This is a genomic window from Mycolicibacterium wolinskyi (assembly GCF_002101965.1).
GTDB classification, from domain to species: Bacteria; Actinomycetota; Actinomycetes; order Mycobacteriales; family Mycobacteriaceae; genus Mycobacterium; species Mycobacterium wolinskyi.
The window spans coordinates 1-112,758 of sequence record NZ_LQQA01000012.1 but is presented as its reverse complement, the minus strand read 5'-3'; the positions used below and the strand labels follow the sequence as shown (position 1 = coordinate 112,758).

The window sequence follows — 112,758 nt, the reverse complement described above, 5'->3', positions numbered from 1 at the left end:
CTCCCGGTCGCCGCAGGCCTCGGTGAGCACGCTGTAGCCGGCCAGATCGACGAACGCCACCGTCACCTCAACCCTGGTGAAATCAATGGTGTTGTCGGGCAACATCACCGGCCCCGCATCGTCTGATGGTCACGGGAGCAGCCCAGGTGGGGAAGGAAGCGGCCCACCGCGGCGGTGTAGTCGGTGTAGGCGCGGCCATGGACCCGGCGCAAATAGGGTTCCTCCACCCCACGTACCTGCAATTCGATCCCGACGACCGCGATCACCAGCCCGGCGATCGCTACCAGGTTGGGCACCATCAGGGCCAAGCCGATCAAGGTGACCAGCAGCGCGGTGAAAATCGGGTTGCGCACAACCGCGAACGGGCCGGTGGTGACCAGCTCGGTCCGCTCGGTGTCGTCGACCCCGATCCGCCACGACTCCCCCAACCCCAACTGCGCGACCAAGGTCAGCACGATCCCGCCGGCCACAACCACCACGCCGAGGCCCTGCACCCATCCGCGGTCGAAAATATCCAGGGCGGACAGCCCGGCCAGAGCGGCGCCCGGCGCCCCGACCCCGACCAGCAGATATCCCAGGTCGGCGATCGCCAACGCCCACCATTCCAGCGTCGGCTCGGGGCGCCATCCGCGCCGGTTACCACTGTCACCGGTGCGGGCCAGCTGGATGCGGCGCCGCCACGCCCCGATCACCAGCATCAACACCACAAACAATCCCGCCGCGGCATACGCCATCATCACCGGCCCCCTTGCCTGTCCGGGATCGGCGCACCGAACACTCGGCATCGATAGCCGCCGATGTTGCCCGGTTTGACCGATCAATGATGCATGACGCTATCATCGTCGTGTGGCGATGAAAAGTGGTGTGGTCGGGACCCCGATGTGCGGGAGCTTGGATGCGGCGACGGCGTTGTTTCACAGCCTCTCCGATGGCACCCGGTTGGCGATACTGCGGCGCCTGGCCGTGGGTGAGGCCCGGGTAGTGGATCTGACCGGCGAGCTGGGGTTGGCGCAGTCGACGGTGTCGGCGCATCTGGCCTGCCTGCGCGACTGCGGCCTGGTCGACTACCGGCCGCAGGGCCGGGCCTCGGTGTACCGGCTGGCCCGCCCGGAGCTGCTGGAGATGTTCCGCGCGGCCGAGGCCGTGTTGGAGGCCACCGGCAACGCGGTCGCATTGTGCCCCAACTACGGCCACCCCACCCAACCGAAGGCAACCCGATGAGTGACGCGTGCGGCTGCGGCGACGACCGCGACGAGGACGAACGCGAACCCGAACGGCTCTGGGAGGTCAGCGAATTGCGCGCCGCCGCTGCGGCGGGCGTGCTGCTGCTGGCCGGGTATGTGGTCGGCTGGGTCGGCGGGCCCCGCCCGGTCGAGCTCGGCCTGTATGGGCTGGCCTTGGCGATCGGGGCGTGGACGTTCGTGCCCTCCACCCTGCGCCGGCTGGCCAAAGGGCAGATCGGGGTCGGCACGCTGATGACGATCGCCGCGGTCGGTGCGGTCATCCTCGGCGAGGTCGGCGAGGCCGCCATGCTGGCGTTCCTGTTCTCCATCAGCGAGGGCCTCGAAGAATACTCGCTGGCCCGCACCCGCCACGGCCTGCGCGCGTTGTTGTCCCTGGTCCCCGATCAGGCCACCATCGTGCGGGACGGCACCGAAACCGTCGTTGCGCCAAGCGAATTGCGGGTCGGTGACCGGATGCTGGTCAAACCCGGTGAACGCCTGGCCACCGACGGGGTGATCGTCTCGGGCCGCACCGCGCTGGACACCTCGGCGATCACCGGCGAATCCGTGCCGGTGGAAGCCGGGCCCGGTGCTGAGGTGTTCGCCGGGTCGATCAACGGCACCGGCATAGTCGAGGTCGAGGTCACCTCCACCGCGGCGGATAACTCGTTGGCCCGGATCGTGGCCATCGTGGAGGCCGAGCAGTCCCGCAAGGGCGAAGCCCAACGCTTGGCCGACCGGATCGCCAAACCCCTGGTCCCCGGGATCATGATCGCCGCCGCCGCCATCGCGGTGATCGGCAGCGTGTTGGGTGATCCGGTGGTGTGGATCGAACGGGCCCTGGTGGTCCTGGTCGCCGCCTCGCCGTGTGCCCTGGCGATCTCGGTGCCGGTCACCGTGGTCGCCGCGATCGGCGCGGCCAGCAAGCTCGGCGTCCTAGTCAAAGGCGGCGCCGCGCTGGAAGCCCTCGGCGCGGTGCGCACCATCGCCCTGGACAAGACCGGCACCCTGACCGCCAACAAGCCCACCGTCATCGACGTCGCCCCCACCGGCGGCGCCACCCGCGACCACGTGCTCGACGTCGCGGCCGCATTGGAAGCCCGCAGCGAACACCCCCTGGCCGCAGCGATTCTCGCCGCCACGAACGGCCCGGTCCGGCCGGCGCAGGATGTCGAGGCGGTCACCGGCGCCGGGCTCACCGGCCACCGCGATGGCCACCGGTTGCGGTTGGGGCGGCCCGGCTGGCTCGATCCCGGCCCGCTGGCCGATCAGGTTTCCGCGATGCAGGCCGCCGGCGCGACCGCGGTCCTCGTCGAAGACAACGACCAGCTGATCGGGGCGGTCGCGGTGCGCGACGAACTGCGCCCCGAAGCCCCCCAGGTCGTCGCGGCGCTGCGCCGCGGCGGGTATCAGGTCGCCATGCTGACCGGCGACAACCACGCGACTGCGACCGCCCTCGCCGAACAGGTCGGGATCGACACGGTCCATGCCGACCTGCGGCCCGAAGACAAAGCCGCCCTGATCGCTCAACTGCGCCAACAGCAATCGACCGCCATGGTCGGTGACGGGGTCAACGACGCTCCTGCCCTGGCCACCGCCGACCTCGGCATCGCGATGGGCGCCATGGGCACCGACGTGGCCATCGAAACCGCCGACATCGCCCTCATGGGCGAAGACCTACGCCACCTCACCCAAGCCCTCGCCCACGCCCGACGCGCCCGGCGCATCATGCTCCAAAACGTCGGCCTGTCCCTCGGACTGATCACGATACTCATCCCGCTCGCGCTCACCGGAGTACTCGGGCTTGCCGCCGTTGTCGCCGTGCACGAACTCGCTGAAATCGTCGTCATCGCCAACGGCGTCCGCGCCGGGCGCTCCAAACCCCTCGGCGAGGCTACGGCTGCGCCGGGCGGTGTTCGGGTCGCTGCGGCCACTCGCTAGCGAGCCAGACGTCAGAAGGGTGGAGCGTCGCTCCGGGCCGTCAGGATGTGTCCGGGACAAGGAGTTCCGGCGCTGCTTCGGTCAGGGCTGCCAGTCTCGCCGCCTTGCGGTCGGCGTGCTCGATGGTGATGCGTAGTTGGTTAACGTCGCCCAGCCACTGGTTCTTTTGGGCTTCGTCTACCTGGGCGCGCAGGTTGTCGCGAATCGCGTCGAGCCTTGCAGCCTGGGTCGGTTCGACTTCGCAGAAATCACATCGGAGGCAGGCGTGTTCGTGGGTGCAGTCCGATCCGTAGGGTCGGTGGCAGTTGCCGAGCGCGATCTTGCGCTGCCCGAAATGTTGGATGAATTCGTCCCATTCGGCTTGCGTGGGCTCACGGTACTCGGCCGACGGCCGCGCCTGTCTGCGGTTGTCGATAAAGCGGTCGTACGCCTCGAAGACATCCTTCTGATACACAGCGGTGTAGCCGCGGGTGACCTCGATGTTGTTGTGGCCCACAATCTGTGCGGCCAAGTGGATGGGAAAACCGGCGTTGACGATGTCGGTAATGAAGATCCGGCGGAAGTCATGGGGCGTGAAGTGCAGCGCCGTACCGTCGGTGTCCGTCAAAGCCATGTTGTTGGCGAGTTCGGACAACCATTTTCGGACTGTGCATTGGTTGATGACCCGTGACCGTCCACCCTCGCGGATCTGAATCAGATGCGGCAGCGGCGCCGACACCTGGCGTTCCTGTGTGTCGATGCGGCAGCACAGGGGGACGCGGCCGTCAATGCTGATGAACTCGACCAGTCGCGCCAAGGTGGTGGTCAACTCTGGGCTGCAGGGGAATATCCGCTCTTGATCGGTCTTGCTGGGCGCGATCTGTAGGAGCGGGATTACCGTGCCATCGGGCTTGCGGTACTGCTTGACGCTCAGATGGGTCAGTTCGAGCATCTCTTCGATCCGGATACCGGTGTGGCGCAGAATTTCGATGATCGTCCAGGTCATGAAGGCGCGGGTGACGGTGTAGGGGATGTCGACTCGCTTCTCCGTTCCATCTTGCAGGGCATTGATGCGCACCCGGTCGGCCTGCTTGCCCGATGCGTGTTTGATGTAGGTGCTTCCCTGCACGTCGAAGGGTTCGCCGACCGGCGCGGTCTTGGAGATGTCTTGCAACTTGATGGCCTGCAGATAGGCGCGGTGGGCTGCGGCGACGAGTGCATCGATGTGCGGGGCGAGCGTGCGGGTGCGTGCTTGCATGCGGTGCGCCCGCTGGGCCCGGCGCTTCTGCTGCCCTCGTACGTCGCGGATGCTGACCGGACATGAGACAGCCCAATGTGCCCACGTCGAGGGATCCTCGTGGGCCCAGGCGGCCACGTCGAGGTAGAAGCTGCGGACTGCTCCGAGGATGCTCTCGGCGTGGCGGCGCGGTGTGCCGTCCGGTTTGGTGCGCAACCACTCTTTCCACTCAGCTGCTTGAGCTTTGGTCAAGCTGATCGTGTCGATGCCGGGATTGGCGTCTTCGATGGGCTTCCAGAACAGCTTCACGAGGTTTCGGCTGGTGCCGTCGAGGCTGGCGTAGTCCTGGCCGACGGCGATCTCAGCGAGGTAGGCGATTAAAAGCCTGCGAACGCTGGGGGCTCGCACGTCGAAGCGGTCGACCAGTTCGGTGGGAGTGAGGCGTTTGGCGATGAGGTAACGCCGTAGATCGTCGGATTCGCCGGCGAAGAGTCCGCCGCGGCGGCCGTAATGCCACATGGCGTGAAGGTCGCCCGGCATCCTGCCTGTCGAGGTCAGAAAGTCTCGATAGGCCAACACATGGCGGCTGTGCAGCTCGGTGATCGGCAGTCCGTTGACGATGCTCATGCGTACCAGGTGGGTGACGGTTCGCCATTTCTTCACTTCGGGGGCGCCTTCCTGCTGCGCGGCGGCGAAGTAGCGATCCCAGCCTCTGGTTCGTGGGTGGTTGTCCAGTCGCGGTAGAAACGGGCCTGCTTGTTCTCGATCAGCCAGTCGTAGCCCGGGCGAATGACGCCGAGCAGAATGAGTGCGTTGATGGACAGCCGTGCTCCGAGCCGTGTGTGCGATCCTGTCGACAGGGCGGGACACCACGCCTTCGGCTGGTTGTCGGAATCGCTGGCAATCCAACGGTCTTGATAGCTTTCGCCGGCGTAGCCCTCCAGCCAGTCCAGCAACCTGCTCAGCCAGAGTCGGGCGCCGCTACGGGCTTCCGCCTCACTGCGGTACTTCTCACTCATCCGTGCCATCACCAGAGGAAGCCCGGCGGTGATGGTGCGCTCGCGCTCCGTGGCGGTGACGGGGTTTCCGAACCACGGATGGTCCTCGGGGGTCGGCGACAGCGGGGGCAACACCTCGACGGGATGGTTGGGGAACGCGGACGAACTCTGCATTGACTGTGCACGAGTGAGAACCCGCGGCATCAGGAGTCCCGCCCGAACAGCACGTGGAGGTCTTCTGCGGCATAGCCTTTCGCTGGGGCGGGTGGAGGTGCAGGTGGCCGGTTCCAGTGTTGGTCGAGTTTGTCGATCAGGTCGGTGACGCTGGGCCGCAGGTAGCGGGTGGTGCTGGCGATCGATGCGTGCCGCATCAGCTCCTGCATCTCCGCGATGGTCATGTTCTCGTCCTGGGCGAGACGCATGCAGAAAGTGTGTCGGAAATCGTGCATCGTGACGTTGGACCCGAGCAGCGCGTTACTGCGCTCGAGGATCTGGCGCATGGCCCAATAGCTCAGGGGCCGTGGAGTGCCCCGCAATGTCATCCAGACCGACTCTTCCGGCGGCCCTGCGGGGCGCTCAGCAAGGTAGCGGGCGATCCAGAGATACGCGGCGGGACTGATACGGACCAAAACCCGACTTCCATTGCCGCCCTTCGGGATTATGTCGGCAGTATGGTCGGCGGCGTGGAGCATCCCGCGTCGCATGCTGAGCAATTCACTGGCGCGCAGTCCAGAAGAAATCGCCGTAGCGACGATGGCGCGGTCCCGGTTGGTCCTCAGCGAGGTGAATATCTCCTCGTACAGGGCGTCGCTGAGAGCGCGCGGCGCACGGTCCACCAGCTTCTGCCGATACGGCGCACGCTTCTGAGGACGCGGATTATCAAAGTGTTGACGGTGCGCATCGAGCCGGGTGAGGTCGGCGCGCGATTTCGGTACCGGATTGATGAGTGGCCCCAGATCCGATTCGAGGGCGAACTCGTAGAAGCCGCTCAGCGAGGAGAGCCGGCGATTCATCGACGACCGTGTGTAGGAGGATTCCAGGTACGGCTTCCCGGTGCGCTCGTTAACAGAACCGGGAGTTGGTCTGTGACTATCCGAACTCGACGAGCTGCGTCGTCGTTGAGGATTCTCCCGGCACCGGTACCACCGCACCCAGTCCCGGACTTCGGCGCGGGTCGCATGCGCCCATGAAACCTGAAGTACGCCAAGGAAACGAGTCCAACTCAGGAGGTCGTACGCATACGCCCGCAACGTTGCGGGCGAGCAGTCGCTTGCATCGAGGTCAGCCAACCAGACATTGACATGGTCGACACCGGAACCCGACCCGTCCACCACTCGCCACGGCAGCGAGCCGGCGTCGCCGCGCAATACCGCACCCACCGCGGGCACATCGAGAGCTTCGACGGGTCTCGGTTCGATTCCATCGTCCATCGCAGCCCCCTGTATGGAACGGTCAATCTGCGTGGAGGTTAAACGCACCGACCGACAAGTTGAGCCTGCACCCTCCTGCGGGGCGGATCCCCAAAGTGCAGTTAACCGCACGCTTGCCTATCTTGATCTTCCTGATGGACGCGATTTTTCCGTGGAGTCGGTCCGGGCTGGCATGTCCCAGGTCGTCACCTACGGCAAGCGCCCGGTCCAGCGGTTCGCGGATCTCACCGCGGCGGAGAACGAGGCTAAGACCCTGCGCGCCGGCCTGTGGGGGCCGCCGTGCTTTGGCGCGACAGAATCGGTTCCCGAGTAGGCAGGGCGCCGTCCACCGGTGATCAGCTGGTCGTAGTGCGGTGCCGGCTGGTCGCGTCGAGCAGGTGATGTGACTTTTCTTGTGCCTTTTGCACTTTCCGATTGTGGCGGGTGGCTCGCCTACGCGCCAAGACACCGGCCTCCGCTGCTGCGCGACGCTCCGGGCCCTGCGGGCTCGCAAACTCTTTCCCTACGCTCGCCGCGCTCGCTGCGCTCCCGCTGGCTTCGGGGGGAAAGACTTTGCGCCCGGGTCTTGCACTCCGGCTCCCCCACACCCGCCCAAATCTCCAGTGCCAAAAGGCAAAAAGAACGGGCGGCCTCCGGGTCGCTCCCCACCTGAAAGGTACTGAGATGACCGACACCACCCAGCAGGACGTTGTTGAGACCGCACAGTTCGGAACGCTCGAACACCTCGATCCCGCAACGCTGGAAATCGGTGAGAACGTGCGTGACGAAGCGATCCTCGACAAGTCGTTCCTGGCCAGCATCGCCGAGAATGGCGTCCTGACGCCGATCACCGCCGTCCGCAGCGCCGACAACGCCGACGTGATCCGCGTCCGCAACGGCCAGATGCGTACCCTTGCGGCCCGCGAACTCGGCCTGGCCACCGTGCCGGTGTACGTGCTGCCCTCCAGCGCAGCCGACGCGAGCGAAGAAACCATCGAGCGCATCGTGCACCAGATCGTCACCAACGATCACGTCAAGGCCATCACCGAGGCCCAGCGCGCACGCGGCATCCAGCAGATGCTCAGTGCCGGAGTCTCACAGACCAAGGTGGCCAAGAAGCTGTCGGTGAAGCGCGACACGGTCAAAGCCGCTGCGGCAGCGGCCAAGTCGAACGCTGCCATGACCGCACTCGACACCGGCCAACTGAGCCTGGAAGAAGCCGCCGCACTCAGCGAGTTCGACGGCGACGACGACGCAATCGAAAAGCTGATCGCCGTCGCCGGGACCACCCGGTTCGCCTTCCGCGTCGAAGAGCTGCGCCAGGCGCGCGAGCGGGACCGCGCCTATGCCGCCGCCGTGCAGGACTTCACCGAACGCGGTTACCGCGTGATCGAGCACGACGAGGCACCCGTATGGGACGACACCACCTGCTTGGCAATCGAATACCTGCGTACCGCAGACGGGGAACGCGCCACCGAGGACGCCGTCACCGATCCCGCGCACTGGGCGGTCATGCTCTACGAAGAGGACGGCTACGCCGACGCCGAAACCGGCGAGATCGTGGACGAGGACGCGATCGACTGGGCCACCCGGGACGACGACGAGGCCACCCCAGAAGAGGGCCTGCGACACTTCAACAGCGTGGTCCAGACAACGATTTACTCGCCCGAGTGGTACTGCCTGGACTACCAAGCCGCTGGCCTGCAGCTCGGTCACCAGGTCTCGGGGCGTGTGGCTCAGGACACCACTGGCCGGGACGAGGCTGACGTGACCGACGCCGACGCGCAGCAGGCCCGCGAGGAAGCGGCTGCCGCAGAGGCCCAGCGGGCGGCCGAATTGCGGCGTGAGCGCCGCAAGGTCATCGCCCTCAACCGGATGGCCGAGGCCGCCGCTCGCGTGCGCCAGGAGTTCGTGACCAAGCTGCTCGTCCGCAAGACCCCGCCCAAGGGTGCGGCGATCTTCGTCGCAGATTGCCTGGTCCGCGACCCTGGCCTCATCAAGGAGTTCCACGGGGCGACACAAACGGCCAAGCTGCTCGGCGCGGATTCGACCGGCGCGGTGAAGAAGATGGTCAGCGAGCTTGCACCGACCGCTGATGGCCGCGCACAGGTCGTCACCCTCGGGCTGGTACTGGGTGCGCTGGAAGCCCGCACACCCAAGGATTCCTGGCGCTACCGCGGCTACGACGTGGTCAAGCCCGTCGACTACCTGCGCTTCCTGGTCGCCAATTCCTACGAGCTGACCCCGGTCGAACAGGTCATCGTCGGTGAGCGGACCGCAGACGAGGTATACGACGAGAGCCTGCAGGCCGACGAAGCCGAGGACCAGGACGGCGAACCCAGCGAGGACGCCGAGTAGTTGACCGGGCGGGCTGTGGAGGACACGAACCTCTGCAGCCCGCTCGGCTCGGCGAAGCGGAAGTGCCTGCGGCGCTGCGGGATACGTCTACGCCTTCCGGCGTAGGCCCACGATGTGGTTTGCCTTCCGGCCTCCGATCGTAACCGGCGGTCCGGCCGCACAAGGGCACCGCTTCGGCCTACGGCTCGGCACCGGTTTCGCGGCTCGCTGCGCTCGCCGGTGAAACCGGCTCCGCCGGGCCCTTGCTGCTTACCCGGCCCTGACGCCGGTTCTCGATCTCCTTGCCGGACAGGCAAACAGAACGGGCGGCCCCGAGTCGCCCCCTCGCGAAAGGTTCTCACCATGGCTCACCAACTCGATTCCACCCGTGGCCGCGTCAGCTTCGCCGACTCGCAGACTGACGCCTGGCACCAACTCGGCCAGCAGGTCGGCCACCTCATGACCTCGCAGGAAGTTTTGGAGGCCGCCCACCTTGCCCGATGGAACGTGCGCAAGGTGCCGTTGCAGGTCGCTCAGGAACCCATCGTGACCGCAGACGGCACTGTGATCGCCCCGGACCCGCTCGTTGTGCCCGATCACTACGCCACCGTGCGCGATAACCCCATCGTCCCCGGGCAGATCGACGTGCTTGGTGTCGTCGGCAGCAAGTATCAGCCCCTGCAGAACGAGGGCTCGTGCGACTTTTTGACCGCGCTCATTGACGAGAGCGGCGCGGTGTTCGAAACCGCTGGTGCCCTCAATGGCGGCCGCCAAACGTTCGTCACCCTGAAGTTGCCCGAAACCATGGTGTTCGACGGCAAGGACGGCTCGAAAGACCGCACCGACCTGTATATCGCCGCACTGAATTCACATGACGGCACCGCAGCGTTCCGCGGCATCGTGACCCCGGTCCGCGTGGTATGCGCCAACACCCAGACCGCAGCGATTCGCGAAGCCAAGGCCAGTTTCGCGATCCGCCACACCGGCAGCGCCCGCATCGCCATCCAGCAAGCCCGCGAGGCCCTGCGGATGGCGTGGCGTTACCTGGACGTGTTCCAGTCCGAGGCCGCCCACCTCTACGCGACCCTGATGGACACCGACGAGGTCTGCGCCTTCGCCAACCGTCTCGTCGACGTCGACGGCGCAACCAGCCTGGCAGCCAAGAACGCTCGCCGCGAACAAGCCAGCGGCATCGTCAAACTGTGGGTGTCCTCCCCCACTGTCGCACCGGTCGCCGGAACCCGCTGGGGGGCCTACAACGCGGTCACCGAGTACGTCGACCACCACGCCAAGGTTCGGGGCCGCGGCAACCCCGAAGCCGTCCGCGCGCTACGCGCGGTCACCGCCGGAAGCAGCGCCCAGACGCTCAAGACCACGGCGTTCACGATGCTGCAAACCCTCTGACCCGAACAGAGCCGGGCCCGCCGAGCAGCCAGCCGGCGGGCCCGCGGCTCCCGGCCGAACGCCGTGCGGAAACGCCTTCGGCGCTACCGGCCCATCACGTCACAGATTAATCACGAATTCGCGAACCAACAGTAATTATCGGCGCGGCATCACAAACAACAGCTCCCCGTTTCTGCAGTTGGAATTATGCGCTTGTTTCGGCGATTCCATGCAAGGCCATCGGCTCCGCATCCGCTGCGGCCTCCGGCGCGAAAACTTTTCCGAGACGCTCGCTACGCTCACTGAAAACTTTCCGCCCGAAACCTTGCATTACACGCCGCAACCAGCGGTAACTACCCTGCCAGAAACGGAAAAAGAATGGCAGCAGACATCTGATGAAGCGGTGCTAGCCGTATCGGTGCGTACATCATTTTGGAGGTGGATAAACGATAGGAAAGTGCAATAAAGATCTTGTGGATAGGTGTGGCATAACCCAATAAGTGCCAGTAGAATCAGTAAATATAAACCCCGCCAACTCAATTCAACGGAGGCCAGAAATGTCTCAAATTACCGTCTACACCAAGCCCGCCTGCGTCCAATGCAACGCGACCTATAAGGCCCTCGACAAGCAGGGCATCGACTACGAAAAAGTTGACATCACCCTCGACAGCGAAGCCCGCGACTACGTCATGGCCCTGGGTTACCTCCAGGCCCCCGTGGTCGTCGCCGGCGACCAGCACTGGTCGGGATTCCGGCCCGACCGCATCAAGACCCTGGCCGCTCAGATGGCAGTGGCCTGACGGCCCGCCGCCACATGGCCAATCCCGCGAAAGGACCGTAACGACATGACAATTCACCATCTACCCACCGCCACCGACTACGACGAGCACAACGAACTGGTCGGCCGCACCCGCGAGAAGCTCCTCACCGAGATCGCCGCCGGCATCTCCTCGTTTCAGCGCGCCTGCGAAGAACTTTCCCAGCTGCGCGGCCCAATCGAAGACCCCGACTTCGTCGAAGGCCGCGACGGCCGCGACGTCGCCCAGTTCCTCGACGACGGCATCCGGATCGGCCGCGCCGCCTACGCCGTGGTGCACACCATCATCGACAAGGAGATCCCGCGATGAGTCCGAGCGCCGTGCAAACCCTTGAATCGGGGACCACGGTGTCCGGCGATGACTCCTGGCTGCGACTCAGCGACAACGACCTCGAGGAGCGCCCCGCCGACGACTGGCGCGCCGAGGCCTTCGTCGAGCAGACCGAACCCCAACACCAGCTGATCGGCGCATTGCTGTGGCTGCCCGCAACCCGTGTCCGAGCCATCCTCGAGTTGGTTCCCGACACCGCGATCTGGCGGCCCCGCGCCCGCTGGGCATACCAGCTCATCCGCACCCTCGTCGCCGCCGGCCACGATCCCGATCCGGTCGCCGTGCTCGACTTGGCCCGAACCCAGCCCAGCACATTCGCACTGTCCCCCGATCGGCTGCCGACCGCGCATCAACTCAAGGGCCTGGCCATCTACCTGTTCGACGCCTACCAGGACGCCATCGCGCCACGGGAGAACGCCGGCCAATACGCTCGCGACGTTCTGGACACCGCCTATCGAAACGCCTTCCGCGACCATGCGATCCGGATGCAAGAGCTCGCCGAATGCGACGTCGAACGCGAGCTGCTCACCCAGCTGTTCATCGACACCCGCGACGACCTTGCCGACCTGCGGCGCCGCGCCGAAGCAGCCGCCAAACCCGGATGGAACACCCCATGACCACACCGCTCACCGACGCCGCCATCGTGCGCCGCACCGCGGCCGCCGTGGCAGTTCCCCACCGCCACCGCCGCGCGGCCACCACGGCCGGTACGTGGATCGAAACCTTCGGCGTCCGCGCCCAACGGCACGCCGAACGTCACCTTCGCCGACGTCGGAGGACCGCGTGAAACCGTCCCGCACCCTCGCCGCGATCGCCATCGCGGCTGCGGCCCTGGCCACCGTTCCCGCAGCTCCCGCCGCAGCCGCGCTGCAGCTGGTCGAGCCCGGCGACCGCCTCGAAACCGCCAGCAACGCATGCACCCTCGGCTGGGTCTACATCGGTGCCGACAAGCACACCTACGCCATCACCGCCGGGCACTGCGCCACCCGGCCAGGTGAAATCGTCCGCGACCAATACAGCGGAGCCACAGGCACATTCATCCGTACCCTGGTCGACCCGCCAGGTATCGGCGGAGCCGACTACGGACTCATCGACTTCGGGCTACGCACCCTCCCCGTGCCGTTCGTCGACGACCAACCCGTCACCGCCAACAGCTACCCCGAGCCTCGGCCCGGGCAGAAGGTGTGCCGCGCCGGCATCACCACCGGCACCGTATGCGGAGAAGTCACCCGTAGCTTCGGCGAGCACCAGTACCTCACCGTCGGCATGACCCCACCATCGGAGGCGACTCCGGTGGCCCCGTATGGACCACCGACACCGGTGACGGCACCGTCCACATCATCGGCATCTGGCTCGGCGGGCGCACCACCATCGCCGGCGGAAACTTCGGCCGATTCGCCGCGCTCGACGACGCCCTCACCGCGCTCGGAACACCACCGATCAACGCCGCCTAGCCGATCCGCCGCACACCTACACCCCACACGGAGAGACGCCATGACCACATCAGAAGCGACCTACGAACACCACTTCGTCACGCTCGACCAGGACGCCGATGGCAACGACCTTCGATTCGGCATGATCGAGGACGAAAGCGGCGGAACATTCTGGGGCTATGGGCATGTCACCGCCCGTGAGTTCGTCGCAGAGGTCAACCGTTGGATGCGCCACGTTGGCATCGATGAGGAGGAACTGCCAGACGCGGAAACGACGCCGGTAGACCACCTCTGGGCATGCGTCGAGGACGACAACTTTCGGCTGATCGACCACGCCGAAGACGCCTCCGATCCGATTCCCTTGACCCGCCTGTGGCTCTGACAACGACCGACGTATGAATGGCCGCCAGCGCAATGCTCAGTGACGACCAACGCTGGCTGCTGTGGACCGTGGGCCTCGGCATCAGCCGCGCACTGCTCTCCGATGAGGGGCTGGACAGCTACATGGCCAGCATGAACAGCTACTACGGCACAGCGCGCCCGGGCGCACCGCAGTGGATGGACAGTTACCAGACCCGGGCCGGAAGAATCACGAGCCCGGCGCGTGGCGATGAGATTCGGGTGACCGTCACGGCTAAGCAGATCCGCGCATTTCGGAAAACAATCCCCGCCGAGCTGCTTACTGAACTCGCGGCCATCGACAAGGCCGAAACCGACGAGCACCGGCGTACCGAACTGTGGTGCCGCTGCCACTTCGCAAAAGGTGGCGAAGTGAAACCCCACAAGGACTTTCGGCAGCGCGAGCAATACCACCCGAGCGACGCCGAAGACAGCGAACACATGGAAATCGTTGTCGGCCTCCGACGACGTGAAAGCGATTGCCTGAAAGCGATTCTCGCGATCGGACAGGAGCCAGTCGGCCAGCTCGCACTGTTCGGATCAGAGGCCCTGGCCTAGCTGCCATTGGCCGGCGCCTGACCGTGGTGGTGGCGGCGCACTAGGTGCGTCCGCCAGATAGCCCGCCTCCGGCGGGCTTTTGGGTTGGGTGCCTGCTCACCTTCTTTTGCCTGTCAGCGTGGCTCAGTCTGACCGGCCGGGGCCCGTCACGGTCAACCCACGCGCGCGCTGGTGTCCGCCGGCCGAGTGACCGTTTCGGCCCTATCAAGCTCGCTGCCGCTCGCGGGCCGAAACCCCGGCTCCCACCACCGCGCGCTCTTCGGGGATTGACCGCGCCACCCTGCCGGTCCCCCTGATCCACACGCCAACCGGCGCAACCACTCCCGACCAGAACGGAGAAAAACCATGTCGAAAACCGAGATCACCGCGGCCGAGATGGGTCAGCCCACCGCCATCATCGCCAACGCGTTCATCCGCCTGCGCAGCACGCAGCGCGCCGACCTCACCGTCCACCACGCCCGCACTCGCAACGTCCGCGTCACGCTCGCCTGGGGCGGTGTGCTGATGACCTTCCTGAATGCTCAAGCAGCACAAGGTGTGCGCGAAGCGCTGTCGGCCGCCCGCCCGACCATGGTGAACCTGCCCGTCGACCTCGGTGCGCCCCAGTCGACGGACGAAGACCCCTACGACCGGCCCACCATCGCGATCGACTGGACTCAGCGCCCCACCTACGCCGTGATGCCTCGCGAGAGCCAGCCGCGACCCCACCACCGCATCGCCCGATGGACCGACGTCTACCTCGGGTCGCTCACCTTCCAGATCCTCGATCGCGCCGCGTTCGACTCCACCATGGACATCCTCGAACTCGCGCACCACACCGCGATCGCCGTCTGCCTCGACGGCGAACAGCACCGGGCCGACCCCACCACCGCCGGGTACCGAGCACTCAAGGCCGACAACCCGCAGTAGTTATCCACAGGGAAGCCGCGAGGGTCGCAGTTGTCCACAACCGGACCTGCGGCCCTCGACGGGCCCACCCAGGACGCGCGACGATAGCCCCATGACGACCTGGACCCTGACCACCAGCGACAGCACCAGCGAACGGGTAACCATCGGAGCTGACGCCGACCCGCTTCGCGCGCGCCGCCAGCTCGTGGCCGCGGCCCGAAGTCAAATCCACCAGGCCGCAGCGGGTACGCCCCGCTACGTCCTGCAACAGGATGACGAGCTCGTCGCCATCATCCAAACCGGCTACACCGAGACCGGGTCACCCGATCACGCCGGCGCCGCCGAAATGCTGAACCATCTTGATCACCCGCGAAACCCGTTCGAGTACTGAGTAATCCAGTCTTCACAGCCCAGCCGCAGCCCGTTTCCGTAGCGGGTCGCTGGGCTTTTCTTTTGATCCGGCGGTTGGGCTGGTGCCGGCGCACTAGGTGCGGCCGGCAGATGGCCACCTGCGGTGGACCATCGTCCGTAGCCACTCACCTCTATGCCTGTCAGCAGGTGCGCCCAGCGTAATCGTCGGGGCCCACCGCGGCTCAACCCACGCCCGCGCCGGACTACGCAGGCCGAGTGACCCTTTCGGCCCAACGGTCGTGAATCCCCAAGGCGCTGCGCGCCGGCGATTCACCCGGGCCGAAAGCCCTGCTTCGCCGCGGCCCGGCCTCTTCGGAGTTGACCCACGGCACCCACCAATTCCGCCTGCACCTGTGCCAACCGGCACACCCCGATCACTGGAGCAGAACGGAACACATCATGACCACCAGCATCACGACCGCGGCGATCAGCGTGCAGCGTCCCACCATCCGGATGCGTCACATGAGCATGGCTGGCGGCGGCGGCTTCGCCGACCGCGCCACCGAGACCACGTTCGGCGACGTCGACGAGGCGAACAAAGCCATCATCGCCCTCGCCAAAGACAACGACCACGCCGTTGGCGGAGTGATTCTCGAGCCCGACCCGCTCAGCCCTGTCGCCGGCGCCTTCCACGTCGTCATCCACTGGGGCGCCACCTCCGACCGCTACCACCTCGACACCATCGACTGACACCGCCCGACCCGTGCCCGGCCAGCCATCAGCAGCTGGCCGGGCACCACCGTCTCTCGACCACTCTCCCGAAGGGAACAACGTCCGATGACCATCTACGTGCATCCTCACCCAGACGACTTCTGGGAACCACGTACCAAACACCCTCAGCCAGTCGACTGCATCAAACGCAAAGCCAAGGTCGACACCCGCGACGGCGTCAAATGGATCACCTACCACGACGACCTGGGTCGCGGCCGTCGCAAGAAACCAGTGATCGTCGAGATGCCCCAAAACGCGCCCACCAAGTCATGCCACGAAGGCCGCCACCACCAATGCAACCACCGCCGCGGAGCTCGCCACGAAGGCGGCGTATTCCTGTCCAACCGGCCGATGTTCCTGTGGCGATGCGGCTGCCTGTGTCACAACCACCCCGAGCGAATCGGCCTGCTGTTCTGACCATTGTCGACCCCGAGCCCGGCCAGGCCCTCCCCGCGAGGTGCCTGGTCGGGCTTTCTTTTGATCCGGCGGTTGGGGTGGTGCCGGCGCACGAGGTGCGGCCGGCAGATGGCCACCTGCGGTGGCCCGAAAGTCCGTAGCTACTCACCTTTTTAGCCGTCAGCAGGGGCGCTCAGCGTAATCGGGCCGGGGCCCGTCGAGGTCAACCCACGCCCGGGCTGGTGTCCGCCGGCCGAGTGACCGTTTCGGCCCTATCAAGCTCGCTGCCGCTCGCGGGCCGAAACCCCGGCTACCACCATCCCGCGCTCTTCGGGGTTGACATCGCCACCCAGCCGATTGACCGCACCCCCAGCGCTGACCGGCGCAATCAGTCACCACACCGAACGGAGCACAACCATGACCACCACCCAGATCACCGACCCCTGGGCCACCACCGACCACGACCCCATCAGCATCGCCACCGCCGCCACCCTCGAAGAGGCCCGCTCCGACATCCACGCCGCCAACGCGGCGATCGACGATCCCCACCGGCGCAACCAGTACGCACTCTCCGCCCGAGACAACGCCGTCACCGTGCTCCTGGCCGGCGACGCCAGACCCGACGAGCTCCGCCACGCCGAGCACTACCTCGCCGATGCCGAAGCGATCATCGCCAACCCCTGAAACCAACGGTGTCCCGGGGCCGTGCCGAGCAATCCGCGGCCCCGGGCGCACCGCCAAACCCACACCAGCACAGTCAAACAACCATCAAGGAGACCATCGTGTGCTACTACACCACTACCATTTGCAAAGACGGCGATCGTCACCAGGTCGTCACCCACTGGGACGACCACGACCCCAACCGATTCATCTACGCACCGGTCACCGTCACTGGCGAGATGACCGAACAGAAACTCGCAGATGCCGTCGCGTCCCAGGGTTTTCGGATCGTCTCCACCGGATCCGACAACATCGGCCGCGGATGGGCCATCGTCAAGCGGCCTGATCACCGCTTCTACGACCCGATCAGCGGCGACTGGTACTCCTTCCTGAGCAACGAACAGAAGGACGCCATCACCGCCAAGTACCCCGGCGCCGACGTGCCCGGTACCCACAACCGCCACCCTGAGCCGTAACCACCAACAATCCGCGAGCCCGGCCGGGCCCTCACACCGAGGTGCCTGGTCGGGCTTTTCTTTTGATCCGGCCGTTGTGGTGGCGGCCGGCGCACTAGGTGCGACCGCCGAATAGCCCGCCTGCGGCGGGCTTTCGAGTTGGCAGCCCACTCACCTTTTTGCCGTCAGCAGGGGCGCGCAGCCTAATCGGCCGGGGGCCCGACCTGTCAACCCACGCCCGAGACCACTGCCGGCGGCGGAGGACATTTGCGGCCCTATCAAGCTCGCTGCCGCTCGCGGGCCGCAAATCCGCCGGCAGCGCCCCCGGGCTCTTCGGGGTTGACAGCCCACCCTCAGCCGATTGACCGCACCCCAGCGCTGACCGGCGCAGCCAATCACCACACAGAACGGACCACAACCATGGACCACGAATTCGACCTCGCATTCGCACTTCTCGACGAAGCCGCCGAACGAATCGGCCACCAGCAGTACGGAATCACCCGCATCCTCTTCCACGACTACGTGCCGATCCTGCTCACCACCGTCCACAACTACACCCGCGAAACCGGACACCACCTCGTCCTACTCGCCGCCGACGACTACGGACAGATGGTCGCCATCGAGGCCACCGCCCCCGACCTCGACACCGACCCGGTCACCCGGATCGTCCACGTCCGGGCCGGCGAACACACCTTCCACGCCGTGGACACCTGGAGCTTCCGCACCACCGTCGAAGGCCACACCTACACCCTCACCGCCCAGCCCGGAACCGACACCTGGACCCTCACCGTCGACATCGCCCAGCCCACCAGCCACACCGACATCGACGACGCCCTCACCGAGCTCCTCCACGCCGCATAACACCCAGCACACCCACTCAGGGCCCGCGCCGACACAGCCCGCGGCGCGGGCCCACCACCACGAGAAACGGAGTACCCCATGAAGCGCCGCGACATCGTCCAGTACCACATCCCCAACGCCAGCGGCCGTTTCGGCCCCAGTAACCCGCCGACCGCCACCATCGCCGAAATCGGCCACGACGACGTACTCCTCGACTTCGGCCACAAACCAGACATCTGGGTACCGCGATCGCAAGTCACCGTGCTCATTCCCTACAGCCCCGAACCTGCGTGCGGATGCCGAGACTGCAACCGCCCCTGACCATCCCCACCAGATCAGTCCCGGTCAGTCCCGCCTGCGGTGCGGGGTTGGCCGGGCCCTTCTGTCTTCCGGTGTGCTCGTGGCGGCGCACTAGGTGCGTCCGCCAGATAGCCCGCCTCCGGCGGGCTTTTGGGTTGGGTGCCTGCTCACCTTCTTTTGCCTGTCAGCGTGGCTCAGTCTGACCGGCCGGGGCCCGTCACGGTCAACCCACGCGCGCGCTGGTGTCCGCCGGCCGAGTGACCGTTTCGGCCCTATCAAGCTCGCTGCCGCTCGCGGGCCGAAACCCCGGCTCCCACCACCGCGCGCTCTTCGGGGATTGACCGCGCCACCCTGCCGGTCCCCCTGATCCACACGCCAACCGGCGCAACCACTCCCGACCAGAACGGAGAAAAAACCATGTCGAAAACCATCGTCGAAACCGACACCCAGACCTGGCACGTCACCGGCGCCCACACCTGCGGCGTCCTGCACTGCCACCACGACGCCGACATCATCGCCGACACCGTCGAGCACGAACGCTTCTGCGTCGACCACACCGACCTCGCCGCACTCATTCCCCAGCACCACCCGCACTTCGGCGGCTGGTACCGCATCACCGCCAGCACCGCCCCCATCCCCGGGCACGGCGTCATCTTCACCGTCCACCCGCTCTGACCCACCCCGTCACCGATCACACCAAACCCCAAGAAAGGCACCACCAATGGACATCGACTTCGCCCTCGCATGGAACTTCGTCGACCCCACGGACTACGACCGGCCCCGCCAGCTGCGATTCCGCCACGAGAACCAGGCGGCCTCCGGTGCCATCACCGGTCAACTCATCGCCGTCATCGCCGCCGCCTCCCGCGCTGACCACGGCGACACCCTGCCCATCAGCCGCCCCGACGTCTCCTACGACGACATCGCCGCCGCCCTCGATGGCTGGCAGCACTGGGCACGCCGCAGCGACAACACCATCGACCTCGACCTCATCCGCCAGCACATCCACAACGCCGGCCTCGACTAACCAACCATCCCGGGCCCGCGCCGACCCCAACCCGGCGCGGGCCCACCACACCGAAACGGAGAAACACCATGTCCCCCACCGAACGCCAGCTCGCCATCACGACCCACCAGATGGCCCTCGACGAAGCCCTCGACACAGCGCTCACCGCGCTCTACCGAGCCGCTCGATCCATCACAGTGCTCACCCACAAGACCATCAACGACAGCGCCTACGTCGAAGGGCCCCAAGGCGCCGACGTCACCAGCTTCATCAACGACAGCCTGCGCAACGTCCGCGCCGCCTACGCGATCGCACACCCCATCCGCGAAAACAACATCTAGCCATCGAGCCCGGCCGGGCCCTCCCCGCGAGGTGCCTGGTCGGGCTCTTCTTTTGATCCCGCGGTCGTGGTGGCGGCCGGCGCACTAGGTGCGACCGCCGAATAGCCCGCCTGCGGCGGACTTTCGAGTTGACAGCCCACTCACCTTATTGCCGTCAGCAGGGGCGCGCAGCCTAATCGGCCGGGGGCCCGACCTGTCAACCCACGCCCGGGCTGGTGTCCGCCGGCCGAGTGACCGTTTCGGCCCTACCAAGCTCGCTGCCGCTCGCAGGCCGAAACCCCGGCTCCCACCATCCCGCGCTCTACGGGGTTGACAGCCCACCCTCAACCGATTCGACCGCACCCCAGCGCTGACCGGCAGCGCACAACCGAAAGGGGAGACCATGTCCATCAACACCGCCACCGGCCGTGCCCGCCACCTGGGCGATGCCCGCAACCTCGTGCACCGCAAGTCAGACGGCACGGTCGTCGACTTTTTCGGCCAGGCCGACCTCTACCTGCTCACCCCGCCGCTGCGCGGATACACCACCGTGGTCGTATCCAGCACCGACCGCAGCGGACAACAAACCGACTTCGGTCCCGAAACCCTCATCTTCGGACTGGAAGGCGAAGGCCTGCTCTACGACGCCGACGACGTCGGAGGAGGACGCGGCATCCTCACCGCCACCGAGGCACTTGAGGACGCCGGCTACACACTCGACTAGCCGCCCATGAGCACGCCCCGCCAGCTCCCACAGCCGGCGGGGCAGCTCGACCCCCAGCACCGGTTGCGCCGGGCCATTGTCGTCTTCCGGTTGGGGTCGTGCCGGCGCACGAGGTGCGCCCGGCAGATGGCCACCTGCGGTGGCCCGAAAGTCCGTAGCTACTCACCTTTTTAGCCGTCAGCAGGGGCGCTCAGCGTAATCGGGCCGGGGCCCGTCGAGGTCAACCCACGCCCGGGCTGGTGTCCGCCGGCCGAGTGACCGTTTCGGCCCTATCAAGCTCGCTGCCGCTCGCGGGCCGAAACCCCGGCTACCACCATCCCGCGCTCTTCGGGGTTGACATCGCCACCCAGCCGATTGATCGCACCCCCAGCGCTGACCGGCGCAACCAGTCACCACACCGAACGGAGCACAACCATGACCACACAGATCCCCACCACCGTGTACCTCAACACCGCGCTCCTGAGCACCCTCGGCTTCAACCGCCACGCCCCCGCCCAGCTGCACCCCGTCATCCACTTCCACATGCCGGTACCCGAGAACACCCGACCGGGCCGCACCGCCGTCATGGCCGCCCTCGAAACCATCTTCGAAGAACTCAACATCGATGAGCCCACCACGATGTGGGCCCAGCAATATCACCTCACCGGACACCGCAGTCTCTCCGTCGGCGACGTCGTCCAGATCGGTCAGACCGCCTGGGCGTGCGCCAGCAGCGGATGGAACCCCATCCCCGCCGACCAACTCGCCGCCGCGATCGCGAACTAACGCCCACCGAGCCCGGCCGGCCCCGCGCGGGGTTGGCCGGGCTCTTTTGTCTTCCGGTGTGCTCGTGGCGGCGCACTAGGTGCGTCCGCCAGATAGCCCGCCTCCGGCGGGCTTTTGGGTTGGGTGCCTGCTCACCTTCTTTTGCCTGTCAGCGTGGCTCAGTCTGACCGGCCGGGGCCCGTCACGGTCAACCCACGCGCGCGCTGGTGTCCGCCGGCCGAGTGACCGTTTCGGCCCTATCGAGCTCGCTGCCGCTCGCGGGCCGAAACCCCGGCTACCACCACCGCGCGCTCTTCGGGGTTTGACCGCGCCACCCTGCCGGTCCCCCTGATCCACACGCCAACCGGCGCAACCACTCCCGACCAGAACGGAGAAAAACCATGTCGCACACCTACCGGCTCGCCGCCCAACTCCAAGCGCTCGCCATCGACAACGTCGAACTCCGGGCCTTCGGCACCCGCCGCATCGCCAGCCCCCAGGCCGGCCTCATCACCACCGCCCGCCATCGCCTGCGCGACGGCCAGCACGACGTGCTCATCGTCGCCCGCGACGACGCCACCCACGTGCTCGCATCCGCGGTCGCCTCCACCCCAATCGACGGCGGCGTCATCGACTCCCACATCGCGCAGTTCCGCAGCGGCGGCCTGCTCTGGAAGCGGGCCATCACGCCGCCCGCGCACTGGTGGCAGCGCAGCACCACCAACGCCGGCCAGCCCGCGGCGGCGCCGCGCAACCGCATCGGGTTCACCGCCGCCGGGTCCGCCGAGTACTTCCTCAACCACGACTGGGTCGCCGGTCGCGACCCGCACAACACGCACTGGTCGCTGAGCTCCTGGTCGCCCGCACGCGGGCTGCACGTGCTGCTCGCCAACGTCGACATCGACGCCGCCACACGGCACGCCGTCACCGTCGAGTCCCAGGCGGCAAGTGTTGCTTGATGATCGGCTCAGTGTTCCGGGCCCGGCTCGCCACTCGGGTCGGGCCCGGAACCATCACGCGCCGCGGCCCCGCGGCCGTCGCGCGCAGATGTCGACCGTTGTCGATGTTCGACTTCCGGGCCGGTGGCGGGCTGCGCGCCGCGGCTCCGCCAGGCCTTCGGCCGGCGTCTCGCCTGCGCCGCGCGCCCGCGGTCTCACCACAGCGTCGGTTCGGGTGATCCCAGCAGCGCGGCCGCGACCGCTTCCGCGTCCCAGCCGTGCCGCACCGCTTCGCGCAGCGCTACCGCGCGCGCTCGCCGGTCGGCCACGCCGTGCTCGCCGCGGCGAACTATCGTTCTGCCGCCGCCTCGCCGGGACCGGCCCATCATTTGCATGTTGTCTCGCTGTGAACCCGTCACCAGATGCAGCAGGCCGACCTCACCGGGCGTGCTCACCCGTACGCACACCGGGTTGTCGCAGCCGTGCAGTGCGCGTTCCCATGGTTCGAGTGGCACTCCTGGCCGCGCTGCGGCCAAGGCGTAGCGGTTGCCTCGCAGCATGATCCGGTCGCCGCCGTCGCGGCGCACCCAAAATCTCGGGTAGCCGTCGCCGCCGATCGCGCCGGTCCAGATGGCGCAATCTTCGGGGCCCGGGCCGCGCACGATCTCCGATTCGAACCGCCGCAATTCGGCGGCGTGAATCTTCGGATTCACCACCAGGCGTAGTGGTTGCGAAACCCCCACGGCGGTCACGGTCTCCTGTCACCCTAACGCGCCGACCGAAACCCGGTTCGTCCCGAAACGAGCCCGGCGGCGCGAAACCGACTTGTGCGCCCACCATTGTGAGGGTCACCACCGACATGTGCGGTCAACCGGCCGCGCGCACCTCGAAGCCGCTCGTCTCGTCCGCGTCGGCCTGCGGCCTCGCGTCCTCGACCGGCGCGGCTTCTGTCTGGCCGTCTTGCTGCGCCGGCGGGGCCGGCTCCGCGGCCGGATCGACCGCCAACTTGATCAGCTCGCGCACCATCTTTTCGCCGACGCCGGCCAAGCGCGCGATCTCGCGGACACTTTCGCCGCGGTCCTGCATCGCCTTCAGCGCGACACCGCACGCGGTGCGCTCTTCGTCGCGGCGCTGCGCTGCGCGCACCTTCAGCTCCTCGACCCTTTCGGCCAGCCAGTCGTCGACATCGTCGACGCGTTGCTTGGCCGTAAAGAACCTCGCCAGATCCTCGACGTTCGCCTTCTGTCGCCGAGCCTGCTCTTCTTGCGCCGCCGCTGCCGCCTCGCGAGCCGCCTTACGTGCCGCCTTCGAAACTCGACTGTTCGCCATGCCGCCCACCATGCCCCCCGCTTACCCCTTATGCCGCACCCAAACTGAACTTCCTTCCCTCGCCACCCATCGCTTCCATCCCCTCCGTCCCGCCCCTGGCCACACCGGCCCTGCCGCCCTTCCCAACAACCTCCACCCCACTACCGCACATCACACCTCTTGCATTCAGGTCACAAATTGGTAACGGCTGTCGTATAACTCCCCGGCCGGCCTTTGGCTCGGACCCGGGTGATGACGCGGTGATGGGCTTGCACAAACTGAGCGCGGGCGACGGGTATCTGTACCTGATTCGCCAGGTCGCGGCGTCCGACGACACCCACCGCGGCACATCGAGCCTGGCCGACTACTACAGCGAGAAGGGCGAAACCCCCGGTCGCTGGATGGGCAGCGGCCTGCCCGGCCTCGGTGAGCCCGCAGGCCGAGACGCCACCGATCCGATGGTCGCCGAGCTGTGGTCAGTGCCCGAAGGATCCGAGGTCACCGAAGACCAGATGAAGGCCCTCTTCGGGGAAGGACTGCACCCCAACGCCGACCGAATTACCGAGCGGCTCACCGGATTCGGACTCGGCCACAACGGCGCCATCGCCGCGGCGCGTTTGGGTCGGCCGTTCCGCGTCAACAAGACCGACAACGAATGGATGCGCCGCCTGCGCGAGGGCTACGCCGACTTCAACACCACCCTCGGCCGCGACCGTCAAGCCTCGCTCGAACCCGAGGAACGCGCCCGCATCAAAACAGCGGTCGCCCGTGAAATGTTCGCCGAGCAGTACGGTCGCCCACCGGCCGACGAGCGAGAACTGACCGGCTTCATCGCCCGCAAATCCCGCGCCCAAACCCAAGCCGTCGCCGGCTACGACCTGACATTCACCCCGGTCAAATCGGTGTCGGTGCTGTGGGCCGTTGCGCCCCGGGAAATCTCGGAAACCATCGTCGCCGCCCACCACCAAGCCGTCGCCGACGCCCTCGCATTCCTGGAGGAAAACGCAGCGTTTTCCCGTATGGGAGCCAACGGAATCGCCCAGGTCGACACCACCGGATTCATCGCCGCCGCGTTCGATCACCGAGACTCCCGCGCCGGAGATCCCAACCTGCACACCCACGTCGCGATCAGCAACAAGGTGCGGGTCATCGGGCCCGACGGAATCCCGCGCTGGCTGGCACTGGACGGTGACCCTCTGCACAAGGCCGCCGTCGCCGCCTCCGAGCTCTACAACACCCGACTCGAGGCTCATCTCATGGCCGCACTCGGTGTGCAGTTCGCCGAAACCCGCGCCAAGAACGACAAGCGGCCGGCGCGTGAAATCGACGGAATCCCGGTCGAACTCATCGAACGCTGGTCGGCCCGCCGGGCCGCGATCGAGAACCGTGTCGCGGACCTGGCGAAGGCCTTCCAGGCCGAGCATGGCCGTGAACCCAGCGTCGTCGAAATGCTCGCGCTGTCGCAGCAGGCCACCCTCGACACCCGGCAGGCCAAACACGAGCCGCGCAGCCTTGGCGAGCAGCGGCAGTCGTGGCGAACCGAGGCCATCGAAGTCATCGGCAGCCACCGCAAACTGGCCCGCCTGATCACCGACGTCACCCACCGTGCGCGGCCCCGCCGCCAGCCCGCCATCACTACGGAATGGGTTGCCGATCAAGCCGAAGCCGTCATCAACCGGGTCTCGCACGACCGGGCCGAATGGGGCATCAACCACGTCCGGGCCGAGGCTCAACGGGTACTGCGGGGCACCGACCGCCACGGCGATCCCGAGATCCTCAACCGGATCGTCAAACACGCTCTCGACGCCTGCAGCATCACCATCACCAGCCACGCCGACACCGAGATGAACGAACCCGCCGTCCTGCGCCGCCGCGATGGCGTCTCGGTCTATACCCGACACGATTCGACCCGCTACACCAGCGAAGCCATCCGGGCCGCCGAACGCCGCATCCTCGCCGCCGCCGAACAACGTGGCGGCCGTGTCGCAGACGACAACAGCATCGGTTTGGCGATGCTCGAACAGCACGCCCAAAGCGGCTTGCAACTCAACGAAGCCCAGCAGGAACTGGTGCGCGGCATGGCCACCTCCGGCGCCCGGCTTCAACTGGCGCTTGCCCCCGCGGGCACCGGAAAGACCACCGCCATGTCCGTTCTCGCGGCCGCGTGGACCAACAGCGGCGGCAACGTCATCGGCCTGGCGCCAACCGCGGCGGCCGCCGAAGTCCTGGCCGAAGACGCCCACATCACCACCGACACCATGGCCAAATTCGTTCAGCTCGCCGCCCCCACTGATCACCCCGTGGCGGCCAACGACCCAGCACTCAAGTGGTTCAACACCATCGGTCCCGACACCCTGTTGATCGTCGACGAAGCGGGCATGGCCTCCACCTTCGACCTCGACGAAATGATCACCCACGCCCTCGCCCGCGGAGCCAGCGTGCGCCTCGTCGGCGACGATCAACAGCTGGCGTCAATCTCGGCCGGCGGCGTCATCACCGACCTCGCGTCGCGGCCGGAAACACTCACTCTGTCTACGGTGGTGCGCTTCCGCGACCCCGCCCAAAGCGCAGCGAGCTTGGCCATCCGCGACGGCGATCCCGCCGGCATCGCCTACTACATCGACCACGGCCGCGTGCATGTCGGAGCCGACCAAACCGCCGCCGACATGGCCTACCAAGCCTGGGCTGACGACATAAAAGCAGGCCACCGCAGTGTCCTGTTGGCGCCCACCAACGATCTGGTCGCCGAACTCAACGAACGCGCCCGACTCGACCGGTTGCGCACTGCCAACGCCAAGCCCTCACGGACCGTCACCCTCGCCGACGGACTGACCGCATCGGCCGGCGACTGGATCATCACCCGCAAGAATGCCCGCTGGTTGCGACTGCCCAACGGTGCCTGGATCAAGAACGGCCACCGCTACGAAATCCGCTCCGTGCACCGCGACGGATCGATCACCGTCGCGCGTTTGGGCGCCGACCGGCGGGCCAAGACAATCCGGCTGCCCGCCGACTACGTCACGGCCAACACCACCCTCAGCTACGCGTCCACGATCAACGCCGCCCAGGGCCTCACCGCAGGCACCCAGAAGATCAAAGGCACCTGCCATATCGTCGCCACCGATCACCTCACCCGCCAACAGCTCTACGTCGCCGGTACCCGAGCCCGCGACGAAAACCACTTCTACTTCTCGACATCCGAAGCCGACCCACACCGCATCCTCGCGCCCAAAGCCACCCACCCACCGACCGCCGTCGACATCCTCTCGACGATCCTTCGCCGCGACGGCCGGCAAGTCTCGGCTACCACCGCCGCGCAAGCCGAACACGACCCGTTCACCCGACTGCACGGCGCGGCAAGCATGTACGCCGACGCCCTCACCGCGGCCGCCGAAGTGCTCGCCGGACCCGCAACCATGGCCCGCATCGACCAGGCCGCCACCGCCATCGTCGGGGACATCACCGACGCCGAAGCCTGGCCCGTCCTGCGGCGCAACCTGGCCCTGCTCGCCCTCGACGGACACGACCCCGTCGCCGCCCTGCAACACGCCGCCGCCAAGCCGCTGGGCGACACCGTCGACGTCGCCGCGGTGCTCGACTGGCGCCTGCCTACACCCGAAGGCTCCGCGGCCGCCAACGTCGGACCGCTGCGATGGCTTCCGGCCATCCCGACCGCCGTCCAACACAACCCGCAATGGGCCGAATACCTCGCGGGCCGAGCGCGACTCGTGACCGAACTGGCCGATCAGATCCGAGACACTGCACGCGAGTGGACTGCGGCCACCGCGCCGGCCTGGGCGCGGCCACTGCTCAACGGCCAACCCCAGTTGATGGCCGAAATCGCGGTGTTCCGCGCCGCGCACGACGTCGATGCCGCCGACACCCGGATCACCGGCCGCGAGCAACACGCCAACCGCTCCGCGGCCTTCCAGAAGCTTCTGCACAGCCGCGTCGACGACGCGGTCCTGCACAGCCAGGACAGCGTCTCGCGCTGGCGCACCATGGCCGCGATGGTCAACCCGCACATTCCCAACGACCCCTACTGGCCGCGGCTGGCCGCCCACATCGACGACGCGGCCCGCGCCGGCGCCGATGTCGCCGGAATGCTCGCCTCCGCGGCCGCTCAGGGTCCGCTGCCCGACGAGCTGCCCGCAGCTGCCCTGTGGTGGCGGCTGTCGGGCACTCTGGCCCCGCCGACGCTGGAACGCTCCAACCCTCGTCTGCGTCCGGACTGGACCCCTGTACTGCACCATCTGTTCGGCTCCGAGCTCGCCGAAACCGTCATCGCAGACCCGGCATGGCCCGGGCTCATCGCCGCCGTCACCGCATCCGACTGGCCACCGGCCGACCTGCTGGCGGCGGCCAGTGAACACCTGCGCGAGATCGCCGAAACCGAAGGCGGCCTTCGCCCCGATGAGTACGCCCGGCTGCTCACCACCCGCATCGAACTGCTCACGCACGCCGCGACGATCGACGCCGACATTCCGCACCCCGCCGAATGGGCGGCCTCGGCCGGTAGCCAACTCGATCTGCTCGCCGAGCCTTCACCCGAAGAGGCCGGCTACGCCGAGGACGCGCCCCCGGATCTCGCCGACTACGCCTACGGCTACGCCGAAGACGACCTTGGCGACTGGGCGTTCGAGGATCTGCTGCCCTACCGGCCAGCCCCCACCCGCCCGGCCGACATCCTCGCGCTGCGCATCGCGCGCGATCGCGCGCGCGACCGGGTCCGCGAGCTGCAACACGCCATCCTGCATCCCGGTGGCGGGCCCGCCGAACAAGCCCTCGCCGTCGAGCTCGCCGAACTGATCCGGCGCCGCGACGAGCAGCGACCCTATGCCCACGCCTACACCCACGCGCACGCCGACTGGGTCCGCGCCGAGCACACCAGCGAAACTCACCACCGCCTGCTCGCCACCATCGACGAGCAGATCACCGCCGCCCAACGCGGAGGCAAGGCCGATCTCGCCGCGGTCCTCACCGAACACCGCGCCGAACTCGACCGGCACACACCGGCGGTCGCAGCCGCAGTCGCCGATGCCGCCCACCAGCGCGACACCACTCAGGAGGCCTTGATGAACATCGCCGGCGGACCCTCAGGCCTGGTCACCGAGCACGACATTCAACAGCGCCGCACTGCTGCCATGAGCGCTGACGCCGAACAGCTGCGCCAAGCTCGCATCGAGGCCACCGACCTCGACAACCAACTCATGCGCGCCGAGCTCGCCGCCGCCCGCGTGTTCGGCACCCGGCCCGGCGTGGACTACGACCTCGGCGCCGATCTTCCTGCACTGCGCCGCGAAGTCGACATGCTCGACGAGGCCGGCGTCCGCAGCCCCGCCGCCATGTACGCAACCCGCGACGCCGACCTCGAACTGCTCGACAAGCCCGCGGCCGCGGCGGTCACCGAGATCGCCGGCAGCGCACAAACCGTCCAACCTCTCCACCTGGGCGCCAACGCCGACAAGTCCGCGGTCCTCGGTGCCCTCTCCACGACCGCACTACGCAATGAACACCGCATCCTGGCCATCCCCGCCAGCGGGAATGCCGAAACCTATGCGGCACAACATCGCTACGCCGACACCACCGCCAACCCCGAACAAGCGATCGAGCGTCTCGACAACGGACAATGGAAACTGCCCACCGGCACCCTGCTCGTCGTCGACGACGCCAACCAACTCGACCCCCGCCAGCTGCGCGCCCTCACCAAGGCTGCCGGCGACGCCAACGCCAAACTGCTCCTGGTCACCAACAGCACAGACAACCAGCGCCAAGCCAGCCTCACCGACATGCTCAACAACCAACTGCCGTGGTCACACCGGATCGCAGACCCGGCCGAGCTTCCCCCGCGTACCGCGCTCGACCGTGTCGAACACCACCTCGCCAGCACCACCGCTGCCGGCGAGGCGGCGCAAGAGGCCAACGACCTACTGACTCGCCGCGACGAACTGGGCCGCACCTACCACGACATCACCCACTACCGGGCCCGCGCCATCGACACCGCCCGCGATCGCAGCCGCGGCACCGACGTGGGTATCGACCTCTAATCGGTGCCCAGCAGCTGCAACTCCCAACGAACCATGTCGAGCGCCGTCGTCACCGCCGGGTCATCGGGATCCAAACCCTCACCGATCAACGCCAGCCGGTCCTCAAAGTCCATGCCCGTTTAGACGTCGTCGGGCGCGGCTCGGTTCCCCTTACAAACGCGGCCCGGCTTAGGCGTCGTTGGTGGGAGGACTGCCCGGAGGCGGTGGCACATACGGAGCGTCCAGGGTCAACAGCTGTCGACGGAATCGGCGATGACCGGAGCCCGACGGATTCTGGATATCGACGAGTTCGGTTTCGACCTGAACCATGCCCGCGTCGCGGAGATTCTGTATTCCCGCCAACCGGGTGTCCTCAGAGAAGCCATGCCGCTCACTGAACGCTTTGGGCGAGAACCACACTGGCGGTGCGGCCGGCAGACGTAGACCCACGCCTGGGACGAACTCAACGCCGTCCGGGCGGTGGTGGTAATAGAGCACCATCAAATACATGACTAGGCCTGGACCGCTCAATCGTCCGATCGCGCCAGTAGTCCAGAGTTGTTCTGGCACACGGAAGAACGATCCGCCGCTATGGCCGTCGGGCCGCACATAGGCGGGGCCAAACTCGTCGAGCTCATCGAGCAGGGTCACGATATTGGCCATCCCCGGTTCGCCCGCTGTGATGTCGATGAAACCGCGCCGAGCCAACTCCTGGAGATTGGCCGCGACGGCGCGGGGGCCCTTCACTGGATCGTCCAGGCCAATCAGCTCGGCCCACCAGCTCGCCGGCCGCTGCGACGAGTAGGGCGGTGCGGAGTTGACCCACCACAGGCTCAGTAGCAGTGCCAGTCGCGTGCGGCCGCCGCGTCCACCGCCGGCACCGCCGCGGGCAGCCCGCATGAGGCCTTCGAGCGGACTCGGGTTGACGCCCGACCGCCTGACAAACGCCCGGCGCACGGGAGCGCCGTGGTGCGCTGTATTGCCTGCGAATGTTTGCGCCACCCGCAGGTTGGCCCGTGGTTGGCTGACCTGTCCAGTCATTGCTCTCACCTGCGATTTTTCGAGATGCGCGTTCGCATCACTAATGAGGTAATTACATAGTACCGGGCGCAACCGTAGGGGTATACCGGGCGCAGACGACATCAATGGCAGAGTGTCGTAGGTTATGACGCTCATTGTGAGGTAGTGTCCAAGACACGCTGGTTCGCCAAATGGATTTGCTGATCACTAGCTTCCGCGAGGCGGGCACGCTCGCCGGCAGTCGCCGCCGCCCCAGGTTTGGGCGTCGGGATAGGGACGACAGTCGGCCATGCGACAAGAGGTGGCGACAACCCCCGGGCTCCCCCCGGGGGTTGTCGTATCTATGCCTTTAGTGCTGCAGAGCGGCGATGAGGATGACAGCGTTGATCACCGCGATAACGATTGCGGCCGCCGCGGCGGCATCGTATTGCGTCATCACGACCTGGCTGTGACTGTGGCAGCGCTCCAAGAAACCGGCGCGCGGCCGTCGGCAGCGGGCAGTGCCGTCGTTGATCCACGCCGAACATTGATAGGTCCACCGCGCCGCCAGTGCCACCGGCACACCGATGGCGATCACTCCGAGGATCAGAAGCCAGAGGTGGTCTCGGACCATCTCGGCCAAGACGATCCAGGCAATGAAGTCCGCGCCGGTCACCGATCCTGTCTGGCGGGCGCTTCGCTCGGCCGCCGTCACGAGGCCGTTGGCACTGCCCCTCGATCGACCCGTGCCGCGTGCGCGATCAGTGACTGCTGGCGGTGTCGGCGGGTTCACCCGCCACGCATGTGTGCCGTGCACAGGGCAAGCTGCTCTGGCGGCGGCACTCTTGTGACCCTTGACCGGTGCTGTGCACTTCCGCATAACTAATGCCTAGCAGCTCGCGGTGCGGTATCTGGCCCTCGAACTATGTGGATTTGCGCAGATTCGGTTGGGCATAGCTACCGTCCGGCGACAACAGCGGCCTGAACGACTCATCAAGGAACGACCGCTTCAATGCTGCCAAACTCCAGCCGAGGAAATGAGACAGCGGCACCAACGCCAGCAGGCCGACCTCCGAACGGGGAACCGCCGCAACCGGACCACGACCGATAGCTGTGAGGATCTGGTAGCCCGGGTTCGAATCGTCGATCTCATACCCAGTGGCTAGTGATTCTCTGTCCCAAGGGAGTTCGACAAACGGCAGGTCGACCTCAGCGCGGATATCGTCACCAAACACTCCGAACAAGTAGCGCTCGAGAACCTGCATCTCGGCCACGAACAGCACCAACCGCTCATCACCCAGTTCATCGACTTCGACGAGCTCCACACGACCCACCGCCGGCCGCCCGATCACGTATCGAATCGGCGCGCCGACCTCCGACCTGAGCTCGACAATGCCTGGCCTGGTCATCCGTGCGATGAACGAAGCCGGCCGTCCGTGCCCACCCCAGGCAGTCAGGGCTGAGAGCTGGCGCACCGGTCACGGTGGCCCACCGTAGCGGTCGGACCGCCGTTGATCGTCACCCGGACAACCGGACACCTGCCGTCGCGGGGGCCGCCGTTTTCTCAGGACATTGGCGACGGCAGATCCGGCATATCCTCGTCCGTACGCCAGTTCCATACGGGCAGTCCGGCGATCAGCGAAGTATCGTCCCCGTCCACATCACCAGCAGGGCGGTCGATGAACGCGGCGATCGCCGGAGCAGTGTCAGTGAAAATCAGGGACGCCATCGGGGCCGTGCTGCCGTTATACGACAACATTCTGCGGAACGAGCGCTCCTCGTTGAGAGCCGTGTTGAGCAGAGTGCGATCCGCGTCGCCTGTGAACGGTAGCCAATTGCGATCGGTTGTCATCAGCGACAGTTGGTCGACGTTCGCATATCCCGCCCGAGAAACCGAGAAGGTGCAGATGGCCAGCAGCCGAACCTCGCCTGCCTCGGCCATCTGCCAAAGCTCCAGTTCGGTGGCGAACCGTTTCGCGAGCTTGCGATACAGGTCTTCATTGAGAAACCAGGGGTGTCCGGGCTGGTGCCGCACTTGCAGCTTGAACCCATGGCCGGCCGGCTCGATTGCCTTGATCTCGCCCACCCCGATCAGCAGTTTCGTGGGCTTTCCAGGCTGACGGCGGGCTGGAGCCCATGCCTTGATACGGCGCTGCTCGATGTCGGTCTTGTGGTCGGCCGAGAACGGTTCGGGCACAAACAAAGACGCGGCCAGTGGATCCTTACGGACCACCTTGCCGTCCACGGCGGCCCGCAGACGACGGTAGACGACCGCCCAGGAGCGGTGCCCGGCGAAACGAGGATGCCAACTCGTCAGCTCAGCCTCGTCCCACAAGTAGTGCAGCACAGCACGCAGCGACAGCTTGTTCCCGTGGGTCTGCACCGTGTCTGACGGGGAACCAGAAGGTTCAGGCGCAGCGCGATTTCCGGACTTCGACAGTGAGAAACCCAACCGCAAAGCCGTTGTGCCATCGGCAGGGTTGTCGATGATTGACTGCTCGGCGACCGCTCCGTAGCCCGAAAGCTCGCCCGGGGGCAGCCAGGATCGACACCGGTGGTCATGTGCGACTGCCGTTCCGGGCATCCGCTTGACGATGAGGTCGGGTCCGGCGGCGGCGATGTACATCTCCACCCCCGGTGACTGGCACAAGCACAGCGGTCGCAACCGCGCAGCTTTCGCTCGACTAAGAGCCTCCTGGGCCACCGGTGTGTGCACATCGTCGATGCGGCTGCCGCCAACCTGAAACACGGAATGCATAGTCATGGCCAGCGCTCCTAATCGCGTTGAGAGTAGGTCGTCAGATGACCGGTGCCGACAAGAGGTTCGCAATCAGCCCGACGATTCCGGCGGCGACCTGACCGATCATCCACACCGCGCCGAGCAGCGCAATCAATAAACCACTGAGCCACGGCCCTTTTCGGGCCTTCTTTGTCGCCATCATGCCGTCTCCCTTGGCTTGCTGGTGGATTCTCGGAGCCCGAGGTCGGCGTGCCGACCGGCCCGCCCCCAATGCGCTTTGACTGATCCCTCAACCCGGACCCGCTCGACCAGGCCGCGCCGCTCCAGGGTCAGCAGTGCGCGGTAGACCTGCTCGGCCACCAGGACTACGCCGGCCATCGAGTTCACCTGCTCGCGGATTTCGGTTGTGCTCAGAAACCCTCTGGTGGATCGCAGGACGTCGAGAATCGCCGCCTGACGCGCATTCAGCGTGATTTCCTGGCCGCTCATCGTGTCCCGGTCCCGGTCCCGGCCGCCGCCAGTCCGCGTTGATGACGATCGGCCAGTCGAGTCCAGAAACTGTCACGCGACCGCGACGACGGCTCGTTCAGAACGTTCTCGATCGCCCGGTCATAGATCGCGAGAAACTTCGACCAATCCGGGATCTCCGTCAGCACGCCCGCAGTCCCCAGGCGCACCAGCCGAGCATGATCACGATTCGGCGGGAGCAGCCGACGGTATTCCAGCGTGCTGCCCAGGTGCGACGACAGCGTCTTGTGAGTGGTGACCTGATCGAATGTCTCCTGGCGCCGGGTGGTCTGCCCTTCCCATTCCTCGGCGCGCTGCAAGATCTCCATCTCCGGTGCGCCGAACATGATCAAGGCCGACGGGAAGGTGTCGCGCAGCTCCTTCATATAGGCAGTGCCGTACACGGTTTCCAACTGGGAGCTGGCCTGCACAGCCAGCACGAGATTCGCGCCGAGCCCTCGGCCCTCACTGATGTAGCGGCGAAGCGCTGGCATCGGAGCGGTATTGGCGGCCTCGTCGATCACGATCAGCAGGCGGTGCCGCATCTCCTTGCGCGCCGTCTTAGCTCGACACAGTCGCACGAGGTGGTCAATCAGTGTCACCGCGGCGCCGGCGATCGAGCCTTCAGCCGGCGTGAGGACATAGAGCGTGGACGTCGGATCCTCCAGGATCGATTCATCAAACGCCGGTGGGAGATTCCCGCGCAGTTGCAGACGCATCCACGGCGTCACCGACTTTCGCATCGTCAACGCGATGCTGTCGCGCTGCTTGGGATCCATCACCAGCGACGCCATCAGCGCATCTCTGAACAGCGGAATGTCGGCCACGATGTCAGCGGCGTGTTCCCAGCTCGGGTCGGTCGACTGCTGCTCGCCCGGCTTCGTTAAGCGAGTGTTGTTGACAGCCAGCAGAACCCACCCGATCCCTGCCTTGTTTCCACGCGGGGAGGCTGCGTACAGCATCGCCGCCAGCGGAGTCTCAGTGTTCGACTCCCAGATCCCGGCGTCGCTGACCTGGTCTGCGCCCGAACCCATGCCCACCGCTGACATCTGCATCATCGTGTTCGCGATCGTCACGGCCTGATCAGGTGTGCTGATGAGCTTGGTCGGATCGAACGACAGCAGGTTGATGTTCGGATAGTCGGCGTCGTAGTCAGGACGAAAGTCGATCAACGCGCTCGGACCGTAGCGCCGCTGCATCACCAGCTGCATCAGGTCGTCTTTCGGACTCACTACAACCGCAGGCCCAGTCCATAACACGGCGGCCGGAGCCAAGATCCGCCGCGTCTTTCCGGTCTCTGTCGGTGCTGAGACCAGCACGTGGGCAGCGGATTCCGCGACCGCGCGACGGTTGGTTTCTTCGTCGAGCACGAACCCGCAGTACGGCGTCGGGGGCGGTTTATAGGCCATCGCGATCTCGCTTGATCGGAGTGCGCTCCCCTACCGGTTGGCGCGAACGGGTGCGAAACACGCTCGGCAACATCTCGATCTCCGTGTGGAAGCCGAAGTCGACCGCGTCATGGTCCTGGGGCGGCCGCATCGGCCACCAGTCGCGCGAACCGTCAACAGCCAGCCAGCCCTCCAAGATTCCGTACGCCCCGGCGGCCAGCAGTGCGGCCGGGACTTGGGCGACAATCCATGGCACTACGACCGTCGAGGTGAACGTTCCGCTGCCGGAGTAGACCAGCCAGTAGATGACTGGCAGTGGCACGCCCACAGCCACCGCACTCCACATGAACGCTGCGATGGGATACGACCTCAGGTTGTCGGGGATTAGCTGGATCGTGAAGGCGTAGATGCCGCGGCCGACAGTCCAGCCGATCGGTGCGAACAGCGCGGCGGTCAGAACAATGACCCAGTCCACCGCCGCATAAATGGTTTCCGGGGACCGTGCCCACATTGGGTGAATGATGTCGTCGTCGGCAGGGTCAACCCGCGCACCGGTATTTTCTTGTGCGCGGTCGCGAATTTGACGAGCGAGAATTTCTGCTCGCCTTTTCTGAAATATGAACGTGTGTTGATGCCGTGCGATCCACTTTCGGCGGACCTCGTCGAACCGATCAGTGGGCGCTGGCATCAGCGGGCTCCTGGTGGGGTGCTTGATCATCAGGATAGAACTCGCGCAGCTGTTCAGCGACACCCATCAGAAAGTCGCGTAACTCTGCTGCGGTACGTCCGACGGCAACCCTCTCAGACTCCGCCACCGCGGCATCCACACGACTTTTCACCGTCTCTACCTGGTCTGACAGGCGGATCGTCGGCTCACCCCCGTCCAGGGTGATCCTGCAGGACTCCTCCTCCCACCCCACGGCCTGCTCCAGCTTGTGCATGGTGCGTTCGTCCATTTCCCGGTTGAGCCGGTACGCCTTGTACAGGGTCGACGGTGACGGGCCACCGTGGGCGAAGAGGTCATCACGAGACCAGCCCAATTGCACCAGTCTGCGCTGGACAAAAAACATCAGCCGGGCCGGTCCGTCCTGCGGTATTGGTCTCACAACGCAGAACGTAGCAATTGCTCATCACGTTTAGCGACAGCTATCGCAAAACCGTATTACCACCCCTTAGCCTCAGCGTGAACTCACTAGGAGAACCCATGCGAACGATTATCGGCGTCGCGATCGGCACCATCGCGTTCTGGTTGGCAATGCTCGCCACCGCCGTCGCCTACATCCTCGAACACATCTTTGCTATCGGCGTGGCAACCGCGCTCGTGATCGTAGCGATCCTCGCTAGCCGTCTGCTCGATCCCCGCCGCCGACGCCGCGGTGCACGGCCGCCGCTGCACGCATTGTCACCGGCACCGCGCCGATCCCGGAAGGACGCCGTCACGGTCGGCCGCCTCGCCGGCGCCCACTCCGCACCAACCGCCTACCTGCGAAAGGTCGTCTGATGACCCACCCCGACAACGCCACACACGACGGACCGGCATGGTCGGCAACCCAGGAATGGCTTGCCGATCTCGACCGAGATCCCGATGACACCGGGTACGGCAACGAATCAGACTACACCCCAGAGGATTACGACCCCAGCGACGAGCCGGACTATGACGATCCCGACGACGACGGCGACGGCTCCGCGCCGACACCTGACCCCGAGGACATCGAGAACTATGAGCTCGCCCCGTCGCCCGGCACCCAGAGCGACAGCGATGACGAGGTCGTGCCGATCGCCGACGACGCCGACATCTACGACACGGGGAGCGGCCAGGACGCGGCCGGTTCTGCCAAACCCGCAGACGCCCCAGCGCCTCGATTCAACAAACCGCTGGCGATCGGCTTCGTTGCGTTCGTAGCCGTCACGACAATCGCGGTGACCAGCGTTCTGCTCGGCATGAAGAACGGCCCCGAAGTTGAGAGTGAGCAGTCCGAGGCGGTCACGAAGATCACCGCCGCACCGGCAGAGCCCCCACCTCCCCCGCCGGGTGCCGGCGGAGGCCCCACAGGCATCCCGTTCACCGCGAGCGCGCCGGGATGCCTGCCCGGTTCCACTGCCGCTCAAGCCGTGGCCAGCGGCGACCCCACCCAGGCCTGGGTGTGCGTGCGCGGCGGCGTCGACGGCCAGGTTCTCACCATCGAGCTCGGCCGGACCATGGTGGTCACCGCCATCCGCATCACCCCGGGCTGGGTGGGTACGGACGCATCCGGAGCCGACCAGTGGCTCCAGCACCGCGTGGTGTCCCGCGTGTCATGGATCCTGACCGACCACGGCAACAAGCCGACCGTCGTACCTCAGCGCACCGGAAACGTCCACGGCGAAGCGCCCCAGCCGATGCCCGGGCAAGGTGTCCTGGCCTCCACGATCACCATGATCGTCCAAGAGACCTCACGTCCCCCCGCCGACGCCCCACCGGCCGACCAGGGCCCCGCAGCACCCGGCCCAGGCGGACTGCTCGACGACGTCCTTGGAGCTCCACTGGGCACACCCCCGGAGTCATCCACCGCCCCACTTCCTGGCTTCCCGGGAACGCCGGGAGGCCAAGCCGAAACCGACCCAGTCGACAACACATTCGCTGTCTCCTCGATCACCGTCGAAGGCCACCAACCCATCCCCTCCTGACCAAAGGAAGGCGCCACAACCAATGCCCACCAAGACCTGGCAACGTCGCATCGACACCACCGGCGGCTGGATCGGCCGCGCATTCTTCTTCGCCGCGGTCGCGTCCTGCTCCATCGTCGCGATCTCCACGATCTGGGGATGGATCTTCGACAAACCCATCGACGTGCACGGCCCGGCCCGCAAGGAAGTCAACCGCACCGAGCTGGTCGGCAATTTCGCACGCCAATGCGTCGAAAAGGCGCTGACCGTCACCGACACCCAGCGCGCATCCCTCCAGTCCTGCTGGGCCAACCAGGACCAGCAGCAACCCTTACCGACCAACCCCGGCGCAGTCATCAGCTCGCCCGGTGTCGCCGCAGTGACACTCGAGGACGACCTCGGCTACGCCCAGCAATGGAGCGTCATCGTCTCAGTGTCCGAGCGCCCCTACGTGGCCGCGCCGGCGGCCGAGAAGTGCTACCGCATCCCTGTCCTCTACAGCAGCTACGGCCTGCAGGCCACAAGTCGGCCAGGCAAAGCTGACTGTGCCGGTTCCGGTGCCACTCTGCCCCTGGGCTACTCCACCACGTTGTCGCCCCGGTCACCGGTATTCCACACCCTGACAGGGTTTTTCGAAAGTTACCTGACCAATGCAGGTGGCCTGGACCGCTACATCACCGAGAAATCCGGGCTCGTCGCGGTTCCCGACTATCGCTCCACTCGTGACGGCGGGCCTGCACCACGGATCGTGAAACTTCAGTCCACCCGCGCTGTTCCCGACGACGCCATGCCCGCCGACGGCACCACCGTCCACGTGTTCGCCACCGTCGACTCCGTCACCCGCCAGTTCTCACCGCGCCGCGAGGACTACGCCCTCAGCCTGACTGTCGTCAGCGGCCGCTGGATGGTCGCTGGCATCGACTACGCCCCACAACTGGCCACCGGCGCAGAACTCACACCTGTCGTTCCCGCGCCGGCAACTGGAAAGCCGTGATGCCCAGCGCATCCGAACGATCAACCCGCACCAACTAACCCTCGAAAGGAAAACCAATGCTCCCCATGACCGGCCACCTCACGGCCCTCACCGCAAACGCACTCTCTGAACCGGGCACCGCCACAACCATTCTCGCAGCGACCGATCTGACGTCGGGATCCCGATCGCTCTACACCATCCTCATCGGAGTCTTCGTCGTCCTCATTTTGATCGGCGGCGGCGCCCGTGCCACTGCGGCATTCTTCGGTGGCCGCAAAGGCGAAACCATCTTGTGGGCACTGCTGTCGGTCATCGTCGCAGTGATCGTGGGATCGGGCTACGCGATCTACGTGTCCACGAAGAAGACGGTCGACCAAAGCGGCATCACCACAGGGCAGTTCGGCTAAATGGCCGTCGAATCCGCACAGGTGTTCAAAGGGGTGCACGACACCCCCACCTACACCGATCTGCTGTTCAACAAGTCACTGCGCATCGGGGTGGCGGTACCGCTCGCACTCGGCGGTACCGCCACCATCGCACTGCCGTTGCTGTTCCTCGATTCCGGACACGCACAAACCCTGTTCTTCGTTCCCCTGTTTCTGACTCTCATCTCCGCCGGCATCGGCGCGATGATCCCGTACGGGAAACCCAGCCTCGGATTCCGTGTTCGCAGCATCTGGCGGACGGTCCGGCCGAAGAACGAATCCAGCCGTGACAGCACGATTCTGGCCCCGCCCGACGACGTCATCGGCCACCTGGAATTCACCAAACACGGCGTGTACGCCAACTACCTCGTGTCCGGGCTGCGCTACTACCTGCGGCCGACCAAACACCGTCTCGGTGTCGCCGAACGGCACCGCAACATGGCCCGTGAAGTTCCGGCCGGTGCGTGGATCTACAGCATGTCGGTACCGCAAAGCCAGCGCCAACTGCTGCGGGCCATGCTGCACGGTCATCGCGACAAGCCTGAGTGGATCGCCACCTGCCAGGGCCTGGCCGGCCAGCTCGCGCAGAAGAAACCTCGAACCCGCGTGTACTGGCTGCGGTTTCCCGTCGATGCCGGCCGAGAGGGCCACACCCCGTTGGGCCAGGCCACCAAATTCAAGGACTGGCTGGCCGGGCGCGACAAGGACTCCGACGAGTCCCTTGCCGCGTACCGAAGCCTCGCCCACGACATCGTCACCTCGCTGCCAGAGGAGTTCTCACCGGTGCCGGTCACCGAAGACATGGTGGACTGGTTTTGGCGGCGCACCGCCTGGCGTGGCACCTTCACCAACCCGCTGCCGCGACGCCGCCAAGGGACCGCCCGACAAGCACCGCGCAGCTTCCCCGGGGCCGAGTTCGACGACGGCGACCAGCTGCACAACTCCGGCCGCAAACTGCCCATGCTGCCGGCCGCCGGCGTGATGGCCGCCCTGACGGTACTCACCGGTGTGTTTGTCGTCGTCGCCCCCGCGATACTGTTCGGCCTCACTGCCGCCGGCCTCGTCGCCTTGTGGTGTGCCGGTGTGCGGCGGGTGCCGTCCTCGAAGAAGGTTCTGCGGGTCAGCAGCCCCGACGGCCTCTATCCCGACAGCTATCAAGCGATCCTGCCGGTCACCGATATGCCCAAGGCTGGCATCAGGTTTCCCGGGTCGGAGTTTCTCGATGCTCTCGACGATCTCAACACCGGCGCCGAGTTCGATTTCGCTATCAGCCTTGTCGGTCACCACCGCGAAGTGGAGTTCGTCCGCAACGATCGCGCTAAGGAGAACCTCGACGACCAATTCAAGCAGCGCCGCGATGCCCGCGATGGTGACCGCGAGCTGCGCGACACCGGCCTCCAGCTCGCCGAATACAACCGCCAACTCCACTCGAACAGTGACGAACGCCCGATGGAGACTGCCTTCGTCATCGCCGTCGGCGCCAAAGATCCCGCCACGCTCGACTACAGCGTGAAGCGACTGAAAGAACAACTCGCCGCCTCCGGGCAGGTCTCGGTACGCCACCACCGCGGCGCCCAGGCCAAACTCTGGGCCGCGTTCAACTCCGGAGTCCCCACCCACAAGAGCTCGGTCGACCAGTTCAGCTACCGAACCACGGCAACAAAGTGGTCCCGGTTCGTTCCGATCACCTCATCGCAGGTCGGCAACACGAACGGAACTCTCTTGGGTTTCAACACGTCGAACGCACTCAACAGCGCCGTCCTGATCGACCTTCCCGGCACCGCGCGGCGCAACCACAATCCCTGCCTGGTCTGCAGCGGCGCACCCGGATACGGCAAGTCCTATGCCTCCAAACGCATTGCCCGCGGCGAGTTTCAGCGCGGCGCCCAATTGTTCATCGTCGACCCCGGCATCGAATGGGCCAAGGCATTCGCCGATGTCCCCACCGACCGCAAAGCCGTGATCGATATGGCTGGCAACAACTTCGGCTGTGACCCGCTACGCATCTTCCCCGAGCGCGTGGCCGGCGGCTACTGGCTCGACTACATGATCCCGATGATGGGTTTGGACTCACGCAGCGTCGCCGTGCAACGACTGCGCACCATCCTCACCGCGCGCGCCCGCCGACAGCTCAATATCCCCAGCACCGCGGCGCTCATGGCCTACATCGCCAGCATCCAAGCACCGGTCGACCGACCCGACACACGCTCTGAACAGGTCGTCAAGCTCGCTGAGGATCTCTTCCCCATCCTGGTTGCCCTGCGGTCGTGGTCGACCTACGACTTCACCCGCGCGATCTTCGATGACACCCTGCCCATCCCCGACCTGGCCAACCTCGATCTGACGATCTGGCTCACCGAGAGCCTCGACCTGCCCGACGCCGAGGAGATGAGCACACCGCACCTGTACAACGACCTCAGCGACCGGAAGAAGGCCTCCGTCGCCATCTACGGCATGCTCGTGCGGCTCGCTCGAACAACGTTCTTCGCCAACAAGTCCCGGTTCGGGCTCATCATCCTCGAAGAAGCCGGCGGCCTGCTCAACTCCCGCGCCGGCGCCGCCGACGCGCATCTCATCAGCCGCCGCGCTCGCAAGCACTACACCGGGTTGTTGATCATCACCCAGGATCCGGTGGCCGACCTCACTCTGATGGGCGACAGGTTCATCACCCAACAACTCATCGTTCCGTTCGAAAACGAGGATCTGGCAAAAGAAGTCGCGCGGAAAGCTGGACTACGAGCGGCCGACTACGACGACCTTGAAGAGTACTTCTTAGCCGATCCGGATCCCGAAGACATGCGTGAACCGACCGACTTCGACGACGACGAAGACGAGGTCACCGAACGACCCAATCGGGGCACACGGATCGGCAAGGCCTTCTTCATCGACGAATTCCGCCGGCCCGCACCGATCGTCGTGGCTCACGAGCCCGACGCGCGTCTCCACGCCGCCTACGACACCACACCAGGCCAGGAGGCAGCGTAACCATGGCCACCGCAGCTGCACGGCCGCATCCCGCCGAACGATTCGGCTACTTCATGGCGACCCACCCCAAGATGCGTCGCGTCACCATCTTCTGGTCGGTCGGCCATCTCCTCACCCTCTGGTCGGTCGTCGCCGCACCACCGGCATTCGCCTCGACGATGGCCGGTGTTCTGAACTGGACGGGTATCAAGGACACCTACGGTGTTCCCCTCGGCAGCTACTACCTGTCGGTTGTCTCGGCCGGCGAAGCCATCACTCAAGCCGGCCCCGACTTGTCCATCAACCCAGTGAGTTGGGCGCGGTGGCTCGGCAACGCCGTTGTCACCGGCGTCAGCCACGACACCGTCGTCAGCTGGCTGCAGGCCCAGGTGTCGTTCTACGTCTTCATGATCACCGTCGCCTTGTGGTTGTTGCGGTTCGCCATGTCCTCGACGTGGCTGTACTGGCTGGCCACCTGGTTTCGGCCGCTTTTCGATGTGCTGCGCGCTCTGCTGATCGACCTGTGGGTGTTTCCGATCTGCCTCGTCCTGGCCCTCGGCTACGGCGCCTATCAGATGCTGTGGCATGGCCGGCGCGGCCTCGGCTGGAGCATCATGCTCAGTAGCGTGGCGATCGGCGTGATCGGCATGATCCTGGTGTTCCAAGGCGATCCGCTCGGCGAACTCTCCGGGGACCACGGGCTACTGTTTCAAGCCCGCACACTGGCCTTCACGGCCGCCCAAGGCGCTGTCAACAACGGGTCGCTCGTCCCCGGGGCCGACAATGCAGCCAATCTCGATCACCTGACCGCGGTCACCGCCGACGCAGTCCTACGGCACCCGTTGCAGCTCATGAATTTCGGCATGGTCGTAGACAACATCGGCAGCTGCGGCACCGCCTATTCGAAAGCGCTGATGGCTGGAGACGGACAGATGCTGCCCTCTCTGCCCCCGAGCGTGCCCGCCGGTGCGCCGGGGTCCATGTCTGCCACCGATTCACTGCCGTTCATCGGTGGAGGTGACCACTCCCGTCCCGCCCACGCGATGGCTCGATGCGGTGCTCCCCAGGCGTTGGCCCACGCTCAACAACTCGACTTTGGCAGCTTCGCCGTCGGTTTCGGGTTCTGCATCCTGGGGCTCTTTTTCACGTTTTTCATCTGCTATGTCGCCTACTCGTACGTAATGGTCTGCGGTGCAGCGTTCCTCAACGCATTTATGGCCCTGTTCGCTGCTGGGCCCGCGATGATCGACGGCAAGCCCCGCCAGCGGGCCAAGCGGCGGATCAAGGAGTTCTTCAAGCACGCGTTCCTCGTTTTCGTCTACGTGCTCTACGTCTCCTTCGCCGCAGTCATCATCCTGAAAACCGTGGCGCCCAACGGATATGCAGCACAGGTCGGCATGAGTCACCCCGTCGCGCAGCTCATGATGATCGCGATCATGTCGGCGGTGGCCATCGGCCTGTTCTGGTGGTTGAAAAAGGAGCTCAACGACCACACCCGCCAAGACCTCGTGCATGCGGTGCACCAAGTCATCAACAGCGCTCGTGCGGGCTACGACAAGGGCCAGGAGGCCATCGACAAAGGCATGGCCGCCAGCCAACGCGGTAGAGACTGGCTGATGGACAAGGGAGCCGCCGGCGGAGGTGGAGCTGGAGGTGACCAAGGAGACGATCAACCACTCACAGGCCAGCCCGTCCAAGGACGCTCCGGCGTCAACAAGCCCTCGTCGAGCACCGGTGGTGGTGGCGGACTGACTGAATCGCTGCCTGTACCGGGCGGCGGAGGTGGCACTCTCCCTGCCAGTGGGGGCGCCGGAGGCGGTGCAGCAGCCGGAGCTGGCGGTTCGGCGGCCGGCGGTGCGGCCGCAGTGGTCGCTCCAGAGGTTGTAGCGGGCTTGGCGGTTGCCGAGAAGGTGCAAGGTGGCCGTCAACAGCATGCCGCGCCACGCGGCAACGGCAACGGGAGGCCTTCGTCCGACGCTCCCCCCGTCATCGATGCCAACGGTCCCCAGCATTCTTGGGTACCAGGAGATTACGGTTCTCAACCGCCTGCCGATGGTCGCACAAACCAGCCGGCCAACGGACAACAGCGGACTCTGCCACCTCCCCCACCGCCACCGCAGCAACCGGTGTTCGAGACCGACATCGACGACTACTGGAATGAGCCACCGGCGGCCGGGAGAAACCAGCACCACTAAGGCCGCCAGGCAGGCGAAGGGACCTATCGAAATAGGTGTTGAAAAACCCGCAGGACGATTCATACTAGTCGGGGATCGGCCAAGGAGCGGCATCGGGGCCTTCGGGAGTGGTGCCTATGTTGTGGGCGAGTCTGGTGCGGTGTGTGAGCTGCGTGTGACTAGCGAGAGGGCAGGGCTTTCCGCTTAGGGTGCTCAGGCCGCCGCGGGTTGTTGGTGGCGTTGGTGGATGTAGGCGGCGATTGCGTTGCGGCCCAGCGCGAATCCGATCATCACCCCGTGCTGCCGGGTAGCGGTGTGGGCGGTCATGCGGCCGCCGTAGAGGGTGTTGTTGAGCGATTCGGCGTCTTCGCGCCAGCCGTAGCAGCGGTCGTAGACGCTGTCGCCGCCGTCGGTTTTGGTGTTTGTATTCGCGGATCAACCAGTCCACCGGGCACACCTGGGGAATGACTGAGCCGGGGTGGCAGGACCGGGCGCCGGAGCGGCCGCGGCTGCTGCGCAAGTGGGTGGAACGCTGCTACGGCGGAGCGTCGGTGCAGATGCTGGCCGCCCGCGAGTCGATGATCTACCCGGCCGACGTGCTGGACTGGCTGCTGGCCACCCAACGCCCGGCGCCGGCCGCCGAACGCAAACCGGTCGCCGCCAGTGCCGGGACGACGCGCACGGCATCGGTGCCGGCCGCGGCGGCGTCGCGGGTGGTGCGGCTCGACGATTTCCGCAAGGGCCGGGCGGGGCGCGATTGAACATGGCGCGGGTTCAGCTGGTCCGGTTCCCGGACCGTCGGCACACCTACACAGTGGTCGGTGCTGATCAGCTGTCCGTGGCCGCGGCGCGGGAGTACCTGACGTTTCTGCGGGACGAGGGTGCCTCACCGAACACGGTGCGGGCCTACGCCTATGGGTTGGCGGCGTGGTTCACGGTGTTGGAGCACACCGGCAGTTCCTGGGATGACTTCCCCGCCAGCACGTTCGGGGCGTTCCTGCGGTATCTGCGGACCGGGGATTTGCCGGGCACGGCGCGGATCGGTCCGCCGCAGACGACGATGGCGGAGTCGTCGCTGGGACCGCGGGGGCGGCGGTGTTGTCGATGTACCGGTATTTCGCCGATGCCCATGATCTGAGCCGCCCGTATCGGCGGCTCTACAGCAGCCACGCCCGCTCGGCACGCCGCGGCCGGTACGCCCCGCTTCTGACCGGGGTGGGCCCGGCCAGCGAGCAGGACACCCCGTTGTGTCGGCGCCGCGCCCCGCAGCGGGCCGAGACCCCGGTGCTGGAGCCGGCGCAGGTGAACACGATCCTGGACACCTGCAGCGTCCAAACCTCCGGCGGCGGGTGGACCGACGGCGCGGTGGGGCTGTGGGACCGGTTGTTTTTCGCGGTCCTGGCCGAGACCGGGGCCCGGCTGGGTGAAGTGTTGTCGTTGCGGCACCACGACTTTCACATCGCCGGCGGGGACACCCCGTCGATTATGATCGCCGGGCGCGACGATCATCCGCACGGGGCGCGGGCCAAGACCGGGCCGAGGCGCATCTACATCGGCGATGACCTGGTGGCGCTCTACACCGAGTACGTGTGGGCATTGGTGGCCGACGGCGCCGATGTGGCGGTGCCGGATCTGGCGTCTCATTTTGTGTTCGTCAACCTGGTCCGCGGGGTGCGCTACGCGCCGCTGCGCGCCGAAACCGTCTACGACAAGGTCGATCTGATCACCGAACGCCACCCGCAGGTACTGCCGGCCGAGTGGACGCCGCACTGGCTGCGCCACACCCACGCCACCGCGCTGCTGCTGGCCGGGGTGGACGTGCACGTGGTGATGCGCCGGCTCGGGCATGCCGATGTGCAGACCACCCTGTCGACGTATGGGTGGGTGACCGCCGATGCCGAGATGCGCGCCCTCGCCGAGTGGCGCAACTATGCCGCCGGATGGAAGGTGAGCCGTGACGGGCAATGACCCCCGTGCCGGGGCGCCGCCGGCACCGCTGGTCGGCGACGGCGCACAGGGTCGGTGGGCCCAGCAGTGGGCCCAGGTGCCGCTGCGGTGGCGGACCCTGGTCTATCACCTCGACCGGGCCCCGTGTGATGCGGTGTTCCAACCCAATTCGCGTTACCTACCGGCCGCGCAGGGGCACGACTTCACCCCGCAGGGAGTGCCGCAACGGATCTGCGACGAGATGGCGTGGTGGGTGTGGCTGTGCGGGCACGAGGACCGCCGCAAGATCGAACCGTCGCTGCTGAAGTGGACCAGCCGCGGTGAGCCTGGCCGCGGCCGACCACCACCGGTCGCATCGCCGCGACCCGGCCAGTATCGCCGAGTTGAGTGCGCAGGCCATCGTGCGCCACGGGGTGCTCGAGTTCGAGCGCCGCAACGGCAGGTTGCCCTCGGCCGGGTTCCGGCGCAATGTCACCAGTTTCATCGAACACCTGCATCTGCATGTGGCGGTGCGCTGCACCGAGGCGCCGTGGTGGGCCCATGACATCTGGGATCTCGACGCCGACCCGCGCATCCCGCAGCGCGAACACGAACCGTGCCACGACCAGGTCGTGCGGCTGGGCGGGATCACCCCGGGGTGGCTGCGCGAAGGGGTGCGGTTCTGGCTGCGGACCTGCCTGACCGCGGAGTTGCTGCGCTGGTCGTCGGTGATGTCCCGCACCCGTGACATCACCCGCCACCTGGGCCCGTTTCTGGCCGACCGCCACATCGACGATCCGGTGATCAGCACCGACCGCTCCCAGCTGCGGCTGCTGTTCACCGAGTATCTGAAATCCCCTGCCGCCCGCGCCAAACCGGATCGGCCGCTGTCGGCGACGGCGATCGCCGCGGCCCAGTCCAAGACGCAGATGTTCTACACGTTCATGGTCGATCACGCCGAGGAAGCCGCCGCGGCCACCGGTGAGCAGCGGTGGCTGGCGCTGACCGACACCCACACCCGGTTGTGGGGGGCGGCGTTCCGTGCCCGCCGCGTCCGCCGCGACCGGGAACTGACCTGGTTTTCCACCGCCGAGCTGCAGCAGATGCTGTGCTATCTCGACGTGCTCGCCGCCGACACCGGCCAGCCGGTGGTGATCACCCACCCCGATTCCGCCATCTCGGTCGTCGCCGGCTTGGGCGATCCGCAAGCCGCCCGGATCTGGCTGCTGCAAGCCCTGACCGGACGGCGGGCCTCCGAGATCCTGATGCTCGATTACGATCCCCTGACGCCGATTCCGGGCCAGCAACGCCCCGCTGGGGCCGGCGACGACCCCGACGCCTTCGTCGCCAAGCTGCGCTACCAGCAGACCAAAGTCGACGGGGTGATCCGACCATCCTCGTCGAGCAGGCCGTGGTCAACGTGATCGCCGAGCAACAGGCCTGGATCCGCCGACAATACCCGGACCTCCAACCGAAATACTTGTTCCTGGGCTTGCGGTTTCAGCACCACGGCCAGCGGCCCCGCAGCTATGACTCCTACAGCGTGGTGCTGGGCAGGCTCGACAAGATCCATGGCCTCACCGACGCCGCCGGCCAGCCTTTGCGGTTTTCCCAGACCCACCGGCTGCGCCACACCCGGGCCACCGAGCTGCTCAACGACGGCGTCCCGATCCACGTGGTGCAGCGCTACCTCGGACACGCCTCCCCGGAGATGACCCTGCGCTATGCCGCCACCCTGGCCGCGACCGCCGAGGCGGAATTCCTGCGGCACAAAAAGATCGGCGCCCACGGCACCGACATCACCATCAGCCCGTCCGACATCTACGACATGACCCAACTGGCGGCCCGCACCGACCGGGTGCTGCCCAACGGGGTCTGCCTGCTGCCCCCGCTGACCCGCTGCGACAAAGGCAACGCGTGCCTGTCCTGCGGGCATTTCGCCACCGACGCCACCCATCTGCCCGAACTGATCGACCAACGAGCGAAGACCCTGACGCTGATCGACCTGCGCCGCGAGCAATACCGCACCCGCACCGGGCGCGAACTCACCGACGACAACGTGTGGATCGGTGAACGCCGGCGCGACATCGCCTCGCTCGACGCCATCATCGACCGGCTCACCCGCGACGACGTGCCCACCGACGGCACCGCCGCCGTGGGTGGTGCCGGAACCACCCACCGGGCACCGCAGATGCCCATCGCCACCCGCGGCAGCCACGAGTCCGTGCTGCGCAAGGCAGACCCCGACACGCCCCGATGAACCGCCCGAAACCCCCGCCACCAACCGCCAAAGCGCTGCGCGGCCTGGAAACCTACCGCGACTCGGTCAGCAACGACAAACGCCGCGACATCGAAAAGCCATCGCCCACCTGCGCAAAACCCGCGCCACCATCAACGTCTCGACCGTGGCCGCCCGCGCCGGCGTGACCCGCAAAACCATCTACAAACACCCCGACCTGATCGCGGTCATCGACCAGTACCGCCACCACCGCGACACGGCCGAACCACCCACCACCGGCCGCGACACCAGCATCATCACCGCCCTACGCCGCAAAATCGCCGCCCAAGACAACGAGATCCGAGAACTCAAAGCCACTCTCGCCCAACAGGTCACCACCATCGAGCTGCTCTACGGCCAACTCGACCGCCGCTACGAACAAAGCACCTGACCGCAACCAGCGCTCACTGGCAGCAAGTGGGATCGAGCACCACACACAAAGCCTGCAGCGCTTCAGGTTTCACCCGGTGAAAAACGTTCATGCCGCGCCGCTCGGAGATCACCAACCCGGCCTTGCGCAGCTGACCCAGATGATGACTGACCGTCGACTCGGCCAGATCGAGCACCGCGGCCAGATCGCCGCTGGTCTCCTCCGCCTGGCCCGAGCTGAACAGCAGCGACATGATCTTCACCCGCACCGGATCGGCCAGCGCCTTGAGCCGCATCGCCACCTGCAGAGCATCTGCGTCACTGAGCGGCCCGGCGGCCACCGGGGCGCAGCACACCGGGGCGGACATGTCGATCACGGGCAGCGCTTTGGGCATGACACCCATCCTGCCACAACTCTTGACATATATCGAAAAGGTGGCATTCTGACGGTGACGCGTCAGTTCGATATATGTCTCACGCCTAGTGGAGGTGGATCATGTCCCGTGTTCAGCTCGCCCTCAACGTCGATGATCTCGACGAGGCGATCACGTTCTACAGCAAGCTGTTTGGCACTGAGCCGGCCAAGGTGAAGCCCGGCTACGCCAACTTCGCGATCGCCGAGCCAGCGTTGAAGCTGGTGCTGCTGGAAAACCCCGGTAAAGGCGGCACCATCAACCACCTCGGGGTGGAGGTGGAGTCCAGCGAGAAAGTGCACGCCGAGATCGCCCGCCTGACCGGCGAGGGCCTGTTCACCGATGAGGAGATCGGCACCACGTGTTGCTTCGCCACCCAGGACAAGGTGTGGGTGACCGGCCCGGCCGGGGAGAAGTGGGAGGTCTACACCGTGCTGGCCGACTCCGAGACGTTCGGCACCAGCCCCCAGCACCTCGACGAATCAGCCGGCGACGACAAGGGTGGGGTGTGTTGCGGCGGCACCGCCGCGGCCACCGACACGCCGGCCACGGCGAAGGCCGCGTCCTGCTGCTGACGCCGGCGTGGCGACCGGGAGCCGGGCGGGGCCACCACCATGTGACCGTGGGAACCCCACCGGCGCCAGGCATGGACGAGGGGGATGATGGCTGACCCAGTTGGGCCGGTGGCGTGACGAATCCACCAGCACGACAGGCGCTCACGCCCAGCGCGGCCGCCCGGCGCGCGATCTTGGCGGCATTGTGCCTGACCCAGATCACCAGCTGGGGTGTGCTGTATTACGCGTTCACGGTGCTCTCGGTGCGCATCACCGAAAAGACCGGCTGGTCACCACCAGCGGTCACCGCGGCGTTCTCGGCCGCCCTGGTCACCTCGGCACTGGTGGGGATCGGGGTGGGCCGCTGGATCGACCACCACGGCCCACACGCGGTGATGACCCTCGGCTCAGTCCTGGGCCCGCTGGCACTAGTCGGGGTGGCACTCGCCCCCAGCCTGGCGTGGTTCGTGGCCTCCTGGATCGCGGCCGGGACGGCGATGGGCGCGGTGCTCTATCAGCCGGCGTTCGCCGCATTGACCCGCTGGCACGGACCACACCACGTCCGAGCACTGACGGTGCTCACATTGGTGGCGGGGCTGGCCAGCACCGTGTTCGCCCCGCTGACCGCCACCCTCGCCGATCACCTGGATTGGCGTGGCACCTATCTCGTGCTGGCCGCCGCCCTCGCGGTGCTCACCATCCCGGCCCATTTCTTCGGGCTGCGCCACCCCTGGCCCCCGGCCCCGCACCCGCATCACGCCGAGTCGCCGACCCGCACCACCCGCAGCCTGCCATTCCTGGCGCTGACCGCGGCGATCGCGCTGGGCGCCTGCGCCTCCTACGCCATCATCGTCAACCTGGTGCCGCTGATGGCCGAACGCGGCATCAGCACCCAGGCCGCCGCCCTCGCATTGGGCCTCGGGGGCGCCGGCCAAGTTCTGGGCCGGCTGGGCTACGGGACGCTGGTGCGCCGGCTGAGCGTGCGGACCCGCACCGCGGTGATTCTGGCTGCGATCGCAGTCAGCACCGCCCTGCTCGGGGTGTTCACCTCACTGCTGGCGCTGGTGATCGTCACCGTGGTAGCCGGTTTCGCCCGCGGCATCCTGACTCTGGTGCAGGCCACCGCCGTCACCGACCGGTGGGGCACCACCCATTACGGTCACCTCAGCGCCGTGCTGGCCGCCCCGGTCACCCTCACCACCGCCCTGGGCCCCTGGATCGGCGCCGCGCTGGCCAGCCTGCTCGGCGGCTACGCCCCCATGTTCCTGGTCCTCGGCGCCGTGGCGATCCTGGCAACCCTGATCAGCCTGGCCGCCACCCCCACCCACCTCACCGACGCCCACACCCCGCCCGCCACGGCCGCCGCCCAGCCGGCTCACCGCGTCCGCGACTAAACGATTACCGGCGCCCAGGGTGTGTTCACCACACGTTCACTTGACCACTGATTCGATAACCGTCAATATCGATGTATGTCGAAATCGCGGGAGTTGTTGGCCGATCCGGACGCGTGTTGCCCGCCCGGGGCGCTGCTGCGCGAACCCCTGACGGCCACCGCCGCCGCTGATATGGCGGTCAAGCTCAAATCCCTGGCCGATCCGGTGCGGCTGCAACTGTTTTCGGCGATCGCCAGCCACGCCGGCGGCGAGGCCTGCGTCTGCGACATCTCCGCCGACATCGAGGTCTCCCAACCCACCATCAGCCATCACCTCAAGGTGCTGCGCGACGCCGGACTGCTGACCTCGGAGCGCCGAGCCTCATGGGTGTATTACGCAGTCGTGCCCGACGCCCTGGCCAGCCTGACCGTCCTGCTCGGCACCACGGCGGGAGTCTCGGCATGACCGACACCACCACCGCGGCGCCGGTGGTCGGCAAGCTCTCCACCCTCGACCGGTTCCTACCGGTCTGGATCGGCGCCGCGATGGTCGCCGGGCTGCTGCTTGGCCGCTGGATCCCCGGCCTGAACACCGCACTGGAAAGCGTTCAGATCGACGGCATTTCACTGCCCATCGCCCTCGGCCTGCTGATCATGATGTATCCGGTCTTGGCCAAAGTCCGCTACGACCGGCTCGACACCGTCACCGGCGACCGCAAACTTCTGCTCTCCTCGCTGATCCTGAATTGGGTGCTCGGCCCGGCGTTGATGTTCGCGTTGGCCTGGCTGCTGCTACCGGATCTTCCCGAATACCGCACCGGCCTGATCATCGTCGGGCTGGCCCGCTGCATCGCCATGGTCATCATCTGGAACGACCTGGCCTGCGGCGACCGCGAAGCCGCCGCCGTCCTCGTGGCCTTGAACTCGATCTTCCAGGTCATCATGTTCGCCATGCTGGGCTGGTTCTACCTCTCCGTGCTGCCCGGCTGGCTCGGCCTCGAGCAGACCACCATCGACACCTCACCCTGGCAGATCGCCAAATCCGTATTCATCTTCCTCGGCATCCCCCTGGCCGCCGGCTACCTCTCCCGACGCATCGGAGAACGCACTAAGGGCCGCACCTGGTACGAAACCAAGTTCCTGCCACGGATCGGACCGTGGGCGCTCTACGGCCTGCTGTTCACCATCGTGATTCTCTTTGCCCTGCAAGGCGATCAGATCACCCACCAACCATGGGACGTGGCCCGCATCGCCCTGCCGTTGTTGGCGTACTTCGCCATCATGTGGGGCGGCGGCTACCTCCTCGGCACCCTGCTCGATCTCGGCTACGAGCGCACCACCACCCTGGCGTTCACCGCCGCCGGCAACAACTTCGAACTCGCCATCGCCGTGGCGATCGCCACCTACGGCGCCACCTCCGGCCAAGCCCTCGCCGGGGTGGTCGGCCCATTGATCGAAGTGCCGGTGCTCGTCGCCCTGGTCTACGTCTCCCTGGCGCTGCGCAAGCGGTTCCGCCACCACACCTCCCAACACCTGCCCACCACCGGCTCGACGACGAGAACGGACACCACGCCATGACTGACAGCCCCGTCACCCACCAGCTGCGCCACGACCTCTCCATCGACCAGAAACTCGCGCTGCGCACCGCGGCGACCCGGCTGGAAACCGACTTCGCCGACACCTTCGGCACCGAAACCATCGAACGGTTCCTACACACCTCGTACGACCAATTCGCCGGCCGCGCCACTATTCCCAACTTCCTGCCCCTGCTCGCCGAACGCTTCGCCCGCCAACGCCTCCACGCCCTGGCACGGGTCGAAGGCCACATCAACGACGGCAAACCCACCGTGCTGTTCCTGTGCACCCACAACGCCGGCCGCTCCCAAATGGCGCTGGGCTACTTCACCCACTACGCCGGCGACCAGGCGATCGCCTGGTCGGGTGGATCCGAACCCGGCAACGAGATCAACCCCGCCGCCATCGAAGCCATGCACGAAGTCGGCATCGACATCACCGGCGAATACCCCAAACCCTGGACCGACGAAATCGTCCAGGCCGCCGACGTCGTCATCACCATGGGCTGCGGCGACGCATGCCCGATCTTCCCCGGAAAACGCTACGAAAACTGGGAACTCCCCGACCCGGCCGGCCAAGGCCTCGACGCCGTGCGCCCCATCCGCGACGACATCGACGAACGCGTCCGCCGGCTGCTGGCCGAGCTGAACGTGCCCCGCACCCGATAACCCCGAACACCAGGGACACACCAACTATGGCAGAGACATCTGTGTTGTTCGTCTGCGTCAGCAACGCCGGAAAATCCGTCATGGCCGCCGGGCTCATGCGCCAGGTGACCGGCCCCAACATCCACGTCGCCTCGGCCGGCACGCACGCCAAGACCGCAGTCAACGATCTCTCCGCCCAAGTGCTCGCCGAAGTAGGCGTCGACATCAGTAGCCATCAACCGACCCAACTCACCGACCAGATGATCGACAACGCCGACCTCGTCGTCATCGTCGGCAGCCAAGCCCACCTCAACGAGGCGCAGCACCCCAGCACCCGCATCCAACGCTGGGACACCGACGAACCCTCCCTGCGCGGCATCGACGGCATCGACCGCATGCGCATCATCCGCGACGACATAAACACCCGCGTCAAAGACCTCGCCAACGAACTCGCCGCTCAGCCGTCCTGACCAAACAGCAGCGACAACTCCCACCGCACCAAATCGATTGCCGCCACCACCGCCGAGTCGTCGGGATCAAGACCTTCGTCCACCAGCGCCTGGCGTTCCTCACCATCCACAACTGAGTTAGACGCGCCACCGAGACAACCGGTTCCATCCGACAACAGCCCCGCCGCGGCCAACTCGTTAGCGGGAACAATCACGATTCCCCCTGTTCCCGCTAACGGAAAGTCACGCCACATCACCTAAGCGGGAACATCAATACACACCCAAATCAGACCCCAGATAACTCGATCCGGCGGGGGACTGTCCGATTAACGGTGTAAGCGGCATCTTCGGTTAGGTGGTTTCGCTTCCCGGCATGCGGTCGGCGAAGGTGATCGCGAAGGCGTTCAGCGCTGGTTTCCAGCGCATCGTCCATCGCTTTTGACCGGTCCCGGTCGGGTCCAGCGACCGGGTGACCAAGTATAGGCATTTCATGGCTGCCTGCTCGTTCGGGAAGTGTCCGCGGGCCCGGATCGCACGACGGTAGCGGGCGTTTAGGGATTCGATGGCGTTGGTCGAACAGATCACCTTCCTTATCTCGGTGTCGTAGTCCAGGAACGGGATGAACTCACTCCAGGCGTTGCGCCACAACCGAATTGCCGCTGGATAGCGGTTGCCCCACTCCGCATCGAACGCATCCAACGCCGTCGCGGCGCCCTCGGCGTTGACCGCGGTGTAGATCGGCTTGATGGCCTTGGCGATCGCATCGCGGTGCTGGCGGCCGGCGTAGCGGAACGTGCCGCGGATTAGGTGAATGACACACGTCTGGACCACGGTGTCGGGAAACGCCGCGCCGACCGATTGCGGCAGTCCCTTGAGCCCGTCGCAGACCAGGAAGAAGATGTCGGCCACGCCGCGGTTCTTGAGCTCGGTGAGCACCGACAGCCAATACTTGGCCGATTCCCCGTCGCCCTCACCGGCCCACATCCCCAGCACGTCGCGGCGGCCGTTGAGATCAACGCCGATGGCAGCGTAGATCGGCCTGGGACCGACCTGGCCGTCACGGATCTTGACGTGCAGCGCATCGATGAACACCGCGGCATACACCCTCTCCAGCGGGCGGGTGTGCCAGGTAGTCATCTCCTCGACGACGCGGTCGGTGATCCGGCTGATGGTGTCCTTGGAGACCTCGGCGCCGTAGATGTCGGCGAAATGGGCGCTGATTTCCCCGGTGGTGAGCCCACGGGCATACAGCGACAGGATCACCTCGTCGACGTCGGTCAGGCGGCGTTGGCGCTTCTTGACGATGTGCGGTTCGAAGGTGCCCGCACGATCGCGGGGCACGTCGATGTCGATGCTGCCGCAGGAATCGGTCAGAACGGTTTTGCTACGAGTTCCGTTGCGGGAATTGCCACTTCCATACCCAGTCGGGTCGTGTCGGTCATAGCCGAGGTGCTCGGACAGTTCCTCGTCCAAGGCGGTTTCGATGACCGTCTTGGTCATCGCCTTGAGCAATCCACCCGGGCCGGTCAGCGCCACCCCGGCTTCGCGGGCCTGGCGCACCAACTCCCGGGCGACTTCAAGTTCATCGACTGCTCGAGCGTCGGATACCTCGATCGCCGCCGCAGCGGCCTCGTCTTGATCAGGGTTCTGCGATGGCTCCACAGCCACGACAGTCTCGGTCATTTCGTGACCTTTCCGCCCACCGACACACCGGGGGCCGTTAGGCCACTTACACCGTTACTGCGACAGTCCCTCCGGCGGTGGCGAAGTTGTTGCGGGCGTTCGCGTTACCGGGTGAGGTGCGCCGTGCTGTCGGTGTGAAGGTGGATACTGCGTTGGCGGCCTGGCATTGTCAGCCCGACATGCGAAACCGCGATAAGTACTTCGTCCAGTACACGACGCGCCGCGGCGAGGTCGATGACCTGCTGCAGCGTGTCGCGTCCGGCCCGCGGGGAGCCGCGCCGGTGCGTGAGGATGCGGTGCCGCGACGAGGGTATGTGGAGGTGGTCATCGGTGGCTATTGGTGACGACGACCTCGATAGGATGGAATCGGCGATCGTGGCCGCCATGAGCGCCCCCGGCATCGATGAGCGCGTGCCGGACTGGACCACCGCCGACGACTTGTCCCGGATTGGGATCGAGGCACTGACCGACGCCGACCCCTTGGGACGCGCCTTGTCCTCCCGGGGCAATATTCGTATCACCGGCGGCGGGGTCACCGGGTCGTCAGCCAAAGTCAATGAGGTAGCTCGGGTCATGACCGGCTTTCAACGCCTCGCTACCGCCGTCGGTGCGGCACAATCCGGTGATAAAGCGTTGGGCAAGAAACCCAATGCCGATGTCAAACGTCGCACCGACCTACTCCTGACCGCAACCCCGGCGCCCGGATCGATCATCCTGACGTTGACCCCGGCTCTTTCGCCGGCCGAAGAGGCGGGCGCGCCGGGGATGCTCGATGAATTCGAGACCCACGACCAGATGCTCGATACGGCTGTCGGCGCTGCCATCGATGTGTTCACAGCGGGCAACGACATTGGCCCGGTTCCCGAGCAGTCCGCCTTCGTCCACCAACTTGGCGACATGGGACCGCGTACGGCCTCGGCGGTGCGGGACTTGGCAAAAACGTTGGAGCGCGCCGGATTCGACATCGACGTCGACTGGCGCCAGCCGTCACGGTCGACACGACGGGTCAGCGTGACCGCTCGCGCTGCGCGTCATATGGCTTACGTCGTCGAACACGCCAAACTCGACGAACAACCGGTGACCATCGTCGGCGAATACCTCACGGTCTCCGCGGTGAGTTCCTGGGTGATCCAACAAGAGACGACGGGGATGCGGTCACCGTCAAGCTCGGCCGCGCCGACCCCAGCCAAACCCGAGCCCTGGCCGTCGGCGAGCGCATCCGTGTCCAGGCCATCATGAAAACCGAGACCACCCCGGGCGGCAACACCAGAATCACCTACACGGCACAGTCTTTCGAACGATTCTGATGTCGGTCATGGTGTCAACTGCTGGGGTGGTGGGGTTTGGCTGTGAGAGGCGGTCGTGTCGGGTGTCTCGAGTTGGTCTGCGAGGGCAACGACCAGGCCACCGAGCATGAACGCTGTGATTGCTGCAATCAATGTCGGAGTGCTCAGTGAGGGGATGAACCGGCGAATGCCGGCGATGTCGTGGCTGCCGCCCCCGTGGTACGGGTGTGTCAGTGCGTGTCCTTTGCCTTTTTGCAGTAGATATCGGTTCACCGGGTAGGCGGCGAAGAAGGCGGCAGACAGCGCGATGATCATCCCGATCCAGAAGATGGGGTTGACCAGGCCGGCGTTCATCGCGCCGGGGATGACGGCCATAACCAGGTTGTCGACGATCTCCATGGTCGCGATCGAGAGTGTATCGGCGGCCAGAACCACGCTGAGCGCCGTGCCGATCGCCAGGCCAGCTTTGAGTAGCGGCAGTGTCGACAGGGTGTAGCCAAAGAGGAATGCCAGGGCGACGGCGAGCGCGATGGTGGCCAGGTTCGTGAAACCGAGTGCGGTGCCGATGATCAAGCCGACAATCTCGCCGATGGCGCAGCCGGTGAGGCAGTGCAGTGTCGCGCTGACTGCCATCGCGTTGACGTTGCCGGTGTGGTGCTCATGATCCGTGTGCGAGCTGTGGTTATGCGCGCTGTGGTGGTCGGCTTGATGGTGATGGTGGGATTCGATAGCCATAACCTCTGTCCTCGTCGAGTTGGGGTGCCCGGCGGGGCATGCGGGCATCGTGGTCGAATCGTGCTCCGGTAAGCCTGGCCCGACCAGCGTTGTCTGTGGGTTGTCGATCAATACCGGGACGATGCCGTTGAAGCCTTTGTGCGTTGGGAGTTGTCCCGCAACCGTGCTCCGGTGGCTGCACGGCCGTACACAGGTTGGTCTGTCTGGTCGCAGTTCTCGTCGACGTGTGTGCCTCCAAATCGGTCGCGTATCGGCATCGACATACGTTCTACCGTACCCCCCAGGGGTATGGTAGAACCAAGGAAGTCGCGGCAGCCAGACAACCGGTCCGTGAGGCTGGGTATGTAATCAGTCGAGCTGAGCTAGCAGGTCCCGGCAAGCTTGCTCGCAACGTCGGCAGACGTCTGCGCAGACCTTGCAGTGTTGGTGGTGCGGAGCATGCTGGTCGCATTCTTGTGCGCAGGCGCGGCACGTTGTTTCACAAGCGGTGAGTACGGCTTTGGCGACTTCAGCGTTGAATGCGGTGCGTCGTCCGATGATCTGTGCGGTGTCAGCGCATATGTCGGCGCAATTGAGGTTGGTGGCTATGCAGGCGGCGAGTCGGTCGACTGATTGCTCGCTGAGGCAGGCGTCGGCGCACTGGGTGCAGGCCTGCGCGCATTCCTGGCAGGCGTCGAGGCATTGCGCCAAGACTTCCAACTGGCTTTGTGGGATCTGGCCAGGATGGGTTTGGAGCATGGTGGCGGTGGTGGTCATTGCGGGCCTCGCTTTCTACTGTGGTGGTCCGTAGATCTCATCGGCCTACCCCGGAGTCGGTGCGCGGAAACATCGCGTCGAGCTGCTGGGCGCACGAATTTGGGCGTCGTGAGCAGCCTGTGACGCGTGGTGAGGTTCGCCGGGTCCCTTGTTATGCGGTCAGATTTGCCAGTCTTGGGCTCCGTCAGGCTGGTCGTAGAGGCCCACGGAGTTCTTGACGACGACAGGGTCTCCGCTGCCGAAGTTGTCGAAGAACCATTGGGCGTTGGCGGGGCTGAGGTTTGGACACCCGTGGCTGACGTTGCGCTTGCCTTGGTCGGCTACCGACCACGGGGCGCTGTGAACGAAGATGCCGCTGTTGTCGATGCGGACGGCGTTTTGGACCTTGAGTTTGTAGCCTTCCGGTGAGTTCACCGGGACCCCGTAGGTGGAGGAATCCATGACGATGTCGGCGAACTTCTCCAGAACGTAGTAGGTGCCATTGGGGGTTTCGTAGCCGGGCTTGCCTAGTGATATGGGGAAGGTCTTTTCGAGCTTGCCGTTGCGGACGACCTCCATTTGGTGGGTTTTGTCGTCGATGGTGGCCACCAGCGCATCGCCGACGCGAAAACTCGATTTGGTGCCGGCGGCGTCGATGTTGACCACGGTGCCGGCCGGCCAGAAATCGATTGGACGCCAACGAACTTGCGTGTCGCTCATCCAGTAGAACTTGCCGGGCACGGCCGGGCTGGAGGAGATGTGAATGGCATTCTCGGCCATCTGCCGGTCGGCGATGGGGCGCTGGAAGTTGATGTAGATCGGCTTGGCGACACCGACCAGCGATCCGTTGACCGGATTGAACGATGGTGGCAGGAAGGGCGGTTGGCCGGTGAACGGCAGCGGATTCTGGCCGGCCGGGGTGCCGGTGCCGGCCGGTTGGCCCAGTGGGGCCGCTGGTACTGGAAGCGGGTCACCTGCTGGCGGCAGTGCCAACGGGTCGGAGGGCGGCAGCTGTATCGGCCCAACAGGCGCCGGGGGCAGTGGGCCTTCGGGCTCTGCGAGGGCGGGTGGGCCGCTCACCAGTGATGAGGCAAGCGTCAGAGTTGTCAGAATCGTGGCGACCCAGAGGAGTCTCTGGCGGTGCATGGGGCCTCCTTGGATGCGGATCTTAGTCACCGATCACGCCCGGCGGATGGGTGTCGCGGCTAGTCGCACAGTCTACTAGTTACGTACATGAATAGTAGTTTGAACGCTGGTGACTGTGAGAGCGGTTGGTCATGTCGGGTGGTGGACGGACTGGCCCGCGGCGTTGGCGAAGCGTTCGGGTTGTGCGGTGAAGGCGTTGTGACAGCGGTGGCTGCAGAAGTCGAATGTCATTCCGTGCCAATCGGTGGTGGCTGCGACATCTGCGGGGTCCAGCAGCATCCCGCAGACGGGATCGGTGCGCCGGTCGGCGCGCGCTGGCGCGCTGTGCCTTACGTCGACGAGATGCACCGGTTCGGGGATTCCCTTGAGCCGCTTCGGGGGCAGCGGGGTGAATCGCGCCTCAGGGCAGTCTGTGGCTGCGGAGTGGAGTTCTCGCGTGATGAGGAACTGGCCGGTGGTTCCCGCCGATGCGACGCGGGCGGCGAGGTTGATTGTGGCGCCCAGGTAGTCACCTTCTCGGAAGAGCACTGGTCCGGTGTGCGCACCGATGTGCAGGGCCGGGAATTGGGGTTGGGTGTTGACTAAGTCGTCTATGGCGAGGCCGAACGAGACGGCGTCACCGGGGCGGGTGAACATCAGCATGAATTCGTCGCCGATCTGTTTGATGATCCGGCCGCGATGATGCTTGGCGTGGCTCCGCACCGCTAACGCGAACGTGCGAAGTACATCGGCTGCGACATGATCGCCCATGGTTGCGGTGAGTGGGGTGAAACTGGCCAGGTCGATGAACAGGACGGTGAGGTGTTCTTGGCCGGGCACCGCCGCCGGTGGGGTGTCGGGCTCGGTGAGATGGCGAAGGAAGTCTTCGCGGTGAGCGCGTTCGAGTGCGCGTCGGTGGAAATAGACGACGGAGGGTTCCACCATGTCGAGCAGGGGTCCGGCGATCGGTTCGCTGGCGTCCAGCAGCTCGGAGCCTGAAAGGCCTTGGGCGCGACGGGGTCCGTGAACGTAGTCGTGAAACGTCCGCAGCACCGAGTCTGCCAGGCGGTCGGCAGTGTCGCTGAACACCCGCAGCAGCTGCATCAGCGCCTCGCGCGGCATCCCGAGGCGCAGCGCAGCAGCGATCCGGTGCGCGGCGGCAATGTCGGCGCCGGTAACGATGCTGTCCCAGCCCATGATCGGCAGCAGTTCGTCGATCACCTCGGTGTCGAGGGCGGCTTCGCGGGCCAGGTGTGTGATGTGATGGGTTGCGGTGTCGGCTGGTTCGGCGGTGTTGAAGCGGTTGAGCAGGTCACCCTGGTTCGCCAGTGCTGCCGCCAAGTCGTGTCCGCTGATGCCGCGGCTGCGTGCGAACTGGATCAATTGTGTGCGGCGCAGAGCGTTCGGTGTGAACACCCCATCGGGTGTGCGAGTCAGTAGGCCTGTTCGCGCGTAGTCGAGGAGGTCTTCGGGGTTTCCCCCGTCGCGGTTGCCAGCTTGGCCACAGTCCAGCCGACAGCCGTCGGCGAGAGGTCCGAGCGGTCCGGCTGGGCGCGGACGTACTGCTGGGGGTCAGGGTTGTTCGAGGGCATAGTAGATCTCGAATGTCGTGCCGTTGTCTGTCGATCGGTGTATCACCGTGTCGGTGGCGAGGTAGACGACTCCGTCGCCGGCGGCGAGTAGCGCCTGGGGCTGTTGATGCAGTTCGCGGCGCTGTTTCCAGGTGCGTGCGGCATCGGGACTCACATACACTGCGCCAGCGGGGTCGACGCCGATGAGCGGGCCGTCGTCGGGCCAGGCGACGAAGGCCAGTGCGGGTCCGGTGCCGGCGGGGGTGAATGTTGCGGCTTGGTCGGTGCTGCGCATGACACCTTGGGCCGTGGTGGCCAGGACTTCATTAGGGTTGTCTGGTGAGACGGCGATATCGATGGCGCGCAGCGTCGCTCGCGGCTGCCAGGTGTGTTGGTCGGTGCTGACCATGACGGTGCGGGTGGTGCTGTCGAGTCCGATGACGAGTCCGTCTCGGTACTCCAGCGCATGGAAATCGGCGTTCCCGCTCAGCGATACGGGTGTCCAGGAGCGTCCGCCGTCCGTGCTCTCGATCAGGCCGAGGTTGGGTGGCTGGTCGGCGGCATGTTCGGCGGGGTGGCCGCTGCCGAGGAAATGGTCGGGTCCGACGACGGTGAAACCCATGAAGTCTTGGACCACGTCGCTCACCCGCGCGGGCTTGCGGTCGGCAGCGATCCGGTACACCCCGTAGTGGGTGCCGGCGTATAGAGCACCGTCGGCCGGGTTGATCCCTAGGCCGTGGATATGTGCCATGCCGTCCGGCGTTTCTTGGCCGGGTTGAGGAGTAGTCGTGGTGGAGCACGCGCTGATCACCAGCGCCGCCGCGCCGACCAGCGCAACAATGTTCGATCGCATGGTCACCTCACTGCGGCACGCACATCATCTGTGTACGTAACTCGATAGTAGGAGCTCTTGCGTAGGGCCGGTCGGGTCACGCGACGACGCCGGGCAGCCACATCAAGACGCCGGCCGCGTGAGGTTAGAGTTCGGCGTTTCCGGCCTGCCATTGATCCCACGGGATGTTCCAGTCCCCGAGGCCGTCGGTGCCCGAGAGGGTGGAGCCACGAGTGTTCACCACTTCAACGACGTCGCCGCGTTTGGTGTTGTCGTAGAACCACAGGGCATTGCTCGGGCTGACGTTGAGGCAGCCGTGGCTGACGTTGGTGCGTCCTTGGCTGCTGACCGACCAGGGGGCCGAGTGTACGTAGATGCCGCTGTAGGACATCTGGGTGGCCCAGTCGACTTCGAGGCGGTATCCGTCGGGAGAGTTGACCGGGACCCCGTAGGTGGAGGAGTCCATGACGAGGTTGGAGTACCTGTCTCCGATGATGTAGGTGCCGCGGTCGGTGGGTGTGCTGTCCTTGCCCATCGATATCGGCATGGTTTTGACGATTTCGCCGTTGCGGCGCACGGTGAGGGTCTTGGTGGCGTCATCGGCGGTCGCGATCACTTCGTCGCCGATGGTGAACCGGGTGGAGGCGTCGTCCTGGCCGAACAAGCCGTTGCCCAGATCGACGCCGTAGGCTTTGACGGTTACTTCGACGGTGGTTCCGGGTTTCCAGTATTTGGCCGGGCGCCAACGGACTTCGCGGCTGTTGAGCCAGTAGAAGGCACCGTCGACTGACGGTGTCGCGCGCACGGTGATGGCGTTTTGCGCGGCCAGCCGATTCGTGATGTCCTCGTCGAACCGGATCGCGATGGGTTGTCCGACACCGACCACTTCACCGTCGTTGGGCAGGACGTAGGGCATGGTGAGGTTTTCCGGCGACTGGGTTTGAAAGCGCATCTGCGTGCGGGCCATGCCGCCGAGCCCGAGCGCCTCGGCGCTCAGTGTGTATTGCTTGTTGTAGCCCAGCGGTTCGGCGGTCGACCAGGTCACGCCATCCGGGCTGAGCTGGCCATCGACGGGAGTTCCCGCAGCGTTGACCATGGTCACGGTGCCCAGCACGCCTTCGCTGGCGCTGACCGTCACAGGGGCGTCCACCGCGACACCGACGGCGCCGTCAGTCACCGTGGACTGCAGCCGGGGCACCAGCAGGTCGCTGAACGGATCACCCTTGTCCGCGATCACCGGCGGCCCGGGAGAGCTGGCCGTCGGAGCGCCACTGCAAGCGCTGACCACAAGGGCGAGCGCCGATGTCGCCGCGATCACCAGCATCAGCCGGCGCCGACCCGCCACCGAACCGATCCCAAGCATCGTTATCCCTTTCTGGCAGCGCCGTTGGCGGGCTGGCGTGTCAATACACTTCGTGCGCCCGGGCCAAAACCTGTGACCACGAACTGCACACCTCGTCGCCCTCCAGCATTCCCGGCAGGAATGTAGCTGCACTCGTCTTTCGATGAAGATTCCGTAAAGCCGTGCGCCGGCCTGACTTTTTCTTTGCCTGCTATCGCAGTACGTACTAAGTGACACCGTACTGGACTTTTGCCCATGTCACGCGTCTCATGCGACACCTAGTCGGGCTCGGACCCGGCGGGCGTTACGAAATCGAGTCCCGTGACTGCAGATACAACTGTGACGGCTGTGTTGTATGTTGCAGATAGTTCGCGCTGCCGTGAGAGGTCCATCGGCCAGACGCGCCGGATGAGCCGTTTTGCAGGAAGTGATCCACATGGGCACGTGCACCGTCAACCAGAGCGTCGGTGAACGCCTCACGCGGCTAGGATGCGGCTCTGCAGCAATGCGTTTCGGTCACGGTTCTACTCTCCGAGTGGCGCAGCGTGCCGGCACGGTGATTGGCCGATGGACGTCGGTTGCGGTCGCGCTGGGGCTGATGATCGCCTCGGCCGTACCTGCCGCCGCGCAGCCTGATCAGTGGGACCCTACGTTGCCGAAGGTGGTGAGTTCCGGAGCGCCAGGTGACCCGGTCGCCATCGCCAACGCCTCACTGCAAGCCAGTCAGCTTGCCACGCAAGCGACGATGGACCTGGGGCGCCGGTTCCTCAGCAGCCTCGGCATCGGAGGCGATGCGGGACCGCCCACCGCGGCGGCCGGCCGCCTCGGCCGCGTCAACGGCCGCCAGGCGATCGAATACGTCATACGCCGCGGCGCCTCACAGGCCGGGGTTCCCTACTCCTGGGGCGGCGGTAAGCCGACCGGCCCGACGCGCGGGGTCGACTCCGGTGCCAACACCGTCGGATTCGACTGTTCGGGGTTCACCCAGTTCGCCTTCGCCGGTGTGGGTGTGTTAATTCCGAAATTCTCCGGCGACCAGTACAACACCGGCCGTAAGGTTCCACCCTCTCAAGCCAAGCGCGGCGATTTGATCTTCTACGGGCCGGGAGGCACCCAGCACGTGGCGATCTACCTCGGTAGCGGCCGGGTGCTCGAATCGGCCAGCAGCTACGGCAAGGTCAGTATCAACCCGCTGCGCACCGCGGGAATGTCGCCCTACCTGACACGCATTATCGAAACCTGAGCAGTCAGGCGCCACGCCCCAGCCGCCATCGCCGGCGGCCATGACCGCGTGCCGGGTCGGCGCACTTCACAGCGCGGTGCTGGTGATAACGCCATCGCCGTGTCGCGTGAACACCCACGCCGGCAACCAGTTTCGCGACGAGGAGAGCGATACCTACGCCCACCGAAAAGCCCCACTGGTTGATCAGCGTCGCACCGACACCCAGATGCGCGCCGAGCACCATCACGATCGCTGCCACCGCCAACCACCGTCCCCGTCGTGGCATCGCCATCCTCGTCACGACCGTCGATGGTCGAGCGTGTCAGGCCCACCGATGCTCGTCCAGACCGGACGTAGAATGCCGCCACTGAATCTGGCGATGTCGGGGGTCACGATGTGGGTGATCTGACGCAGTCCGGCCTCATCGTCGTTATCGACCCGAATCACCAGCTGCGTCCCCTCGGCGTGAAGTCGGCAGCGTCCCCGAGGGTTGAACGTGATCGTGGCGTTGCCGCCGGTGCATTCGACGCGGACGTCAAGCGCGGCGGACGCCTGCGCCCCAGCAGTGTGTAGCCGCGACGGTCGGCCGACGCGACTGGCGAACATTTGGGCGTGGCGGCGCATCTGGCGCAGATAGCGGTCGGGGGTGTCGGTGGCGAGATGAGCTACCCGGGTCGCCATCCTCACCGCCGGGTCAGTTCGACCAACCACGCCGCGATCCGGTGTGGCGCAACGGTAATGTCGAGAGTGGCGGGTTCGATCGCCTCGATCTGCCAGAGTTCGCTGAATGCTGCGATGATCTGGTTCCGCGTGAGGCGCTGGGGGCCCCAGTCGCCGGGTTCGCGATCGCTGAACCCGAGCGCAAACAGCTTGCCGCCCGGGTCCACCACACTGGCGACAGTGGCGACATAGGCCCTTCGGGCCGGTTCTGTGAAGATGTGAAATAGCCCGCTGTCGATCACGGTGTCAAAGCGCTCACCGAGTTCAGCCAGTTCGAGGGCATCGTGTCGAACAAAGCGGACGGCAAGACCTCGTCTGGCAGCCTTCGCCTTCGCGAGCTCTAACGCCCGCGCCGACTGGTCCACCCCGACGGCCTCGCAACCACGCGCGGCGGCCATCAGGGCATGCTCGCCGGTGCCACAGCCAATGTCGAGGACACGCCCCACGATGCGGCCCGCATCGGCGAGATCCTGAAAGACCCTCTGTGGCCGGTCGATATCCCAGGGCGGTTTGGTGTCGTAGAGATCGTCAGGTCCCGTGGCGCGATGCAGCGGGTGCAGGCCATGTGCAAAGTCGTCCATGACGGTTGCTCCTCGTCGGCTTCCCAGACGATTTAACGAGACATCGTGTCTATAGTCAAGACTTTCCGTCGTCTCTGTGGTTGAGTTGTATCGTTGGAGCGTGCCGAAGCTCTGGAACGACACAATCGAGTCCCACCGCCGCAACGTGCGGCAGTCGATCCTGGATGCCGCAGCAGCACTGGTCAGCGAGGTGGGGCTTCGCGCCGTCACCATGGCGCAGGTCGCCGAACAGGCCGGCATCGGCCGGGCCACGCTCTACAAATACTTTCCCGACGTCGAGACCATCCTGCACGCCTGGCATGACCGCCAGGTCGACGAACACCTCCACCAATTGCAGCAGATCCGCGACGGCTCAGGCCCGCAACGACTCGATGCGGTCCTGACGGCGTACGCCCGCATCGTGCACCAGCGCCGCGGCCACGACACCGCCCTCGTGCAACTGCTGCATCCCAGCCATCACGTCATTGTCGCCCACGACCGGCTCTGCAACTTGGTGCGCGGGCTCATCGAGGAATCGGCTGGCACCCCGGCCGTGCGCGACGATGTCGATGCCGGCGAGTTAGCCCGCTACTGTCTGCATGCCCTCAACGCCGCAGCCACAGTGACCACCGATGACGAACTGCAACGCCTGGTCTGCCTCGTTACCGACGGACTGCGGCCCCGAGCCTGATGTGATCTCGGCCGGCGACGGCGAGCGCCGGCATCATGGACAACACGTTACCATTTCGTAATCTATCTGGGCGCTACGTACGTACGTACTAAGGAATTAAGACTCGGCGCGAAGGGTCACGTCTTGCCAACCACTCGTTTGAGGCGAACGCGTACAGCGCGATTGCTCGCCAGTGTGCTTGTAGCAGTGACGATGTCGGTGATCGGGGTATCGGCCGGCGTCAACGCCGACCCCGCCTCTGATGCGTTGGCCACGCTCAACGAGCTGTCCCGCAGATCCGAGCAGACCACCGAGGCCATGCACGCGGCGCAGCTCGACCTCGACACCAAACTGGCCGCCCAACGCGACGCCGAAACGCTGAAGATCCGCGATGAGACGGCGCTGACGGCCGCCAGTGATCAGCTGCAGCGCCAGAAGTTGGCGGTCGACAAGATCGCCGCGGCCACCTACATGGGCGGCAATCCCGACGGGTGGACGGCCGTACTGACAGCCGAGTCACCGCAGCAACTCATCGACGAATTGGCGACCAAACGTGCGATGTCGACACAGATGACTGACCAGATCCGCGCGTTCAGGATCGCTCACGAGCAAGCGCAAACGGCGGCCCGCAGCTCTGAGGCATCGGCGGCCGCGGCGCGCTCGGCAGCCGAGCAAGCCGCAGCCGTACGCGCCGAACTACAGGCCAAACAAAGCCAGCTGCAACGCGAAATCAGCGCTGTGCAGGCACAATACGAGGAGTTGACCCCCGATCAACGCGCCACACTGGCCGATCTCGGGCCCCCGCCACCCCCTGGTGCGGTGCCGCCGGGCGTCGCGCCGGACCCTGCGGTGGTGGCGCTGCCCGCCCCGCCTGTGCCCGGCGACGGGCCCCCGCAGGGCAGCACACCCGAACCTTCAGGCCAGGGCGCGCTCGTTGTGCAAGCAGCCTTGACGCGTGTGGGGGCGCCGTATTCCTGGGGAGCTGCCGGACCGGATGCGTTCGATTGTTCGGGGTTGATCATGTGGGCCTTCCAGCAGACAGGCAAATCGCTTCCGCACTCCAGTCAAGCCTTGGCTGCCGGTGGCCAGCCGGTGGCCGTGTCGGATCTGCAACCTGGAGATATCGTCACGTTCTACGACGATGTTTCGCACGCGGGGATCTACATCGGCGACGGGATGATGGTGCACGCCTCAACATTTGGTACACCAGTGCGGGTGGCCCCGATCTCATCCGCGCCGATCCACAACGCACGACGCTGGTAGACGCGTGTGGTGACGGGCGCGCTGCGACGATGTTCGGGCTAGCCTTCAGTTGAGCGAGAAGGGCCATCAATGTTCGCCGAGGGCGATGGCCACCGCTGTGGCCATCGATTCACGCCGACACTGTCCACCCGGCCCGTTCACCGGGGCTGGGTGTGGACAGCGCTGTGTGGGTTAGCAATAGCAAGTGCTATTGCGGTGCTGGGTATCCCGCGCGCGAGTCTGCACGGTCCACTACATGCGATCGGTGTGATGGATCCACTGTGCGGGGCAACACGATCGGTCTACCTGACGTTGCACGGCGACATCGTCACCGCGGTGCACTACAACCCGGCAGGACCGGTCTTGGTCCTGGCTGCGGTACTTGTGCTGGTCCGCGCCGCCGTCGAAAGGTTCGGTGGACGCTGGATCGTCGTCGACCTACCGCGCCCGCTGCGCATCGCGATGGGGGCGACGTTGCTACTCGCACTCGAAATCAACCAGCAGCTGCACGCGGCGATGCTCACCCAGCCGTGGATGGGCGTCTGACATCGTGTGCGGCCTGGACCACCCCGGATTGGGGCCGGCGATGGTGCGAGCGTGCCCCCGGCGCGAGCAGTCTTTACGGGTTCTTCATTGAAAGTCGAACCACTTACCGGATGAAAGGGGCATTCTTGAGCAGACGCGGGCTCGGGGTGGGTGCTGCTCGGTCGGAGTGACAGCACGTAAGCACCATGACATGGAAAAGGGACTGGAATGCGAGTTGAACGGCTAGGCGTGGTGGCGGCGGGCGTGGTCGGCGTGGCACTGGTGGTGAGCGGTTGCAGCAGCGCTGACAACAGTCACGATATGTCGGCGATGACGACCTCGACGTCGACACCAGCCCCGGCTTCGGCCGGCGATGCGCCCGCCCAGGCGCACAACGACGCAGACGTTGCGTTCGCGCAAGGCATGATTCCTCACCACCGTCAGGCGATCGAGATGGCCGACGTGGTGTTGGCCAAGCAGGACATCGACCCCCGCGTGGTGACATTGGCCAACGCCATCAAGGCGGCTCAAGGCCCCGAGATCGACCAGATGCAAGGATGGCTGAACGATTGGGGTGTCTCGGCACCGCCATCAGATAGTGCGATGCCGGGCATGCCCGGCCACGATATGGGAACCACAGGCGAGGGCATGATGACCGAGCAGGACATGGCCGCGCTGCGCGACGCTCAAGGCGCCGAGGCCTCGAAGTTGTTTCTTACCCAGATGATTGAGCACCACAACGGCGCGATCACGATGGCCCAGACCGAGATTGACACCGGGCAGTTCCCCGCAGCCGTTGCCCTGGCTCAGTCCATCGTCACCGCACAGCAGCAAGAGATTGCCACCATGCGCGAGATTGCGGACTCATTATAGTACGGCGCTAATTGATAGGCGGCCGGCCGCGCTGCGCGGCAGAGACCGGCAGTGTGATGGTAAACGTGGTATGTCCTGTGCTGCTGGGGCTTTCCACGCTGATGATGCCGCCGTGCGCCTCGACGATCGCCTTGACGATGGACAGCCCCAGTCCTGATCCCCCGTGATCGCGGGTCCGGGCCGGATCAGCACGGTACAGACGGTCAAACACATGAGGAAGGTGCTGAGCGGAGATGCCCTCACCGGTGTCGGTGACCTGGAGCAGGATGCGGTCGCCGCGGGTTCGTGCATTGACACTGACGGTTCCATGCGGTGGGGTGTGGCGCAGGGCGTTGTCGAGCAGGTTGGTGAGCACCTGCGCCAGCCGCTGCCTGTCGCCGTACGCGGGCGGCAGCGGCGAGGGCAGGTCTGTCTCCAGCGACACCTGCTTGGCCTGGAAGCGGTCGGTGAACGCGGTGGCTGCGCCGAGCATTACCTCGGTGATATCGAGCTCGGCCATCGACATCGAGGCGGTGCCTTCCTCTGCCTGGGCGAGCGCGGCGACATCTTCGGCGAAGCGGACGAGTCTGCGGGTTTGGTCGCGCAGCATCGCTGTGGTGTCGGGGGTCAGTGATCGCACACCGTCCTCCACAGCCTCGATGTAGGCATCCAGGACCGATACCGGGGTGCGGATCTCGTGGGCCAAGTCGCTGAAAAGTTGGCGCCGGTTGGCGTCGACGGCCTGCAACTGTGCGGCCATGTGGTTGAACGCGTGTGCCAGCGAATCGAAGTCGGCGCCCAAACGCGGCGGTGGCACCCGGGTGCCGTAGCGGCCGTCGGCGACGCCGCTGGCCGCCGAGGCCACCTCGGCGACCGAGCGTTGCAGCCTGCGACTGACATACCAGGTAACCAAGATCGCTGTGGCGGCCGCGACAATGACGGCCCCACCCAGCGACAGCATGGTCGCGTATTGGTAGGCCTCCTCGGCATGCAGCTCTTCGGCAGAATCCGAGGGGACACCGGCACGGTGCAGGTGTTCACGAAACAGCGGTGGCCCGACAACCGCGGCGACCAACCACGTGGTGATTGCACCGGCCAGCAGCACCGCGGTTTGCGCGATCAGCAGCCGCATCCCGATTCCGGGAGTCCTCCAAAAGCGCTGCGCCGTCGGATGCGTCATTGTCCGTTCCCGATTCGATAGCCCACGCCGCGCACCGTGACGACATAGCCAGGGGCGGCCGGGTCGTCACCCAGTTTGCGCCGCACGTGTCCGATGTGGACGTCGACGAGGTGATCGTTGCCCACCCACGGGCCGCCGCGGACCACCTCCAGCAACTGGCGGCGGCTCATCACGACACCCGGACGGGCCGCCAAGGCGGCCAGCAGGTCGAATTCCATGCGGGTCAAGCGGATTGGCTGTCCATGCAGAGTCACTTCGCGAGCTGCCACGTCGATACGCAGCGGGCCGATCTCGACAGGTGCGGGCGCCGGAGACCTGTTAGGTGCTGGGCTCCCAGGGGTGCGGGGGCGGCGCAACATGGCACGGATGCGGGCGACCAATTCGCGCGGGCTGAACGGTTTGGTGACATAGTCGTCGGCGCCGACGGTCAACCCCAGAATGGTGTCCATCTCGGTGTCACAGGCGGTCAAGATGACGACGTAGGCGTCAGAAAAGGTACGTAACTGCCGGCAGACCTCCAGCCCGTCGATGCCGGGCAACCCAAGGTCGAGGACCACGACATCGGGGTCGACGGTTCGGGCCAGCGCCAGCGCGTCGGGGCCGGTGTGGGCGACGTGGGTGGCGAACTGTTCGCGCACCAGGTAGCTGGCCACCACCTCGGCAAGGGCGGTCTCATCGTCGACGACGAGCGCCCGAAACACGGGAGCGTCGACCGGTGGCCGTGACACAGCGTTCATGGTGTTCATGGTGCCGAGTGAACCCACGCCACAAACGTCCGACGAGCTTCTTCAACGAATCTTCACACGACCCTTATCGATTCACTGCCGTGCACCGGTCATGGTAGTGGGCGAAGGAGACCGACATGGCTGCGCGATCGACGCTGAACGTGATGGACATCAGCGGTGACTGGGACACGGTGGTGCTGCTGACCGGCGCGGTGATGCTGTGTTGGCTGACCGCGCTCATCACCGCCACCGTGTTGTTCGGACACGGCACCCGCGATGAGCGGCCGGCCCGCGCGACACTGATGAACCCGGCGGGGCACGGTCACAAAGCACGAACATCCCGCGACGGCAGACAGCAGGAGGCTACGGGCAATGGATGACTGCGACAGCAGGGCGCGGGTAAGCCGCCGCGGTTTCCTCCTGGCCACCGCCGCGTTGGGCGCCACGGTGGTCGCGGGGTGTCAGCGCGATGCCGCCACCTCGGCATCCACCGACGCTTCATCGGACGCCATCGCTGCCGCGGAGGCGCGTCGCCCCCACAGCGGCCGGACCGTATCCACCACCCTGACCGCCGAGCGGACCCGCGTCGACCTTGGCGGCAGAGTCGCCGAGACGATCGCCTACAACGGCAGTGTGCCCGGTCCGCTGGTGCGGGCGTCGGTCGGCGACGAACTGAAGGTCACGCTGCGCAATCGACTCGGCCATGCGACATCGGTGCACTGGCACGGCATTGCGCTGCGCAACGATATGGACGGCGCATCACCTGCCACCCCCGATGTCGACGACGGCAGCGAGTTCACCTACCGGTTCTCACTGCCCCATCCCGGCACCTACTGGGCCCACCCGCATGTCGGCCTGGACGCCGACACGGGCTTGTACTTCCCGGTGATCGCCGATGACCCGGCCGAACCGGGCCGCTACGACGCGGAGTGGGTGGTGATGCTCGACGACTGGACCGACGGCGTCGGTTCCAGCCCGGCACAGATCTATGACCGCCTCCGCAGCGGGTCCGGAGGGGGCCACGACATGCCCGGGATGGGCGACATGCCGGGCATGAGCGGGGGCGCTGGGATGAGCTCGATGGGCGCTGCCAGCGATCTGCTCGGCGGAGACGCCGGCGATGTCGAGTATCCGATGTATGTGATCAACGGCCGTAATGCGCAGGCGCCGCATAGTTTCCGGGCGCGTCCCGGTCAGCGGATACGGATCCGATTCATCAATGCCGGCTCCGACACCGCGTTTCGGGTCGCGTTGGCTGACCACCCGATGACCGTCACGCACACCGACGGATTTCCTGTCGTTCCGACCGAGGTCGATGCACTGCTGATCGGGATGGGCGAACGCTATGACGTGACGGTGACCGCCGCAGACGGGGTGTTCCCACTGGTGGCGGCTGCTGAGGGCAAGAAGGCATCGACACGGGCTCTGCTGGTGACGGGGGCGGGGTCAGCGCCGTCACCCGACTTCGCGCCACCCGAGCTTCAAGGCCGCGTCGGCACGGTCTCGTCGTTCACCGCGACGCCGCAGGCCACTTTCCCCGAGTCACCCACCGATGCCGAGCTGCCGGCCGAGCTGGGCGGGTCGATGATGAACTACGACTGGACGATCAATGGCCTGGCGTTCAGCAAAACCCGACCCCTGGCCGTGCGAGAAGGGCAGCGGGTGGCGCTGACGTTCACCAACTCGTCGATGATGTGGCATCCGATGCATCTGCACGGGCACACATTTCAGGTGGTGGGCGACGACGGGCGCCTGGGTGCACGCAAAGACACCGTGATCGTGTTGCCCATGCAGAAGCTGCGGGTGACGTTCGTCGCTGACAACCCCGGCGTGTGGATGCTGCACTGCCACAACACCTATCACCAGGAGGCGGGGATGATGACCCGCCTGGACTACACCGGGTAACCGTCGAACGGGTACACGGTGGGAGGGCGCGACAGGTCAGTACTCGATCAGGCGGGTGACATACGGCATCATGCCGCTGGTGCGCACCGGCGCGATACGGACTTGCGAACCGGTGAACGGAGCTTCGATCACTTGGCCGTTGCCCAGATACATCGCTTCGTGCTGGCTGGCGTTGGGGCCGTAGAAGATCAGGTCACCGCGGCGCATCTGGGAGGAGGGAATTTTGCGTCCCGCGTTGTACTGAGAGCCCGAATAGTGGTCGAGCTTGATGCCCACTCCGGCGAATGCGTAGAGGATCAGACCCGAGCAGTCGAAGCCGACGGTGTTGGCGCCCTGATCGATGCCGCGTGACGGGCCGTTGGCGTTGCCGCCACCCCACGAATAGGGAACACCCAGCTGTGACATCGCCCGGCGGATGACGTACTCGGAGGCCTGCCTGCCGTAGACACGGGGGATGCGGCCGTTGGTGAAACCGGGATCGGCCGGCGCCGCCGCCTGCGGCAAGATTCCCAGACCGGCCAAGAATTTACGGCCCATGTCGGCCGTCAGCTGCGCTGAGGTCGCCGAGATCTGCAGCACCGTGTTGATGATGGCGATCGGATCACCGGCCACGTTGGCGCTGGGCACCATGGGCAGGGTGGTGTCCCACTGGCCGGCCTCACTGCGCGGCCCGGCTGGCGGGCCGGCGGGCAACCGGTCCCAGCTGGTGTTGACCGTGGCCGCGGGACGTGCCGCATCCAGTCGGGCCTGCGCAGAGCCTCGGGCGGCCACGAGACGGTCGACTTCGGCTTGTTGGGTGCCGAATTGGCGTTGCGCCTCGGTCAATGCCGCCACCGCGGCGTCCTGGCGGCGCTGGGCATCGGCGAGGGCTTGGTCGGCACGCTGCTGGGCTGCGCGGGCCAACGAATCCTGATTGGTTTTTTCGGTGCGGGCACGGTGCAGCTCGGTCAGCGCGTTGCGATGCCCGATGGACAGCGTCTGGTCGGCGCTGGCCGCGGCGATGATGTCGTCGGGGCTTGGCGCCACGATGAGCGCCTTGGGTGGTCCGTTGATGTAGCTGGCGGCAGCGAATTGGTCGAAGCGTCGCTGCGCGGCGTCGATGGCCGCGGCCGCCTCGGCGAGGTGTTGCTGACTGAGTTCGGCGTCGCGGCGGGCCGTAGCCGCGGTGTCGCGGGCTTGTGAGACCTCCAGCAGTGCCTTGTTCACGCCTTCCTGCTGAGCTTGGATCAGCGCGCCGACATCGGCCAACTGCTGGTTGGCCTCGGCGAGTTCGGCCACCAAGGCGGCCACCTGTGAGGTGTCGGAGTGCTGTTGGCCGTTGTGGGACGCCTGGACGGTGGGGCTGGTGACGGTCACGCCGGTCACAGCGATCGCAGCTGCCGTGAGGCAACCGGCAAGGCGGCAGACAGGCCTCATCGAAGATCTCCCTCAGCGGGGTGCGCGCCGCACCGTCAGCAGGTCAGAGCCGGCTGGATCACGCCTCGGGCACTTGGCCACTAAGGAGATATCCAGTACGTAGTTGCACCGTATATCACTGCTGCCCCATGGGAAACACCCGTCACAGTCTCGGTGTGGTAACGGTCCCGTGTGCGGTGCGCGAACTCTGTCCGGGCATGGCGAATACGGCGTTGTTGGAGCGCCCGAATTGGCATCGACCATCGGCTCGCCATATCTACTATCTAAGTCAGTACTATCAGTCGCAGAAACTCATGGCGTGTGGACCGAGGTGATGTCGCGTGTGGTATCCGAGGAGCTGGCAGCAGTGCATTGTCGCTGGGGCGGTAGCCGTGGGTGTTGGCTTGGCGGTTGGCATTCCCAGCGCCCTGGTGCCCAACCCGTGGTTCGCGCGGATGACCGCTGTTCCGGGATGGGGCTATGCCGCATGGATTCTCATCGCGGTCATGAGCGCAGTCCTGGCGGCGAGCTACGTCGGCGATGCATCGGCGACCTCAACGACCTCGGGGCGCACCGGCATCGTTGCCAATATCGGATCGATTCTCGCCGTGGGGTGCCCTGTCTGCAACAAACTGGTCGTAGCCGTCCTGGGCGTCAGCGGCGCACTCAATATGTGGGCGCCCGTGCAACCAGTCATCGCTGCGGTTTCTGTATCACTACTGGGATGGGCGTTGTGGCAACGCATTTCGTCCCGTCCAGGCTGCCCGGCACCCAGCGACGTCGGGCGGGTCACCCAGTCAGTCACCGCCGCGCTGGACCGCCCATGACCACCGCACTGTGGTGGGCGCTGGCTGGTGTGGCAGCCGGCAGCATCGCACCGGTGGTGTTGCGCAGTCTGATTCGGCGGGGCACCAGCGCCGCGGCACTTTTGGGCACCTGGGGGGTGATGGTGTGCCTGGTCATCTCGGCGTTGGCGGTGCCCGCGCTCGTGGAGCTGGCGCACCGCTGCTCGTTGACCGTGCGCATCGGCGACGGCCGTGCCGGTACCGTCGTCGGTGTCCTCAGCGCCGCGGTCCTGCTGGTGGCGGGAACACGAGCAGCCTGGCGGCTGCGTGCCATCAACCGGTCGCGGCGCCGTCTGTATGTCAAGCATTTCGAGTTGACCTGGCTGTTGACGGGTAGCCGACCGCGCGGTGGTGGGGTGCTGTGGTTGCCGGTGGCCGATCCGCTGGCCTACAGCCTGGCCGGGCATCCAGCCGTGGTGGTGGCAACCCGCGGCCTGCGCGGCGTGCTCGACGATGCGGCGGTCAGTGCGGTACTTGCCCACGAACGCGCCCACGTGGCTCGCCGCCATCATCGCCTGGTCGCACTGGCCGATGCGGTCGCTGCTGGCCTGGGCTGGCTCCCGCTGATGCGCCAGTCTCCATCGCTGGTACGCATGCTCGTGGAGCTGGACGCCGACGCACATGCCGCACGAATCCACGGCCACCGCTGCCTGATTCGCGCACTGCGAACACTGCAGCGTGCAGCCGCGCCGCCGGCCGCGCTGGGCATCGCCGGCGAATGCACCCAACTACGGCTCGACCGGCTTGGCGCGCGGCAATCGGCGGGCGCTGGGCGACTCGGCGGCGCCGCCACCCGGTGGTCATCGGCGCTCATCGTCGCGGTGGCTTGCGTGTTGAGCCTTTCGGCGGTGATCGCTATTGCTTCCTGCAGCACGGTATGACATGAGAATCCCCGGTCACCGTGGTAGAAGCCTTCCCGTGAGCCGGTACTGCGTACTAGCTTACGTAGTAGGTATATAGCTGTGCGCCCCGTGATGATGAGGACGCGGTAGATGTCTGCTGGTCGGTTTCGACGGACGGTTGGTTCGCTGTTGGTGCTGGTAGGTGCCGCGATGGCGGTCGCCCATCTGATTGCGCACGTGGCCGACATGGGGGTGCGCGGCTTGCCTGACCTGTTGATCGGTTTTCCGATGGCCGCGATGCTGATGGTGTTGGGACTGTTGCTGATTGGACTGCAGGCGCACCCTCGCCGCGACCTGCCGGGTCGACGTGTGGCTGTCACCGGCCGCGTCGAGACGCGTCGCGGGCGGCACGCGAGGTAGGCTCACAGCAACGATCGTGGAGGGTAACTGTGCGTGTGCGAGGGTTTGGCGAACTCGAGGCCAAGATCATGGATCGGATTTGGAATCACGATCCCGAGTCGGTCACTGTGCGCGACGTTTTTGACGAACTCGCCGAAGAGCGGCAGATCGCCTACACCACCGTGATGTCCACCATGGACAACCTGCATACCAAGGGCTGGCTGGAGCGTGAACGCGACGGTAGAGCCTACCGGTACTGGCCGACGTTGACCCGTGAACAGCATTCGGCGCAATTGATGCGCGAGGCGCTCGACGGTGGCGGACGCTCAGAGCTGGTGCTGAGTTACTTCATCGAGCAGATCGACCCGCAGGACTCCGACCGATTGCGGGCGGCGCTGCGGGCCTTGGCGAGGCGGTCGACGAGGGCCAAGAAGCGGTGAGCGTCGCCGGCTGCCTGCTGCTCTACAGCGTGGCGATGGTGCTGTTCGGGCCGACGGTGCTGGCCAGACTTACCCGCGGCGGGTCGGCTCCACGGTTTGGTGTCGCGGCGTGGTTGATCGCCATCGCCAGTGTGCTGGCTACCTGGGTCGCCATTCCCATTCTGGTCGTCCTCGACGTCGTCTCCCACCGAGGCCAGCATGACTCCCTGCTGGCCTCGTGTGTCCAGTTGTTGTGTGATGTCGCAGCCGGACGGGCCGGTAGTGCTCCACAGACGGTGCTGCTGGTGGTTGCGGCGGCCCTGATCCTGGCCGTTGCGCGCGTGGCGATGAAATTGCTGCGCACCGTTCGCCGGTTACATGCTTACGCCCACAGCCACGCTCAAGCGGTGCGCCTGGTGGGGCGGCCAACAGACCAGCAGGACGTCTTTGTCGTCGACGCCGGTGAGCGCACTGCATATTGTGTGGCCGGTAAGCCTCCCGCGATCGTGGTCACCACCGGGGCGATCGCTGCGCTCGACCGCCGGGCACTGCAGGCGGTACTCGCCCATGAGCGCGCACATCTGGACGGCCACCACCCCAATGTGGTCACCGTGTTGCGCGGCCTGGCAATGGTCTTCTCTCGGCTGGCACTGATGACCCGCGGAGCCACCGAGGTCGCGCGGCTTCTGGAAATGTGTGCCGACGATGTCGCTGCACGACGCCACGGGCAGCACACCCTGCTCACCGGCTTGATGGCTCTGGCGGGCGCGACACCCGCCCAAGCCCTCGGCGCCGCGGATGTGGCGTTGTTGAGCCGCGCCGAACGATTGGCCCTTCCACCCGCGCCGCGGGCCCGCGCGAGCGCCCGGGCAGGCCTGTCCGGTGCCATCACCCTCATCGCCCTGGCACCGGTGGGGACATTCATCCTCGGGGCAACGGGCCTGCTCTGCGCCTGACAGGCCTGCGAGGCGAGCTAGGGTCGTGTGCCGGAGACGGACCCCACGATGACAAAGCCAGCCAACATCAACACCGCGGCCGTGGGATAGCCCAAAAGCAGGTCCTGGTATCCAACGATGTGCAAGCGTCCCAAGTGCGTTACGACGTGCGCCAGCGCCATCACCGCGCCGACGCTGACCAAACTCCACCCGGCGGCTCGGTAGCGGCGTTGCCGGCGGTAGGCCGGGGTGAATATTGATTGCCTGCCGCGCGGAATACGCCTTATGGGACTCATGTGTTCTTGCACTCCTGTTCACCGACGGAGGCCCTTAGCTACGCCATAGGCTAGTACGTAGTAGGTACATATGTAAGTGGGTGGCCGCGATTCGTCGCGCCCACGACCACTGCACTCCGAGAGGGACCGGTATGACTCGTCAGTGGAACCGCAACCGACTCAAGTTCCTGGTCGCCGGGCCTCTGTTCGAAGCCGGCAACCGGTTCATACCCGGAAAGCCGCACGAGCGGCTGGCACAGCTCGTCGTCGATCGTCATCCCCGACGGGTTCTGGAACTGTGCGGGGGTACTGGTTATGCGGCCCGCTTGGTGGCCTCTGCTCTGCCCACTGCCACCGTCGATTCGGTCGACATCTCCCCGGAAATGCTGGCCGTCGGGCGCCGCCAGCTCGACCGTCACCACATCCATACAGTGACGTTGCACGAAGGCGACGTTGCTGCATTGCCTTTCGACGCCCACACGTTCGACGTGGTGATGAGCGTGTTCGGCTGGCACGAACTGCCCGCCACCACCCGCCACCAAGCGATCGATGAGACCATTCGTGTCCTGCGGCCCGGCGGACACGTCATCTCCGTCGACCTCGACGCACCACCCACCGCCGCGCACTTCTTCGATATCTATCTGAGGCTGGCCGAGCCACAGCATGCTCGCGAAGTCCTCGGCACTGGACTGGTCGACGCATTCGCCGCCCACGGACTGACTGTGAGCGAGCACAAGCGCGCGAACGGCTGGGCAGCTCCATTCCAAACAGTCCACGCGCACACATGAATCCCCAGGTCCGCATGTTCAGGCCGCGTACCCGCCCGCGTTGGGCCGGCACCCCAACCAGACGATAGCCAGGACTTGCGCGACTACTGTGTGGTTGTCGGCCGGATTGTTCCCACATCGGACGCACCAGGCCGTCTGGCCGCCGACGCGAGGTGAACCATGGCCACAGATGATCGAACCGCCCGCTGGAACCGATACTGGGACAAGAAATCCCGCACATACGATCGGGAGATCGGATTCTTCGACCGCCACCTGTTCGGCGACTCCCGCCAATGGGTCTGCAGCCAAGCCACCGGCACCACCCTGGAAGTTGCCGTCGGCACCGGACTCAACCTGCCCTTCTACCCCAAAGACGTCACCCTGACCGGGATCGACTGGAGCCAGCAGATGCTCGACCTCGCACGCCGACGTGCCGCCGACCTCGGCCACCCCGCCAGCCTGCAACAAGCCGACGCCCACCACCTGCCATTCGACGACGCCAGCTTCGATACCGTCGTCTGCACCTTCGGGCTCTGCGCCATCCCCGACCACAGCCAAGCCCTCAACGAAATGACCCGGGTACTCCGCCCCGGCGGAAAACTCATCCTCGTCGACCACATCCGCAGCAGCGCCGCCCCCGTCCGAGCCGTGCAACGAGCCCTCGAACTGGTCACCGTTCCACTCGGCGGCGAACACTTCCTGCGCCGCCCCCTCATCCACCTGCGTGCCGCCACCAACGTCAACATCGAACACGTCGAACGCTTCACCCTCGGCCTCGTCGAACGGCTCACCGCCCGGAAAACCACGTGATGGGAGTCATCGACACCGAAGCGGGGAGATATTCTCAACGCTCCGGCGGCAGCAACGCCGTCGCCGACGCACATACCCCACAGCTGGTCGTGCACCAGCTGGCGGACCTGATTCAGAATTGGGTCGGCGTCGATGCTCCGGCTGCGACACGACGGCCCTGGCGCGCAACCAGTTCGTCCTCGTCGACGAGAACAAGCATCGGCTGACCTGGCGCGCGCAGCATCGTCACGAGGAATCGGAGCGGGATATCCGAGCGATTGTTGGCGTCCTGGTAGTGGATCACGTCACCGCCGGGTTCCCAGAACGCTTCGCCGGCTTTGAGAACGCGCGGCGGCCAAACGCTGGTCCGCCGGGGTGGCGGTGTGGCGGGGCGCCCGGATCGCCCGGCGGGTACTCAATCACCACGGTCATCACCTCCGCGCCTTCGGGAAGTGGCGGCGGTGTCGCGGTCTGTATGACGGTCAGTGCCGTCCGCCACGCGGTGCTGCGGTCGGGGTTGTTCGACATCGTTGTTCTCCTTACCTGATGAGAGTCCATATTGCTCTCCGGTGCTTGGCGAGAGTCCATAATGGACCGTCGAACTCAGATTGGTCGGTTACCGACGGCAAGCGAACCCTTGAAAATCCGTAGTCCGTGCGTAGCCAGTATGTCGTTCACGCGCTTACGTGGCTCGTCACCGTAATCGCTGCGCGAATGGCACGTTGGAACCCAACGCTATTCGCGTTGACGTCGCTGACGCGGGTGGCGGTCGCGGATCATGGGACACGTCGACACCGCATCAAGGGCGCTACCGCGCCAATGTAAAGATCTCCTGAAGATTCGACATTGCCCCGAACTTTGCCGCACGTTGAACTACGTAGTAATGCAGTATTAAGCGGTGTCTGACACCGCTACTGCCGCCACCTCGTTCGGTGTCCTGCTGATCGAGGGCGGTACCGGTTGCGCAGACCTGGCCACCGACAGCCTTCGGCGCGAGGGCATTCTGGTGACGATCGCCGCCGGCGGTACGGGGGCGCTGTTGGCCATTGTGGCGAAGGCGCAGCCACAGATGATCATCGTCGAAGTCGGCGCTTCGGTCGCCGACACGATGTCGCTGTGCCGCCATCTGCGATCGGTGTCAGACGCCCACATCGCCGTGCTCACGGCCGGCCACGATGCGCAGACCACCATCGCCGGTTTTGACGCCGGCGCAGATGAGGTGTTCGCCGAACCGCTCCAGACCGGTGAGATCGCCTGCCGCGTACGCACCTTCATCGGGCATCGACACCGTGGCTCGGTACAGCGCTCGCTCGGTCGGGCGCCCGGGGAATCGGACGGCCCGCGACGTTTCGGTCCGCTGACGATCGACGCGGATCGACGGCAGGTCTTCGTTTCCGGCCGCCAGATTGACCTGACACGTACGCAGTTCGACATCCTCGCCACGCTGGCACGCAACCCCGACAGGCTCACCACCCGCCAGGAGCTACAAAACGCGGTCTGGGGGCCGTCCTGGTCTGGTAGCTCCAACAACATCGACGTCCACATTGGCCATCTGCGCCGCAAGCTCGGCGACGATCCCGCCCATCCCACCCTGGTTTTGAACGTGCGGGGTGTGGGGTATCGGCTGCCGATGAGTCACTGAGAGCTCAGCGCCAGCAACCTCGTTGATGGTCCGGTGCGCGGCGCGGCGCCATTCCCGCGGATCAGTACGCCTTACGTGACCGCGACACGAGACATGGTGCAACTCACACACACTCGGTTGAGCACCGGCTGCTGCAACGTTGCCGCAGGCAGTCGACTGTAGGCACGCATCGCAGACCGATAACGACGTGGCATCGACTTAGCGACCTACGTAGCTAGACAGTACGAGCTGTTACAGTGGTTAACATTGTGAGGCACCCAACCGTCCCCCAAGCAGCGTGGTCGCGATCAGCGATCACGTTCAGCGTGGTGGCCCTGATCGTGGCGATCAGCGCTGCCTTGGCCGGGCCCGTGTACGGCGATGCACCAGATCGTCACCAGCCCCACGTCCTTGCCTCCACCGCCCAACACGCAGGCGCTTCTGCCACCCTGGATCACCCGCATATTCAACGAGACACCTCTGTGGCGGCACACGATGTGTTCGCCACGGCGGTGCTGCCCCGCGCGGCAACGATGCTCGTGGTGCTGGCCATTGCGGCCGCCGTGGCGGCCGTCTGGTTGTGGCAGATCCGCGCTGCGGCGGCGACACAACGCGCACCGCCGCCCCTGAGGGTATGTCCCCTATCGGGCCGCACGTTACTGGTCCGCTTCTGTATCGATCGGTGCTGAGCAGTCAGCGCACGCCGGCGGCCACCCTCGTGACCGCGCCGACGTGTGTGCTCGCTGCCCACTGACCATGGCGCCGCGCGCTGGCGCGCGCCTTCACTACAGGAGCTATTTCTTTCCATGAGCGAAGTTCTTGCTGTCTCTTCCGGTAAACACGCGTCGGTTGGTTCTGGCCGGCTGACCCGCAATCACCGACCCGAAACGATGGTCGGAAACACCCCGGTACTGCGAATATCCGAGCCATTCACCACCGATGGGCGGGGCTTTTGGGCCAAGCTGGAAGGCTTTAACCCCGGCGGTATGAAAGACCGCCCCGCCATGCACATGGTTGAGCGGGGCCGCGCCCGGGGCGACCTGATCCCAGGCGCGCGGATCGTTGAATCCACCAGCGGCACACTAGGTTTAGGTCTCGCCTTGGCGGGAACCGTATACGGCCACCCGGTGACATTGGTCGCCGACCCGGGCATGGAACCCATCATGCACCGCATGCTGGCGGCCTATGGTGCCGATGTCGATGTGGTGACCGAACCTCACCCGCAGGGCGGATGGCAGCAGGCCCGCCGCGAACGGGTCGCCGAGCTGCTGGCAACCCACCCGAATTCCTGGTATCCCGACCAGTACAACAACCCCGACAACGTCGCCGCCTATCGGGGACTTGCGCTCGAGTTGCATGCCCAACTCGGCGACATCGACGTGCTGGTGTGCTCGGTGGGCACCGGAGGCCACTCGGCCGGGGTGGCGCGGGTGCTGCGGGAGTTCAACCCTGATCTACGGTTGATCGGCGTGGACACCATCGGTTCGACCATCTTCGGTCAGCCCTCGGCAACACGGCTGATGCGCGGGCTGGGATCGAGCATCTATCCGCGCAATGTCGACTATCGCGCCTTCGACGAAGTCCACTGGGTGGCACCCGACGAGGCCGTGTGGGCATGCCGGACGCTGGCAGCCACCCACTACGCCAGCGGCGGTTGGAGCGTCGGCGCGGTGGCGCTGGTCGCCGGATGGATCGCGGGCAACGAACCGATCGAGACCACGGTCGCCGCAGTCTTCCCCGATGGCCCACAACGCTACTTCGACACCGTCTACAACGACGATTACTGCCGCCAGCACGGTCTTCTGCGTGACCACCGCCCGATCGAACCCGACCTCGTCGACGACCCCGATGAACATGTCATCGGCCGCTGGACGCGGACCCGCCGCATTGTTGACCCCATGGAGGGCCGGCGTTGATGGGCGTCTACCGGCAGTTCGCCAGCTTCGGCTGGCCCAGCAGGATGCTGATGATCAACCAGTTCGGCATCAATCTGGGCTTCTACATGCTGATGCCGTACCTGGCCGGCTACCTAGCCGGACCGCTGGGGCTGGCCGCGTGGGTGATCGGCCTGGTCCTGGGCATCCGCAACTTCTCCCAACAAGGCATGTTCATCGTCGGCGGCACCCTTGCCGACCGATTCGGCTACAAACCGCTCATCGTCGCCGGCTGCCTGTTGCGCACGGTGGGGTTCGGCCTGCTCGTCGTCGCCCACAGCTGGCCGGTTCTGGTGATCGCCTCGGCGGCAACGGGTTTCGCCGGTGCACTGTTCAACCCGGCCGTGCGCGCCTACCTGGCAGCTGATTCCGGGCCGCGCCGATTGGACGCGTTCGCGCTGTTCAACGTGTTCTATCAGGCCGGCATTCTCGCCGGGCCCCTGGCCGGCCTGGCCCTGATGGCCGTTGATTTCCGCGTCGCCGCCACGGTCGCGGCCGTGGTGTTCGCGGTGTTGACCATCGCGCAGCTGTTCGCGCTGCCTCAACACGCCGCGCAACCGGCAACGGGTGAGAAGACGGCCGTCATCGAGGATTGGCGCACCGTACTGGCAAACCGGTCCTTCGTGTGTTTCGCCGTCGCGATGATCGGCTCCTACGTGCTCAATTTCCAGGTCTATCTGGCCTTGCCCCTGCACGCCGCCAGCATCGCGCCAGAACACTCCGCAGCGCTGGTTGCGGCGGTGTTCGTCGTCTCTGGCGCAGTGGCCGTGGGTGGGCAGCTACGCCTGACCCGCTGGTTCGCCGACCGATGGGGCAACGGGCGGGCGCTGGTGATCGGCATGACGATCCTGGCGGCGTCGTTCCTACCGCTGCTCATCGTGCCCACCGCCGGTCGTTTCGGTACGGTCCCCGCTGTCGCCGCCCTGCTGATCGCGGCGGCTTTGTTGGCCGTCGGATCGGCGGCGGTGTTTCCCTTCGAGATGGACACGGTTGTGTCCCTCGCGCGCAATCGCCTCGTGGCGACCCACTACGGCTTCTACAACACCATTGTCGGCGTGGGCATTCTGGCGGGCAACCTCGCGACGGGGTCGCTGCTGCAAGCGGCGCGAAACGCTGGTGCCGACGAGCTCCTGTGGGGCGGCCTGGTCATGGTCGGCCTGATCGCGGCCACCGCGCTGCATCTGCTCGACCGCCGGGGACACCTCTCCGCCCCGCTGGAACCGGCTGTGGCACAACGCCGCTGATCCGACTCCGCCGAACTCGCCATCGTTCTGGCGGGCACCTCCAAATGGCCGGCTGCATGGTCACCGGTATGGTGCGTACACCCGTGACTGTGTTTGCTGGCAGCTCTTCTGTCCAGTGCTGACCAGCGGCCCAATGGTCATTGGCGGGCACCGGTTCAGTTCACCAAAACCGTTGGAAACAGCGCTTTTAATGTGACGAAAACGTTGTCGAGCCTACTTGGAAATCGGCGTTAGAGCTGTACCCTCGATTCATCTACTGAGTAACTACGTACTAGCAAGAGTGTCGCGCTCGGTACGTGAAAGGAGTCCATTCTCATGAACAAAGCCCTGATGGCAGCAATGACCGGGTCGTGTACCGTCCTGCTGCTGGCCAGTCCGGCAAACCAGGCCGCGGCCGCCCCGGCAGGCCCTGGATCGGTGCAAGACACCGTGTCGATGCTGGAGTCGCGCGGCTACAAAGTGATCATGAACAAGACAGGGTCAGCGCCGCTGGAGCGCTGCACGGTCGGGGCCGTGCGCCCGGGCCGAGACGTCACCGAGCTCCGCAAGAACGTGCGGGAGCGAACCGTGGAGCGTGTCGTCTACAAGACGGTGTACGTCGACGTGTCCTGCTGAATGTGTCAGCCGGGGGTGGGCAGCGCTGCGTTGGCCACCCCCGCTGCACGACAGTTGATCCCCGGATCGCCCCGGGATGAACACGTTTCCACCTTCGATCGTGGCCGCAGCTGATCGCGTTTAGGGGCAACACGACGTGCTCTGGCGGGTGGCGCCGGGGCGGGCAGGAGGGCCCACGGCACACCACACAACGCACTGGGCGACCGTCCGAACGAGCGGATGGCGGGCGACCCGCATCAGCCGCGCAGTCCGAGTCTGTGCATCGGTCTTCATTGATCGAGTCCTTTCCGATCCTCAAACCACCACCCTAGCCTGGCGGCGAGCCCCGCGGAACCCTCTGGGCCCGACGACCGAGACGACATCAAACCCTGCGCCACAATCGGATTCGCCCTCGCGGCATCCTGGCACGACGCAAGCCGGGCATGGCGGCGAGAGTCGACTTCCCGGGGGGGGCGATAATCGGAGTTATGAGACCACTGCATCTCCGCAACGCTTGCGGAATCGCCGCCGGTGCACTGCTGCTTGTCGGGCTGACGGGCTGCGCCTCCGCCGGGTCGCTGACGGCTACCCAATCAGAAGTCCCGCCAGCGTCAACGGCGCCGGCGCTGCACCAGGCGCGTTCGGTTGACCCTCAACAGTTTGACGCGTTGATCGCTGACCCGAAGCGGGTGACCATCAACGTCCACGTTCCCTACGAGGGTGACATCGCCGGCACCGACCTCTCGATCCCGTTTGATCAGATCCCGGCGCGCGACGACGCGTTGCCGCCCGAGCGGACCACGCCCCTTGCCGTGTACTGCCGATCAGGCCGGATGAGCCAGATCGCGGCGACAGCTTTGTCACGCATGGGATATCAGGATGTAGTGGAGCTCAACGGCGGTATGCTCGCATGGGAGAAAAGCGGCCGCTCACTCGTGTGGCGCTAGAAGGCGCCTCTGCCGGCGGTGCCATCAGACTGCTCGTGGGTTGGTGCGCAAGGGATCACGGTCGCCGACGGATCGTTACCGTCCGGTGCGGCGAGCAGCCGGTACAGCGCAACCCGCTAGCAGCACCTGCACGATGAGGCCGTCGAGTCCGACGGATCGCCATCCGCGCCCGAGGAGCGCACCGCCTCGTATCCGGCCTCTTTGACTGCTGCGATGATCGCCTCGTCGTTGGCCGGGCCGTCAGTGTCTACCACCAGACGCCCTGTGGCTGCGCTCACCTCGACCTGCTGCACCCCGTTGACGTGGACGACCTCCTCGCGAACCGAACGTTCACAATGACTGCAGGTCATGCCCGACACCTGGTACTCGGTCGTCGTCATTATCGCACTCCTTTCATACCCCATCGGGGTATAGATCGATCAGACTGTATACCCCCATGGTGTATACGGACAAGGCTGGACCGCTTGGGGCTAGGGAGATGAAAACCGGCATTCGTTAACCACTTTGGATCATGTTGGAGTTCCGCAGCAGGCTAGGCGAACCCCTGATTGGCTGCGGTGATTGCTACGGTGTTGCTCCGTAGCTAGGGTGGTGAAGAGTTCCCATTGAGCGAAAGGGCGCAGAGGGTGCGTATTCGAGGAAAGCTCGCTGCGATGGGCGCGATGCTGATGTTCGCCGTTCTCGCAGTGTTGAGTGCACCAAATGCCGCGGCCGCGTCAGATCCTTGCCCGCACCGCTTTGGCGCGCCGCAACGGTTGACGGAGGCCAACGGGGCCGCGGTCACCCAATGGTCGGTGTCGGGACTTGGCGTCAGCACCGACCAACTGGCGGGCTATGCGCCTGCGGGCAGGTTATGGGAAGCCGACGCCACCGTGGAAGCGGTCACCGGCACCGTGACGCCGATCATCCCGAATATGTATGCGGTGTCGCGCTCCGGCGAGCGTTATCAGGTTTTGTGGCAGGTCGCCGCCCCGCAAACCGTCGCTCCCACCACCCTCAGCCAAGGCCAGCACTCCTCGGGCAAGCTGTACTTCGACGTCACCGGCAACGACCCCATGGCCGTCATCTACGCGAGCGGCGGATCCGCGCCGGCCATGATGTGGTGCTGCAACGGACAGATGCCGATGCCGATGCCGATGCCCGGCGGGATGTCGATGGGTGACGGATCGTGTTGTGCCGGGTCGCAGCCGTGTCCGTGTTGTGCAGGCATGTGCCCCTGACGGGTGCCTGCCCGGGCAACTGTGACGGGCAGGCGGGCACAGTCAGATCGGCGTCTCGGTCGTAGGCACGAACTGCTGCACAACCCGCTGGTGAACTCAGCCATTGCCCGGTGACGAGGCGCAACCCCGCCTGCCTGACCGGGGCATGCGGCGTTGCACTCATTGTGGCCGACATGAATCCAGCGATCGCAGACGCCCGCAGGCCCAGTTTCAAGGGCCCGTTGGCGGCAGCATCGGCGTATGCGTCCACCGATACCTTGCGGATAGGTGCTCATCATTCGTGGGCGATCCGTTGCACAACGGGACGCAAATCCTCGGCCAGCAACGCACGCAGGAACACCGCCGCGACACGGTGCTGGCGATCGAGGACCAGCGTCGTCGGCACGACACTGGTCGGATAACCCTTGCCCAGTGCGATGAGGCTGCGCATCGACGGATCAAAAATCGAGGGATAGCGAACCTTGCGGTCGGTGACGAAATCGTTAGCGGCGGTGCGGCTATCGCGTACGTGGATGCCGAGGAACGCCACGCCGAGCGGTTCGGTCTCTTAAGACCTTCTCCAACTCAGGTGTCTCCGTGCGGCACGGGCCACACCATGACCCCCACACGTTGATCACCACAACCTTGCCCGCGAAATCCGACAGGGGTACGGGCCGATCGTCGCGCAGATCCGGGCCGGTAAGGCCCCCACGGTGCCGCGAACCTGCGGCGGATCGTAGAACAGGTCGGTTTTGCCTCCCGGCGACACGAACTCGAAGGTGCCGCCTTGTGCCACGGCATCGCTGCCGGTACTGCAGCCTACGACGGCAAGTGCGCCCAGCAGCGTTACGACAACGACGCGTCCGAGCTTGACGTGCCACACGGCTGACCTCCACAACGCTCTATCTACGTCCTCGGTACGTAGAGCGTGGTGCGCTGTGTCGGTGAGCAGTCGTCGGGAGTCTCCGGCGCGGGCCGGGGCGTGTGGCGCCCGAGTCGCGCCATCAGCAGGCTGGAACTACGCTTGTAGCTAGTACGTAGACTCTACGCAATTTGGTGCGAGGGGTGTATGCGCGAAGTAGGCTGACCATTGGCAGCCGGGAGATTAAGGTGCGAAAACGCGGATTTGGAGAACTTGAAGCGGTGATCATGGACCGCATCTGGAACCGTCGCTCCGACACGCCGGTGACGGTCCGCGACATCTGCAACGAGCTGAGCAGCGAGCGCAACATCGCCTACACGACCGTGATGTCGACGATGGACAACCTGCACACAAAAGGGTGGCTGGCGCGGATCCGCGACGGTAAGGCCTACCGGTATTGGCCAACGCTCACCCGTGAACAGCACAGCGCGAAAATGATGCGTGAAGCGCTCGACAGCGGAGGCCGGGTCGACCTGGTGCTCGGCTACTTCCTCGACCAGATCGGCCCCGAGGATTCCGCCCGGCTGCGTGTCGCCCTGGGACGTTCACGGCAGCGAGTACGCGAGCACTGATTCCCCTAACCGACCACGCGCCCCGAATGGGCCACCACGCCAACGCTATCGGCCGCGGGGGTCGGCGGCGGGTAACGAGCGCGTACCTCACCAAGTGCACCACAAATCGACCGCGGAGGGTCGATCCGTCGACGCAGCGTAACCACGGTCGGCAGCCGGGGGCAGGGCCCCACGCCAGAATCGCCGGGCCGGGAAGGGACAACCCCATATTTTCTCCGTACTGACTACGGTCGTAGGTCATGGCACACATGCACGTCCGGAGGGGCGTCGCTGGGGGTGGGGAGTCTGAGCTGGTCTCAGGACTGTGGATGGCGGCCGATCCTTGCTTGTCGGACGACGACCGGGAGGCGCTCCGCATGGCATTGGGGTCTGCTGAGCCCTATCTCGCGATTCTGGTTCTGGTGAGGAGGCTGGCTGCGACACGATATCCTCTGCCACGCAACGTCTTTACCAAATTTCAGATTTGGCTGAAGAACTTGCCCCCGTTGAGCGAGAGTGGTTGTTGGCCTCCAATGCAGCTCGATCTGCACGTACTTGCCGCGGACCTTGAGGTCGGCCAAGATCCTGATCGTGGCATTGGCTAACAACAAGGCTCAAGGCATTGCCATGGTAGGTGTGCTGGGCATGTTGATCGCCGGGCTGCCATGCCTGCCTGTGGTTGATCGATTCGGCCCGGAACCTCGCCATCGGGTCGTCGCCGCCAAGACACCTGGTGGCCTTACCCGCTCGGCGGCGTGGCCTACAAACCTGGCCATCGCATGGCCGCCATTTCACCGGTTCGTCGACAAGAACACCTGAAAGCCTGGCCGTCGAGAGAGACAAAATAAAACGCCGACCACTGAAACCTAGATTTTTCCAAGGGAGTTCGACCCCTCTACTGCAGCATTACGACGCGAAGGATGAAGCGGGTTTAGTTGGATCTAGCCTATCCGAGGTTCACCCACAGGACCACGATCGCCAGGAAGGTGTCCAGTACGGCGCAGAACAGGGCCATTGAGCGGGCGACGACGCGGTCATTACGGTGGTGGTAGATGTCCCATGCTGTATGTGCCAGCAGGCTCGCGCCAACTAGCAACCCTGCCCACATCGCCTCGATATGGACAGCACTGATCGCAGCAGCGGCGAATACGGCCATCCCCGCGGCCTGCAGAGGCACACCCCAAGGCGGACGCAATACGACACCCCGAATTACGCTGTACACCAACAGGATTACGGCCATACAAAGCATTGCCCATGACGACCACGCTGGGTTGATGTCAGGGACGCTGAAGCCGATCGTGATCGCAATGACGCTGACAAAGAACATCGGCCACGCCGCTGTGCGGCGCTGGAGCGCCGCTGACGTTAGATAAACGAAAGCGGATGCCGTGACGACAGGCGCGACGTCGGTGTGACTGGCAGTTCCGGAGCCAAACGCAACGAATGCGGCGAACAAAATGCCGACCGCAATCGGCCAAGCGTAACCGAACCATATGGGGGCCCGTTTTGCAGTGACGGAGCGCGTTCCATGCATACTCATACCCTCTAGGGGTAGCATGATTGGCGTCAATGACACATGACCCACAAATTAGGCCAAAGCTGTCCATGCGACTCTGGGCACGCCGAGATTTCGAACTAACCGCCTCATGTCCGAGGATCCAACAACTGCGGCCTGTCAGCTTCACCATGTGCTCTGCATGTGCCTCGACGTCGGCGGCTGCGCGGATCGCCTGGTGCTCCCCACCGACGCCAAAGACGCGGCCCGGGACTTAGCCGCCCTACGAGCGGAGCGGCTTACAGCGTGTGCTGCAGCAGGCGTTGGGCCGGCATCGGCTTTATCAGCCGGAGACGGTGACGAGCATGCGGGTCATCAAAGCTGCGCAACGTCTGGGATTCACCCTCGAAGAAGTCGGCGACCTGCTGGCAGCCACCCGGTTGAGTGGCCGCACCGATGCAGGGTTACAGGCCCCGGCAGTCGCGAGCCTGGCCGAAGTCGACCGCAACCTGGCGGGCCTGAAGGGGTGTGCCATGCTCGACGAGAGACTGGTATCGGTTCGCCAAAAATGGAAGCGTTCCGGAATCGGCCTATCCCGGTTCCGGGACGATTGCGCAGGCCCGAGCTAACCAGCGCCATCGTGGGTTTTCAACAGGTCCCGCAGGCGAACCGCGACCGACCCCGATGCGGCCTTACCCTTGCGCCGCGCTGGCGTCGTCGGGCTCGTCTTCAGCGGGCCCAGGTGGTGTCCATCCCAGGTCCGCCACCATCTGCGCCACGTTGCCTCGGTAGACATCGAACCGTTCATGCTCAAGCAGGCCGGCGCGCAGCACCACCGGATCAATGCCTGCGTGCAGCAGTAGGAACACCCGCAACAGCCACGGCGCCACCTCGGCCATGACCGCCCACCGCAGAACACGGTCCCCGAGCGGCTCCTTGCCCTCGTCCGGAATCAAGTGATGTGAGAGCTCGTTGCGGGCCCTGGTCAGCTGCACAACGAGGTCAGGCACCGACTCGGTCACTTCCGGTACGGCTGCGGTGACTTCTTCGACCAACGCGGTGGCTCTATCGGCGTAACCAACCGCCTCAAAGTGGGTGAGAGCGTTGTTGACAGCGGTATGTACCGCGTCCGGATCAAGGTTCCCGGTTTCGGTGGCCCATTCCTTCGCCGCACGGCGTGCGGCTTGCCGGATCTTCTCGAACCACGTGGGCTTCGCCGCAGGAAACTGCGACTGTTGGTAGGGCATTCGGCGATGTAAACCCTCGACCAGGGTGGTGTACACCTGCGCACGTGCTTGTACCGCACCCCTGATCGGTTCGCCGACCGGCCATGCCAGGCCGTCGAGTTCGTCGTTGAAGGCGATCCACTTCGCGAACTGGTCGAGCGTCAGCTCTGTCGGCTCGACGATCCGCCGCAGGTTCAGGTTCGTTGGGGCGGAATAGGTCTGACTGTGAATAGCGAGCCACGGGTCGCCCTCGTCGACGCGGACCTGGCACGCCCTGATCGCCACGGGTTGGTCGAGAGCCAGTCGGAGCAGCACCAGGCATCCCGACACGACCCGCATGTTCAGTTGCCGCAGAGTCATCGGTGTCGCGGCCTCGTACACCAGCCACATCTCACCGTCCTCGGCGGGCTCAGCACTCAACTTCGAACCGTCGTCGGGCACGACGCTCGTCACGCCCACCGGGAGGTGGCCGAGCAGCAGATGACCGAGCTGGTAGCGCACCGCGGTGTAGAGCTGGTCCGGTCCAGATACGTGCGCACCGATGACCGCCTGATGTGCCTCGTACCGCGGCTGGCCACCGTCCGGCCGGTAATTCTGGGCATTGACCAAGGTGACGTCTACACCGCTGTCCAGCTGGCCGTGAATCGTGATCGGTTGGAACGCGGCGACATCGCGAGCTGAGTCGGCCGTCGAGACAGCTGGCGGCGCTTCGTCAACGACCGGCCGGTCAAGAACGACCCCGGCTCGGCTACCCTCCGTCATCGTCAAGGTGCCGCCGACACGGCTTCCGTTTCCGCCCGGGGCCCAGAACTCGCCATCACTTGTGTCCGGAATCATGCACGGAATCATGCACGCCGGCACCTGCTCGGTTGAACACCACCCGGAACACCGGGGCTATTCGGCGCCGGGGTGTTCGCCTACCGGCGGCACGTCTATACCGGCCCATCGCAAATGCTCGACGATGGCAGCGTAGGCAAGGACGTCGTGCCCTTGCGCCGCTCGTTTCGCCATCAGTTCCCGCACCGGTTGCGCCGCAGCGATACCGCCCGGCATTGGGACTGGCGACCAGTACATGCTGTGGTCCCGGCACACGTTGCGAATGTATTGCTCGGCGTCGCGAGTCTTGTGTCGTTGCCGCGATCCCTCGTCGGTGATGTACCACCATGCCAGCGGGGCGGCGCGACTATCGATTTCCCATTGCCTGCGCTCGGGAGGGTGCGCGAACACGAGACGCCACTCACTAATCAGCCCGCGATCCGCGAGCGCCTCCAAGGGCGTCGCCGATATGTCGCTGCCTTTCCGACCTGTAGCGGTAACGCGGCTCGGGACGTGGCACAGGTCCGCACTGTAACAACCGAAAGGTGGCGGTGACGTCATGACCGGGCCGGTGGTGGCGGCTCGGCTCGGAATGGGTCAGGTGGTCGGAATGATCCAGTCGAGGTCGACGGCGCCCGGGACGGCGGTGGCCAGGACAGTTCGCAGTGCGGCGGCGATGTCGCGTTCGGTGATGGTGGTCATGGTCGTGTCGTCGACGTCGCCGGTGTCGAGTTCTTCGGCGATACGCAGCATCTGCTCATCGAAGCTCTCCTCGATCACATTGCGGATGAAGCGGCCGTTGCCGGCGACGTCGAGGACAGGCCGAGGTTTGCCGGGTTGGCCGTTGGAGTCGGTGGTCTCCACCTGGTGCTCGGCCAGCTTGGCGCACACCTGCTCCAGCAGCTCGCTGGCCGCCGGGTCGATGGTCGACTCTTTCTGGGCCGCTATGGAAGCCGCGATCGCGGACAGCTCAGTGGGGTTGTAGGACGCGAACCGGATCCGCCGCGGAACCCGGCTGCCCAGGCCTTCGTTGGACGCCAGGAATCGGTCGATCTCGTCGTCGTAGCCGGCGATGATCACCATGAGCCGGTGCCGATCGTTCTCCATACGGGCAAGCAGGGTGTCGACGGCTTCCTTACCGAAGGCGTCCCCGCCCGACAGGCCCTCCTGGATCAGGGTGTAGGCCTCGTCGATGAACAACACCCCGCCAAGAGCCTCGTCGATCTTCTTGTCTGTTTTCTCGGCGGTCTGCCCGAGATAGCCGGCGACGAAGTCAGCGCGTTTGGCCTCAACGACTTTCGGTGTGGGCAGAATTCCCAGGCCGCAATAGATGTTGGCCACCACGCGGGCGATGGTGGTCTTGCCGGTCCCCGGCGGGCCCGTGAAGGCCATGTGGTGACTGCGGACGATCAGCGGCAGGCCACGTTCCTCACGAACCTTGTTGACCTTCGCGGACGCCCGCAGCTTGTGCACCTGCCGTTTGACCTCGATAAGGCCGATCTGCCTGTCCAGTTCGGCCTCAGCCTCGGCGAGCAGCTCGGCTTGATGATCGGCCTGCTCAGTCTCCGGAGTGGGCTGGGTGTTCGGATCCCACGGATCGGTACGCGCTTCGATCGCTTCAGGGTTGGTCACCGTCAGCCGGCGGTCCTTGTCATCGAGCGCCTCACGTGCCGGGGCGAACTTCGCGTCGCGCGCGTACACCCGCCGCAACAGCTGCGCAGAATCGTCATGCTTGCCCAGGTGGCGCAGGCACATCGCTTGGGTATAGAGCGCGATCGTGGCCGCGTGCGGCACCAGTTCGCTGTCGATCGCGGTTTGTGCTCGGCGGAAGGCGTCCTCGAACACGCCCAATGAGGCCAGCGCCGTGCTGGCCATCGCGGCCGCCGCGGCACCGTAGACCGGTTTGCGCCAAACCTTGTCGACGGTGAAGAACCGCAGGACGTCGGGCCAGCGTTTGGCCCGGAAGTACAGCACTCCCTGGGCGTAGGTGTGCAGGTCGGCGTCGAACGGGTCGGTCGGTGCCTGCCCGGCCAGCACCTCGTCGGCGTCGGCGTATCGGCCTTCGCGGGCCAGCGCCGTCGCATAGGCGGTCAGCAGGGAATCGCGGGAGGTGATCTCCAGGCTCACGAACAGTCCGTCGAAAACCATTGGGCAGAACGAGGACTGCAAAACGCCGAGACGCTGAAATTCCCAGCCGAACGTTGCCCGCGCCTCGCACGCGCCGGCCAGTGTCTTGGCCGAGTCGTCGCCGGCCCGCACGCGGGCCAGCCAGGCGTCACACATCGACGGGTCGGTGTCGGTGGCGATCCGGAAGGACTTGGCCGCCACCTCGGGGTTGTTGCTGGGCATCATGTTGTTGACGCTCACCCCGGAGGCCAACAGTCCTCGGGTCAGCGCCTGGCGGGCCGCCTCCGCGTTCGCCATGTTCGTCACGGTCATCAGGCCACCCGCCCCCGCTTCTGTGTCCGGATCAGATTGCGCTCGGTGCTCAAGTCGGAGTTCAACCGGTGTGTGAACTCAGCGGTGCGGATGACGCACGTGTTCTCCGAGTCCTGCTCCAGGTGAACGTCAGCGACGCTGGCGGTGCGCGCCGGCACCAACCGTACCGTGATGGCCGCGCGGGGTCCGGCGGCCGCCCGGGCCGCACTGGATCCTGCCGAGGAGCGTGGATCGTCGTAGACCACCATCACGCCATCGCCGTTGTTCGGCAGTTTCGGTGGCAGGCCGGGAACGATGTGCAGACCCGCCCCGGTGGCATCGCGCCACACCTCCGGCCGCGACGACCGCACCAGTACCTGGTAGCCGATCGCGGCGTGGCTCATCGCCAGTTGCAGCAGCTGGGCGACTTCACCGGCCACAGTGACGCTGGCCGTCGACGCGGGTACCGCATTGGCCAGGCTGACCAGCAGCAGATGCCCGCTCATCGTGGAACCGATGATGACGCCAGTCGAGCCGATCGGCGCCCTCAGATCCTCACCGTCGCCCAGGCGCCGATGAGGAACCCTCAGACGCGGTGTGGGCGCGTCTGCCACGCTGGCCCGCACACCCAGGTCGTGTCGACCCGACAGAGGGTTGAGGCCCAGGATGGGGGCTTCGCGGAGCGGACCACCGGTGGCGTAGCGGACCAACAGCCCGACCTCGGTGGACCGGTCGGGCCCGGGCCGCAACTGCAGCGCGGTGGCGGTGTAGTCGCAGTCGGGAACCCAGACCCGGTCGAGCGTCTCGCTCGAAATATCCTGCGGCGACACCCAATACGCGGTGACCGAACCGCCATCATGATGCAGCCCCGTCCAGCCTGGACGAGCCGGCTCACCAACTCCGGCACCCGACATGGCATCGATGTCGGCGAGCTCGGCAGCGTCGACCACCCGGGCCGGGCAGTGCTGAGCGGTGAGCTCGGCGGCCAACCGCTGCGCACATGCGGTCAACGTGGCGGCCACCGATTCTCGGTACCGGACCGCGTCGACGTTGTCGTGGCTGTTCATCCGCAGCACGCAGACGGTGCGGCGACTGCCCATCGCCCCGTGATCGCCAACCTTGCGCGAGTACGTTGCCGCGTACGGGTGATGCTGGTTGGGCGCTCGGCGCCGACCGACGCTGAGCACATCAATCCCCGACAGCGTCACATCGAACTGCCGTAGCGCGTCGGCGACCACCGAGATCGGCAGACTCGCCGGTGATTGCACGCGGTTGTGGTCAAGCACCGAGGGAGTGTGCGAGCGGCCATCGACCGCAACCACCGCGATCAGCTCTTCGCCATGGGCACGCACCGCAGCGGCCGTCGGTGGCCACTGCGTCGTGTGATCGGCGGCCTCCTCAACCTCCAGCAGCCCCGTCGCCGGCCGCCGCCGCGCCACCCGCCCGACAAGGGTCAGCACATGCTCGCGGCGCCACGTCACCAGGAGAACAGCGACCACCGCCACGGCGACCCCGATCGACACCCACAGTGCGGCCTGGCCCGCCAGCGTCGACGAGACCACGATCAGAACCACTACAACGACAACGGCGAGGAACGCCACAGCCAGCCGTGCCCAGCTCGCTCGCACGCCAAGCGCGAACATCGGCTTCATCGGACCCTCCTCGATCGCATCGCGGTCAACCCCACAGTGATCACGCACAACGCGAGCACGCCACCGATCCCGCCGAGAGCGACCCACACCGGCGTCATGTTCCGTGGAGGCGGTGGAGGCGGGATGAACAGCGGCGATGAAAGGCGTTCCGGCCCAACACGAGCGCCCGGATCCTTCAAGTCCCAGGTCAGTGCGGCGACCGGATCGACGATGCCGTGCCCGACCTGGTTATCGACGCCGCGCGCCGGCGGACGAGCCGTGCTGGTGAGCCGATTGATCACCTGGTGAGCTGTGAGCTCCGGGTACTTGGCGCGCACCAGGGCCGCGACCCCGGACACGATCGCCGCGGAGAACGACGTCCCGGCCGGCGCGACCATGGCGTTGTCGCGGCCTTCGGTGGCGTTGATCAGCCCATCGTCACGGGGTGAGAGGCTGACCACGTCGGTGCCCGGCGCAGCGATTCCCACCCACGGGCCGGCGACGCTCAGATCGGTCAACGGATTGCCTGCGGAGTCCACCGCCCCGACCGTTAGGACGTACTGGTCGAACCACGCCGGCGTCACCACCGTCTTCACCTGCGCCCAGTTGCGCGGATCATTCGGTGTCATCGGGTTGTACGGCGGGTTCTGTTCGCAATCAGTGTTGCCGCCGGTCCCGGTATTGCCGGCGGCGGCCACGATCACCGCGTTCTTCTCCACCGCGGCGTAGCGCAGGGCGGCACCCAGCGCAGCCTGGTCGATCACGTTCAACGCGTTCATGCACGACACCGCACTGATGTTGATCACCTGGGCACCCATGTCCGCGGCGTGACGGACCGCCCGGGCCATCGTCTGGATGTCGCCGGCCTTCTTCCGGGTGGCCGGATCCTGATCACCGCTGAATGCATCCTTGGGGCTGAACGCTTTTGAGGACTGCCGGATCGAGATGAGCTCCACATCCGGTGCCACACCGGAGAATCCGTCGGCCGGCGGCGGAGGCGGCGGCGGTGGCGGTGGCGGGGCCGGTTCGGCCGGCACCTCGACGTCGTCGACGGGTTCTTGCGGGATGTTGAACCGGTTGCTCACCGCTTGCACCCGCACGGTTGTGCCGGTCGGCTGCCACGCCGACGGCGCGACACCCGGTTCCCCTGGCGGTGGCGGCGGGCCAGCCGGGGCCGGCGGCGCCGGGGTGGGCGGTGGCGGTGGTGAAGGGACTTGCACGATCACCGTTTGCGGCGGCGGAGGCGGCGGTGGTGCCTCGCTCGTCGGGACTGTGTCCGGCCGGCGGGTCTCGCGCGGAGGCGGCAACGGAGTCTTGCCGTCCATCGGCGCCGCGGCGATCAGTGATGCCACCCATGTGCCGTGCGCATCGCAGTCCGACAGACCGTCACCGCCCTCCATGACGTAGTCGCCGCCACCAATAAGGTTGGGCAGGCGCGGATGTGGGCTGACCCCGGTGTCGATCACGGCGACTTTCACTCCGGCGCCGCGTCCCCACCGCCAGGCCTCGGGCAGGTTGAGCATGTCCATGTAGCGCGGCTGCACCCGGTAGTCGGTGTCGGGAAGCGTGGCTACGCGCGTGCAGTAGGCGCCCTGGCGCATCGGTTCTGGTGGCCCGGGTGGACCGTCCGGCGGCAGTGCGCCCGGGTCGACGCTGGGCGGTTCGATCGCCCAGGCGGTCGGCGCACCCCACAGCGTGGAGGTGGCCACCAAACTCACCGCGGCGACGGCCGAAACCATCGGCGCCAGAAGGCGACTGGGCCGGTTCATGAGCGGTACCTGATCACGGCGAATACGTCCATCACCCAGAACGACAGCGGCCATACAGCCGCCAGCAGCAGGTACTCGATCCATTCCACGAACTGCTCGAACACCGGTGTGTAGGTGCTGCGCGGGACAATTACGGCGGCGATCAAGCCGATGGTCGGAAGCGCCACGATGAGCCCGCATCCGACGAGCAGTGCGGGAATCGACCAGAGCTGCAAGATGTATCGCAGCGCCACCACCACGGCGATCGTCACCGCGGTCACTGCGAGGATCGACGATTGCCATCGATCGGTGTAGGACCGGGCGTGCAGCAGTACCGCGGCGGCCACCACAGCGGCCAGCGCCACCATCAGCCACCGGCGCGGAGCATGAGGATCGCACAGCCCCAGGCACGCGATCACCAGCAAGATGCTGAATGCCAGCAGCATGCCCGTGATGTGGACCCGGGCCCGTTCGGTGTTGAGCGCCACCTGCTGTACCGACTCCGGGCCTTCCAGCACCGGCCGGCCGCCCACTACCACGACAACCTCACTGGGCAGATACGGCCGAGTCTCGAACACCCACGGCCGGCCTGGAGGCGGCATGACCGGCAGCCGGATCTTGCCGGCAATGCGGGCCAGGCCCGGGGTGACCTTCATCCCGACCATGGCCACCAAAAGCACACTGGCCAGTAGCACCGGAGCCGAGGTCACCAACAGCATCCGCAGCGCCCCGGTCACCAACGCGGTCAACCCAAGAACGATCACCGCCGTGCACAACGAGATGTGACGGCCCGTGTACCGCAACGTCAGTGCGGCGGCAGCCAGCGCCACTGTGGCCCCCAACGCTCCGTGCGGAGCCCCGAGCGGACCAGGCACGACCAGGGCAGCGGCGACAGCCGCAGCGGCACATCCAGTGAGCCGCAATGTGTCGGCAACGGTGACCTCGGTCTGCAATTCAGCCCACGCATGCCGGTCAGAGGAGTCCTCGTCGACGAGCGCACGCCGTGTCTGCCCGGACCGCATCGCGAGCACGGTCGCGGCCACGAGCAGCGCCAGCGCGATCATGGCCGCGGCCGCCGCCGGCAGGAACCCGTCGTGCCCGTAGCGCCACCGCGCCAGCACGGCCAGCACCACGAACACGCTCGTCGACAACATCCCGACACCGATGCGGGCAGCCAGGCCCGGGGTGATCTTCTGCCGGTTGCGGCGCAACTCCGTCGCGACGGCTGTGGTCACGTTCTCGATAACCGGGGTGCGGGATTCGGTGTCGTCGACGAACTGCAACCACAGTTTGGTGCCGTCGACCACGCCCTGCTCGGCCAGTGAACGCGACGGGCGCAGCATGGTGCCGTCAACCCAGCACAGCGCCCACCGGCCCCGCACGACCTTTCCTTTGCCATCGGTCGCGCCGGCCGGTTGCAGCTTCGGACGTCCGATCTGATCAAGCCGCTGGTTGGACAGATCGACCAGGGCCGACATGTGTCGCGACACCGGGGCCACCGCATCGAGCACGACCCCGAACTGCACGTCGGCCACCATCAACGCCACCTGGACCCGGTTGGCCGATGGCGACGGGGACGCCGACACCCCGCTCAAATGCGGCTGCACGGCCGTCATCGCGGGCTCACCCCGCCGGGTGTGGGAAATCCTTCCGCCACCCATGCCGCAATTTCGGTGTAGGCCAACCGAGTTGGCTTACGCAGGGCGTCGAAGTCCAGGACCGCGCCGTCACGAAGATGCTCGTCGAACGGAACGAACTTCACCGCACCGACCCGAGGTTCCAACGAGTGCGTGACCGCGGTGACGAATTTCTTTTCAGCGCAGTCGTATATGTCGTTGAGCACCACCACCGACCGGCGAAGAAGATCATGCTTTCCCCGGGCAGCGAGCCAGTCGATGGTCTGTTCGGCGGCCGCGGCCCCGTCGAAGTTCGCCGTGCCCACGATCACCAACGCGTTCGCCGCACGCAACACCGCCGGCATCACCTGGTGCTCGGCATCCCCGCAGTCGATCAACGCCAGCTGATAGAACCGGCGCGTGCGAGCAAGCGTCGTGTTGAACATGTCCGGTGTCAGACCCAGCGGGTTGGCCACATTCTGGTTTCCGGCAAGGACTTCCAGGCCCTGCGGGTTCTGGCCGGTACGTGCGCGCGACTGAGGATAGGTGTCGGTGTGCTTGCGCTTCTGGATCTCCTCGCCATCGGCGTGGTACTCGCGGATGGTGGACGTGGCGCGGGGATCGACAACGCGGCCGAGCGCACCGTAGGTCGGATTGGCGTCGATCGCGATAACCGGCTCATTGCGATACATCGCAAACACCGTGCCGATACCTGCCGTCGTGCGTGTCTTGCCGACACCACCCTTGATCGACAACACCGCAACCTGGTAGTTCCCCGGAATGTTCCCCGCGATCTGGGCTTGCCGCTCCAGCTGCAGCCGTTCGGCCGGTCCCGCACCGAGATTCACCAGGTGCCCGGTGCCCACGTACACCGCGTGGCGCCAGCCCTCCTCGGGTGGTATCCGCCGTGTCTTGACCAGATCGTCGTGACGAAGATGGCGGGTCGCCTCGCTGGCCCACGCCGGCGCGAGCGACCCGCTACTAGCTGCCGCCCAACTCGCAATCTGCAGCGGCGCTGAGGATTCACTGTCTGATCCGGGCCGTGAGACTGCAACACCGTGGGCGTCGGGGTACGGCTGCCGCGCGTGCCACTGCCCAGTCTGGCTGCCCTGATGCGCTTGATGCTGTCCGTTGACAGGCTGGTGCTGGCCCGGCTGCTGGTACTGCCCGGAGTACTGCTGCGGCCACTGGCCACCTTCGGCAGCGGCCGGTGGTGCCGGTAGGGGTCGGCTCGCAGGAGCCTCAGCCTGCCGCTGATCGGAGCGTCGGGCCACGTCTGATTGAGCCGCGTGCCTCGCGATCACCTCGGCGACCTCGGCCGGCATCGGGCCCACGATCGTCGGGTCATCAACGGGCCGGCTGGGCTCGCTGACCTCCGGCTCGGGAGGCAGGGCGGGTTCGGTCAACGGATCCTTCTTCCCCTCGGCCACCTCGTCCGCGCTGTCGCCGCGACCGGCTTGATCGCTGAAATAGCGCGTTGCGAAATCCTGGTTGTCCATTTCTTAATCCACCCCAATTGCTCACTCTGTCGGGCTTTGCACCAATCCTATGGCCCGCAAATACCGCTTAGCGACGGTCAACCGTGACTTTCCGTGATCCATTTGCCGGTTCGAGTCTTGCCGCTATGACCAGTCGTTATCGGTTCGCATGTCATGAACGGCGATGTGTCTCCCATGACCGCACTCCCACCCCTGCCAACACCGTTCTGACCCCCTGCTCGACCTGGGCAGCGCTGCCCGGGGCGATCGTCATCCACTCCTGCGCCGCCCCGCGCACCGAGGGCAGCTGATAGAGCACGACCCTGCCAGCATCGCTGTCTCGGACGTCCAGTGTGGAAGAACTGGCGTGTACCGCCGCTTCATCGTGAGCGCGCGCATACAGCACCGCCTCGGCCACCGGCGCATCCATGAGTTCACCGAGCTCGACGAGGTCGGCCGCCCGCACCCCCATGGTGCGCAACGCGGTGTCACGCTGCGGCGAATCCGCCTCAAGGCCGGCCCGTTCAGCGGCCGCAGTCAGGATCTCCTCCAAGGGCACATTGATCGCGGTCATCCGCGACGGCCCACATGGATGCAGAGTGTCGAGCAATCCCACGACAAGGTCGGCCAGCCAACGAGGGTCGCCGCCGCCGTCGACGTCGTCAATCGTCACGTCATCGCCCGCACGCACGGCCGACACCCAGCGTCCGTCCTGACGCGCCAGCACCACCCTCAACTCCCCCTCCGGAATCGACCGCCATGTGCTCGGATCGTTGAGATCCGGAACGGACTGCTGCCGCGCGCCCGGGCCAACCTGCACGGCCACCTCGACGTCGGGAACCGCAAGCACCCGAAGCCGCCGGGCCACTGCCTCGATAACGCGCCCGTCTGGGCCTACCAGGCCTTGCTCGCGTAAGGCTTCGACCGCAGGATTGCCCTGGAGCCAGTCATCGGTGCGGGCAGCGCCGTAGGGCCACGCCGCCAGTTCCGGTGCCAGGCGCGGGATTCCGAGCATGGCTTGCAGCACCCATAGGGCTGGCATGTTGACGGTCACGTCGGCCGCAGTCTCGCGTGTCGCGCTCATGGTTGCTCTCGTTTCTGGGTGTCGTTAATACCGCAAAGCGGCGGCACCCGTGTCGCAGGGTGCCGCCGCTTCTCGCCGCGATGAGTCGTTGGGCGTGGGCCTAGATCCACGAACCGCCGACGGCGCTGTCGGTGTGCGCCATGTTGTTGCCGGCTGTGCGCACCTTGTTGCCGTGCTCGCTCAGCGCCTGGTAGATGGTTTGGAAGTTACGGCCGAGCTCGGTGACGAACTGGGTGTAGGCGTTGCTGCCGGCGCCGCCCCAGAACTCTGCGGTCGCTTCGACGTCGCGCAGGATGGCCTGATGCACCGCCTCCAGCTGCCCGGCCTGGGCGGTCAGGGTCATGCCGTGATGGTCGACGTCTTCGAATCCGTACTTCATCGGTTGTGACATGGTTGTTTCTCCTCAGGATGTCGGGGGTTGTCGTTAGCTCGACAGGATCTGGCTGGACTCGTGCTCGCGCGTCTCGTACTCGTCCGCACTGCGGTTGAGCTTGTCGCTGACGTCCTGCGTCATCGAGACGATGTTGCGGAATGCGCGCATCATCTCTTCGAGCGTCCCCGACGACGTCGTGTTGGCGGCGCCCGCCCAGCCTGCGCCGGAGATCGAGTTCGCCGACGCCCAGGCCCGGTTGGCCTCAGAGTCGATCGTCTGGGAGTGTGCGTGGAACTTGCCGGCGTAGTCGCGCATCGCCGCCGGATCGCTGAGGAAGTTCGCCACAGGCATGTGCTTCTCCTTGTTGTGGAAAATGGCCGTTCAATTTTGTGTTTGCTGTCCGCAATTCGAAGTCTAGTGGCGGGGTATGCCACTGCAACGGTCAAAAGAAATTGGTTGGAAAAATCTTTGACCCCCTCTTTGTGTCAATCACACAGGATCCTGTTCGCCTGCTCATCGCGGATCCGGAAGTACCCGTACCACCGTTCCGTAGCGGGGCTGCCCGCCGTCCCCCTGGCCGTCACGGCCTCCCATCGCGCCCACCGGTGCGCCGGCCATGCCGGTACCGGATGCTGGCACCGCACCAGTCGGTGTGGTCGCCGAGGCGGGTACCACCGTGGTGCTGCTTGTCGCATTGGTCTGGGTGCCGGCCGCCCATGTCGCCGGCACCGACAGTCCACTGATGCTTCCGCCTCGACCCAGGGCCGCTGACACCGGACCGGCTCCCCCGCTGACCAGGCCGCCACCCCCGCCGCCGAGTGCCGAAAGAGCGCCCGTGGGAGTGGCGGTGACGCCCGACGCGTTGACGGCGCTGGTCAACCCGGGGTTGTTCAGCGCGCCCATCAGCGGGCTCAACAGCGATTGGAACTGGCCCATGCTCTGCAAAGGTGCCGTCGCTGGTTGAGAAAACCCTTGCAGCGCTTGCGGAATCATGCTCATGAACTGCGGCCCCATGGACAGCATGGACTGCGCGTCCATGTTGCCGGGCATCGAGGTGGTTTGCAGGCTCGCGTTGGCGACTTTCTGGCTGGCGTTGCCCGCGGCCTTGCCGCCCGCCTCAGTGACCGCCAAGCCCTGCGCGGCCAGTCCGGCCGGGTTGGTGTTCGGCGGCGGTGGGATGAACGGGGTGGCCGCAAGACCACTCGACAGCCCCGCCGCGTCGGCGGAGTAGCCGTAGAGCACCGTGGCGTCCTGTACCCACATCTCGTCATAGGCGGCGATGGTGGCCGCGATCGCCGGGGTGTTCACGCCGAGGAAGTTGGTGGCGATCAGGGTTTGCAGCGTGTTGCGGTTGGCTTCGATGACCGCCGGCGGAACCACTCCGGCCCGGGCGGTCTCGAACACCGCGGCCGCCTGAGTGGCGGCCAGACCTGCCGCCTCTGACTGTGCCGCGGTGGCCAGGATCCACACCACATACGGTGCGGCGGCGGTCGCCATCGACAGTGACGACGGTCCCTGCCAAGAGGTGGCTATCAGACTGTCGACGACAGCCTGATAGGCCGCGCCGACGCTGCCGAGCTCGGCGGCCAGTGCGTGCCACGCCGCCGCGGCAGCGACCATGGGGCCCGAACCCGGTCCGGCGTACATCCGGCCAGAGTTGATCTCCGGAGGAAGCGCACCGTAATCAGTCATCTTTGACCTCCTCCCGCGAGTGAAGATCGCGGGATTCCTTCTGCCACTTCGGTGGCATCAGGTCTTCTCGCTTGCGCGAGCACACCCGTTTGCGCGGGTGTTGCCCCCGGTCCGGGGGTGAGCGCGGGCGCGGTGGCCCGGGCGAGGATCGTTGCAGCCGCTTGAATGTCAGCATGATCTTCGCGGCCACACGCAACGCACCGAAATTCCGCTTGGCTCTTACGGTTTTCCTTGGCTGTGTGGCCACAGGCGCGGCATTCCAGACTGCTATACGCGGCAGGCACCTTCACCAGGACGGTTCCCGACGCCGTGGTCTTCTGTTCTAACCGCCGGGCGATCAACCCCCAACAGTTCGCATAAATGTTGCGGTTCAGACCGGTCTTGCTGGCGGCTCCATTCGGCAGGAAACGACCAGGAATCGCTGGGTCAGGTTTCGGTTTCGGTGCCCGAACCATGTTCCTGATGTGCAGATCTTCAACCGCGATCACTGCGTACTGCGAGGCAACTCTGGTTGTGGCTTTCTCAATCCAGTCCTTACGCCGATCCGCCACCCGAGCGTGCAATCGGGCGATGCGGGCTTTGACTTTTGAGCGGCGGTTCGAGTCTTTGCGGCAATTTGCGAGCTGCCGCTGCAGTTTCGCCAACCGTTGGCGCTCCGCCCGCCGCATCAAGGGAGCGCGCAGCATGGTCCCATCCGAGAGGGCGAGCGTCGTCGCTACGCCACGGTCGATCCCGACCATGTTGTCCCCCCGTCCCGGTGTTCCGGGCACGGCGGACTGGGGCTCAGGGAAGCTGACATGCCAACGCCTGTTCGAGTAGGTAATCCGGGCCATGCCCAACGTCCCTGCCGGTAGGGGTCGCGATATCCGGAACTTCACCAACCCGAGTTTTGGCACAAACACTTGCGACCATTTGCGATTGACGACCTCGACGCGGGTGTCGCGGATACAGAACCCTTCATTCAGGTGTTTACGCCGCCACGTCGGATGCCGATAGACGCCACCGAAAAACCCGGCTACCGCGCGATCGAAATCCCGCAATGCTTGTTGCTGCACAGACGACGACCCCGCCGCTAGCCAGTCGTAGGCCTGACGCGCTTCTGCCAGTTGTTTCTGCCGCGCCGCTGGGCCGGGGCCAGATCGTCCTGAGCGGCCCCAGTTGAACTGCTCCAACGCAAGATTCCACACGTAGCGCGCGTCTGCGCAGTGCCGTTCCAGCATGAACCTGGCCTGGTGTGCAGACGGATACATGCGGTAACGGTGCGCCATAGCTATGCAGCCTGTTTCCTTGCGGGAGCGGTTCTCTTGGCCTGTACGGAATCCGGCGTTCGGGCCCGTCCGCGGATTACCAGACCGCAGTCGTTTATCCAGCGACCAAAGATCGTGCGATTGCGGCGGGGAAGGGTCTCGGTCATCGCTGTCTGTGGCTTTCGTCGCCCTACATCGACGCCAGGATGTTGAGGGCTTCGGTGGCTTCGTAGCTGCCGGCGCCCACGCCCATCGTGGTCACGAACATCTCGTTCACCGCCGTCGCCACCCCGCCGGCCGCCTGGTACACCCCGCCATGGGTGGCGAAAGACAGAGCCAGCAGCGCCGAGGTTGGATCCGCTGCCGGCGGAAGCACGCCGGTGGTCGGAGCCGCGACGGCACCGTTGGCTGCCATCATGGTCGAGCCGAGCGCTTGCAGTTCACCGGCAGTTGCCACCATTGCTGCAGGGTCGTTATGGGTAAACATGAGTTCCTCCCGACGTCACGATTTCAGACTCAGCATAACGGCGGTCTAGGGGTTGCGCCGCAGCCAAAATCAAGCATTCTCAATACCCACCGGAACCCATCCCACCTGCACGTATGATCCCGATCCACCGGTACCCATCAAGAATCCGCGCCCTTGCGGCATGGGATGGCCTTTCCATCTTGCGCGGACAAAGCCTTCGTCTGGATCGGAATCCATCACCAGCAAATCTGCATTTGCTTGCATCATTGTTGCTAGCAGGGGATCGCGTCCCGCCACGCTCATCCAGCCACCGAATTGACGGCTGTAGATGATGTGGAGCCCGACATCTTCGGCCGCATTTGCTGCCTCTATCAACGGTGTGAACACGTGGTTGTAATTGCCGCTCGGCAGCCGCTCGGCATCATCGATCACCAGGAAGATCTCCGGACCCGTCCAGGACTTCTCGAACGTGGCATCGATCGTGAGGTCCGCCTGCGGGAGCCGGTCGGCGAGAACCTTGCTGAGACGTTCGGCCAGCTGCCCGGTGGTGTCGGTGCGGTAGGAGAAGGCCTCCACGTAGCTGTCGTCGAGCACCCGCAGCAGCCCGCGGCTCGGACTGATCAACCACACCTGCGCCGTGGGACGGGCGTCGTCAGCAGCGCGCACCGCTTTCGACGAGCCGGGCGCATAGACCCGGCCGATCTCGCTCATGATCGCCGCACATGTCGTGGTACGACCACATTGCCGGTTACCGGTGATCACCAGGAACGGCGAGCGGGCGTTGTCCAGGCCCACTGGCAACGAGAACTCGTTGACCGCCCACACCGCACCCGTGTGCTGATGAGCCGCAGCCGACTGGCGCAGCTGCGCGAGCTCGACGCGAGTGGGAAGTTGGCGCACACGCGGGGCCGGCCGGTAACCCTTGGCCAACTGCGCCACCCTGGCCACCACACTCTGTGCTTCGAACACCCGCTCTCCGGTTCCTCGCAGAGCGGGGCGCGCCATCATAGTGTGCAGGCCGACTACATCCCACCCTTCGCGCAGGTAGTTCTGCTTGACCATGCCGCGGCCCGGGCGGTTGCTGGGTACCTTCTTGGCTTCCGAGGACTTCACCAGGCGCACGTTCGTCTCGTCGGCCTTCAACTCGATGCGGCCTTCGTTGAAGAGGTCACGCATCTGGGGCGACAACTCCTGGGGCTTGCTCACCGCCACCACCACGTGGATGCCGAAGCTGCCGCCTTCGCGGATCAACTTGTTGATCTCGTCGACGAGAACCTCTTTGCCGCGGAATGTCGACGCCGGGTCTGAGAGGGCCGCGAAGTTGTCGACGACCAGGTAAACATCGCCGAACCGGTCCTGGGCCACCGGATCATCGGAGGCCTGCTCCCCCACGTGCCGGCGCAGAGCTGCTTTGCGCTTGCGGAACTCCTCCATAGAGGTCACGCCCCACTCGAGGAATCCGCGACGACGCAGGGTCAGCAGTTCCAATAGCTCTGACACCGTTCGCCGAATGGCATCTTCTTCCAGAATGGTCGCGACCCGGCCGACGTGCGGGAAATCGCTCACGCTGGCCAGCGAGGTGCCCGACAAAGCCAGCACGTAGAACTGCACCTGTTCTGGCGTATGGGTCATCGCCGCGGCACAGATCAGGTCCACCAGCGTGGTGGTCTTACCCGAGCCCTGACCGCCGAGGACCATCAAATTACCTGTGCCGTCGGCCAATAGCGGTTGCTGGTCCTGCTTGAACGGTCGGTCGATGACGCCGATCGGGAACATCAGGTTGGGCTGGGCAGCGTAGCGCTCATCCCACGGCCGGCCCAGATACATCTCCACGACGTCGTCGATAGTGCTCGGCGTGTCCAACGGCGGACCGAACAGCCGATGCGGTTCGAACGGGATCGCGCGGAGCTGGTCGATGATGACTTCACCGACCTTGGGCTTGCGAATAGCGCCGTCGTCGTCGGACGAGGACGGCTGACTGTCTGTCTCGACAGGCGGCGCCGGCTGCTCGTCCACTGTGTCACTGGGCTCGTCGACGATGATCGGTGCCACCGTGAACAGCTGTGGCTCAAAGTATCCCAGTGAACCCGTTGACAGGTCGGTATCGCTGTCGTCGTCTTTGACCGTGCCAGGTTTGCGATAGTCCCGCCACATGTACTCGAACTGAATCTTGGTCAGATCGTCTGTCAGGCCGACCCGCAGATACCCGAGTCCCTTCTTGTTCGGCAGGTTCGCCGACGCCGGAACCCCGGACGCGGCGGCACTGGCCGTTGAGTCGGTTCGTAGAGCCAGCCGATAACGAATGTTCGTCGTCAGCTTGTCCGCCCGCGAGTCCACCTCCTGGCTGGCCAGCAGAAGATGAACCCATAGGGAACGGCCCTGTCGGACGATCTGGTCGAAGATGACCGGTAGGTTCGGGTCCATCTTGAAGCCCTCGGTGAACTCGTCGACCACAACGAACAACCGAGGCATCGGAGCCAGCTGAGGACCGTTAGGGTCGCGGGCGGCGTCGGCTCGACGGCGGTTGTAGTCCTCCGCGTCGCCGGCATCGATCGCATCGCACATCGCCTTGCGTCGGGCGATCTCGCCGAACAGCGCGTCGACGAACCGGCCGAGCTGTGTCTGGTCATCTTCAAGGTCGGTCATGACGCACGACACGTGAGGTGCTCCGGTGAACGGCTTCACACCGGCTCCGCCCTTGAAGTCAGCGAGAACCAGTTGCAAAATCTCCGGCGAGTGACCCAAAAGCAGGCTGAGCACGAAGGTTTTCAGGCCCTCGGTCTTGCCGGATCCGGTGGTGCCGACCATGATTCCGTGCGGGCCGGCAGCCGTCTCCTTGATGTCGAGTGTCAGCAGCTCCCCGGTGTCTGCTCGCGTGCCGTACGGAGCTTTCATCCGGTCGTCGGACAAGATGTCCCTGCGCGGCCCCCACAACGCGTTGAAGTCGATGTTCGCCGGGTCGTCAATGGCGTAGTAGCTGAGTATGTCGCGGGCAGGCCCAGTGCCCAGATCCTCAGCGACATCGATCATTTCGTACGCTTCGGAGAGCCGCAGCCGCGCCATACCCAACGCGAAATTCTCCGCATCCTCCCGGTCCATCTGGTCGGCGCGGGCGAAGAACGTCGGCTCGTTGTCGAGTTCGGGGGCGAAGGTGTTGAGATCACGCGGAACCGCGTCGATGTCGCCGGTCGAACTCACCCGCAGCAGGCGCTGTGGATTTGCGCTCGTAGGCACCTGGCCGCGTAAGTCGAAGACCGTAACACCCGCGACGCCCTCAGAGTTGATCAACGAGCTCCACGCCGACCCCTCGGTCACATCGCTGATGATCACCGTGTGCGGAAGGGGCTGGATCTGATCCTTGGCCGCGCCGTGGCGCGGATTGAACCGGTCCCGGCCCTGCAGAACTGCGCTGTATTGCGCATCGTAGAAGTCGCGCACCGACGAGTAGACCATCCGCAAACCGCCGGCGGCGTCCTGGACGCGGTTGTCGGCGACATGGGGAAGCCACTTGAGCCAATCCCACTCCTCCATGTCATCGGTGATCGCGATCAGCTGCAGGTGATCGGGCCCATGAGAGAACACCATCTGGCACACAATCGCGCGCATCAACGCCAGGACGCGTTCGCGATCGCCATCCAGCCGCCAGCCCGGTTCGACGAGCAGGGAAATCAACGCCGGCGTTCCATAGGTGACCTGCTGGGCACGCACGAACTCCTGCAATGCGACGCCGGTCGCCGGCTCCATCTCGATATCGGTGGGCATGTCGGCCGGCTCGTTGAAGGACACCGCTTGTGCCTGCTTCAACGACGTCATTCCCACACCCACACGGATGACGCCGAACCAGGTATCGCGCCCGGCCGGGCTGCGCTCCCACATCCTGCGCCCACCGAGTGCGGCTTCCAACGTCGACGTCGGCGGGTGATACCAGCGGAAGTTCTCATCCAGATCATCTGCGGCCCGGTCCGAGTCCCGCCGCAGCTCATCAAGTTTCACCATGAACTGGGCGCGCAGCGCGTCCATCTTGCCTCGCGACATCTGGTTGCCGCCGCCGAACCGGCTACCGAACAGCATCGCAATGATGCCGCCGACCATCAGGATCGGAAAAAACGCACCGACCCCGTTGAAGGTCCGTGCACCGCTGGCGAACGAGACCACCACGATGCCGCCGACAAGCCCGATGACGCCGATGGCCACCACAACCAGCCACCACGGCTTGCCCTCGGGCACAGGAACTTTCAAAGGAGCCAGCAGATTGATCTGCCGGGGCGTGATTTTGCGCGGGGCCTCAAGAACCGTTTCGCGACCAAAACTCTTTTTCACTTCGGCTGCCTCAACTCCCCTGGCTGCTGATCTGTCGGCAAAATGTCATGAGTCACCGCCGCATCCGCTTTCGACAACACCGGGCCCAACGTCAGCAGCTTGAGCACCACCCACGGTGCCGGGATGGTCGCTGTGCCAAACCCCAACGCGCGCTCTGTGTCCTGGTCGCGAGGCACCCCGAAACGAGCACCCCACTCGGAGATGAACCACTGCGTTTCCACGGTCGCCGCGGCCGGATCGTTGCCCGTGGATGCCACGTAGTTCGCCGCGTCCGGCCCGAAATACACCTTGCCGGCCAACGCGCCGGACGGGTCGGGCTTGGCCCTGGAGACGACCCTGTCGACCTTGTCGGCCGCGATAGGCACCGTCGGGCCCGACACCAGCGACGTCTGCGCACGGCCCTCTCCGATCGTCTTCTGCCACCACCAACACGTGGCCGGATTGGCCTCGGTATCCACCAGCCGCAACCGTTGATCCGGATAGGCCGAGACGTCCAAACTGTCGATCACCGGCAGGTCTGCAAGCGCAGGGCCGGCCAGGACTGGCATCGCTGCACCGGATCCGTTGGCATTCTGCAAGATCTGCGCCACCACCGGTGACACCGTCTGCATCCCAGTGGCCAACACCACCGAGTACGTGGTGTCGCCCCCGACTTGAGGTGTCGACACCACCGTGCCCACCGGACCCGGGGCCTTCGGAAAGCTCGCTGGCTCACCGAGTTTGGGAATCACCGGCACCGACAACGCCGAGCCGACCGGTATCGCGTCGAACAAGGCCTTGCTCATCGGCCGAGCCGAGGAGATGTCGTCGGCGCTCACCCCCAACGCCAGCAGCACCGGACGCTGAGCCGGGTCAACCTTGGAGCGGCGGCCGTCGCGGATCAGCCATACCCCGTCGTTGTAGCGCAACAGCGCGGCATCCTGCGGGTCGAGAACCCGCCGGCGATCGGACAGGTCAGGCTGGCCGTCAATCACCGTCACCGTCACCGGTTCAGGGGCGCCGGCGCCGAAGGCCTTCGTGACCGCATCGCACACCAGCCACGACGATTTGGGCGGGGACGTCACCGCCAACTGGTCCGGGGCGCCGGGAATACCCACCAGCGTTCCTCGCGGTCGCGATTCGATCTCGCTGTTGCGGACCCGCACAGGGTTGTCCGGAGATCCCGCGATCAACCGCGCCGACGCCAGATTCAGAACGGGCCGCAGTGTTTCACCGACCCGCACATACAGGGCGTTCGTGTTCTGGTCGGCAACGATCTTCGACTGGCCCGCTGAACCTGCCGGTCGCAGAAACGACCAGAACAGGGCGCCGAGGCAGATCACCACCACGACGGTCGCACCGGCCAGATGAGCCATCGACTGCCTGCGGTGCTGATCGGACTCCATGCCGACATACCAGCGGGTCAATGCCGTGACGGCACGCCGCGCATTGAACTGGTGTGCGGTCACCTGCACTCGAGTTGCATAGCCCAGCCCGCGGCCCCGCCACCGCGACCCGCTTGAAGCCGCGTTCTGATCCGGTTCTTGCTGCTCAGCCACCCCGTCTACCTCCCCGTCCGCCCGGGCGAACGCATTCGCGTATCCCCAAACTAACGGTGGCCAGCACCCTCAACCACACCAAAATCCATCGATTCTCGCCCGATCACTGCCTCCCGGGACTGAGGCGGATGACCTGGTGGTCAGGCAACCCGCTTGACCACAATGGGCCCCGAGGGAATCGGCGAGTACTTCACAACCTCGCGCGAATTCGGCGCTTCAATCTGCATCGTCGGCGACACCGCCAGCGCCACATGCTCAGGAACCCCGGGAGCCGAGAAATTCTGCAGAATGATGTCGCCGGCCCGGATGTCGCTGCGCGACACCGGCATACCCACACGAATCTGCTCATACGTAGTACGCGGCAGCTCGATTCCCACACTCGCATAAGCCTTTTGGACCAGCGACGAGCAATCCCACACATCAGGGCCATTCGCACCGAGACGGTACGGCTCACCGAGCTGAGCCTTGGCGAACGCGATAGCTCCCTCGATAGTCCCGTTCGGCGCGCGGCCCTGTCCGAACAGCGCACTGACCTGCTGCTCCGCGCCCGATGCGCCGCGGTGACCATTCTGACCGCGGCCGAGTGAGGTGAGGCCGGCCAAGGCCTTGAGTCCGGGGATACCGCCACCACCACCACCACTGGTGGGCATGCCGCCACCACCGAAGCTGGGCATCCCCATCCCGCCCATCATCCCGCGACCACCACCCATAGCCGCGGACGCCCGGTAGGCCTGGGCCAACTGACGCACCCGCGCGGCCACCAACTTGTTCTGCGCCTTGGTGGTATCGATCTGCTGCTGCATCGCGGCCAGGCGCTCATCCATCGTCGACACCATCAACCGCGAACCCGC

The 112,758-nt window shown here is 65.7% G+C and carries 113 protein-coding genes and 6 pseudogenes (1 of these 119 only partly in view); 68 read left to right on the top strand and 51 right to left on the bottom strand.

Features of this window, described 5'->3' with window-relative positions; translation table 11 throughout:
* Together AWC31_RS11790 and AWC31_RS11785 are read right to left on the bottom strand one after the other, a co-directional pair.
* On the bottom strand, positions 1-105 hold the beginning of the coding sequence (locus tag AWC31_RS11790) for an adenylate/guanylate cyclase domain-containing protein (RefSeq protein ID WP_234816830.1). It extends 504 nt beyond the left edge of the window; the window shows 105 of its 609 coding nt (coding positions 1-105); the start codon lies at positions 103-105; its stop codon lies beyond the left edge, outside the window.
* Complete coding sequence (locus tag AWC31_RS11785) at positions 105-737, bottom strand: methyltransferase family protein (RefSeq protein ID WP_234816822.1); 633 nt, start codon at positions 735-737, stop codon at positions 105-107. The genes AWC31_RS11790 and AWC31_RS11785 overlap by 1 nt, the downstream gene beginning before the upstream one ends.
* Positions 738-852: 115 nt before the next feature.
* Between AWC31_RS11785 and AWC31_RS11780 the strand changes: the two genes are divergently transcribed.
* Positions 853-1,221, top strand: a complete 369-nt coding sequence (locus AWC31_RS11780) for an ArsR/SmtB family transcription factor (RefSeq protein ID WP_085144486.1) — start codon at positions 853-855, stop codon at positions 1,219-1,221.
* Complete coding sequence (locus tag AWC31_RS11775; protein ID WP_085144437.1) at positions 1,218-3,164, top strand: heavy metal translocating P-type ATPase; 1,947 nt, start codon at positions 1,218-1,220, stop codon at positions 3,162-3,164. The genes AWC31_RS11780 and AWC31_RS11775 overlap by 4 nt, the downstream gene beginning before the upstream one ends.
* A gap of 40 nt (positions 3,165-3,204) precedes the next feature.
* On the opposite strand, the gene AWC31_RS37830 is transcribed toward AWC31_RS11775, so the two are convergent.
* The 3 genes from AWC31_RS37830 to AWC31_RS11765 all read right to left on the bottom strand — a co-directional run bounded on the left by AWC31_RS37830 (position 3,205) and on the right by AWC31_RS11765 (position 6,808).
* A complete protein-coding gene (locus AWC31_RS37830; protein WP_234816821.1) occupies positions 3,205-4,689 on the bottom strand; it encodes a tyrosine-type recombinase/integrase in 1,485 nt (494 codons plus the stop codon).
* A gap of 350 nt (positions 4,690-5,039) precedes the next feature.
* On the bottom strand, positions 5,040-5,552 hold the full coding sequence (locus AWC31_RS37825) for a hypothetical protein (RefSeq protein WP_234816820.1): 513 nt from the start codon (positions 5,550-5,552) through the stop codon (positions 5,040-5,042).
* A gap of 29 nt (positions 5,553-5,581) precedes the next feature.
* Positions 5,582-6,808 carry a tyrosine-type recombinase/integrase gene (locus AWC31_RS11765; RefSeq protein WP_085144436.1) on the bottom strand — a complete coding sequence of 409 codons (1,227 nt, stop codon included), beginning with the start codon at positions 6,806-6,808 and terminating at the stop codon, positions 5,582-5,584.
* Between the two features lie 13 nt (positions 6,809-6,821).
* On the opposite strand from AWC31_RS11765, the gene AWC31_RS11760 reads away from it, so the two are divergent.
* The 23 genes from AWC31_RS11760 (at position 6,822) to AWC31_RS11655 (ending at position 22,459) form a co-directional block, all read left to right on the top strand.
* On the top strand, positions 6,822-7,121 hold the full coding sequence (locus AWC31_RS11760) for a thermonuclease family protein (protein WP_085144435.1): 300 nt from the start codon (positions 6,822-6,824) through the stop codon (positions 7,119-7,121).
* 350 nt (positions 7,122-7,471) lie between these two features.
* Positions 7,472-9,145 carry a ParB/RepB/Spo0J family partition protein gene (locus AWC31_RS11755; RefSeq protein ID WP_085144434.1) on the top strand — a complete coding sequence of 558 codons (1,674 nt, stop codon included), beginning with the start codon at positions 7,472-7,474 and terminating at the stop codon, positions 9,143-9,145.
* A 342-nt stretch (positions 9,146-9,487) separates the two neighbouring features.
* Positions 9,488-10,528, top strand: a complete 1,041-nt coding sequence (locus AWC31_RS11750; RefSeq protein ID WP_085144433.1) for a DUF932 domain-containing protein — start codon at positions 9,488-9,490, stop codon at positions 10,526-10,528.
* Between the two features lie 536 nt (positions 10,529-11,064).
* Positions 11,065-11,307 (top strand): redoxin NrdH, encoded by a 243-nt coding sequence (locus AWC31_RS11745; protein ID WP_064917908.1) that lies wholly within the window; start codon positions 11,065-11,067, stop codon positions 11,305-11,307.
* A gap of 45 nt (positions 11,308-11,352) precedes the next feature.
* On the top strand, positions 11,353-11,634 hold the full coding sequence (locus tag AWC31_RS11740; RefSeq protein WP_085144432.1) for a hypothetical protein: 282 nt from the start codon (positions 11,353-11,355) through the stop codon (positions 11,632-11,634).
* Positions 11,631-12,272, top strand: a complete 642-nt coding sequence (locus AWC31_RS11735) for a hypothetical protein (protein WP_234816819.1) — start codon at positions 11,631-11,633, stop codon at positions 12,270-12,272. The genes AWC31_RS11740 and AWC31_RS11735 overlap by 4 nt, the downstream gene beginning before the upstream one ends.
* Entirely contained in the window at positions 12,269-12,442 is a 174-nt protein-coding gene (locus AWC31_RS36805) for an amidohydrolase (protein ID WP_109749078.1), read from the top strand. Before AWC31_RS11735 ends, AWC31_RS36805 begins: the two co-directional genes overlap by 4 nt.
* Entirely contained in the window at positions 12,439-13,470 is a 1,032-nt protein-coding gene (locus tag AWC31_RS11730) for a chymotrypsin family serine protease (RefSeq protein ID WP_085144431.1), read from the top strand. Before AWC31_RS36805 ends, AWC31_RS11730 begins: the two co-directional genes overlap by 4 nt.
* A 17-nt stretch (positions 13,471-13,487) precedes the next feature.
* Positions 13,488-14,045 carry a hypothetical protein gene (locus tag AWC31_RS11725; protein WP_234816818.1) on the top strand — a complete coding sequence of 186 codons (558 nt, stop codon included), beginning with the start codon at positions 13,488-13,490 and terminating at the stop codon, positions 14,043-14,045.
* Between the two features lie 345 nt (positions 14,046-14,390).
* Positions 14,391-14,954, top strand: a complete 564-nt coding sequence (locus AWC31_RS11720) for a hypothetical protein (RefSeq protein ID WP_085142287.1) — start codon at positions 14,391-14,393, stop codon at positions 14,952-14,954.
* 91 nt (positions 14,955-15,045) lie between these two features.
* Positions 15,046-15,324, top strand: coding sequence for a hypothetical protein (locus AWC31_RS11715; protein WP_085144430.1), 279 nt, complete (start codon positions 15,046-15,048; stop codon positions 15,322-15,324).
* 419 nt (positions 15,325-15,743) lie between these two features.
* A complete protein-coding gene (locus tag AWC31_RS11710) occupies positions 15,744-16,034 on the top strand; it encodes a hypothetical protein (protein ID WP_133060148.1) in 291 nt (96 codons plus the stop codon).
* Between the two features lie 87 nt (positions 16,035-16,121).
* Positions 16,122-16,472 carry a hypothetical protein gene (locus AWC31_RS11705; protein WP_085144428.1) on the top strand — a complete coding sequence of 117 codons (351 nt, stop codon included), beginning with the start codon at positions 16,122-16,124 and terminating at the stop codon, positions 16,470-16,472.
* Positions 16,473-16,868: 396 nt separating this feature from the next.
* Positions 16,869-17,135, top strand: a complete 267-nt coding sequence (locus tag AWC31_RS11700) for a hypothetical protein (protein WP_085144427.1) — start codon at positions 16,869-16,871, stop codon at positions 17,133-17,135.
* A 98-nt stretch (positions 17,136-17,233) separates the two neighbouring features.
* The gene (locus AWC31_RS11695; protein ID WP_133060147.1) at positions 17,234-17,587 is read left to right on the top strand and encodes a hypothetical protein; all 354 of its coding nucleotides are present in this window, start codon (positions 17,234-17,236) and stop codon (positions 17,585-17,587) included.
* Positions 17,588-17,986: 399 nt separating this feature from the next.
* Positions 17,987-18,427 (top strand): hypothetical protein, encoded by a 441-nt coding sequence (locus AWC31_RS11690; protein WP_085144425.1) that lies wholly within the window; start codon positions 17,987-17,989, stop codon positions 18,425-18,427.
* A 78-nt stretch (positions 18,428-18,505) separates the two neighbouring features.
* Complete coding sequence (locus tag AWC31_RS11685; protein ID WP_085144424.1) at positions 18,506-18,727, top strand: hypothetical protein; 222 nt, start codon at positions 18,506-18,508, stop codon at positions 18,725-18,727.
* Positions 18,728-19,123: 396 nt separating this feature from the next.
* On the top strand, positions 19,124-19,381 hold the full coding sequence (locus tag AWC31_RS11680; protein ID WP_085142305.1) for a hypothetical protein: 258 nt from the start codon (positions 19,124-19,126) through the stop codon (positions 19,379-19,381).
* Between the two features lie 46 nt (positions 19,382-19,427).
* Entirely contained in the window at positions 19,428-19,733 is a 306-nt protein-coding gene (locus AWC31_RS11675; RefSeq protein ID WP_085144423.1) for a hypothetical protein, read from the top strand.
* 68 nt (positions 19,734-19,801) lie between these two features.
* A complete protein-coding gene (locus AWC31_RS11670) occupies positions 19,802-20,053 on the top strand; it encodes a hypothetical protein (RefSeq protein WP_085144422.1) in 252 nt (83 codons plus the stop codon).
* Positions 20,054-20,435: 382 nt separating this feature from the next.
* A complete protein-coding gene (locus AWC31_RS11665; protein ID WP_064917869.1) occupies positions 20,436-20,756 on the top strand; it encodes a hypothetical protein in 321 nt (106 codons plus the stop codon).
* A 414-nt stretch (positions 20,757-21,170) separates the two neighbouring features.
* A complete protein-coding gene (locus AWC31_RS11660) occupies positions 21,171-21,521 on the top strand; it encodes a hypothetical protein (protein ID WP_064917868.1) in 351 nt (116 codons plus the stop codon).
* A gap of 380 nt (positions 21,522-21,901) precedes the next feature.
* On the top strand, positions 21,902-22,459 hold the full coding sequence (locus tag AWC31_RS11655) for a hypothetical protein (RefSeq protein ID WP_085144421.1): 558 nt from the start codon (positions 21,902-21,904) through the stop codon (positions 22,457-22,459).
* A gap of 194 nt (positions 22,460-22,653) precedes the next feature.
* Here AWC31_RS11655 and AWC31_RS11650 read toward each other — a convergent pair whose 3' ends face one another.
* The gene (locus AWC31_RS11650; protein ID WP_374214051.1) at positions 22,654-23,190 is read right to left on the bottom strand and encodes a hypothetical protein; all 537 of its coding nucleotides are present in this window, start codon (positions 23,188-23,190) and stop codon (positions 22,654-22,656) included.
* Positions 23,191-23,305: 115 nt separating this feature from the next.
* Positions 23,306-23,767 (bottom strand): hypothetical protein, encoded by a 462-nt coding sequence (locus AWC31_RS11645; protein ID WP_133060146.1) that lies wholly within the window; start codon positions 23,765-23,767, stop codon positions 23,306-23,308.
* Between the two features lie 242 nt (positions 23,768-24,009).
* Here AWC31_RS11645 and mobF point away from each other — a divergent pair, with 242 nt between their 5' ends.
* Positions 24,010-29,793, top strand: a complete 5,784-nt coding sequence (gene mobF / locus AWC31_RS11640; RefSeq protein ID WP_085144419.1) for a MobF family relaxase — start codon at positions 24,010-24,012, stop codon at positions 29,791-29,793.
* A 168-nt stretch (positions 29,794-29,961) separates the two neighbouring features.
* On the opposite strand, the gene AWC31_RS11635 is transcribed toward mobF, so the two are convergent.
* The 9 genes from AWC31_RS11635 to AWC31_RS11600 form a co-directional block, all read right to left on the bottom strand.
* Positions 29,962-30,948, bottom strand: coding sequence for a hypothetical protein (locus AWC31_RS11635; protein WP_165765948.1), 987 nt, complete (start codon positions 30,946-30,948; stop codon positions 29,962-29,964).
* A gap of 193 nt (positions 30,949-31,141) precedes the next feature.
* The gene (locus tag AWC31_RS11630; protein WP_133060144.1) at positions 31,142-31,447 is read right to left on the bottom strand and encodes a hypothetical protein; all 306 of its coding nucleotides are present in this window, start codon (positions 31,445-31,447) and stop codon (positions 31,142-31,144) included.
* Positions 31,448-31,694: 247 nt separating this feature from the next.
* Entirely contained in the window at positions 31,695-32,096 is a 402-nt protein-coding gene (locus AWC31_RS11625; protein WP_234816817.1) for an Imm61 family immunity protein, read from the bottom strand.
* A gap of 239 nt (positions 32,097-32,335) precedes the next feature.
* On the bottom strand, positions 32,336-33,535 hold the full coding sequence (locus AWC31_RS11620) for a DUF1173 family protein (protein ID WP_085144415.1): 1,200 nt from the start codon (positions 33,533-33,535) through the stop codon (positions 32,336-32,338).
* A 34-nt stretch (positions 33,536-33,569) separates the two neighbouring features.
* Complete coding sequence (locus tag AWC31_RS37370) at positions 33,570-33,713, bottom strand: hypothetical protein (RefSeq protein ID WP_165765947.1); 144 nt, start codon at positions 33,711-33,713, stop codon at positions 33,570-33,572.
* Positions 33,710-34,000 carry a transcriptional repressor gene (locus AWC31_RS11615; RefSeq protein WP_085144414.1) on the bottom strand — a complete coding sequence of 97 codons (291 nt, stop codon included), beginning with the start codon at positions 33,998-34,000 and terminating at the stop codon, positions 33,710-33,712. Before AWC31_RS11615 ends, AWC31_RS37370 begins: the two co-directional genes overlap by 4 nt.
* Complete coding sequence (locus AWC31_RS11610; RefSeq protein ID WP_085144413.1) at positions 33,997-35,427, bottom strand: type IV secretory system conjugative DNA transfer family protein; 1,431 nt, start codon at positions 35,425-35,427, stop codon at positions 33,997-33,999. Before AWC31_RS11610 ends, AWC31_RS11615 begins: the two co-directional genes overlap by 4 nt.
* Positions 35,417-36,124: a hypothetical protein gene (locus tag AWC31_RS11605; protein WP_234816816.1), complete on the bottom strand. Its 708-nt coding sequence runs from the start codon at positions 36,122-36,124 to the stop codon at positions 35,417-35,419. The genes AWC31_RS11610 and AWC31_RS11605 overlap by 11 nt, the downstream gene beginning before the upstream one ends.
* Positions 36,078-36,512 (bottom strand): hypothetical protein, encoded by a 435-nt coding sequence (locus AWC31_RS11600; protein ID WP_133060143.1) that lies wholly within the window; start codon positions 36,510-36,512, stop codon positions 36,078-36,080. The genes AWC31_RS11605 and AWC31_RS11600 overlap by 47 nt, the downstream gene beginning before the upstream one ends.
* Before the next feature lie 98 nt (positions 36,513-36,610).
* On the opposite strand from AWC31_RS11600, the gene AWC31_RS11595 reads away from it, so the two are divergent.
* The 10 genes and pseudogenes from AWC31_RS11595 (at position 36,611) to AWC31_RS37820 (ending at position 49,183) form a co-directional block, all read left to right on the top strand.
* Positions 36,611-36,907, top strand: coding sequence for a hypothetical protein (locus AWC31_RS11595; protein ID WP_064917853.1), 297 nt, complete (start codon positions 36,611-36,613; stop codon positions 36,905-36,907).
* Positions 36,907-38,073, top strand: coding sequence for a hypothetical protein (locus AWC31_RS11590; RefSeq protein WP_085144410.1), 1,167 nt, complete (start codon positions 36,907-36,909; stop codon positions 38,071-38,073). The genes AWC31_RS11595 and AWC31_RS11590 overlap by 1 nt, the downstream gene beginning before the upstream one ends.
* A gap of 22 nt (positions 38,074-38,095) precedes the next feature.
* Entirely contained in the window at positions 38,096-39,046 is a 951-nt protein-coding gene (locus AWC31_RS11585; RefSeq protein WP_085144409.1) for a conjugal transfer protein, read from the top strand.
* 56 nt (positions 39,047-39,102) lie between these two features.
* Complete coding sequence (locus tag AWC31_RS11580; RefSeq protein ID WP_234816815.1) at positions 39,103-39,432, top strand: glycosyl transferase family 39; 330 nt, start codon at positions 39,103-39,105, stop codon at positions 39,430-39,432.
* Complete coding sequence (locus AWC31_RS11575; protein ID WP_085144408.1) at positions 39,433-42,435, top strand: ATP-binding protein; 3,003 nt, start codon at positions 39,433-39,435, stop codon at positions 42,433-42,435.
* Between the two features lie 2 nt (positions 42,436-42,437).
* A complete protein-coding gene (locus tag AWC31_RS11570) occupies positions 42,438-44,609 on the top strand; it encodes a hypothetical protein (protein WP_085144407.1) in 2,172 nt (723 codons plus the stop codon).
* A 443-nt stretch (positions 44,610-45,052) separates the two neighbouring features.
* On the top strand, positions 45,053-45,349 hold the full coding sequence (locus tag AWC31_RS11560; RefSeq protein ID WP_085144406.1) for a hypothetical protein: 297 nt from the start codon (positions 45,053-45,055) through the stop codon (positions 45,347-45,349).
* A gap of 2 nt (positions 45,350-45,351) precedes the next feature.
* Positions 45,352-46,556 (top strand): annotated as a pseudogene (locus AWC31_RS11555) (tyrosine-type recombinase/integrase).
* A pseudogene (locus tag AWC31_RS11550) lies at positions 46,543-48,774 on the top strand (tyrosine-type recombinase/integrase). Before AWC31_RS11555 ends, AWC31_RS11550 begins: the two co-directional pseudogenes overlap by 14 nt.
* A 145-nt stretch (positions 48,775-48,919) precedes the next feature.
* Positions 48,920-49,183 (top strand): hypothetical protein, encoded by a 264-nt coding sequence (locus AWC31_RS37820; RefSeq protein ID WP_234816814.1) that lies wholly within the window; start codon positions 48,920-48,922, stop codon positions 49,181-49,183.
* A gap of 13 nt (positions 49,184-49,196) precedes the next feature.
* On the opposite strand, the gene AWC31_RS11540 is transcribed toward AWC31_RS37820, so the two are convergent.
* Positions 49,197-49,556: an Rv2640c family ArsR-like transcriptional regulator gene (locus AWC31_RS11540; protein ID WP_085144481.1), complete on the bottom strand. Its 360-nt coding sequence runs from the start codon at positions 49,554-49,556 to the stop codon at positions 49,197-49,199.
* Between the two features lie 101 nt (positions 49,557-49,657).
* On the opposite strand from AWC31_RS11540, the gene AWC31_RS11535 reads away from it, so the two are divergent.
* The 6 genes from AWC31_RS11535 (at position 49,658) to AWC31_RS11510 (ending at position 54,192) form a co-directional block, all read left to right on the top strand.
* The gene (locus AWC31_RS11535) at positions 49,658-50,149 is read left to right on the top strand and encodes an ArsI/CadI family heavy metal resistance metalloenzyme (RefSeq protein WP_085144405.1); all 492 of its coding nucleotides are present in this window, start codon (positions 49,658-49,660) and stop codon (positions 50,147-50,149) included.
* A gap of 113 nt (positions 50,150-50,262) precedes the next feature.
* Positions 50,263-51,522 carry an MFS transporter gene (locus tag AWC31_RS11530; protein WP_085144404.1) on the top strand — a complete coding sequence of 420 codons (1,260 nt, stop codon included), beginning with the start codon at positions 50,263-50,265 and terminating at the stop codon, positions 51,520-51,522.
* Between the two features lie 75 nt (positions 51,523-51,597).
* The gene (locus AWC31_RS11525; RefSeq protein WP_085144403.1) at positions 51,598-51,966 is read left to right on the top strand and encodes an ArsR/SmtB family transcription factor; all 369 of its coding nucleotides are present in this window, start codon (positions 51,598-51,600) and stop codon (positions 51,964-51,966) included.
* Positions 51,963-53,078 carry an ACR3 family arsenite efflux transporter gene (arsB, locus tag AWC31_RS11520; protein WP_085144402.1) on the top strand — a complete coding sequence of 372 codons (1,116 nt, stop codon included), beginning with the start codon at positions 51,963-51,965 and terminating at the stop codon, positions 53,076-53,078. Before AWC31_RS11525 ends, arsB begins: the two co-directional genes overlap by 4 nt.
* Positions 53,075-53,743 carry an arsenate reductase ArsC gene (locus tag AWC31_RS11515; RefSeq protein WP_085144401.1) on the top strand — a complete coding sequence of 223 codons (669 nt, stop codon included), beginning with the start codon at positions 53,075-53,077 and terminating at the stop codon, positions 53,741-53,743. Before arsB ends, AWC31_RS11515 begins: the two co-directional genes overlap by 4 nt.
* A 26-nt stretch (positions 53,744-53,769) precedes the next feature.
* The gene (locus tag AWC31_RS11510; protein ID WP_085144400.1) at positions 53,770-54,192 is read left to right on the top strand and encodes an arsenate-mycothiol transferase ArsC; all 423 of its coding nucleotides are present in this window, start codon (positions 53,770-53,772) and stop codon (positions 54,190-54,192) included.
* Here AWC31_RS11510 and AWC31_RS37125 read toward each other — a convergent pair.
* Entirely contained in the window at positions 54,180-54,425 is a 246-nt protein-coding gene (locus tag AWC31_RS37125) for a hypothetical protein (RefSeq protein ID WP_133060142.1), read from the bottom strand. The two genes, AWC31_RS11510 and AWC31_RS37125, sit on opposite strands and share 13 nt — an antisense overlap.
* A 97-nt stretch (positions 54,426-54,522) precedes the next feature.
* On the bottom strand, positions 54,523-55,854 hold the full coding sequence (locus AWC31_RS11505) for an IS256 family transposase (RefSeq protein WP_085144399.1): 1,332 nt from the start codon (positions 55,852-55,854) through the stop codon (positions 54,523-54,525).
* Between the two features lie 179 nt (positions 55,855-56,033).
* Between AWC31_RS11505 and AWC31_RS37365 the strand changes: the two genes are divergently transcribed.
* Positions 56,034-56,198: a hypothetical protein gene (locus AWC31_RS37365; RefSeq protein WP_165765946.1), complete on the top strand. Its 165-nt coding sequence runs from the start codon at positions 56,034-56,036 to the stop codon at positions 56,196-56,198.
* Positions 56,185-57,093 carry a hypothetical protein gene (locus AWC31_RS11495; protein ID WP_234816813.1) on the top strand — a complete coding sequence of 303 codons (909 nt, stop codon included), beginning with the start codon at positions 56,185-56,187 and terminating at the stop codon, positions 57,091-57,093. Before AWC31_RS37365 ends, AWC31_RS11495 begins: the two co-directional genes overlap by 14 nt.
* A gap of 74 nt (positions 57,094-57,167) precedes the next feature.
* Here AWC31_RS11495 and AWC31_RS11490 read toward each other — a convergent pair whose 3' ends face one another.
* From AWC31_RS11490 to AWC31_RS11465, 6 genes are all read right to left on the bottom strand, one after another.
* Positions 57,168-57,875, bottom strand: coding sequence for a DUF4396 domain-containing protein (locus AWC31_RS11490; protein ID WP_234816812.1), 708 nt, complete (start codon positions 57,873-57,875; stop codon positions 57,168-57,170).
* A gap of 348 nt (positions 57,876-58,223) precedes the next feature.
* Complete coding sequence (locus AWC31_RS11485; protein ID WP_085144397.1) at positions 58,224-58,631, bottom strand: four-helix bundle copper-binding protein; 408 nt, start codon at positions 58,629-58,631, stop codon at positions 58,224-58,226.
* Positions 58,632-58,790: 159 nt separating this feature from the next.
* Positions 58,791-59,756: a L,D-transpeptidase family protein gene (locus AWC31_RS11480; protein WP_085144396.1), complete on the bottom strand. Its 966-nt coding sequence runs from the start codon at positions 59,754-59,756 to the stop codon at positions 58,791-58,793.
* A gap of 129 nt (positions 59,757-59,885) precedes the next feature.
* A complete protein-coding gene (locus AWC31_RS11475; protein ID WP_234816811.1) occupies positions 59,886-61,151 on the bottom strand; it encodes an adenylate/guanylate cyclase domain-containing protein in 1,266 nt (421 codons plus the stop codon).
* Positions 61,152-61,307: 156 nt separating this feature from the next.
* Positions 61,308-62,159, bottom strand: coding sequence for a F510_1955 family glycosylhydrolase (locus AWC31_RS11470; protein ID WP_085144479.1), 852 nt, complete (start codon positions 62,157-62,159; stop codon positions 61,308-61,310).
* 124 nt (positions 62,160-62,283) lie between these two features.
* Positions 62,284-63,501, bottom strand: coding sequence for a L,D-transpeptidase (locus tag AWC31_RS11465; RefSeq protein ID WP_085144394.1), 1,218 nt, complete (start codon positions 63,499-63,501; stop codon positions 62,284-62,286).
* 577 nt (positions 63,502-64,078) lie between these two features.
* Between AWC31_RS11465 and ripB the strand changes: the two genes are divergently transcribed.
* Positions 64,079-64,723: an NlpC/P60 family peptidoglycan endopeptidase RipB gene (ripB, locus tag AWC31_RS11460; RefSeq protein WP_234816828.1), complete on the top strand. Its 645-nt coding sequence runs from the start codon at positions 64,079-64,081 to the stop codon at positions 64,721-64,723.
* A gap of 4 nt (positions 64,724-64,727) precedes the next feature.
* Here the strand turns inward: ripB and AWC31_RS11455 are convergent, their stop codons facing one another.
* Genes AWC31_RS11455 through AWC31_RS11445 form a run of 3 tightly spaced genes read right to left on the bottom strand, consistent with a single transcriptional unit; the run spans position 64,728 to position 66,003 of the window.
* On the bottom strand, positions 64,728-64,988 hold the full coding sequence (locus AWC31_RS11455) for a hypothetical protein (RefSeq protein WP_133060141.1): 261 nt from the start codon (positions 64,986-64,988) through the stop codon (positions 64,728-64,730).
* Between the two features lie 11 nt (positions 64,989-64,999).
* Entirely contained in the window at positions 65,000-65,383 is a 384-nt protein-coding gene (locus AWC31_RS11450) for a DUF2218 domain-containing protein (RefSeq protein ID WP_085144391.1), read from the bottom strand.
* 2 nt (positions 65,384-65,385) lie between these two features.
* Positions 65,386-66,003, bottom strand: coding sequence for a class I SAM-dependent methyltransferase (locus AWC31_RS11445; protein WP_085144390.1), 618 nt, complete (start codon positions 66,001-66,003; stop codon positions 65,386-65,388).
* Between the two features lie 100 nt (positions 66,004-66,103).
* On the opposite strand from AWC31_RS11445, the gene AWC31_RS11440 reads away from it, so the two are divergent.
* From AWC31_RS11440 to AWC31_RS11425, 4 genes are all read left to right on the top strand, one after another.
* The gene (locus AWC31_RS11440) at positions 66,104-66,673 is read left to right on the top strand and encodes a TetR/AcrR family transcriptional regulator (protein WP_085144389.1); all 570 of its coding nucleotides are present in this window, start codon (positions 66,104-66,106) and stop codon (positions 66,671-66,673) included.
* A 138-nt stretch (positions 66,674-66,811) separates the two neighbouring features.
* The gene (gene ripC / locus AWC31_RS11435) at positions 66,812-67,915 is read left to right on the top strand and encodes a peptidoglycan hydrolase RipC (protein ID WP_374214050.1); all 1,104 of its coding nucleotides are present in this window, start codon (positions 66,812-66,814) and stop codon (positions 67,913-67,915) included.
* A 249-nt stretch (positions 67,916-68,164) separates the two neighbouring features.
* Complete coding sequence (locus AWC31_RS37360) at positions 68,165-68,440, top strand: DUF2752 domain-containing protein (RefSeq protein WP_165765945.1); 276 nt, start codon at positions 68,165-68,167, stop codon at positions 68,438-68,440.
* 207 nt (positions 68,441-68,647) lie between these two features.
* Positions 68,648-69,292, top strand: a complete 645-nt coding sequence (locus AWC31_RS11425; protein WP_085144387.1) for a DUF305 domain-containing protein — start codon at positions 68,648-68,650, stop codon at positions 69,290-69,292.
* Positions 69,293-69,299: 7 nt separating this feature from the next.
* On the opposite strand, the gene AWC31_RS11420 is transcribed toward AWC31_RS11425, so the two are convergent.
* Together AWC31_RS11420 and AWC31_RS11415 are read right to left on the bottom strand one after the other, a co-directional pair.
* Positions 69,300-70,451, bottom strand: coding sequence for a sensor histidine kinase (locus AWC31_RS11420; protein WP_085144386.1), 1,152 nt, complete (start codon positions 70,449-70,451; stop codon positions 69,300-69,302).
* The gene (locus AWC31_RS11415; RefSeq protein WP_085144477.1) at positions 70,448-71,197 is read right to left on the bottom strand and encodes a response regulator; all 750 of its coding nucleotides are present in this window, start codon (positions 71,195-71,197) and stop codon (positions 70,448-70,450) included. The genes AWC31_RS11420 and AWC31_RS11415 overlap by 4 nt, the downstream gene beginning before the upstream one ends.
* A gap of 116 nt (positions 71,198-71,313) precedes the next feature.
* Here AWC31_RS11415 and AWC31_RS11410 point away from each other — a divergent pair, with 116 nt between their 5' ends.
* Together AWC31_RS11410 and AWC31_RS11405 are read left to right on the top strand one after the other, a co-directional pair.
* On the top strand, positions 71,314-71,556 hold the full coding sequence (locus tag AWC31_RS11410; RefSeq protein ID WP_085144385.1) for a hypothetical protein: 243 nt from the start codon (positions 71,314-71,316) through the stop codon (positions 71,554-71,556).
* Entirely contained in the window at positions 71,549-73,081 is a 1,533-nt protein-coding gene (locus AWC31_RS11405; protein ID WP_085144384.1) for a multicopper oxidase family protein, read from the top strand. The genes AWC31_RS11410 and AWC31_RS11405 overlap by 8 nt, the downstream gene beginning before the upstream one ends.
* 36 nt (positions 73,082-73,117) lie before the next feature.
* Here the strand turns inward: AWC31_RS11405 and ripA are convergent, their stop codons facing one another.
* On the bottom strand, positions 73,118-74,497 hold the full coding sequence (ripA, locus tag AWC31_RS11400) for an NlpC/P60 family peptidoglycan endopeptidase RipA (protein WP_085144383.1): 1,380 nt from the start codon (positions 74,495-74,497) through the stop codon (positions 73,118-73,120).
* A gap of 383 nt (positions 74,498-74,880) precedes the next feature.
* Here ripA and AWC31_RS11395 point away from each other — a divergent pair, with 383 nt between their 5' ends.
* From AWC31_RS11395 to AWC31_RS11360, 7 genes are all read left to right on the top strand, one after another.
* Positions 74,881-75,303 carry a hypothetical protein gene (locus tag AWC31_RS11395; RefSeq protein ID WP_207626341.1) on the top strand — a complete coding sequence of 141 codons (423 nt, stop codon included), beginning with the start codon at positions 74,881-74,883 and terminating at the stop codon, positions 75,301-75,303.
* Entirely contained in the window at positions 75,300-76,202 is a 903-nt protein-coding gene (locus AWC31_RS11390) for a M56 family metallopeptidase (RefSeq protein ID WP_234816810.1), read from the top strand. The genes AWC31_RS11395 and AWC31_RS11390 overlap by 4 nt, the downstream gene beginning before the upstream one ends.
* Before the next feature lie 171 nt (positions 76,203-76,373).
* A complete protein-coding gene (locus AWC31_RS11385) occupies positions 76,374-76,583 on the top strand; it encodes a hypothetical protein (protein WP_133060140.1) in 210 nt (69 codons plus the stop codon).
* 29 nt (positions 76,584-76,612) lie between these two features.
* Positions 76,613-77,002: a BlaI/MecI/CopY family transcriptional regulator gene (locus AWC31_RS11380; protein WP_085144380.1), complete on the top strand. Its 390-nt coding sequence runs from the start codon at positions 76,613-76,615 to the stop codon at positions 77,000-77,002.
* Positions 76,999-77,937, top strand: a complete 939-nt coding sequence (locus AWC31_RS11375) for a M56 family metallopeptidase (protein ID WP_085144379.1) — start codon at positions 76,999-77,001, stop codon at positions 77,935-77,937. The genes AWC31_RS11380 and AWC31_RS11375 overlap by 4 nt, the downstream gene beginning before the upstream one ends.
* 406 nt (positions 77,938-78,343) lie before the next feature.
* On the top strand, positions 78,344-78,979 hold the full coding sequence (locus AWC31_RS11365; protein WP_085144377.1) for a class I SAM-dependent methyltransferase: 636 nt from the start codon (positions 78,344-78,346) through the stop codon (positions 78,977-78,979).
* Positions 78,980-79,138: 159 nt separating this feature from the next.
* Positions 79,139-79,768 (top strand): class I SAM-dependent methyltransferase, encoded by a 630-nt coding sequence (locus AWC31_RS11360; protein WP_085144376.1) that lies wholly within the window; start codon positions 79,139-79,141, stop codon positions 79,766-79,768.
* A 112-nt stretch (positions 79,769-79,880) separates the two neighbouring features.
* Here the strand turns inward: AWC31_RS11360 and AWC31_RS11355 are convergent.
* A pseudogene (locus tag AWC31_RS11355) lies at positions 79,881-80,275 on the bottom strand (cupin domain-containing protein).
* A gap of 478 nt (positions 80,276-80,753) precedes the next feature.
* Between AWC31_RS11355 and AWC31_RS11350 the strand changes: the two are divergent.
* From AWC31_RS11350 to AWC31_RS37815, 6 genes are all read left to right on the top strand, one after another.
* Complete coding sequence (locus AWC31_RS11350; protein WP_085144475.1) at positions 80,754-81,389, top strand: response regulator transcription factor; 636 nt, start codon at positions 80,754-80,756, stop codon at positions 81,387-81,389.
* Between the two features lie 236 nt (positions 81,390-81,625).
* Positions 81,626-82,057 (top strand): putative copper homeostasis (lipo)protein LpqS, encoded by a 432-nt coding sequence (lpqS, locus tag AWC31_RS37120; RefSeq protein WP_457920716.1) that lies wholly within the window; start codon positions 81,626-81,628, stop codon positions 82,055-82,057.
* 117 nt (positions 82,058-82,174) lie between these two features.
* On the top strand, positions 82,175-83,284 hold the full coding sequence (locus AWC31_RS11340; RefSeq protein ID WP_085144374.1) for a PLP-dependent cysteine synthase family protein: 1,110 nt from the start codon (positions 82,175-82,177) through the stop codon (positions 83,282-83,284).
* Complete coding sequence (locus AWC31_RS11335) at positions 83,284-84,546, top strand: MFS transporter (protein WP_207626340.1); 1,263 nt, start codon at positions 83,284-83,286, stop codon at positions 84,544-84,546. Before AWC31_RS11340 ends, AWC31_RS11335 begins: the two co-directional genes overlap by 1 nt.
* 315 nt (positions 84,547-84,861) lie before the next feature.
* Entirely contained in the window at positions 84,862-85,161 is a 300-nt protein-coding gene (locus AWC31_RS11330) for a hypothetical protein (protein WP_085144372.1), read from the top strand.
* 668 nt (positions 85,162-85,829) lie between these two features.
* Entirely contained in the window at positions 85,830-86,087 is a 258-nt protein-coding gene (locus AWC31_RS37815; protein WP_234816809.1) for a rhodanese-like domain-containing protein, read from the top strand.
* Positions 86,088-86,203: 116 nt separating this feature from the next.
* Here AWC31_RS37815 and AWC31_RS11320 read toward each other — a convergent pair whose 3' ends face one another.
* Positions 86,204-86,467, bottom strand: coding sequence for a heavy-metal-associated domain-containing protein (locus AWC31_RS11320; RefSeq protein ID WP_085144370.1), 264 nt, complete (start codon positions 86,465-86,467; stop codon positions 86,204-86,206).
* A 282-nt stretch (positions 86,468-86,749) separates the two neighbouring features.
* Between AWC31_RS11320 and AWC31_RS11315 the strand changes: the two genes are divergently transcribed.
* Positions 86,750-87,307, top strand: coding sequence for a DUF1942 domain-containing protein (locus tag AWC31_RS11315; protein WP_374214053.1), 558 nt, complete (start codon positions 86,750-86,752; stop codon positions 87,305-87,307).
* Positions 87,308-87,581: 274 nt separating this feature from the next.
* On the opposite strand, the pseudogene AWC31_RS11310 reads toward AWC31_RS11315, so the two are convergent.
* A pseudogene (locus AWC31_RS11310) lies at positions 87,582-88,130 on the bottom strand (TlpA family protein disulfide reductase).
* Between the two features lie 266 nt (positions 88,131-88,396).
* Between AWC31_RS11310 and AWC31_RS11305 the strand changes: the two are divergent.
* Together AWC31_RS11305 and AWC31_RS37115 are read left to right on the top strand one after the other, a co-directional pair.
* Positions 88,397-88,780 carry a BlaI/MecI/CopY family transcriptional regulator gene (locus AWC31_RS11305; RefSeq protein ID WP_085144368.1) on the top strand — a complete coding sequence of 128 codons (384 nt, stop codon included), beginning with the start codon at positions 88,397-88,399 and terminating at the stop codon, positions 88,778-88,780.
* Positions 88,781-89,341: 561 nt separating this feature from the next.
* Positions 89,342-89,578: pseudogene (locus tag AWC31_RS37115) on the top strand (ABC transporter permease); the annotation flags it as partial.
* A 127-nt stretch (positions 89,579-89,705) separates the two neighbouring features.
* Here the strand turns inward: AWC31_RS37115 and AWC31_RS11295 are convergent.
* Positions 89,706-90,299 carry a hypothetical protein gene (locus AWC31_RS11295; protein WP_085144366.1) on the bottom strand — a complete coding sequence of 198 codons (594 nt, stop codon included), beginning with the start codon at positions 90,297-90,299 and terminating at the stop codon, positions 89,706-89,708.
* A 251-nt stretch (positions 90,300-90,550) separates the two neighbouring features.
* Between AWC31_RS11295 and AWC31_RS11290 the strand changes: the two are divergent.
* Positions 90,551-90,883 (top strand): annotated as a pseudogene (locus AWC31_RS11290) (MerR family DNA-binding protein); the annotation flags it as partial.
* A gap of 63 nt (positions 90,884-90,946) precedes the next feature.
* Here AWC31_RS11290 and AWC31_RS11285 read toward each other — a convergent pair.
* The 16 genes from AWC31_RS11285 to AWC31_RS11210 form a co-directional block, all read right to left on the bottom strand.
* Complete coding sequence (locus AWC31_RS11285) at positions 90,947-92,317, bottom strand: ApeA N-terminal domain 1-containing protein (protein ID WP_085144364.1); 1,371 nt, start codon at positions 92,315-92,317, stop codon at positions 90,947-90,949.
* A gap of 57 nt (positions 92,318-92,374) precedes the next feature.
* On the bottom strand, positions 92,375-92,752 hold the full coding sequence (locus AWC31_RS11280; protein ID WP_085144363.1) for a hypothetical protein: 378 nt from the start codon (positions 92,750-92,752) through the stop codon (positions 92,375-92,377).
* A gap of 141 nt (positions 92,753-92,893) precedes the next feature.
* Positions 92,894-94,735, bottom strand: coding sequence for a type VII secretion AAA-ATPase EccA (eccA, locus tag AWC31_RS11275; protein ID WP_110775040.1), 1,842 nt, complete (start codon positions 94,733-94,735; stop codon positions 92,894-92,896).
* Positions 94,735-96,366 carry a type VII secretion protein EccE gene (gene eccE / locus AWC31_RS11270; protein ID WP_085144362.1) on the bottom strand — a complete coding sequence of 544 codons (1,632 nt, stop codon included), beginning with the start codon at positions 96,364-96,366 and terminating at the stop codon, positions 94,735-94,737. Before eccE ends, eccA begins: the two co-directional genes overlap by 1 nt.
* Positions 96,363-98,114, bottom strand: coding sequence for a type VII secretion-associated serine protease mycosin (mycP, locus tag AWC31_RS11265; RefSeq protein ID WP_085144361.1), 1,752 nt, complete (start codon positions 98,112-98,114; stop codon positions 96,363-96,365). The genes eccE and mycP overlap by 4 nt, the downstream gene beginning before the upstream one ends.
* Positions 98,111-99,709 (bottom strand): type VII secretion integral membrane protein EccD, encoded by a 1,599-nt coding sequence (eccD, locus tag AWC31_RS11260; protein ID WP_085144360.1) that lies wholly within the window; start codon positions 99,707-99,709, stop codon positions 98,111-98,113. Before eccD ends, mycP begins: the two co-directional genes overlap by 4 nt.
* Positions 99,706-101,208 carry a MinD/ParA family ATP-binding protein gene (locus AWC31_RS11255; RefSeq protein WP_085144359.1) on the bottom strand — a complete coding sequence of 501 codons (1,503 nt, stop codon included), beginning with the start codon at positions 101,206-101,208 and terminating at the stop codon, positions 99,706-99,708. Before AWC31_RS11255 ends, eccD begins: the two co-directional genes overlap by 4 nt.
* 151 nt (positions 101,209-101,359) lie before the next feature.
* Positions 101,360-102,271, bottom strand: coding sequence for an ESX secretion-associated protein EspG (locus AWC31_RS11250; RefSeq protein WP_085144358.1), 912 nt, complete (start codon positions 102,269-102,271; stop codon positions 101,360-101,362).
* Between the two features lie 100 nt (positions 102,272-102,371).
* Positions 102,372-102,662, bottom strand: coding sequence for a WXG100 family type VII secretion target (locus AWC31_RS11245; RefSeq protein WP_085144357.1), 291 nt, complete (start codon positions 102,660-102,662; stop codon positions 102,372-102,374).
* Positions 102,663-102,695: 33 nt separating this feature from the next.
* Positions 102,696-102,995 carry a WXG100 family type VII secretion target gene (locus AWC31_RS11240; protein WP_085144356.1) on the bottom strand — a complete coding sequence of 100 codons (300 nt, stop codon included), beginning with the start codon at positions 102,993-102,995 and terminating at the stop codon, positions 102,696-102,698.
* A 162-nt stretch (positions 102,996-103,157) separates the two neighbouring features.
* Entirely contained in the window at positions 103,158-104,336 is a 1,179-nt protein-coding gene (locus AWC31_RS11235; RefSeq protein ID WP_085144355.1) for a PPE family protein, read from the bottom strand.
* Positions 104,333-105,604 carry an RNA-guided endonuclease InsQ/TnpB family protein gene (locus AWC31_RS11230; protein ID WP_085144354.1) on the bottom strand — a complete coding sequence of 424 codons (1,272 nt, stop codon included), beginning with the start codon at positions 105,602-105,604 and terminating at the stop codon, positions 104,333-104,335. Before AWC31_RS11230 ends, AWC31_RS11235 begins: the two co-directional genes overlap by 4 nt.
* A gap of 169 nt (positions 105,605-105,773) precedes the next feature.
* Positions 105,774-106,043 carry a PE family protein gene (locus AWC31_RS11225; protein WP_272937910.1) on the bottom strand — a complete coding sequence of 90 codons (270 nt, stop codon included), beginning with the start codon at positions 106,041-106,043 and terminating at the stop codon, positions 105,774-105,776.
* Positions 106,044-106,139: 96 nt separating this feature from the next.
* Positions 106,140-110,369, bottom strand: coding sequence for a type VII secretion protein EccCa (gene eccCa / locus AWC31_RS11220; RefSeq protein WP_085144352.1), 4,230 nt, complete (start codon positions 110,367-110,369; stop codon positions 106,140-106,142).
* Complete coding sequence (gene eccB, locus AWC31_RS11215; RefSeq protein WP_110775039.1) at positions 110,366-111,907, bottom strand: type VII secretion protein EccB; 1,542 nt, start codon at positions 111,905-111,907, stop codon at positions 110,366-110,368. Before eccB ends, eccCa begins: the two co-directional genes overlap by 4 nt.
* A gap of 140 nt (positions 111,908-112,047) precedes the next feature.
* Positions 112,048-112,731 (bottom strand): C40 family peptidase, encoded by a 684-nt coding sequence (locus AWC31_RS11210; RefSeq protein WP_133060137.1) that lies wholly within the window; start codon positions 112,729-112,731, stop codon positions 112,048-112,050.
* Positions 112,732-112,758 lie beyond the last annotated feature (27 nt).

What these genes read in the sequence shown, in the direction of transcription:
- AWC31_RS11785 (WP_234816822.1), bottom strand. Translation starts at nt 737, where the DNA reads ATGATGGCGTATGCCGCGGCGGGATTGTTTGTGGTGTTGATGCTGGTG.
- AWC31_RS11780 (WP_085144486.1), top strand. Translation starts at nt 853, where the DNA reads ATGAAAAGTGGTGTGGTCGGGACCCCGATGTGCGGGAGCTTGGATGCG.
- AWC31_RS11775 (WP_085144437.1), top strand. Translation starts at nt 1,218, where the DNA reads ATGAGTGACGCGTGCGGCTGCGGCGACGACCGCGACGAGGACGAACGC.
- AWC31_RS37825 (WP_234816820.1), bottom strand. Translation starts at nt 5,552, where the DNA reads ATGCAGAGTTCGTCCGCGTTCCCCAACCATCCCGTCGAGGTGTTGCCC.
- AWC31_RS11765 (WP_085144436.1), bottom strand. Translation starts at nt 6,808, where the DNA reads ATGGACGATGGAATCGAACCGAGACCCGTCGAAGCTCTCGATGTGCCC.
- AWC31_RS11760 (WP_085144435.1), top strand. Translation starts at nt 6,822, where the DNA reads ATGGAACGGTCAATCTGCGTGGAGGTTAAACGCACCGACCGACAAGTT.
- AWC31_RS11755 (WP_085144434.1), top strand. Translation starts at nt 7,472, where the DNA reads ATGACCGACACCACCCAGCAGGACGTTGTTGAGACCGCACAGTTCGGA.
- AWC31_RS11750 (WP_085144433.1), top strand. Translation starts at nt 9,488, where the DNA reads ATGGCTCACCAACTCGATTCCACCCGTGGCCGCGTCAGCTTCGCCGAC.
- AWC31_RS11745 (WP_064917908.1), top strand. Translation starts at nt 11,065, where the DNA reads ATGTCTCAAATTACCGTCTACACCAAGCCCGCCTGCGTCCAATGCAAC.
- AWC31_RS11740 (WP_085144432.1), top strand. Translation starts at nt 11,353, where the DNA reads ATGACAATTCACCATCTACCCACCGCCACCGACTACGACGAGCACAAC.
- AWC31_RS11735 (WP_234816819.1), top strand. Translation starts at nt 11,631, where the DNA reads ATGAGTCCGAGCGCCGTGCAAACCCTTGAATCGGGGACCACGGTGTCC.
- AWC31_RS36805 (WP_109749078.1), top strand. Translation starts at nt 12,269, where the DNA reads ATGACCACACCGCTCACCGACGCCGCCATCGTGCGCCGCACCGCGGCC.
- AWC31_RS11725 (WP_234816818.1), top strand. Translation starts at nt 13,488, where the DNA reads ATGGCCGCCAGCGCAATGCTCAGTGACGACCAACGCTGGCTGCTGTGG.
- AWC31_RS11720 (WP_085142287.1), top strand. Translation starts at nt 14,391, where the DNA reads ATGTCGAAAACCGAGATCACCGCGGCCGAGATGGGTCAGCCCACCGCC.
- AWC31_RS11715 (WP_085144430.1), top strand. Translation starts at nt 15,046, where the DNA reads ATGACGACCTGGACCCTGACCACCAGCGACAGCACCAGCGAACGGGTA.
- AWC31_RS11710 (WP_133060148.1), top strand. Translation starts at nt 15,744, where the DNA reads ATGACCACCAGCATCACGACCGCGGCGATCAGCGTGCAGCGTCCCACC.
- AWC31_RS11705 (WP_085144428.1), top strand. Translation starts at nt 16,122, where the DNA reads ATGACCATCTACGTGCATCCTCACCCAGACGACTTCTGGGAACCACGT.
- AWC31_RS11700 (WP_085144427.1), top strand. Translation starts at nt 16,869, where the DNA reads ATGACCACCACCCAGATCACCGACCCCTGGGCCACCACCGACCACGAC.
- AWC31_RS11690 (WP_085144425.1), top strand. Translation starts at nt 17,987, where the DNA reads ATGGACCACGAATTCGACCTCGCATTCGCACTTCTCGACGAAGCCGCC.
- AWC31_RS11685 (WP_085144424.1), top strand. Translation starts at nt 18,506, where the DNA reads ATGAAGCGCCGCGACATCGTCCAGTACCACATCCCCAACGCCAGCGGC.
- AWC31_RS11680 (WP_085142305.1), top strand. Translation starts at nt 19,124, where the DNA reads ATGTCGAAAACCATCGTCGAAACCGACACCCAGACCTGGCACGTCACC.
- AWC31_RS11675 (WP_085144423.1), top strand. Translation starts at nt 19,428, where the DNA reads ATGGACATCGACTTCGCCCTCGCATGGAACTTCGTCGACCCCACGGAC.
- AWC31_RS11670 (WP_085144422.1), top strand. Translation starts at nt 19,802, where the DNA reads ATGTCCCCCACCGAACGCCAGCTCGCCATCACGACCCACCAGATGGCC.
- AWC31_RS11665 (WP_064917869.1), top strand. Translation starts at nt 20,436, where the DNA reads ATGTCCATCAACACCGCCACCGGCCGTGCCCGCCACCTGGGCGATGCC.
- AWC31_RS11660 (WP_064917868.1), top strand. Translation starts at nt 21,171, where the DNA reads ATGACCACACAGATCCCCACCACCGTGTACCTCAACACCGCGCTCCTG.
- AWC31_RS11655 (WP_085144421.1), top strand. Translation starts at nt 21,902, where the DNA reads ATGTCGCACACCTACCGGCTCGCCGCCCAACTCCAAGCGCTCGCCATC.
- AWC31_RS11645 (WP_133060146.1), bottom strand. Translation starts at nt 23,767, where the DNA reads ATGGCGAACAGTCGAGTTTCGAAGGCGGCACGTAAGGCGGCTCGCGAG.
- mobF (WP_085144419.1), top strand. Translation starts at nt 24,010, where the DNA reads ATGGGCTTGCACAAACTGAGCGCGGGCGACGGGTATCTGTACCTGATT.
- AWC31_RS11635 (WP_165765948.1), bottom strand. Translation starts at nt 30,948, where the DNA reads ATGAGCGTCATAACCTACGACACTCTGCCATTGATGTCGTCTGCGCCC.
- AWC31_RS11620 (WP_085144415.1), bottom strand. Translation starts at nt 33,535, where the DNA reads ATGACTATGCATTCCGTGTTTCAGGTTGGCGGCAGCCGCATCGACGAT.
- AWC31_RS37370 (WP_165765947.1), bottom strand. Translation starts at nt 33,713, where the DNA reads ATGATGGCGACAAAGAAGGCCCGAAAAGGGCCGTGGCTCAGTGGTTTA.
- AWC31_RS11615 (WP_085144414.1), bottom strand. Translation starts at nt 34,000, where the DNA reads ATGAGCGGCCAGGAAATCACGCTGAATGCGCGTCAGGCGGCGATTCTC.
- AWC31_RS11610 (WP_085144413.1), bottom strand. Translation starts at nt 35,427, where the DNA reads ATGGCCTATAAACCGCCCCCGACGCCGTACTGCGGGTTCGTGCTCGAC.
- AWC31_RS11605 (WP_234816816.1), bottom strand. Translation starts at nt 36,124, where the DNA reads ATGATCAAGCACCCCACCAGGAGCCCGCTGATGCCAGCGCCCACTGAT.
- AWC31_RS11595 (WP_064917853.1), top strand. Translation starts at nt 36,611, where the DNA reads ATGCGAACGATTATCGGCGTCGCGATCGGCACCATCGCGTTCTGGTTG.
- AWC31_RS11590 (WP_085144410.1), top strand. Translation starts at nt 36,907, where the DNA reads ATGACCCACCCCGACAACGCCACACACGACGGACCGGCATGGTCGGCA.
- AWC31_RS11585 (WP_085144409.1), top strand. Translation starts at nt 38,096, where the DNA reads ATGCCCACCAAGACCTGGCAACGTCGCATCGACACCACCGGCGGCTGG.
- AWC31_RS11580 (WP_234816815.1), top strand. Translation starts at nt 39,103, where the DNA reads ATGCTCCCCATGACCGGCCACCTCACGGCCCTCACCGCAAACGCACTC.
- AWC31_RS11575 (WP_085144408.1), top strand. Translation starts at nt 39,433, where the DNA reads ATGGCCGTCGAATCCGCACAGGTGTTCAAAGGGGTGCACGACACCCCC.
- AWC31_RS11570 (WP_085144407.1), top strand. Translation starts at nt 42,438, where the DNA reads ATGGCCACCGCAGCTGCACGGCCGCATCCCGCCGAACGATTCGGCTAC.
- AWC31_RS11560 (WP_085144406.1), top strand. Translation starts at nt 45,053, where the DNA reads ATGACTGAGCCGGGGTGGCAGGACCGGGCGCCGGAGCGGCCGCGGCTG.
- AWC31_RS11540 (WP_085144481.1), bottom strand. Translation starts at nt 49,556, where the DNA reads ATGCCCAAAGCGCTGCCCGTGATCGACATGTCCGCCCCGGTGTGCTGC.
- AWC31_RS11535 (WP_085144405.1), top strand. Translation starts at nt 49,658, where the DNA reads ATGTCCCGTGTTCAGCTCGCCCTCAACGTCGATGATCTCGACGAGGCG.
- AWC31_RS11525 (WP_085144403.1), top strand. Translation starts at nt 51,598, where the DNA reads ATGTCGAAATCGCGGGAGTTGTTGGCCGATCCGGACGCGTGTTGCCCG.
- arsB (WP_085144402.1), top strand. Translation starts at nt 51,963, where the DNA reads ATGACCGACACCACCACCGCGGCGCCGGTGGTCGGCAAGCTCTCCACC.
- AWC31_RS11515 (WP_085144401.1), top strand. Translation starts at nt 53,075, where the DNA reads ATGACTGACAGCCCCGTCACCCACCAGCTGCGCCACGACCTCTCCATC.
- AWC31_RS11510 (WP_085144400.1), top strand. Translation starts at nt 53,770, where the DNA reads ATGGCAGAGACATCTGTGTTGTTCGTCTGCGTCAGCAACGCCGGAAAA.
- AWC31_RS37125 (WP_133060142.1), bottom strand. Translation starts at nt 54,425, where the DNA reads ATGTGGCGTGACTTTCCGTTAGCGGGAACAGGGGGAATCGTGATTGTT.
- AWC31_RS11505 (WP_085144399.1), bottom strand. Translation starts at nt 55,854, where the DNA reads ATGACCGAGACTGTCGTGGCTGTGGAGCCATCGCAGAACCCTGATCAA.
- AWC31_RS37365 (WP_165765946.1), top strand. Translation starts at nt 56,034, where the DNA reads ATGCGAAACCGCGATAAGTACTTCGTCCAGTACACGACGCGCCGCGGC.
- AWC31_RS11490 (WP_234816812.1), bottom strand. Translation starts at nt 57,875, where the DNA reads ATGGCTATCGAATCCCACCATCACCATCAAGCCGACCACCACAGCGCG.
- AWC31_RS11485 (WP_085144397.1), bottom strand. Translation starts at nt 58,631, where the DNA reads ATGACCACCACCGCCACCATGCTCCAAACCCATCCTGGCCAGATCCCA.
- AWC31_RS11480 (WP_085144396.1), bottom strand. Translation starts at nt 59,756, where the DNA reads ATGCACCGCCAGAGACTCCTCTGGGTCGCCACGATTCTGACAACTCTG.
- AWC31_RS11470 (WP_085144479.1), bottom strand. Translation starts at nt 62,159, where the DNA reads ATGCGATCGAACATTGTTGCGCTGGTCGGCGCGGCGGCGCTGGTGATC.
- AWC31_RS11465 (WP_085144394.1), bottom strand. Translation starts at nt 63,501, where the DNA reads ATGCTTGGGATCGGTTCGGTGGCGGGTCGGCGCCGGCTGATGCTGGTG.
- ripB (WP_234816828.1), top strand. Translation starts at nt 64,079, where the DNA reads ATGATCGCCTCGGCCGTACCTGCCGCCGCGCAGCCTGATCAGTGGGAC.
- AWC31_RS11455 (WP_133060141.1), bottom strand. Translation starts at nt 64,988, where the DNA reads ATGCCACGACGGGGACGGTGGTTGGCGGTGGCAGCGATCGTGATGGTG.
- AWC31_RS11450 (WP_085144391.1), bottom strand. Translation starts at nt 65,383, where the DNA reads ATGGCGACCCGGGTAGCTCATCTCGCCACCGACACCCCCGACCGCTAT.
- AWC31_RS11445 (WP_085144390.1), bottom strand. Translation starts at nt 66,003, where the DNA reads ATGGACGACTTTGCACATGGCCTGCACCCGCTGCATCGCGCCACGGGA.
- AWC31_RS37360 (WP_165765945.1), top strand. Translation starts at nt 68,165, where the DNA reads ATGGATCCACTGTGCGGGGCAACACGATCGGTCTACCTGACGTTGCAC.
- AWC31_RS11425 (WP_085144387.1), top strand. Translation starts at nt 68,648, where the DNA reads ATGCGAGTTGAACGGCTAGGCGTGGTGGCGGCGGGCGTGGTCGGCGTG.
- AWC31_RS11420 (WP_085144386.1), bottom strand. Translation starts at nt 70,451, where the DNA reads ATGACGCATCCGACGGCGCAGCGCTTTTGGAGGACTCCCGGAATCGGG.
- AWC31_RS11415 (WP_085144477.1), bottom strand. Translation starts at nt 71,197, where the DNA reads ATGAACACCATGAACGCTGTGTCACGGCCACCGGTCGACGCTCCCGTG.
- AWC31_RS11410 (WP_085144385.1), top strand. Translation starts at nt 71,314, where the DNA reads ATGGCTGCGCGATCGACGCTGAACGTGATGGACATCAGCGGTGACTGG.
- AWC31_RS11405 (WP_085144384.1), top strand. Translation starts at nt 71,549, where the DNA reads ATGGATGACTGCGACAGCAGGGCGCGGGTAAGCCGCCGCGGTTTCCTC.
- ripA (WP_085144383.1), bottom strand. Translation starts at nt 74,497, where the DNA reads ATGAGGCCTGTCTGCCGCCTTGCCGGTTGCCTCACGGCAGCTGCGATC.
- AWC31_RS11390 (WP_234816810.1), top strand. Translation starts at nt 75,300, where the DNA reads ATGACCACCGCACTGTGGTGGGCGCTGGCTGGTGTGGCAGCCGGCAGC.
- AWC31_RS11385 (WP_133060140.1), top strand. Translation starts at nt 76,374, where the DNA reads ATGGCGGTCGCCCATCTGATTGCGCACGTGGCCGACATGGGGGTGCGC.
- AWC31_RS11365 (WP_085144377.1), top strand. Translation starts at nt 78,344, where the DNA reads ATGACTCGTCAGTGGAACCGCAACCGACTCAAGTTCCTGGTCGCCGGG.
- AWC31_RS11360 (WP_085144376.1), top strand. Translation starts at nt 79,139, where the DNA reads ATGGCCACAGATGATCGAACCGCCCGCTGGAACCGATACTGGGACAAG.
- AWC31_RS11340 (WP_085144374.1), top strand. Translation starts at nt 82,175, where the DNA reads ATGAGCGAAGTTCTTGCTGTCTCTTCCGGTAAACACGCGTCGGTTGGT.
- AWC31_RS11335 (WP_207626340.1), top strand. Translation starts at nt 83,284, where the DNA reads ATGGGCGTCTACCGGCAGTTCGCCAGCTTCGGCTGGCCCAGCAGGATG.
- AWC31_RS11330 (WP_085144372.1), top strand. Translation starts at nt 84,862, where the DNA reads ATGAACAAAGCCCTGATGGCAGCAATGACCGGGTCGTGTACCGTCCTG.
- AWC31_RS11320 (WP_085144370.1), bottom strand. Translation starts at nt 86,467, where the DNA reads ATGACGACGACCGAGTACCAGGTGTCGGGCATGACCTGCAGTCATTGT.
- AWC31_RS11315 (WP_374214053.1), top strand. Translation starts at nt 86,750, where the DNA reads ATGCTGATGTTCGCCGTTCTCGCAGTGTTGAGTGCACCAAATGCCGCG.
- AWC31_RS11295 (WP_085144366.1), bottom strand. Translation starts at nt 90,299, where the DNA reads ATGAGTATGCATGGAACGCGCTCCGTCACTGCAAAACGGGCCCCCATA.
- AWC31_RS11285 (WP_085144364.1), bottom strand. Translation starts at nt 92,317, where the DNA reads ATGATTCCGGACACAAGTGATGGCGAGTTCTGGGCCCCGGGCGGAAAC.
- eccA (WP_110775040.1), bottom strand. Translation starts at nt 94,735, where the DNA reads ATGACCGTGACGAACATGGCGAACGCGGAGGCGGCCCGCCAGGCGCTG.
- eccE (WP_085144362.1), bottom strand. Translation starts at nt 96,366, where the DNA reads ATGAAGCCGATGTTCGCGCTTGGCGTGCGAGCGAGCTGGGCACGGCTG.
- mycP (WP_085144361.1), bottom strand. Translation starts at nt 98,114, where the DNA reads ATGAACCGGCCCAGTCGCCTTCTGGCGCCGATGGTTTCGGCCGTCGCC.
- eccD (WP_085144360.1), bottom strand. Translation starts at nt 99,709, where the DNA reads ATGACGGCCGTGCAGCCGCATTTGAGCGGGGTGTCGGCGTCCCCGTCG.
- AWC31_RS11255 (WP_085144359.1), bottom strand. Translation starts at nt 101,208, where the DNA reads ATGGACAACCAGGATTTCGCAACGCGCTATTTCAGCGATCAAGCCGGT.
- AWC31_RS11250 (WP_085144358.1), bottom strand. Translation starts at nt 102,271, where the DNA reads ATGAGCGCGACACGCGAGACTGCGGCCGACGTGACCGTCAACATGCCA.
- AWC31_RS11245 (WP_085144357.1), bottom strand. Translation starts at nt 102,662, where the DNA reads ATGTCACAACCGATGAAGTACGGATTCGAAGACGTCGACCATCACGGC.
- AWC31_RS11240 (WP_085144356.1), bottom strand. Translation starts at nt 102,995, where the DNA reads ATGCCTGTGGCGAACTTCCTCAGCGATCCGGCGGCGATGCGCGACTAC.
- AWC31_RS11235 (WP_085144355.1), bottom strand. Translation starts at nt 104,336, where the DNA reads ATGACTGATTACGGTGCGCTTCCTCCGGAGATCAACTCTGGCCGGATG.
- AWC31_RS11230 (WP_085144354.1), bottom strand. Translation starts at nt 105,604, where the DNA reads ATGGCGCACCGTTACCGCATGTATCCGTCTGCACACCAGGCCAGGTTC.
- AWC31_RS11225 (WP_272937910.1), bottom strand. Translation starts at nt 106,043, where the DNA reads ATGGTGGCAACTGCCGGTGAACTGCAAGCGCTCGGCTCGACCATGATG.
- AWC31_RS11210 (WP_133060137.1), bottom strand. Translation starts at nt 112,731, where the DNA reads ATGGATGAGCGCCTGGCCGCGATGCAGCAGCAGATCGATACCACCAAG.